Source organism: Streptomyces sp. NPDC031274, from assembly GCF_055570235.1.
This window is the reverse complement of sequence record NZ_JBVIHP010000013.1, coordinates 1-115,343: the sequence shown is the minus strand read 5'-3', so window position 1 is coordinate 115,343 and position 115,343 is coordinate 1. Positions and strand designations below refer to the sequence as shown.

The 115,343-nt window shown below is 68.2% G+C and carries 104 protein-coding genes and 1 tRNA gene (1 of these 105 running past the window's edge); 57 read left to right on the top strand and 48 right to left on the bottom strand.

Translation table 11 applies throughout. The features are described 5' to 3' along the window. The 8 genes from ACZ5CR_RS21700 to ACZ5CR_RS21665 all read left to right on the top strand — a co-directional run. Positions 1–253 carry the end of a YcnI family copper-binding membrane protein gene (locus tag ACZ5CR_RS21700; RefSeq protein WP_468859967.1) on the top strand. 479 nt of this gene lie to the left of the window's left edge, so only the last 253 of its 732 coding nucleotides appear in the window; the start codon falls outside the window, past its left edge; its stop codon occupies positions 251–253. 80 nt (positions 254–333) lie between these two features. Next, positions 334–984: an SCO family protein gene (locus tag ACZ5CR_RS21695; protein WP_468859758.1), complete on the top strand. Its 651-nt coding sequence runs from the start codon at positions 334–336 to the stop codon at positions 982–984. Further along, entirely contained in the window at positions 981–1,472 is a 492-nt protein-coding gene (locus ACZ5CR_RS21690; RefSeq protein WP_468859755.1) for a copper chaperone PCu(A)C, read from the top strand. Before ACZ5CR_RS21695 ends, ACZ5CR_RS21690 begins: the two co-directional genes overlap by 4 nt. Before the next feature lie 116 nt (positions 1,473–1,588). Continuing rightward, positions 1,589–3,577 carry a copper resistance CopC/CopD family protein gene (locus ACZ5CR_RS21685; RefSeq protein ID WP_468859754.1) on the top strand — a complete coding sequence of 663 codons (1,989 nt, stop codon included), beginning with the start codon at positions 1,589–1,591 and terminating at the stop codon, positions 3,575–3,577. 11 nt (positions 3,578–3,588) lie between these two features. Further along, positions 3,589–4,845, top strand: coding sequence for an iron uptake transporter deferrochelatase/peroxidase subunit (gene efeB, locus ACZ5CR_RS21680; protein ID WP_468859752.1), 1,257 nt, complete (start codon positions 3,589–3,591; stop codon positions 4,843–4,845). Positions 4,846–5,019: 174 nt separating this feature from the next. Continuing rightward, on the top strand, positions 5,020–5,955 hold the full coding sequence (pheA, locus tag ACZ5CR_RS21675; protein ID WP_468859750.1) for a prephenate dehydratase: 936 nt from the start codon (positions 5,020–5,022) through the stop codon (positions 5,953–5,955). A 682-nt stretch (positions 5,956–6,637) separates the two neighbouring features. Then, positions 6,638–7,927, top strand: coding sequence for a serine--tRNA ligase (gene serS, locus ACZ5CR_RS21670; protein WP_389902855.1), 1,290 nt, complete (start codon positions 6,638–6,640; stop codon positions 7,925–7,927). Then, complete coding sequence (locus ACZ5CR_RS21665; protein WP_468859748.1) at positions 7,924–8,781, top strand: HAD family hydrolase; 858 nt, start codon at positions 7,924–7,926, stop codon at positions 8,779–8,781. The genes serS and ACZ5CR_RS21665 overlap by 4 nt, the downstream gene beginning before the upstream one ends. 207 nt (positions 8,782–8,988) lie before the next feature. Here the strand turns inward: ACZ5CR_RS21665 and ACZ5CR_RS21660 are convergent, their stop codons facing one another. The 4 genes from ACZ5CR_RS21660 to ACZ5CR_RS21645 are packed head-to-tail and all read right to left on the bottom strand — an operon-like array spanning position 8,989 to position 12,586. Further along, positions 8,989–9,708, bottom strand: a complete 720-nt coding sequence (locus tag ACZ5CR_RS21660) for an ABC transporter permease (RefSeq protein ID WP_468859746.1) — start codon at positions 9,706–9,708, stop codon at positions 8,989–8,991. 11 nt (positions 9,709–9,719) lie between these two features. Next, the gene (locus ACZ5CR_RS21655; protein ID WP_468859745.1) at positions 9,720–10,631 is read right to left on the bottom strand and encodes an ABC transporter ATP-binding protein; all 912 of its coding nucleotides are present in this window, start codon (positions 10,629–10,631) and stop codon (positions 9,720–9,722) included. A 49-nt stretch (positions 10,632–10,680) separates the two neighbouring features. Next, entirely contained in the window at positions 10,681–11,586 is a 906-nt protein-coding gene (locus tag ACZ5CR_RS21650; RefSeq protein WP_468859744.1) for an ABC transporter permease, read from the bottom strand. Further along, a complete protein-coding gene (locus ACZ5CR_RS21645; protein WP_468859965.1) occupies positions 11,576–12,586 on the bottom strand; it encodes an ABC transporter ATP-binding protein in 1,011 nt (336 codons plus the stop codon). Before ACZ5CR_RS21645 ends, ACZ5CR_RS21650 begins: the two co-directional genes overlap by 11 nt. 253 nt (positions 12,587–12,839) lie before the next feature. Here ACZ5CR_RS21645 and ACZ5CR_RS21640 point away from each other — a divergent pair, with 253 nt between their 5' ends. From ACZ5CR_RS21640 to ACZ5CR_RS21610, 7 genes are all read left to right on the top strand, one after another. Further along, positions 12,840–13,691, top strand: coding sequence for a M24 family metallopeptidase (locus ACZ5CR_RS21640; RefSeq protein WP_468859743.1), 852 nt, complete (start codon positions 12,840–12,842; stop codon positions 13,689–13,691). Continuing rightward, positions 13,688–15,469, top strand: a complete 1,782-nt coding sequence (locus ACZ5CR_RS21635) for an SDR family oxidoreductase (protein WP_468859742.1) — start codon at positions 13,688–13,690, stop codon at positions 15,467–15,469. Before ACZ5CR_RS21640 ends, ACZ5CR_RS21635 begins: the two co-directional genes overlap by 4 nt. Continuing rightward, the gene (locus ACZ5CR_RS21630; protein ID WP_468859741.1) at positions 15,466–16,398 is read left to right on the top strand and encodes a metal-dependent hydrolase; all 933 of its coding nucleotides are present in this window, start codon (positions 15,466–15,468) and stop codon (positions 16,396–16,398) included. Before ACZ5CR_RS21635 ends, ACZ5CR_RS21630 begins: the two co-directional genes overlap by 4 nt. A gap of 88 nt (positions 16,399–16,486) precedes the next feature. Continuing rightward, on the top strand, positions 16,487–17,410 hold the full coding sequence (locus ACZ5CR_RS21625; protein ID WP_468859963.1) for a MerR family transcriptional regulator: 924 nt from the start codon (positions 16,487–16,489) through the stop codon (positions 17,408–17,410). A 150-nt stretch (positions 17,411–17,560) separates the two neighbouring features. Next, positions 17,561–18,151, top strand: coding sequence for an RNA 2'-phosphotransferase (locus ACZ5CR_RS21620; RefSeq protein WP_468859740.1), 591 nt, complete (start codon positions 17,561–17,563; stop codon positions 18,149–18,151). A gap of 123 nt (positions 18,152–18,274) precedes the next feature. Next, positions 18,275–19,198, top strand: a complete 924-nt coding sequence (locus tag ACZ5CR_RS21615; RefSeq protein ID WP_468859739.1) for an LLM class flavin-dependent oxidoreductase — start codon at positions 18,275–18,277, stop codon at positions 19,196–19,198. 61 nt (positions 19,199–19,259) lie between these two features. Further along, on the top strand, positions 19,260–20,156 hold the full coding sequence (locus ACZ5CR_RS21610; RefSeq protein ID WP_468859738.1) for a Cof-type HAD-IIB family hydrolase: 897 nt from the start codon (positions 19,260–19,262) through the stop codon (positions 20,154–20,156). Between the two features lie 92 nt (positions 20,157–20,248). Here ACZ5CR_RS21610 and ACZ5CR_RS21605 read toward each other — a convergent pair whose 3' ends face one another. From ACZ5CR_RS21605 to hisC, 6 genes are all read right to left on the bottom strand, one after another. Beyond that, complete coding sequence (locus tag ACZ5CR_RS21605) at positions 20,249–21,289, bottom strand: M23 family metallopeptidase (protein ID WP_468859737.1); 1,041 nt, start codon at positions 21,287–21,289, stop codon at positions 20,249–20,251. A gap of 148 nt (positions 21,290–21,437) precedes the next feature. Next, on the bottom strand, positions 21,438–23,183 hold the full coding sequence (locus ACZ5CR_RS21600) for a GAF domain-containing sensor histidine kinase (protein WP_468859736.1): 1,746 nt from the start codon (positions 23,181–23,183) through the stop codon (positions 21,438–21,440). Between the two features lie 96 nt (positions 23,184–23,279). Continuing rightward, positions 23,280–26,825, bottom strand: coding sequence for a thiol reductant ABC exporter subunit CydD (gene cydD / locus ACZ5CR_RS21595; protein ID WP_468859734.1), 3,546 nt, complete (start codon positions 26,823–26,825; stop codon positions 23,280–23,282). Positions 26,826–26,925: 100 nt separating this feature from the next. Beyond that, positions 26,926–27,930 carry a cytochrome d ubiquinol oxidase subunit II gene (gene cydB / locus ACZ5CR_RS21590; RefSeq protein ID WP_468859733.1) on the bottom strand — a complete coding sequence of 335 codons (1,005 nt, stop codon included), beginning with the start codon at positions 27,928–27,930 and terminating at the stop codon, positions 26,926–26,928. A 14-nt stretch (positions 27,931–27,944) separates the two neighbouring features. Next, positions 27,945–29,483, bottom strand: a complete 1,539-nt coding sequence (locus ACZ5CR_RS21585; RefSeq protein WP_468859731.1) for a cytochrome ubiquinol oxidase subunit I — start codon at positions 29,481–29,483, stop codon at positions 27,945–27,947. A 225-nt stretch (positions 29,484–29,708) separates the two neighbouring features. Then, positions 29,709–30,788, bottom strand: a complete 1,080-nt coding sequence (gene hisC / locus ACZ5CR_RS21580; RefSeq protein WP_468859729.1) for a histidinol-phosphate transaminase — start codon at positions 30,786–30,788, stop codon at positions 29,709–29,711. Between the two features lie 417 nt (positions 30,789–31,205). Here hisC and ACZ5CR_RS21575 point away from each other — a divergent pair, with 417 nt between their 5' ends. The 3 genes from ACZ5CR_RS21575 to ACZ5CR_RS21565 all read left to right on the top strand — a co-directional run bounded on the left by ACZ5CR_RS21575 (position 31,206) and on the right by ACZ5CR_RS21565 (position 34,728). After that, positions 31,206–32,327 (top strand): LacI family DNA-binding transcriptional regulator, encoded by a 1,122-nt coding sequence (locus ACZ5CR_RS21575; protein WP_453540436.1) that lies wholly within the window; start codon positions 31,206–31,208, stop codon positions 32,325–32,327. 237 nt (positions 32,328–32,564) lie between these two features. After that, a complete protein-coding gene (locus tag ACZ5CR_RS21570; RefSeq protein WP_468859961.1) occupies positions 32,565–33,674 on the top strand; it encodes a metallophosphoesterase in 1,110 nt (369 codons plus the stop codon). Positions 33,675–33,855: 181 nt separating this feature from the next. Next, on the top strand, positions 33,856–34,728 hold the full coding sequence (locus tag ACZ5CR_RS21565; protein ID WP_468859727.1) for a hypothetical protein: 873 nt from the start codon (positions 33,856–33,858) through the stop codon (positions 34,726–34,728). Positions 34,729–34,819: 91 nt separating this feature from the next. Here the strand turns inward: ACZ5CR_RS21565 and thiC are convergent, their stop codons facing one another. Beyond that, positions 34,820–36,601, bottom strand: coding sequence for a phosphomethylpyrimidine synthase ThiC (gene thiC, locus ACZ5CR_RS21560; protein WP_468859725.1), 1,782 nt, complete (start codon positions 36,599–36,601; stop codon positions 34,820–34,822). Between the two features lie 219 nt (positions 36,602–36,820). On the opposite strand from thiC, the gene ACZ5CR_RS21555 reads away from it, so the two are divergent. Next, positions 36,821–38,218 (top strand): YibE/F family protein, encoded by a 1,398-nt coding sequence (locus tag ACZ5CR_RS21555; protein ID WP_468859723.1) that lies wholly within the window; start codon positions 36,821–36,823, stop codon positions 38,216–38,218. 124 nt (positions 38,219–38,342) lie between these two features. On the opposite strand, the gene ACZ5CR_RS21550 is transcribed toward ACZ5CR_RS21555, so the two are convergent. From ACZ5CR_RS21550 to ACZ5CR_RS21535, 4 genes are all read right to left on the bottom strand, one after another. Next, positions 38,343–38,780 carry an SsgA family sporulation/cell division regulator gene (locus ACZ5CR_RS21550; protein ID WP_453540425.1) on the bottom strand — a complete coding sequence of 146 codons (438 nt, stop codon included), beginning with the start codon at positions 38,778–38,780 and terminating at the stop codon, positions 38,343–38,345. A gap of 103 nt (positions 38,781–38,883) precedes the next feature. Further along, complete coding sequence (locus ACZ5CR_RS21545; RefSeq protein ID WP_468859959.1) at positions 38,884–39,609, bottom strand: IclR family transcriptional regulator; 726 nt, start codon at positions 39,607–39,609, stop codon at positions 38,884–38,886. Between the two features lie 287 nt (positions 39,610–39,896). Continuing rightward, a complete protein-coding gene (locus ACZ5CR_RS21540; RefSeq protein ID WP_453540422.1) occupies positions 39,897–40,112 on the bottom strand; it encodes a DUF5326 family protein in 216 nt (71 codons plus the stop codon). 205 nt (positions 40,113–40,317) lie between these two features. After that, positions 40,318–40,635: a cupin domain-containing protein gene (locus tag ACZ5CR_RS21535; protein WP_160506069.1), complete on the bottom strand. Its 318-nt coding sequence runs from the start codon at positions 40,633–40,635 to the stop codon at positions 40,318–40,320. Between the two features lie 70 nt (positions 40,636–40,705). Between ACZ5CR_RS21535 and ACZ5CR_RS21530 the strand changes: the two genes are divergently transcribed. From ACZ5CR_RS21530 to ACZ5CR_RS21510, 5 genes are all read left to right on the top strand, one after another. Then, complete coding sequence (locus ACZ5CR_RS21530; protein WP_468859720.1) at positions 40,706–41,086, top strand: phage holin family protein; 381 nt, start codon at positions 40,706–40,708, stop codon at positions 41,084–41,086. Between the two features lie 9 nt (positions 41,087–41,095). After that, positions 41,096–41,593 carry a low molecular weight protein-tyrosine-phosphatase gene (locus ACZ5CR_RS21525; protein ID WP_468859718.1) on the top strand — a complete coding sequence of 166 codons (498 nt, stop codon included), beginning with the start codon at positions 41,096–41,098 and terminating at the stop codon, positions 41,591–41,593. Next, positions 41,590–42,831, top strand: coding sequence for a cystathionine gamma-lyase (locus ACZ5CR_RS21520; RefSeq protein ID WP_468859716.1), 1,242 nt, complete (start codon positions 41,590–41,592; stop codon positions 42,829–42,831). The genes ACZ5CR_RS21525 and ACZ5CR_RS21520 overlap by 4 nt, the downstream gene beginning before the upstream one ends. Positions 42,832–43,059: 228 nt before the next feature. After that, entirely contained in the window at positions 43,060–43,965 is a 906-nt protein-coding gene (locus tag ACZ5CR_RS21515; protein ID WP_468859957.1) for a LysR family transcriptional regulator, read from the top strand. A gap of 59 nt (positions 43,966–44,024) precedes the next feature. After that, entirely contained in the window at positions 44,025–44,507 is a 483-nt protein-coding gene (locus tag ACZ5CR_RS21510) for an NUDIX domain-containing protein (RefSeq protein WP_468859714.1), read from the top strand. A gap of 58 nt (positions 44,508–44,565) precedes the next feature. Here the strand turns inward: ACZ5CR_RS21510 and ACZ5CR_RS21505 are convergent, their stop codons facing one another. Together ACZ5CR_RS21505 and ACZ5CR_RS21500 are read right to left on the bottom strand one after the other, a co-directional pair. Continuing rightward, a complete protein-coding gene (locus tag ACZ5CR_RS21505) occupies positions 44,566–46,155 on the bottom strand; it encodes a globin domain-containing protein (protein ID WP_468859712.1) in 1,590 nt (529 codons plus the stop codon). Between the two features lie 363 nt (positions 46,156–46,518). Then, a complete protein-coding gene (locus tag ACZ5CR_RS21500; protein WP_468859710.1) occupies positions 46,519–47,181 on the bottom strand; it encodes an HAD family hydrolase in 663 nt (220 codons plus the stop codon). Between the two features lie 76 nt (positions 47,182–47,257). Here ACZ5CR_RS21500 and ACZ5CR_RS21495 point away from each other — a divergent pair, with 76 nt between their 5' ends. After that, positions 47,258–47,809, top strand: coding sequence for a DUF2269 domain-containing protein (locus ACZ5CR_RS21495; RefSeq protein ID WP_468859708.1), 552 nt, complete (start codon positions 47,258–47,260; stop codon positions 47,807–47,809). Between the two features lie 5 nt (positions 47,810–47,814). Beyond that, positions 47,815–48,684, top strand: coding sequence for a GNAT family N-acetyltransferase (locus ACZ5CR_RS21490; protein ID WP_468859706.1), 870 nt, complete (start codon positions 47,815–47,817; stop codon positions 48,682–48,684). Between the two features lie 151 nt (positions 48,685–48,835). On the opposite strand, the gene ACZ5CR_RS21485 is transcribed toward ACZ5CR_RS21490, so the two are convergent. Both ACZ5CR_RS21485 and ACZ5CR_RS21480 read right to left on the bottom strand, forming a co-directional pair. Further along, positions 48,836–49,261 carry a GlcG/HbpS family heme-binding protein gene (locus ACZ5CR_RS21485; RefSeq protein ID WP_468859705.1) on the bottom strand — a complete coding sequence of 142 codons (426 nt, stop codon included), beginning with the start codon at positions 49,259–49,261 and terminating at the stop codon, positions 48,836–48,838. 52 nt (positions 49,262–49,313) lie between these two features. Next, positions 49,314–50,522 carry an MFS transporter gene (locus ACZ5CR_RS21480; protein WP_468859703.1) on the bottom strand — a complete coding sequence of 403 codons (1,209 nt, stop codon included), beginning with the start codon at positions 50,520–50,522 and terminating at the stop codon, positions 49,314–49,316. Between the two features lie 140 nt (positions 50,523–50,662). On the opposite strand from ACZ5CR_RS21480, the gene ACZ5CR_RS21475 reads away from it, so the two are divergent. Continuing rightward, positions 50,663–51,121: a MarR family winged helix-turn-helix transcriptional regulator gene (locus ACZ5CR_RS21475; RefSeq protein ID WP_389902785.1), complete on the top strand. Its 459-nt coding sequence runs from the start codon at positions 50,663–50,665 to the stop codon at positions 51,119–51,121. Positions 51,122–51,178: 57 nt separating this feature from the next. Next, the gene (locus tag ACZ5CR_RS21470) at positions 51,179–51,631 is read left to right on the top strand and encodes a GNAT family N-acetyltransferase (RefSeq protein WP_468859701.1); all 453 of its coding nucleotides are present in this window, start codon (positions 51,179–51,181) and stop codon (positions 51,629–51,631) included. 251 nt (positions 51,632–51,882) lie between these two features. Here ACZ5CR_RS21470 and ACZ5CR_RS21465 read toward each other — a convergent pair whose 3' ends face one another. Together ACZ5CR_RS21465 and ACZ5CR_RS21460 are read right to left on the bottom strand one after the other, a co-directional pair. Then, positions 51,883–53,265: a serine hydrolase domain-containing protein gene (locus ACZ5CR_RS21465; protein WP_468859699.1), complete on the bottom strand. Its 1,383-nt coding sequence runs from the start codon at positions 53,263–53,265 to the stop codon at positions 51,883–51,885. 91 nt (positions 53,266–53,356) lie between these two features. Then, entirely contained in the window at positions 53,357–54,073 is a 717-nt protein-coding gene (locus ACZ5CR_RS21460; protein ID WP_468859698.1) for a haloacid dehalogenase type II, read from the bottom strand. Between the two features lie 172 nt (positions 54,074–54,245). On the opposite strand from ACZ5CR_RS21460, the gene ACZ5CR_RS21455 reads away from it, so the two are divergent. Both ACZ5CR_RS21455 and ACZ5CR_RS21450 read left to right on the top strand, forming a co-directional pair. Then, a complete protein-coding gene (locus ACZ5CR_RS21455) occupies positions 54,246–54,836 on the top strand; it encodes a CGNR zinc finger domain-containing protein (protein WP_468859696.1) in 591 nt (196 codons plus the stop codon). Positions 54,837–55,176: 340 nt separating this feature from the next. Further along, positions 55,177–56,367 (top strand): alpha/beta hydrolase family protein, encoded by a 1,191-nt coding sequence (locus ACZ5CR_RS21450; protein WP_468859695.1) that lies wholly within the window; start codon positions 55,177–55,179, stop codon positions 56,365–56,367. 222 nt (positions 56,368–56,589) lie between these two features. Here the strand turns inward: ACZ5CR_RS21450 and dnaB are convergent, their stop codons facing one another. After that, positions 56,590–58,068, bottom strand: coding sequence for a replicative DNA helicase (dnaB, locus tag ACZ5CR_RS21445; protein WP_344525039.1), 1,479 nt, complete (start codon positions 58,066–58,068; stop codon positions 56,590–56,592). Positions 58,069–58,528: 460 nt separating this feature from the next. Here dnaB and ACZ5CR_RS21440 point away from each other — a divergent pair, with 460 nt between their 5' ends. Then, positions 58,529–59,866, top strand: a complete 1,338-nt coding sequence (locus ACZ5CR_RS21440) for an MATE family efflux transporter (RefSeq protein WP_468859694.1) — start codon at positions 58,529–58,531, stop codon at positions 59,864–59,866. A gap of 136 nt (positions 59,867–60,002) precedes the next feature. Here the strand turns inward: ACZ5CR_RS21440 and rplI are convergent, their stop codons facing one another. The 4 genes from rplI to rpsF form a co-directional block, all read right to left on the bottom strand. Beyond that, the gene (gene rplI / locus ACZ5CR_RS21435) at positions 60,003–60,449 is read right to left on the bottom strand and encodes a 50S ribosomal protein L9 (RefSeq protein ID WP_383272450.1); all 447 of its coding nucleotides are present in this window, start codon (positions 60,447–60,449) and stop codon (positions 60,003–60,005) included. A gap of 18 nt (positions 60,450–60,467) precedes the next feature. Continuing rightward, positions 60,468–60,704 carry a 30S ribosomal protein S18 gene (gene rpsR, locus ACZ5CR_RS21430; protein ID WP_003949403.1) on the bottom strand — a complete coding sequence of 79 codons (237 nt, stop codon included), beginning with the start codon at positions 60,702–60,704 and terminating at the stop codon, positions 60,468–60,470. A 57-nt stretch (positions 60,705–60,761) separates the two neighbouring features. Then, positions 60,762–61,379: a single-stranded DNA-binding protein gene (locus ACZ5CR_RS21425; protein WP_389902773.1), complete on the bottom strand. Its 618-nt coding sequence runs from the start codon at positions 61,377–61,379 to the stop codon at positions 60,762–60,764. A gap of 80 nt (positions 61,380–61,459) precedes the next feature. Then, entirely contained in the window at positions 61,460–61,750 is a 291-nt protein-coding gene (rpsF, locus tag ACZ5CR_RS21420; RefSeq protein ID WP_006604399.1) for a 30S ribosomal protein S6, read from the bottom strand. 276 nt (positions 61,751–62,026) lie between these two features. Here rpsF and ACZ5CR_RS21415 point away from each other — a divergent pair, with 276 nt between their 5' ends. The 3 genes from ACZ5CR_RS21415 (at position 62,027) to ACZ5CR_RS21405 (ending at position 64,728) form a co-directional block, all read left to right on the top strand. Then, positions 62,027–62,338, top strand: coding sequence for a hypothetical protein (locus ACZ5CR_RS21415; protein WP_389902772.1), 312 nt, complete (start codon positions 62,027–62,029; stop codon positions 62,336–62,338). 146 nt (positions 62,339–62,484) lie between these two features. After that, complete coding sequence (locus ACZ5CR_RS21410) at positions 62,485–63,606, top strand: lipid II:glycine glycyltransferase FemX (protein WP_468859692.1); 1,122 nt, start codon at positions 62,485–62,487, stop codon at positions 63,604–63,606. Between the two features lie 90 nt (positions 63,607–63,696). After that, positions 63,697–64,728 carry an alanine racemase gene (locus tag ACZ5CR_RS21405; protein WP_351169220.1) on the top strand — a complete coding sequence of 344 codons (1,032 nt, stop codon included), beginning with the start codon at positions 63,697–63,699 and terminating at the stop codon, positions 64,726–64,728. 95 nt (positions 64,729–64,823) lie between these two features. Here the strand turns inward: ACZ5CR_RS21405 and ACZ5CR_RS21400 are convergent, their stop codons facing one another. Beyond that, positions 64,824–66,371: a glycosyltransferase family 87 protein gene (locus tag ACZ5CR_RS21400; protein WP_468859955.1), complete on the bottom strand. Its 1,548-nt coding sequence runs from the start codon at positions 66,369–66,371 to the stop codon at positions 64,824–64,826. A 134-nt stretch (positions 66,372–66,505) separates the two neighbouring features. Next, on the bottom strand, positions 66,506–69,244 hold the full coding sequence (locus ACZ5CR_RS21395) for a transglycosylase domain-containing protein (protein WP_468859690.1): 2,739 nt from the start codon (positions 69,242–69,244) through the stop codon (positions 66,506–66,508). Positions 69,245–69,617: 373 nt separating this feature from the next. On the opposite strand from ACZ5CR_RS21395, the gene ACZ5CR_RS21390 reads away from it, so the two are divergent. The 4 genes from ACZ5CR_RS21390 to ACZ5CR_RS21375 all read left to right on the top strand — a co-directional run bounded on the left by ACZ5CR_RS21390 (position 69,618) and on the right by ACZ5CR_RS21375 (position 73,368). Continuing rightward, positions 69,618–70,304: a PadR family transcriptional regulator gene (locus ACZ5CR_RS21390; protein WP_468859688.1), complete on the top strand. Its 687-nt coding sequence runs from the start codon at positions 69,618–69,620 to the stop codon at positions 70,302–70,304. Positions 70,305–70,362: 58 nt separating this feature from the next. Further along, a complete protein-coding gene (locus ACZ5CR_RS21385) occupies positions 70,363–71,445 on the top strand; it encodes an inositol-3-phosphate synthase (protein ID WP_468859686.1) in 1,083 nt (360 codons plus the stop codon). Positions 71,446–71,522: 77 nt separating this feature from the next. Beyond that, positions 71,523–72,779, top strand: a complete 1,257-nt coding sequence (locus tag ACZ5CR_RS21380) for an MFS transporter (protein WP_468859684.1) — start codon at positions 71,523–71,525, stop codon at positions 72,777–72,779. Positions 72,780–72,891: 112 nt separating this feature from the next. Then, a complete protein-coding gene (locus tag ACZ5CR_RS21375) occupies positions 72,892–73,368 on the top strand; it encodes an LppU/SCO3897 family protein (protein ID WP_468859682.1) in 477 nt (158 codons plus the stop codon). A gap of 101 nt (positions 73,369–73,469) precedes the next feature. On the opposite strand, the gene ACZ5CR_RS21370 is transcribed toward ACZ5CR_RS21375, so the two are convergent. Further along, positions 73,470–74,912 (bottom strand): CCA tRNA nucleotidyltransferase, encoded by a 1,443-nt coding sequence (locus ACZ5CR_RS21370; RefSeq protein ID WP_468859680.1) that lies wholly within the window; start codon positions 74,910–74,912, stop codon positions 73,470–73,472. A gap of 192 nt (positions 74,913–75,104) precedes the next feature. On the opposite strand from ACZ5CR_RS21370, the gene ACZ5CR_RS21365 reads away from it, so the two are divergent. From ACZ5CR_RS21365 to trxA, 7 genes are all read left to right on the top strand, one after another. Next, entirely contained in the window at positions 75,105–77,474 is a 2,370-nt protein-coding gene (locus ACZ5CR_RS21365; RefSeq protein WP_468859953.1) for a DUF6049 family protein, read from the top strand. 47 nt (positions 77,475–77,521) lie between these two features. Beyond that, a complete protein-coding gene (murJ, locus tag ACZ5CR_RS21360) occupies positions 77,522–79,816 on the top strand; it encodes a murein biosynthesis integral membrane protein MurJ (protein ID WP_468859678.1) in 2,295 nt (764 codons plus the stop codon). Positions 79,817–79,934: 118 nt separating this feature from the next. After that, entirely contained in the window at positions 79,935–81,644 is a 1,710-nt protein-coding gene (locus ACZ5CR_RS21355; RefSeq protein ID WP_468859676.1) for a protein kinase family protein, read from the top strand. A 33-nt stretch (positions 81,645–81,677) separates the two neighbouring features. After that, a complete protein-coding gene (gene sigM, locus ACZ5CR_RS21350; protein ID WP_468859675.1) occupies positions 81,678–82,412 on the top strand; it encodes an RNA polymerase sigma factor SigM in 735 nt (244 codons plus the stop codon). Continuing rightward, a complete protein-coding gene (locus ACZ5CR_RS21345) occupies positions 82,409–83,404 on the top strand; it encodes a hypothetical protein (protein WP_468859674.1) in 996 nt (331 codons plus the stop codon). The genes sigM and ACZ5CR_RS21345 overlap by 4 nt, the downstream gene beginning before the upstream one ends. 182 nt (positions 83,405–83,586) lie before the next feature. Continuing rightward, positions 83,587–84,546 carry a thioredoxin-disulfide reductase gene (gene trxB / locus ACZ5CR_RS21340; RefSeq protein WP_468859672.1) on the top strand — a complete coding sequence of 320 codons (960 nt, stop codon included), beginning with the start codon at positions 83,587–83,589 and terminating at the stop codon, positions 84,544–84,546. Positions 84,547–84,589: 43 nt separating this feature from the next. Beyond that, the gene (gene trxA, locus ACZ5CR_RS21335; protein ID WP_135332065.1) at positions 84,590–84,922 is read left to right on the top strand and encodes a thioredoxin; all 333 of its coding nucleotides are present in this window, start codon (positions 84,590–84,592) and stop codon (positions 84,920–84,922) included. A gap of 101 nt (positions 84,923–85,023) precedes the next feature. On the opposite strand, the gene ACZ5CR_RS21330 is transcribed toward trxA, so the two are convergent. From ACZ5CR_RS21330 to rpmH, 9 genes are all read right to left on the bottom strand, one after another. Then, a complete protein-coding gene (locus tag ACZ5CR_RS21330) occupies positions 85,024–85,641 on the bottom strand; it encodes a GNAT family N-acetyltransferase (protein ID WP_468859670.1) in 618 nt (205 codons plus the stop codon). Positions 85,642–85,948: 307 nt separating this feature from the next. Further along, the gene (locus ACZ5CR_RS21325) at positions 85,949–87,097 is read right to left on the bottom strand and encodes a ParB/RepB/Spo0J family partition protein (RefSeq protein ID WP_468859668.1); all 1,149 of its coding nucleotides are present in this window, start codon (positions 87,095–87,097) and stop codon (positions 85,949–85,951) included. Continuing rightward, the gene (locus ACZ5CR_RS21320; RefSeq protein WP_468859952.1) at positions 87,094–88,170 is read right to left on the bottom strand and encodes a ParA family protein; all 1,077 of its coding nucleotides are present in this window, start codon (positions 88,168–88,170) and stop codon (positions 87,094–87,096) included. The genes ACZ5CR_RS21325 and ACZ5CR_RS21320 overlap by 4 nt, the downstream gene beginning before the upstream one ends. Positions 88,171–88,497: 327 nt before the next feature. Beyond that, positions 88,498–89,214, bottom strand: a complete 717-nt coding sequence (gene rsmG, locus ACZ5CR_RS21315; protein WP_468859666.1) for a 16S rRNA (guanine(527)-N(7))-methyltransferase RsmG — start codon at positions 89,212–89,214, stop codon at positions 88,498–88,500. Positions 89,215–89,314: 100 nt separating this feature from the next. Continuing rightward, positions 89,315–89,836 (bottom strand): Jag family protein, encoded by a 522-nt coding sequence (locus ACZ5CR_RS21310; RefSeq protein WP_383272414.1) that lies wholly within the window; start codon positions 89,834–89,836, stop codon positions 89,315–89,317. A gap of 14 nt (positions 89,837–89,850) precedes the next feature. Beyond that, positions 89,851–91,146, bottom strand: a complete 1,296-nt coding sequence (gene yidC, locus ACZ5CR_RS21305; RefSeq protein ID WP_468859664.1) for a membrane protein insertase YidC — start codon at positions 91,144–91,146, stop codon at positions 89,851–89,853. Between the two features lie 3 nt (positions 91,147–91,149). Continuing rightward, on the bottom strand, positions 91,150–91,509 hold the full coding sequence (gene yidD / locus ACZ5CR_RS21300; RefSeq protein WP_383272410.1) for a membrane protein insertion efficiency factor YidD: 360 nt from the start codon (positions 91,507–91,509) through the stop codon (positions 91,150–91,152). Beyond that, positions 91,506–91,877, bottom strand: a complete 372-nt coding sequence (gene rnpA, locus ACZ5CR_RS21295; RefSeq protein WP_468859661.1) for a ribonuclease P protein component — start codon at positions 91,875–91,877, stop codon at positions 91,506–91,508. The genes yidD and rnpA overlap by 4 nt, the downstream gene beginning before the upstream one ends. 20 nt (positions 91,878–91,897) lie before the next feature. Further along, the gene (gene rpmH / locus ACZ5CR_RS21290) at positions 91,898–92,035 is read right to left on the bottom strand and encodes a 50S ribosomal protein L34 (protein ID WP_006381191.1); all 138 of its coding nucleotides are present in this window, start codon (positions 92,033–92,035) and stop codon (positions 91,898–91,900) included. Positions 92,036–92,402: 367 nt separating this feature from the next. Between rpmH and dnaA the strand changes: the two genes are divergently transcribed. The 9 genes from dnaA to ACZ5CR_RS21245 all read left to right on the top strand — a co-directional run bounded on the left by dnaA (position 92,403) and on the right by ACZ5CR_RS21245 (position 105,190). After that, positions 92,403–94,313, top strand: a complete 1,911-nt coding sequence (gene dnaA, locus ACZ5CR_RS21285; protein ID WP_468859659.1) for a chromosomal replication initiator protein DnaA — start codon at positions 92,403–92,405, stop codon at positions 94,311–94,313. A gap of 917 nt (positions 94,314–95,230) precedes the next feature. After that, a complete protein-coding gene (gene dnaN, locus ACZ5CR_RS21280; RefSeq protein ID WP_468859658.1) occupies positions 95,231–96,361 on the top strand; it encodes a DNA polymerase III subunit beta in 1,131 nt (376 codons plus the stop codon). A 90-nt stretch (positions 96,362–96,451) separates the two neighbouring features. After that, positions 96,452–97,336 carry a phosphogluconate dehydrogenase (NAD(+)-dependent, decarboxylating) gene (gene gnd, locus ACZ5CR_RS21275; RefSeq protein WP_389902735.1) on the top strand — a complete coding sequence of 295 codons (885 nt, stop codon included), beginning with the start codon at positions 96,452–96,454 and terminating at the stop codon, positions 97,334–97,336. Between the two features lie 72 nt (positions 97,337–97,408). Next, on the top strand, positions 97,409–98,530 hold the full coding sequence (recF, locus tag ACZ5CR_RS21270) for a DNA replication/repair protein RecF (RefSeq protein WP_468859655.1): 1,122 nt from the start codon (positions 97,409–97,411) through the stop codon (positions 98,528–98,530). A 25-nt stretch (positions 98,531–98,555) separates the two neighbouring features. After that, positions 98,556–99,119, top strand: a complete 564-nt coding sequence (locus ACZ5CR_RS21265) for a DciA family protein (RefSeq protein WP_389902729.1) — start codon at positions 98,556–98,558, stop codon at positions 99,117–99,119. 265 nt (positions 99,120–99,384) lie between these two features. Then, entirely contained in the window at positions 99,385–101,454 is a 2,070-nt protein-coding gene (gene gyrB, locus ACZ5CR_RS21260) for a DNA topoisomerase (ATP-hydrolyzing) subunit B (RefSeq protein ID WP_389902727.1), read from the top strand. Positions 101,455–101,496: 42 nt separating this feature from the next. Beyond that, the gene (gene gyrA, locus ACZ5CR_RS21255; protein WP_468859652.1) at positions 101,497–104,100 is read left to right on the top strand and encodes a DNA gyrase subunit A; all 2,604 of its coding nucleotides are present in this window, start codon (positions 101,497–101,499) and stop codon (positions 104,098–104,100) included. 18 nt (positions 104,101–104,118) lie between these two features. Further along, the gene (locus ACZ5CR_RS21250; protein WP_468859650.1) at positions 104,119–104,832 is read left to right on the top strand and encodes a DUF3566 domain-containing protein; all 714 of its coding nucleotides are present in this window, start codon (positions 104,119–104,121) and stop codon (positions 104,830–104,832) included. Positions 104,833–105,113: 281 nt separating this feature from the next. Then, positions 105,114–105,190 (top strand) — tRNA-Ile (locus ACZ5CR_RS21245). Between the two features lie 55 nt (positions 105,191–105,245). Here ACZ5CR_RS21245 and ACZ5CR_RS21240 read toward each other — a convergent pair. From ACZ5CR_RS21240 to ACZ5CR_RS21200, 9 genes are all read right to left on the bottom strand, one after another. After that, a complete protein-coding gene (locus ACZ5CR_RS21240) occupies positions 105,246–106,403 on the bottom strand; it encodes a tyrosine-type recombinase/integrase (RefSeq protein ID WP_468859648.1) in 1,158 nt (385 codons plus the stop codon). Continuing rightward, positions 106,403–106,591, bottom strand: coding sequence for a helix-turn-helix domain-containing protein (locus ACZ5CR_RS21235; protein WP_468859646.1), 189 nt, complete (start codon positions 106,589–106,591; stop codon positions 106,403–106,405). Before ACZ5CR_RS21235 ends, ACZ5CR_RS21240 begins: the two co-directional genes overlap by 1 nt. Beyond that, positions 106,588–107,982, bottom strand: coding sequence for a replication initiator protein RepSA (repSA, locus tag ACZ5CR_RS21230; protein WP_468859644.1), 1,395 nt, complete (start codon positions 107,980–107,982; stop codon positions 106,588–106,590). Before repSA ends, ACZ5CR_RS21235 begins: the two co-directional genes overlap by 4 nt. A 7-nt stretch (positions 107,983–107,989) precedes the next feature. Next, a complete protein-coding gene (locus tag ACZ5CR_RS21225) occupies positions 107,990–108,172 on the bottom strand; it encodes a hypothetical protein (protein WP_468859643.1) in 183 nt (60 codons plus the stop codon). Positions 108,173–108,263: 91 nt separating this feature from the next. Next, positions 108,264–108,644 (bottom strand): hypothetical protein, encoded by a 381-nt coding sequence (locus ACZ5CR_RS21220; RefSeq protein WP_468859641.1) that lies wholly within the window; start codon positions 108,642–108,644, stop codon positions 108,264–108,266. Positions 108,645–108,658: 14 nt separating this feature from the next. Further along, positions 108,659–108,847: a mobile element transfer protein gene (locus ACZ5CR_RS21215; RefSeq protein WP_468859640.1), complete on the bottom strand. Its 189-nt coding sequence runs from the start codon at positions 108,845–108,847 to the stop codon at positions 108,659–108,661. 19 nt (positions 108,848–108,866) lie between these two features. Continuing rightward, positions 108,867–109,550, bottom strand: coding sequence for a DUF2637 domain-containing protein (locus ACZ5CR_RS21210; protein WP_468859638.1), 684 nt, complete (start codon positions 109,548–109,550; stop codon positions 108,867–108,869). 85 nt (positions 109,551–109,635) lie between these two features. Further along, positions 109,636–110,979, bottom strand: coding sequence for an FtsK/SpoIIIE domain-containing protein (locus tag ACZ5CR_RS21205; RefSeq protein WP_468859636.1), 1,344 nt, complete (start codon positions 110,977–110,979; stop codon positions 109,636–109,638). A 2-nt stretch (positions 110,980–110,981) separates the two neighbouring features. Next, a complete protein-coding gene (locus tag ACZ5CR_RS21200) occupies positions 110,982–111,311 on the bottom strand; it encodes an SCO3933 family regulatory protein (RefSeq protein ID WP_468859634.1) in 330 nt (109 codons plus the stop codon). Between the two features lie 162 nt (positions 111,312–111,473). Here ACZ5CR_RS21200 and ACZ5CR_RS21195 point away from each other — a divergent pair, with 162 nt between their 5' ends. Then, entirely contained in the window at positions 111,474–112,265 is a 792-nt protein-coding gene (locus tag ACZ5CR_RS21195; RefSeq protein WP_468859632.1) for a GntR family transcriptional regulator, read from the top strand. Then, positions 112,265–112,930, top strand: coding sequence for a YdcF family protein (locus ACZ5CR_RS21190; protein WP_468859630.1), 666 nt, complete (start codon positions 112,265–112,267; stop codon positions 112,928–112,930). Before ACZ5CR_RS21195 ends, ACZ5CR_RS21190 begins: the two co-directional genes overlap by 1 nt. Before the next feature lie 1,452 nt (positions 112,931–114,382). Here the strand turns inward: ACZ5CR_RS21190 and ACZ5CR_RS21185 are convergent. Further along, entirely contained in the window at positions 114,383–114,712 is a 330-nt protein-coding gene (locus ACZ5CR_RS21185; RefSeq protein ID WP_389902720.1) for a DUF6344 domain-containing protein, read from the bottom strand. Between the two features lie 338 nt (positions 114,713–115,050). Between ACZ5CR_RS21185 and ACZ5CR_RS21180 the strand changes: the two genes are divergently transcribed. Next, a complete protein-coding gene (locus ACZ5CR_RS21180; RefSeq protein WP_003999697.1) occupies positions 115,051–115,179 on the top strand; it encodes a DLW-39 family protein in 129 nt (42 codons plus the stop codon). Positions 115,180–115,343: the final 164 nt, after the last annotated feature.

Sequence of the window (115,343 nt, the reverse complement as noted above, 5' to 3'; positions counted from 1 at the left end):
GAAGGGCCAGGAGGAGCCGGAGCACCCGGCTCCGGCCCTCGCGCTCACCGCCGCCTCCGAGGACGGCCACGGCGCCGCCGCCTCACACGACGACGCCAAGGAAGACGCGAAGTCGGGCGACAAGAGCGAGTCCGCCGCCGCCTCCGACAGCAGCGACTCCACCGCCCGCGTCCTCGGCATCGTCGGCATCGTCGTCGGCGCCGCCGGCGTGGCGTTCGGCGTGCTCGCCGGACGTCGGCGCACCAACAGCTGAGCCACTCCTTCGGGCCGCACCGGGGGCGTTTCGCCTGCCCCCGGTGCGCCCGGGCCCCCTCACATCTGGGACATTTTCGTATGCGCAAGAAGAAGCTGATCGCCGCCGCCATGCTGGCCGCGGCCACCCTCACCCTGTCCGCCTGCGGCAGTGGTGACGACAGCAAGAAGCCCGTCGCGGACGTCTCCGTCGAGTCCAACGGGGACAAGGCCGCGACCATCCTCGACAAGCCTTTCGAGAAGCCGGACCTCGTCCTCAAGGACACGCACGGCAAGAAGTACGACCTGCGCGAGCGGACCAAGGGCAAGCCGACGCTCATCTACTTCGGCTACACCAACTGCCCGGACGTCTGCCCCTTGACGATGAGCAACATCGCCGTCGCCAAGAAGCAGCTGCCCAAGGCCGAACAGGACAAGCTCCAGGTCGTCTTCGTCACCACCGACCCCGAGCGCGACACCTCTGCCGCCCTCGGCAAGTGGCTCAAGGCCCAGGACACCGACTTCATCGGTCTGACCGGTGACTTCGAGACCATCCAGGGCAGCGCCCGCACCCTCGGCATCAGCATCGAGCCCTCCAAGAAGGAGAAGGGCAAGGTCGTCTCGATGCACGGCACGCAGGTCATCGCGTTCTCGCCGAAGACCGACGCCGGTTACGTCCTGTACGGCGAGGACACCACCGTGGACGACTACACCAAGGACCTCCCCAAGATCATCAAGGGAGCGACTCCGTGAACCGCCGCACACTCATCAGCGGGGCCATGGCGCTGACGGCGGGGCTCGCCCTCGCTGGCTGCTCGGACTCGTCCGGCGGCAAGGAAGGCGCCAAGGCGTCGGACAAGCCCGAGCTCAAGGTCGCCGGTGCCTTCATGCCCGAACCCGCCATGGACACCATGGCCTCCGGGTTCTTCACCGTCACGAACAAGGGCGGCGGTGACAAGCTCACGTCGGTGACCAGCTCCATCGCCGAGAAGGTCACGCTGCACAGCACCAAGGACAGCGCGATGAAGGAGCAGAAGTCGTTCGACGTACCCGCGAACGGCGAGCTCGACTTCGCGCGGGGCGGCAACCACCTCATGTTCGAGGAGCTCAAGCACAAGCCGAAGCAGGGCGACAAGGTCGCGGTGACGCTGCACTTCGAGAAGTCGGACCCGATCGAGATCGAGGTTCCGGTGAAGGCCGCCACGTACAACCCCAAGCCCGGCAAGCACGCGTCGCACTGAGGGACTGATCGCTGATGCAGACCATCGCTCCCCGCTGTGGAGAACGCTCCGGGGCCACCAGAGCTCGCTCCGGGGCCGCAGCGCGCTTCGGGATACCACCCGGCGTCGGACGGCTCATGCTCGTCGTCGCCGTCTTCCTCGGCGCGCTGTTCGCCGCGGCGGCCCCCGTCTCCGCCCATGCGGCGCTGACGGGAAGCGACCCCAAGCAGGGGGCGGTGGTCGACAAGGCGCCCGCCAGTGTGTCGCTGACCTTCTCCGAGAAGGTCGCCATGTCCGACGGTTCCGTACGGGTGCTCGACCCGGCCGGCAAGCGCGTCGACACCGGCAAGACCAGTGACCTCGGGTCCAACACCTACGGCGTGAAGCTGCACAAGGGGCTGCCCGACGGCACCTTCACCGTCGCCTACCAAGTCGTCTCCGCCGACAGCCACCCCATCTCCGGGGCCTTCACCTTCTCCGTGGGCGCGCCGTCCGACACGAAGGTCGCGCTGCCTGACCAGGAAGTGGGCGGCGGATTCGTCGGCGGTCTCTACGGCTTCGCGCGCTACCTCTCGTACGCCGGATTCATCCTCGTCGTCGGCGGGGCGGCCTTCGTGCTCGGCTGCTGGCCGCGCGGCGCCGGTGTGCGGCCCGTGCAGCGCCTCGTGGTGTCCGGCTGGGTCACGCTCACCGCCTCCACCCTCGTACTGCTCCTGCTGCGCGCGCCCTACACCGGGTCGGGGAAGCTCGCCGACGCCTTCGACATGGCCAAGCTCGGCGACGTACTTCAAACGAAGACGGGAGCCGCGCTGGTCTCACGGCTGCTGCTGCTCGCCGCCGCCGCGCTGTTCATCGCGGTGCTCTTCGGTGCGTACGAGAAGCGGACCGACCCCAAGGAACGCAAGGACCTCACCTTCGGGCTCGCGATCGGCGGAGGCGTCGTCGCCCTCGGGCTCGGCGCGACCTGGGCCATGGCCGAGCACGCGTCGACCGGTATCCAGGCCGGACTCGCGATGCCCGTGGACGTCGTGCACCTGCTCGCCGTCGCCGCCTGGCTCGGCGGGCTCGCGGCGCTCGTCGTCGCCCTCTACTTCGCGCCGTCGGTGGACAGCGACGCGGTGCGGCGCTTCTCACGGGTGGCGTTCTGCAGCGTCATCGCCCTCGCCGCGACCGGGCTGTACCAGTCGTGGCGGCAGGTCGGCTCGTGGTCGGCGCTCACCGGTACGCGGTACGGACAGCTGCTCCTCCTCAAGGTCGGCCTGGTGGCCGTCCTCGTCGGCATTGCCTGGATCTCGCGGCGCTGGACGGCACGGATCGCGGAACAGGCGGGCGACATGGCCCCGGAGGCCGCGGCGGCGACCGTCGTCGAGCAGCGCGCGGAGAAGCGTTCAGAGAAGCCTGCGGGGCAGCTTTCGGAGAAGCTTTCGGAGAAGAACGCCGCGGCCGAGCGCGTGGAGAAGAAGCCGGTGACGGTGCCCGCCGGGGCCACCGGCGCGGACTCCAAGGATTCCAAGGACTCCAAGACATCCAAGGGCTCTCAGGACTCCAAGGACTCGACGCGCTCCGCCCAACTCGCCCGCCAGCAGGCCGCCATCAGCACCGCCCGCGAGAAGCGGATCCGCGACGCCGACCCCAACCGCTCCGGCCTGCGCCGCTCCGTGCTCGCCGAGGCGGGCGTCGCCGTCGTCCTGCTCGCCGTCACCACGATCCTCACCTCCACCGAGCCGGGGCGCACGGAGGAGGAAGCGGCAGCTTCGAAGACGGCGGCCGCCGCTCAGCGGTCAGGACCGCTCACCCTCAAGATCCCCTTCGACACCGGCTCCTCGGACGGCAAGGGCACCCTGCAGCTCGACCTCGACCCGGGCCGCACCGGCAGCAACGACATGCACATCTTCGTGAAGCGGCCGAACGGCAGCGCCTTCGACATCCCCGAGGTGAAGGTCTCCTTCACCCTCAAGTCGAAGGACCTCGGCCCACTGCCCGTCGTCCCCGACCACATCGCCACCGGACACTGGAGTTCGAGCGGGGTGCAGATTCCGATGGCGGGCGACTGGAAGATCGCGGTGACCGTCCGCACGTCCGACATCGACCAAGTGACCGTGAACAAGAACGCGCAGATCGGCTGAACGGAACCACCATGGCGGACAACGGGATTTCGAGGCGGCGGCTGATCGGCACCGCCGGCGCCACCGGTCTCGCGCTCGGCGCGGCGGGCGGTGCGGCCGGGTACGCCGCGGCGCCCTCGGACACCTCGGACGCCTCGTCGACGGGCCGGGCGGCGTCGCTGACGTCCCTCGGCGCGGACGAGGTCATGTTTCACGGGAAACATCAGCCGGGCATCACCACGCCCGTCCAGTCCCGGGGACATCTGGTGGCCTTCGACCTGGCGGCGGGCGCGGGCCGCAAGGAGGCGGCCGCCCTGCTGCGCCGCTGGTCGGCGACGGCCGAGCTGCTGATGGCGGGCAAGGCCACGACGGGCGAGGACACGGATGTCGCCCGCGATGCGGGGCCGTCGTCCCTGACCGTCACCTTCGGATTCGGGCACAGCTTCTTCGGGCGCACCGGCCTGGAGAAGCAGCGCCCGTCCGCGCTCGACCCGCTGCCCGACTTCTCCTCCGACCACCTCGACAAGGCGCGCAGCGACGGCGACCTGTGGGTGCAGATCGGCGCGAACGACCCGCTCGTCGCCTTCCACGCGCTGCGCGCGATCCAGAAGGAGGCCGGGGACGCGGCGCGGGTGCGCTGGCAGATGAACGGGTTCAACCGCTCGCCCGGCGCGACCGCGCAGCCGATGACGACGCGCAACCTCATGGGCCAGATCGACGGCTCGAACAACCCGAAGCCGTCGGAGGACGACTTCGACCGACGTATCTACGTTCCCGCCACAGGAGCCGCACGGGACCCTTCGTGGATGGCCGGCGGCTCGTACGTCGTCGTACGTCGCATCCGGATGCTCCTCGACGACTGGGAGAAGCTCGGCGTCAAGGACCAGGAGGCGGTCATCGGGCGCCACAAGTCGGACGGCTCACCGCTGACCGGCGGTACGGAGACCACCGAGCCGAAGCTGGAGAAGGCGGGCGCGGACGGCAAGTACGTCATCGCCCTCAACGCCCACGCCCGCATCACCCGGCCCGACCAGAACGGCGGCTCCGCGATGCTGCGCCGCCCGTTCTCGTACCACGACGGTTTCGACAAGAGCGGGGAGCCGGACGCGGGCCTGCTCTTCGTGTGCTGGCAGGCCGACCCGCTCCGCGGCTTCGTTCCGGTGCAGCGCAAGCTCGACCGGGGGGACGCCCTTTCGGAGTTCATCCGGCACGAGGCGAGCGGCCTCTTCGCGGTGCCGGGCGGGGCGGCGAAGGGCGAGTACGTGGGGCAGCGGTTGCTGGAGGGGTGAGTCGTCGGAGGGGTGAGCCGTGGAGAGGTGAGCCGTGGAGGGGCGAGCCTCATCCTCATCCCTTGTACCTGTGCACGGGGGAGGCAGGTGCCGCTGTACCTGTGCACGGGAGAGGCAGGTGCCGCTTCGTGAGACGCGTGAGCCAGGCCACGTACAGGCCATTAGGGTGACGGTATGTCGGCGATGCGCTACACCTATCTCGGCCCCGAGGGCACCTTCACCGAGGCTGCCCTCCGTACGCTCCCGGAAGCGGCCACCAGGGAGCTCGTCCCGATGGTGTCCGTACCGGCCGCCCTTGACGCGGTCCGCAGTGGTGACGCGGCGGCGGCGCTCGTACCGATCGAGAACTCGGTCGAGGGCGGTGTCACGACCACCGTCGACGAACTCGCCAAGGGCGAGCCCCTGATGATCTACCGCGAGGTCGTCCTGCCGATCGCCTTCGCGCTGCTCGTGCGGCCCGGCACGCAGCTCAAGGACATCAAGACGGTGACCGGCCACCCCGTGGCCCAGCCCCAGGTCCGCAACTGGCTCGCCGCGAACCTCCCTGACGCCCTGTGGGAGTCGGCGGCGTCGAACGCGGACGGCGCGCGCCTGGTCCAGGAGGGACGCTTCGACGCGGCCTTCGCGGGCGAGTTCGCGGCGGCGACGTACGGCCTCGAACCGCTGGTCAGCAACATCGCCGACGCGGCGACCGCCGAGACCCGCTTCGTGCTGGTCGGCCGCCCGGCCCGGCCCGCCGCGCCCACCGGCGCGGACAAGACCTCGGTGGTCATCTGGCTCGGCGACGACCACCCGGGCGCCCTGCTCGAACTGCTCCAGGAATTCGCCGTACGTGGGGTCAACCTGATGCGGATCGAATCGCGGCCCACCGGCCAGCGCATCGGTAACTACTGCTTCTCCGTGGACGCCGAAGGGCACATCACGGACCGCCGCGTGGGCGAGGCCCTGATGGGCCTCAAGCGGATCTGCCCGCAGGTGCGCTTCCTCGGGTCGTACCCGCGGGCGGGTGTGGCGCCCGGCGACCTGCCGCCGCTGCGGCCCGGGACGACCGATGGCGAGTTCCTCGCGGCGTCGGACTGGCTGACGCAGTGCCAGGACGGCCGGTTCTGAGCGGTCCTCAGCAGCCCTCAGCGGTTCCTCAGCGCTCCCTCAGCGCTCCCTGAGCGATTCCTGACTGGTTCCTGACTGGTTGCTGAGTGGTTGCTGAGTGGTTCCTGAGCGGTCTTACCTGCTGATTTACGTTGTCCACAAAGTTATCCACAGGCCCCCTTCTCGACCTGGGGACAAGTCGACAACGAAGCGTGACATGGTCGACAAATCGGCCTACAACCCACAAGTCCGTCCACAGTCGAGCACGTCACCCCTCGTCCACTCTTTTCCATTGATCAACTCTTTGGAGCGAACCATTTCCACTCGAAAGTGGGTGTGCGGGTGGTTTGGGACGGGAATCCTTCGTCGCGCTTGCGGCTTTCGGAACGACCCCTTCCGGCATCCACAGATCTTTCACACAGCCTGTGGATAACTTTTCGACAGGGGATATCCCTGTGGACAACCAGCGCGCCAAGTCCCGTTCCGCGCAAGGGGATCGGGTCAAGGAGGCGAACCCCCTCTGCCTCATATCGGGGAATGACACGCTTTCCGTTGACCTGGAACCGACCCCTGGCCGACCCTTGAATCGAACCGGAACCCATCGAGCCGCTTTCCGGAATTCCCATTCCGGCAAATCGGTCATAACGCCATAGCGTGGAATATCGAGTCGAGAGCCGGAACTGCTCGACGGTAGCCTGGTGGGGTGATTGACCTTCGCCTGCTCCGTGAGGACCCCGACCGTGTTCGCGCCTCCCAGCGCGCCCGTGGAGAGGACGTCGCGCTCGTCGACGCCCTGCTCTCCGCCGACGAGCGGCGCAGGTCGTCCGGGCTCCGCTTCGACGAGCTCCGTTCCGAGCAGAAGGCGCTCGGCAAGCTCATCCCCAAGGCCTCGGGTGACGAGAAGGCCGAGCTCCTGAAGAAGGCCGGCGAGCTCTCCACCGCCGTCAAGGCGGCCAACGCCGCACAGGACGAGGCGGACGAGGAGACCAAGCGTCTCCTGGGGCAGCTGGGCAACCTCGTCCACCCGGACGTCCCGGTCGGCGGCGAAGAGGACTTCGTCGTCCTCGACACGATCGGCACTCCTCGCGACTTCGCGGCCGAGGGCTTCGAGCCCAAGGACCACCTGGAACTCGGCGAGGCGCTCGGCGCCATCGACGTCGAGCGCGGCGCGAAGGTCTCAGGATCGCGCTTCTACTACCTGACCGGTGTCGGCGCGCTGCTCGAGCTGGCCCTGGTGAACGCGGCGATCGCGCAGGCGACGGAGGCAGGGTTCATCCCGATGCTGACGCCCGCCCTGGTCCGCCCGCGCGCCATGGAGGGCACGGGCTTCCTCGGCCAGGCCGCCGAGAACGTCTACCACCTGGAGAAGGACGACTACTACCTGGTCGGCACCTCCGAGGTAGCGCTCGCCGGCTACCACATGGACGAGATCATCGACGCCGACAAGCTCCCTCTGCGGTACGCGGGCTTCTCGCCCTGCTTCCGCCGTGAGGCGGGCACGTACGGCAAGGACACCCGCGGCATCTTCCGCGTGCACCAGTTCGACAAGGTCGAGATGTTCTCGTACGTCGACCCGGCGGACGCCGAGAACGAGCACCAGCGGCTCCTGGAGTGGGAGAAGCAGTGGCTGACCGGCCTCGGCCTGCCGTTCCAGGTGATCGACGTGGCCACGGGCGACCTGGGCTCGTCGGCGTCGCGGAAGTTCGACTGCGAGGCCTGGATCCCGACGCAGGGCAAGTACCGCGAGCTGACCTCCGCGTCGAACTGCGACAGCTTCCAGTCCCGCCGTCTGTCGATCCGGATGCGTGACGAGAGCGACGGCAAGAAGGTGACGCAGCCGCTCGCGACGTTGAACGGCACGCTCTGCGCCGTCCCGCGCACGATCGTCGCCCTCCTGGAGAATCACCAGCAGGCCGACGGCTCCGTGTGGGTGCCCGAGGTACTGCGTCCGTACCTGGGGGGCCGAGAGATCCTGGAGCCCATCAACAAGTGAGTCACCCTGCTCCTGCCACGCCGTCCTCTCCCCATCCGTCCTCTCCCACGCCGTCCTTCCCGTACAAGCTCGTCGCGACCGACCTCGACGGAACGCTCCTGCGCTCCGACGACACGGTCTCGGCGCGCACGCGCGACGCGCTCACCGCGGCCACCGCGGCGGGCGCCGCGCACATCGTCGTCACCGGCCGTGCCGTCCCCTGGACCCGGCACATCCTCGACGACCTGGGCTATGACGGCCTGGCGGTGTGCGGGCAGGGCGCGCAGGTCTACCACGCGGGCGAGCATCGGCTCCTCACGTCGGTCACGCTCGACCGGCAGCTGGCCGGTATCGCCCTCGCCAAGATAGAGGCGGAGATCGGCCCGCTGGCGCTTGCCGCGAGCCGTGACGGCCTCGACGGCGAGGTGATCGTCGGCCCCGGGTACCTGGTGCAGGAGGGCCCGCTGCCCGTCGTCCCGTTCACGGACGTCGCCGATCTATGGTCGGCTCCGCTGAACAAGGTGTACGTCCAGCACCCGGGCCTGAGCGACGACGCCTTGGCGTCGGTGGCCCGTGAGGTGGCGGGCGGTCTGGTCGGCGTGACGATGGCCGGCGAGGGCGTCGTCGAACTGCTCCCCCTCGGCCTCTCCAAAGCGACGGGCCTGTCCCTCGCGGCCCGCCGCCTGGGTGCGAAGGCCGCCGACACGATCGCCTTCGGCGACATGCCCAACGACATCCCGATGTTCGGCTGGGCGGCATACGGCGTGGCGATGGCCAACGCCCATGAGGAACTCAAGACGGTGGCGGACGAGGTGACGGCGTCGAACGAGGACGACGGCATCGCGACGGTGCTCGAGCGATTCCTGACGGCTTGACCGACCGCGCTGTGCCAACCGCACTGTGCCAACCGCACTGAGCCGACCGCACTGAGCCGACCGCACTGAGCCGGGCACCGAAAGATTCGGCCCCGGCTCAGTGCGACGTTGGGTGGGCGACCCGCGCAGTGAAGTACGCGCTCGAAGCGGCCGCCCCGGGCAACTCCCCCGTGGGCGGGACTCTACGGAGTGGCTGCTCCTCAGCGACTACTCCTCCCCGGCCAGCTTCAGCGACCGGAGCTTCTGCCCGGCGTACCACGTGGCGAGGACCGTGACGCCGACAAGGAGCACGGTGGCGACCGGCAGTCCGACGTCCGAGGTGACCAGGTCACCGCCCGCGGTCTTCTGGGCGACGGCGAGCGACCACTGCTGGACGCTGAGCGTGCGCGCCCCGGAGACGAGGGACCCGAAGAGGGCCTCCCACACGAGGGCGTAGACGAGTCCGAAGACCACCGCGTGCCGGGTGATGGTGCCGAGGAGCAGGAACATCGCGGCGTACGCGATCGAGGCGACCAGAGCGGCGATGGTGTACGCCACGGCGATCTGCTGGCCGTTGCCGTTCAGGATCATGCCCGCGATGAAGGTCGGAATCGCGGAGAAGGCCATGGTCACGGCTATGGCGACGGTGAGCTTGGTGACGATGATCGTGGGCCGCTTGACCGGCTTGGAGAGGAGGTAGACGACGGAGCCGTCGTCGATCTCCGGGCCGATGGCTCCGGTGCCCGCGATGACGCCGATGATCGGCACCATCGTGGCGAGCGCGAAGCCGCCGAGGAGGTCGGAGGCGACCTGGTCGTCGGCGCCGCTGAATCCGCGGACCGCGGCGGAGATGGCGATCAGCAGGACGGGCAGGGCGAAGAGGATCAGAGCCCGGCGGCGGCCGAGCAGGCCCCGGTAGGTGAGCCGGGCGACAGTGGGGTCGTACACGATGGCTCCCTTCAGGCCGCGACGAGATAGGAGAAGACCGACTCGAGGGACTCGTCCGAGGGCGAGACCGTGAGGAGCCGGATGTCGTGATCGCGGGCGATGCGTGGCAACAGGGCGGTGAAGCGCCCGAAGTCGATGGCTTGGATGCGCAGGGCGCCTTCCTTGAGGTCGACTTCGATTCCTGCCGTCGACGGGTCTGCGATCAGGGCGGCGGCCAGGGCGCGGTCGTCGCTGGAACGCACCAGGTAGCGGTGCGGGCGGTCGGTCATCAGTCGGCGGATCTTGCGGAAGTCACCGCTCGCCGCGTGCCGCCCTGCCACGACCACCTCGATGTGCGAGGCCAGTTGCTCGACCTCTTCGAGGATGTGCGAGGAGAACAGGACCGTGCGGCCCTCGTCCCCCATGCGCCGAAGCAGCTCCATCAGCTGCATGCGCTGGCGGGGGTCCATGCCGTTGAACGGCTCGTCGAGCAGGAGCACGGACGGTTCGTGGACGAGGGCGGAGGCCATCTTCACGCGCTGGCGCATGCCCTTGCTGTACGTCGAGATCTTGCGGTCCTGCGCGTACTCCATCTCGACCGTGGCGAGTGCCTTGTGTGCGGCCCGCTCGTCCAGACCGTGCAACTCCGCGTTGGCGACGACGAATTCGCGTCCGGTGAGGAAGTCGTACATCGCCTCGCGCTCGGGGACGATGCCGATGTCCTTGTAGATCTTTTCGTTGCGCCAGATCGGCTTGGCGTCGAGGGTGACGCTGCCGGTGGAGGGGGCGAGGAAGCCGCCCATCATGTTGATGAGGGTGGACTTGCCCGCGCCGTTCGGGCCGAGGAGGCCGGTGACACCGGGGCCGACGTTCATCGTGATGTCGTTGACCGCCACCACGTTGCCGAACCAGCGGCTGGTGTGGTCGATGAGAATAGTGCTCATGGGCGCGGCCCATTCCTTAGAAGGGTGGTGGCGGGCGACGGGTGGGCGCTCACAGCCCGACCTTTCGGTAGCGGCGCATCAGGGCGCCGTAGCAGCCCGCGATGAGGGCGAGGACGACGATCACGTAGACCACGCCCGTGCCGGACGAGGGCCCTTCCGCGCCGGGGAAGGCGGACGTCGCGCCGAGGAAGGCGGTCTGTACGCCGTCGATGAGCGTGATCGGCGAGAAGAGGCCGAGCCAGGCGATGACCTCGGTGCTGCCCTGTTCGTAGGCGATGGCCTGGACCGTGGACACCGCTCCGTAGCTGATGGTCAGAACGGCGATGACGGCGGCGATCCCGAAGCCGCGCCGGGGTGTGATCGCCGAGACGACAAGGGCGATGCCGGAGAAGAGGAGCGAGAGCAGCGCCACGGATACGAGCCCCTGGCCGAAGCCCTTTGTCTGGTCCGCGAAGTCGAGCTTGGCGAGCAGCGCCCCTACGTAGAGGACGAGCAGCGGTGCGGCCGTGAGGACGAAGAGGGCCGAGGCCATCGCCGCGAACTTGGCACGTACGTAGTCGCTGTGCTCGATGGGGCGGGAGAAGTAGAGGGGGACGGTCTTGAAGCGCAGGTCGCGGGAGACCGTCTGGGGGGCCTGGGCGGCGAGATAGAGACTGATGACGGCCTGCAACACGATCGCGTATCGGGTGTAGTCGAGGGGGAGTTCGTTCGCCTTGGTGGTCACGGCGACCGCCACCATGATCGCGGCGGGAACACACATCACCGCGAAGAGGATCATGGGCAGGACCTTGGACTTGGCCGAGCGGCCGAGTCCGTACGCCCCGCGCAGGCTCTGGGAGAAGAGCGAGCGGCGGGCGTAGGCGCGTCCCAGGCGCGCGCCGTCGTAGTTGCGATAGCCGATGTTGTGGATCTGGGTCTGTTCGCCGGCGTGTGCCGGGGGCTGCTCAACCGCCATGACGGACCGCCTCCTTCCGCGCTTCCGTCTTCCCGGGCTGTCCGGTCTGTCCCGTCCGCTCGGACTGTTCGGACTGTTCGGACTGGAAGACCTCTGCGATGTGGTGCCTTCGCTGTTCCATCCGGACCAGGCCGAGACCGAGGTCCGCGACGAGGTCGCGGACGAGGTCGTACGTCTCTTCGCCGTCCGCTTCGAGCAGCACGGTGTGCCCGGCGCCCGGCAGGCCGCTGCCCTCGTGGGTGGAGACCCCGCGCCCCTGCAGCGCCTCGCGGAACACTTTGGTGCCGTCGGGGTGTTCGTCGCTGTCCGTCACCTCGATGGCCAGCGTCGTGGTGATCTGGGTGAAGTCGGTGGTGGAGCTGGACCGCAGGAGCTTTCCGCCGTCGATGACGACGACGTGGTCGCAGGTGCGCTCCAGCTCGCCGAGCAGGTGCGAGGTGACCAGGACGGAGATGCCGAAGTCCGTGTGGACGCGGCGGATGAGGCCCAGCATCTCGTCGCGGCCCACGGGGTCGAGGCCGTTGGTCGGTTCGTCCAGGAAGACCAGGTCGGGGTCGTGGACGAGGGCCTGCGCGAGCTTCACGCGCTGCTTCATCCCGGTCGAGTAGCCCCCGATGGGGCGGTAGCGCTCTTCGTAGAGACCGACGTGCCGCAGCGTGTCCGCGGTGCGTTCACGGGCCGCCGTGGGCGGCAGGCCCGACATGCGCGCCATGTGGACGACGAACTCGGTGGCCGACACATCGGGCGGCAGACAGTCGTGCTCGGGCATATAGCCGACGCGCTCACGGATCTGGCCGCCACTGGTGGCGACGTCGAGGCCGAGCACAGCGGCGGTGCCCTCCGTGGCGGGGGACAGACCCAGCAGGATCTTGATCAGCGTGGACTTGCCGGCTCCATTGGCTCCGACGAGTCCGGTTACACCGGGCCCGATATCCATGGAGAGCCGGTCAAGCGCGGTCACCCTCGGGAACCGCTTGCTCAGGCTTTCGGTCGCGATCACAGTCACATTTCGAAGGTAGTGGCGCAGGCCACATCAAGCGTCAGACCAGGGTGCTGTCCTCGTATCACTCTCGGGTATTACGGGCCCGTAAGGGTCGTCCTGAGGTCGCCCCCTGGGGGACAACCCTCGGCTTCCCCCAGGAGTCGGGCCGGCCCGTGCACAGCTATTGACGTAGCCGCTGAGCATTGTCACATTCATCAGTGTCAAGTTACGAGCGCGTACTGCGATGGACCGGACACGGACGGACGGTGGCATGACCTCAGCGGTGGCAGGCGAACTCTCCGCGGAACTGCGGGGGTTCAGGGAAGTGCAGACCCTCGCGTATGAATGCGCGGAGGCGGTCGCGGCGCAGCTCAAGCCGGGTGTGACCGAGCGCGAGGCGGCGCGGATGCAGCGTGAATGGCTGCGTGAGCGGGGTGTGCGGGACTGGTTCCACCTGCCTTTCGCCTGGTTCGGGGACCGCACGGCGTTCGCGAACTTCCGGATACCGCTGCAGTTCTTCCCCACCAACCGCCGCCTTGAGCCGGGGATGCCGTTCATCCTCGACATGGCCCCGGTCCACAAGGGATACACGGCGGACATCGGCTACTCGGGCTGTCTCGGCCTCAATCCCCTGCACGACAAGCTCCTCTCCGACCTGGAGGCACACCGCGAGCTGCTCCTGCGCGAGGTGCGTGAGCGCCGCACGCTGCGCGAGATCTATGAGGACGTGGACCGGCTCATGGTCCGCCAGGGCTATGCCAACCGCCATCGCGCGTATCCCTTCGGAGTCATCGCGCACAAGATCGACCGGGTCAAGGAGCGCCGCAGGTCGCCGCATGTCTTCGGCTTCGGCACCCAGTCCCTGAAGGGCCTGGCGAGCGACGCGCTCCATGGCCACCGGGACGGCTGGTCCCCGCTGTGGTCGCCGTACAAATTCTCCGACCACCCGCCCCGGACGGGGCTGTGGGCGGTCGAACCGCACCTCGGATTCAGAGGTACGGGCGCGAAGTTCGAGGAGATCCTGGTCGTCACCGACTCCAAGGACCCCGAGCAGAGCGCGTTCTGGCTGGATGACGATCTGCCGCATGTGCGGCGCTGGGCTGAGGAGAGGGCCGCCGCATGACCGCGGAAGGAATCACCAAGGGAATCAAGGACGCCCGCGAGCGCTGGGTGCGCACGGGCGGAGTGGAGCTGTGCGTCGCCGAGCTCGGCGACCCGACGCAGCCCACGGTGCTGCTCGTCCACGGCTATCCGGACTCCAAAGAGGTCTGGTCGGACGTCGCCGAGCGCCTCGCCGACCGCTTCCACGTCGTGCTCTACGACGTGCGCGGACACGGCAGGTCCACGGCTCCGCAGCCGCTGCGCGGCGGCTTCACGCTGGAGAAGCTGACCGATGACTTCATGGCCGTCGCCGACGCGGTGAGCCCGGACAAGCCGATGCACCTGGTCGGCCACGACTGGGGCTCGGTGCAGGCCTGGGAGTTCGTCACGGTCAAACGCACCGAGGGGCGCATCGCGTCCTTCACCTCGATGTCGGGGCCCTCGCTCGACCACTTCGGGCACTGGATCAAGAAGCGGATGACCCGGCCCACCCCGCGCAAGGTCGGCCAGCTCCTGGGCCAGGGCGCCAAGTCCTGGTACGTGTACATGCTGCACACGCCGGTGCTCCCCGAGCTCGCCTGGCGCGGACCGCTCGGCAAGCAGTGGCCGAAGATCCTCCAGCGCATGGAGAAGGTGCCGGCGGGCGACTACCCGACGTCGTCGCTGCCGTCGGACGCCGCGCACGGAGCATGGCTCTACCGCGACAACGTCCGCGCGCGCATGCGCAGGCCCCGCGCCGACGCCTTCGCGCATGCGCCCGTGCAGCTCATCACGCCGTCCGGCGACATCTTCCTGTCGGAACGGCTCTATGACGAACTGGAGCTGTGGGCGCCGGAACTTGTACGCCGCAGCATCCCCGCCAAGCACTGGGTGCCCCGCACCCGGCCGGACCAACTGGCCGCGTGGATCACCGACTTCGTCACCACCAACGAGGACGGTGTGCCCGCGAAGAACAGCGTGGCCACAGGGAAGCACGCGGATCGCTTCGGCGGCCAGCTGATCCTGGTCACGGGCGCGGGCAGCGGCATCGGCCGGGCCACCGCCTTCGCGTTCGCCGAGGCGGGCGCACGCGTCGTGGCCGTCGACCGGGACGCGGAGAGCGCGGCGCGCACGGCGGAGATGTCCCGCCTGGTCGGCGCCCCCGAGGCCTGGGGCGAGACGGTCGACGTCACCGACGAGCAGGCCATGGAGAAGCTCGCCGAGAAGGTCGCCAGGGAGTACGGCATCGTCGACGTCCTGGTGAACAACGCGGGGATAGGCCTCTCCGGCTCCTTCCTCGACACGAGCGCCGAGGACTGGAAGAAGGTCCTCGACGTCAATCTGTGGGGCGTGATCCACGGTTGCCGGCTCTTCGGCAAGCAGATGGCCGAGCGCGGCCAGGGCGGCCACATCGTCAACACCGCGTCCGCGGCGGCGTATCAGCCGTCGAAGGCTCTGCCCGCCTACAGCACCTCCAAGGCCGCGGTCCTGATGCTCAGCGAGTGCCTGCGCGCGGAGCTCGCGGGCCAGGGCATCGGGGTCTCCGCGATATGCCCGGGCTTCGTGAACACGAACATCACATCGACCACGCACTTCGCCGGCGTCGACGCCGAGGAGGAGAAGCGCCGCCAGAAGAAGACCTCGCGCCTGTACGGCCTGCGGAACTACCCGCCGGAGAAGGTCGCCGACGCGATCCTGCGCGCGGTCGTCAAGAACCAGGCCGTCGTCCCGGTCACCCCGGAAGCCCGAGGCGCCCACCTCATGTCCCGCTTCACGCCCAAGGCCCTGCGCGCGATCGCTCGATTGGAGCCGCCGCTGTGAGCACGGAGAAGAGCACCGGGACGAACGCGGAGGAGCACTACACGATCGTTCCGCGCCGGGTCTCGTTCGACTGGGAACGGACCCCGCTGCACTGGATCCCGGACGAGCCCACCGCCACCCACGTCATCAACGTGCTGCATCTGCTGCTCCCGGCGGGGGAGCGGTGGTTCGTGAAGGTCTTCAAGGAAGGCCTGCCCCTGGTCACCGACCCGGTGCTCCTCAAGGACGTCAAAGGGTTCATGGGCCAGGAAGCCACGCACAGCGTGCAGCACGCGCATGTGCTCGACCACTTGGCGGCGGGGCGGCTCGACACCGCCGCGTTCACGAAGTACGTCGACTTCCTCTTCGAGAAACTCCTCGGCGAAAGGCCGCCGTTGGGGGCGCCGATACCGACGCAGGAGTGGCTGCGCTTCCGTCTCGCGGTCGTCGCGGCGATCGAGCAGTTCACGGCGGTCCTGGGGAACTGGGTGCTGCACGCCGAGGGCCTGGATCGCGCGGACGCCGACGCGGTCATGCTCGACCTGCTGCGCTGGCACGGCGCGGAAGAGGTGGAGCACCGCTCCGTCGCCTTCGACATGTATCAGCACTGCGGCGGCGACGGCCTGCCCCGCTATGCCCGTCGTATCGCGGGCATGACGGTCACCGCTCCCGTGATGCTGTACCTGTGGATCTGGGGCACCGCCTATCTGATGCGCCGGGATCCGCAGCTCGCGGGCCGCCTTCGCTACTCCCTGGCTGAGCACAACAAGGCGGTCGGGAAGGGTTTGCTACCCACATGGCGAGAGCTCGGTACGGCCATACCCCGCTATCTGCGGCGGTCGTACCATCCCTCGCAGGAAGGCTCGCTGCGCAAGGCCGTCGAATATCTGGCGGAGTCACCCGCGGCGCGGGCCGCGGCCGCTGCGGTCGGCCGAGCGGCCATCGCCTAGCACGAGGTTCTACGGAGGCGGGAGCGTGGACGAGCAGTCGGGCGCGGGGCAGGGGGCAGCGGGTCACCACGGCCCCGAGCACAGGCCGGTGGAGTACCGCATCGAGGATCTGGCGCACCACAGCGGCACCACGGTCCGTACGATCCGCGCCTACCAGGACCGCGGCCTGCTCCCCCGGCCCGAGCGGCGCGGCCGGGCGAATGTGTACGGCGACGCGCATCTGGCCCGGTTGAGACAGATCGCCGATCTGCTCGACCGGGGCTACACCCTGGCCTCCATAAAGGAGCTGCTGGAGGCCTGGGACACGGGCCGGGGGCTGGGTGGCGTCCTGGGGCTCGCCGCCGAGGTCGAGGGGCCGTGGACGGACGAGAAGGCCGACCGGATGACCCGGGCGGAGCTGGACGCGGCGTTCGGCGGCGATCCGGACGACGCGGCGGTGGCCGACGCGATCGCGCTCGGCATCCTTGAGCCCATGCCGGGCCGGGACGACGAATTCCTGGTTCCGAGTCCTCAGGAGCTCGCGGTGGCAGCGGAGTTGCATGCCGCCGGAGTCCCACTCTCCGCGATCTCGGGCCACCTGCGGGAGTTGAGAGGACAGGTGGAGCACATAGCCTCCCGCTTCCTGGAGTTCACGACCGAGCATGTCTTCGCCCGTTATCTCGGGCATCACCCGCCGAGCGAGTCGGACGCGGCGGAGGCGGCCGCTCTCGTACGGCGTCTGAGGCCCCTCGCCCAGCAGTCGGTCGACGCCGAACTGGCACGGGCCATGCGCCTGTTCGCCACCCGGCACCTCCAGCACCATCTCGCATCAGGACAACCGGCCCAACGGACGAATGAGCCGTTCCCGGTGGCAGTGCCCGCCGCGACAATGCAGGCCGTGGAGGGCCTCGTTGGCCGGGAGAACGCGGAGGCGTTCATCGCCGCGGCCACTGAACGGGAAGTACAGGCCAGGACATTGGACGCACTTGCCGCAAGTCATGGCAATCAGGGATCTGTTGACCAAAAGGCCTAAATACTCTGGCCGTTGTCCACAGAATCGCCAATTCCCCTGTGGATAACTCGACTTGGCTGTGGATCAAACCTGTGGACGAAAAGTGACGGATGAAAAGTCGGTGGACGAAAATCAAGTGCGGGGAGAACGGTTCGGAGCGAGGCTGAATGGATGAATGGAGAACCCCCCTCCGATGAGGTCACCGATGAGGTGGCTGCCGAGCGGCGCACCGTGAAGGTGTCGAAATACCTCTCCAGGCACCTGCGCCACCAGCCCGAGAGAATCGGGCTCACTCTCGACGAGAGTGGCTGGGTGGAGATCGATGCCCTCATAGCCGCCGCGACGGCACACGGTTTCCGCTTCACCCGTGCCGAGCTCGAACACGTGGTGGCCGTGAACGACAAACAGCGTTTCGCCGTGGAGGACGGCCGGATCCGCGCCAGTCAGGGACACTCTGTCGACGTCGACCTCAATCTGCCTCCGGCGACCCCGCCCGCGTATCTGTTCCACGGCACGGTGGCTCGCAATATGGCCGCGATCCGCGCCGAAGGCCTGCGCCCGATGAACCGTCATGCCGTGCATCTCTCGCCCGACCGCGAGACCGCTACCCGCGTCGGCGCCCGCCGTGGGCGGCCCGTCGTGCTCTCCGTCGACGCGGGCGCGATGCACCGCGACGGGCATGTGTTCCAGGTCAGCGCCAACGGCGTCTGGCTCACCGGCGCCGTGCCCCCTGGCTATCTCCGCTTCCCGGACAAGCACTGACCGGGAAGGATCGGCGCGACCACGGACCCCGAAGGAGCACTGCCCGTGATCGCCCTCACACCCCGGCTGAGCAGCAGATTTCGGTGAAAGCCGAGCAGGTCCGCGGGGCATACGCTCTGATACATGAGTTTGCGTCTGAGCACCGTGATCCTGCCCGTTCGCCGCTGGCACGAGGGCGGCAAGGAGCGTTGGCAGCGAGCTGAGGAGCTCGGCTTCCACACCGCGTACACCTATGACCACCTCTCCTGGCGGACCTTCCGCGACGGGCCCTGGTTCGGTGCGGTGCCCACCCTGACCGCCGCCGCGGCAGCCACCGACCGGCTGCGCCTGGGCACCCTGGTCACCTCGCCGAACTTCCGGCACCCGGTGACCCTCGCCAAGGACCTGATCACGCTGGACGACGTGTCCGACGGCCGGATCACCCTCGGTATCGGCGCGGGCGGCAACGGCTTCGACGCCACCGCGCTGCTCAAGTCCGGCGAGGAGCCTTGGACGCCGCGCCAGCGGGCCGACCACTTCGGCGAGTTCCTGCCCCTGCTCGACCGCCTTCTTACTGAAGATGTCGTTTCGCACGAGGGCGAGTACTACTCGGCATCCGAGGTGCGGAACATCCCGGGCTGTGTCCAGCGCCCCCGGTTGCCCTTCGCGGTGGCCGCCACCGGGCCGCGCGGCCTGAAGCTCGCGGCGCGTCACGGACAGGCGTGGGTGACCACGGGCGACCCGAAGCTCTTCGAGAACGGCACCCCGGAGCAGTCACTTCAAGCCATCCGCGGACAGGCGGACAAGCTCGCCGCGGCCTGTGACGCGATCGGCCGCGACGCCGCCGAACTCGACAAGATCCTGCTCACCGGATTCACCCCGGACCGCCCCCTGGACTCCTTCGACGCCTTCGTGGACTTCGCCGGCAACCACGCTGAGCTGGGCTTCAACGAGATCGTTCTGCACTGGCCGCTTCCGGAGACGGATTTCGCGGCCGACGAGAAGATCTTCGAACGGATCGCCACGGAGGCTCTGGTCCAGCTGGGCAGCGGCACAGCAGGGGCGTAAAGGCACTCAGATGTGCGCCCCAGCGCACGCCCGTGCACGTATGTGCGGGACAATCGATGGCGTGACCTCAGCTACCCCACGGCCCAGGACCACGGCCGCCTCCGTCCCCCACCGGCCCACGGCCCGGCTGATCGCCACCGACCTGGACGGCACCCTGCTGCGTGACGACAAGTCCGTGTCCGACCGCACCGTCGCCGCACTCGACGCCGCCGAGCGGGCCGGGATCGAGGTCTTCTTCGTGACCGGCCGCCCGGCCCGCTGGATGGACGTCGTCAGCGCTCACGTCCACGGCCACGGTCTCGCCATCTGCGGCAACGGCGCCGCCGTGGTCGACCTGCACGACGGCTCCGGCGGCCACCGCTTCGTGAAGGTGCGTGAGCTGCGGCGCCGGGACGCACTCGACGTCGTCGGCCTGCTGCGCGCGGCGATCCCCGGCACATCCTTCGCGGTCGAGCGGACCGGCGGACTGCACCACGAACCGACTTACCCTCCGCTGCACTTGGAGCCCGGCGAGAGCATCGCCCCCGCGGAGAAGCTCCTCGCCGAGGACTCCGACAACGCGACCCAGCCCATCCTGAAGGTCCTCGCCTTCCACCCCGAGCTCGCGCCCGACGACTTCCTGGTCGAGGCCCGCGCGGCCGTGCGCGGACAGGTGGAGATCACCCGCTCGAGCCCGAGCGCCCTGCTCGAGATCAGCGGCCCCGGCGTCTCCAAGGCCAGCACCCTTGAGCTGTGCTGCGCCGAGCGCGGCATCATGCCCGAGGAAGTCGTCGCCTTCGGGGACATGCCGAACGACATCGAGATGCTCACCTGGGCGGGCACCTCGTACGCGATGGGCAACGCGCACCCGGACGTGCTCGCCGCCGCATCGGGGCGCACGGTCGCCAACAACGAGGACGGCGTCGCGGTCGTCATCGAACGGATCCTGAGCGAGCAGCAGGACAGCCGGAGCGACTGACTCCGGCGCAGGAGCAAGGCAGCCGGAGCGACTGACCCCGCCGCTGGAGCAAGGCAGCCGGAGCGACTGACCCCGGCACTGGAGCAGAGCCGCTAGACCCGCACTCCCCGCTCGTCCAGCCACTTGACGGGATCCACCCCGGACCCCAGATACGGCGTGAGCCGCACCTCGAAATGCAGGTGCGGCCCCGTCGAGTTGCCGGTCGTGCCCGCCTGCCCGAGCCACTCACCGGGGCGCACCCGATCCCCCTGGTCGACGGTGACGGCGGCCAGATGCGCGTACTGCGTGTAGTAGCCGCCCTTGTGCGACACCACGACCTCGATGCCGAAGCCGCCTCCGCACGACACAGACACCACCCGGCCCGCGCCGACCGCCCGCACCGGCGCCCCGATGCCGACCGCGAAGTCCTGCCCGGTGTGCCGATGCGACCAGCGCGAACCGGCGCTGTCGAAGCCCGCCGACAGTTCGTACGTCTTCACGGGCGTCATCCACGCGCGCGTGGAGGCCGTTCTCGGCTGATCCAGGCGTACGGCACCCCTGCACCGCCCGGCCGCGACCGACCGGTCGGCCTCGCCCTGCAAGGTCCACTGCGCCGACTCCAGCTTGCTCTCGATCCCGCGCTTGAGCTTCGTGAGGCCCGCGTTGCGCCGGTCCAGGGTGCGTTTGGCGCGGTCCGCCGTGCGTTTGGCGTCCGCGAGCCTGGCGGCGGCCCGCTGGGTCTTGGTGACGGCGTTGGTGACGGCGAGGTCCGCCTGCCACATCAGCCGCTGACCTCGCATCAGCTCTTCCGGACTGTCGGCGAGCAGGAGTTGGGCGGTCTGGGAAAGGCCGCCCCCACTGCGGTACTGGGCACTGGCCATCTGGCCGAGATCTCCGTGCAGCACATCGACCGCGTGCCGCTCCTTCTTGAGAAGCCGGCCCAGTTTCCGGACCTTCGCGCGTTGCGCCTTGGCGGCGCGCCGCCCCTCTTCGTAGCGCACGGTCGCCGCGGAAGCCTCCTCATAGAGGCGGGCCACTTCAGCGCTCGTGTCCGGTCCTTCGGAGGCATCGGCGTACAGGGGGCACAGGAGCGCGCACAGCAGTAACGACACGACGACGAGCGGGAGGTGGGTTCCGCGGTGGCTCAAGCGCATTCACGGATCGTTGCCCCGAGGCCGTCTCCGGGTCCCGCCCGGCTCGTACACCCGGGGCAACCGGTGCCCCGAACAGCCCCCTTCCGTACGGCCGAACAGGGCCCCTGCCAATCCCCACCAGTGCCGAGCCCCACCAGTGCCAAGCCCACTAATAGGGCGCCTGCCACACCACCGTCGTACCGGCGCCGTCCTCCCCGATACCGGCCCCGTACCAACTGTCCCCGCCGAGCGACTCCGCCCGCCTCTTGAGGTTCCGCAGGCCGCTGCGCCTGCCGCCCTCCGCGATGCCGACCCCGTCGTCCGACACCGTCAGGCGTACGCCCCGCTGCTCGTCGGGGAGGCTCACCGTCGAGTCGACGACGACATCGATATGGTCGGCCCGCGCGTGCCGGAACGCGTTGGACAGCGCCTCGCGCAGCGCCGCGATGAGGTTCTTGCCGGTGAGTTCGCCGACCACGGTGTCGACAGGGCCCACGAAGTGGTGCGAGGGCTTGAAGCCGAGCGGCACAGCCGCCATGTTGATCTCGCGCAGGACACGCGTACGCAGCCCGGAGGGAGCCTCGGCCGGGCCCTGCTGCAAGGCGAAGATCGCCGTCCGGATCTCCTGGATCGTCACGTCCAGCTCGTCGACGGCCTTGCCCACACCCGTCTGCACCTCGGGCACGACGGACCTGCGCTGGGCGCTCTCCAGCATCATCCCGGTGGCGAACAGGCGCTGGATGACGAGGTCGTGCAGGTCCCGGGCGATCCGGTCGCGGTCCTCGTACACCGCGAGCCGTTCACGGTCGCGCTGCGCCTCGGCCATCATCAGCGCGAGCGCGGCCTGCGAGGCGAACTGGGTGGCGAGGGTCCGCTCGGTCTCGCTGAACGGCCGTGCGCCACGCGCGCGTGGCGTGACGAGCGTCCCCATGACACGGCCGTCGCTCTGCAACGGCAGCATCATGACGGGGCCGTAGTCGCGGGCGAGGTCGGTCATGACGCGCGGATCGGTGGCCGCGTCGTCGAGGAACACGGAGTCCCCGGCGAGCAGGTCGGCGATGATCCGGCTCTCCGGGGGGACGATCACGCCGAGCACACCGGAGGGTTCGTCCGAGGAGACGGCGACGATCTCCATGCCGCCCTCCTCGTCGGGCAGGAGCACGATCCCGGCGGCCGAGTCGGCCAAATGGCGGGCCTGCTCGGCGACGACGGCGAGCGCCTCCTCCGCGTCGCTGCCCGAGAGCAGTGCCGTGGTGACCGCCACGGAGCCGTCGATCCAGCGTTCGCGCTGCATGGCGGCCTCGTAGAGGCGGGCGTTGCCGATGGCGATGCCCGCCTCCGTGGCGAGCACGCGGACCATGTGCGCGTCGTACTCGTTGAAGTCGGCGCCGCCCCGCTTCTCGGTCAAGTAGAGGTTGCCGAAGATCTCGCCCTGGACGCGGATGGGGACGCCGAGGAAGGTCCGCATCGGCGGGTGATGGGCCGGGAAGCCGCACGAGCGCGGGTCGGCCGACAGGTCCGCGAGGCGCAGGGTCTCCGGCTGGTGGATGAGGGCCCCGAGCAGCCCCTTGTGTCCGTCGGGCAGGCGTCCGATCCGGTCGGCGGTCTCCTCGTCGATGCCGAAGTGGACGAAGTCGGAGAGGCCCTTGCCGTCTTCGGAGACGACGCCGATCGCCGCGTAGTGGGCGTCCGCGAGCTCGGCCGCCGTCTCGCAGATGCGGTCGAGCGTGGTGTGCAGTTCGAGCCCGGCGCCGACGGAGCGCATCGCCTCAAGCAGTTGCGGCACGCGCGCGGTCAGCTCGGGGGAGAGCCCCTGAAGGCTGTGGGTCGCCTTCTTCGCCGCCTCGATCGGGTCCGGCGTACCCGGTGTGCCGTCGGGTTGCGGAGAGGCGGCGGAAGCCGAGGGGGCTGACATGCCTTTGAGAGTAGTTAGTCCTATTTGGCGAGGAAAGTCGAGGCCCGCCCGGGAGCCCGCCCGGCAGCCGACCTGGCCGGGCACGGACGCCCGGACCTACCCGGCGGCCGTCACCAGCAGATCCGCCGCCCGCTCCCGCTCCCACATGCGCCGCAGCGGCCCGTCCACCACCACGAGGTCCGCGTACGCACCGCGCTGCACCACCCGGCCCGCGTCCAGGACGATCACCTCGTCCACCGCGTCGAGCCCGGCGAGCCGGTGCGTGATGAGCAGCGTCGTACGCCCCTCGGTGGCGGCGAGAAGATCGTCGGTGAGGGCGTCGGCGGTCGGCAGGTCGAGGTGTTCGGCAGGCTCGTCCAGGACGAGGACGGGGAAGTCGGCGAGCAGCGCGCGGGCAAGGGCGATGCGCTGACGCTGGCCTCCGGAGAGGCGGGCGCCGTGCTCGCCGACCAGGGTGTCGAGCCCTTCGGGGAGCGAGTCGGTCCACTCCCCGAGCCGGGCCCGCTCCAGGGCGCCGCGCAGTTCGTCGTCACCGGCGCCCTTCCGCGCGATGAGCAGGTTCTCGCGTACGGAGCTGTCGAAGATGTGCGCGTCCTGCGCGCAGAGCCCGACGAGTTCGCGCACGGTGTCGCCGTCCAGCGTGGCCGCGTCCGTACCGCCCAAGCTGTACGTTCCTCCGCTCGCCCCCAGGAAGCGCAGCAGCACCTGGGCGAGCGTCGTCTTGCCGGAACCCGAGGCCCCGACCACCGCGATGCGCCGTCCGCGCTCCAGCGTCAGACCGACGCCCGCGAGCGCGTCCCTGTCCTGTCCCTCGTACCGGGCGTGCAGCCCCTGGAGACGGAGCGGGAAAGGCGTCTGGGGGCGCTGTGCGGGGACAGCGGGCTCGGGGACGGGTTCGGGTGCGTCGAGGACCTCGTAGACGCGCTCGGCGCTCTTCCTGACGCGCTGGCGGTACTGCACGGCGAGCGGCAGACCGAGGACCGCCTCGAAAGCGGCGAGCGGGGTCAGGACGACGACGGCGAGCGCGACGCCGCTGAGCCGGCCGTCGTGCAGGGCCTGTACGCCGACGAGGGCGGCGGCGGCCACGGTGAGGCCGGAGAGGAGCGCGCCGAACCCGTCGCCGAGCGCGGTGGCCGTGGCGGTCCTGGACGCGATCCGGGTCAGCTCGGCATCGGCTTCCTTCGCCTTGGCCGTACGCCGGTTCAGCGCACCGGCGACCGTCAACTCCGCGGTGCCGGTGAGCAGGTCGGCCACGCGGGTGGCGAGCACTCCGCGCGCGGGGGCGAGCTTGCGCTCCGCCCGGCGGGCGACCGCTCCGGAGAGCAGCGGTACGCCCACTCCGGCGAGCAGCAGGCCCGCGGCGAGGACCGCGCCCGCTTCGGGCAGCAGCCAGGCGGTGAAGCCGACGGATCCGGCGCCCACCGCCGCTGCGGCCGACGCGGGGAGCAGCCAGCGCAGCCAGTAGTCCTGGAAGGCGTCCACATCGGCGACCAGGCGGGAGAGGAGGTCGCCGCGGCGGGTCTTCCTGAGCCCGGCAGGTGCGAGGCGCTCCAGGCGCCGGTAGACCGCCACGCGCGTGTCGGCCAGCATGCGCAGAACGGCGTCGTGCGAGACGAGGCGCTCCGCGTAGCGGAAGACGGCGCGGCCCATGCCGAAGGCGCGGGTCGCCGTCACGGCGATCATCAAGTACATCACCGGGGGCTGCTCGGACGCCCGGCTGATCAGCCATCCCGAGGTGGCCATCAGCCCTACGGAGCTGCCGATCGCGAGTGCGCCAAGGAGGAGGGCGAGCGCGAGCTTGCCCTTCCGGGCCTGTGCCGCACCCCGCACCCGGGCCAGCACCCCGGAACCCTTCCCGGCGCCCACCGCCGCATCGCCCGGCACCTCCGGGTGCCCCAAGAGCGCATCGTCCGCCGTCCGGCTGCCCGGCACGTCCAAGGCGCCCGACGGCTCATCGACCGCCGCTCGCGAGAGGGCCGACCCGTTCGACTCCGCCTGCCGAACACCCTCGGCCGAGGCATCAAGACGCACCACCCGATCCGCGACACCCAACAACGCGGGCCGGTGCACGACAAGGAGCACGGTCCGGCCCACAGCCAACCGCCGGACCGCCTCGACGACCCCCGCCTCGGTCTCCCCGTCCAGAGCCGCAGTCGGCTCGTCCAGCAGGACGACAGGCCGGTCGGCGAGGAACGCCCGCGCCAGGGCGAGCCGCTGCCGCTGCCCGGCGGACAGGCCGGTCCCGTCCTCCCCCAGTACGGTCTCCGCCCCGGCGGGCAGCACAGAGACGAACTCCCGGGCGCCCGCCGCCTCCAACGCGTCCCGCACGGAAGCATCGTCCGCATCCGGCCGGGCCAGCCTTACGTTCTCCGCGATGGAACCCGCGTACAAGTGCGGCCGCTGCGGCACCCACGCGATCCGCTCCCGCCACCGCTCCGGCGCGACCTCCGCCAGATCGACGCCCCCGACGCACACCCGCCCCTCGGCAGGCTCGACGAACCCGAGGATCACGTCAAGGAGGGTCGACTTGCCCACCCCGCTGGGCCCGACCAGTGCCACGGTCTCGCCGGGCTCCACCCCGAACGACACCCCGGAGACCGCGTCCGAGGACCGCCCCGGATACCGCACCGTCACGCCCTCCACGCTCAGCGCGCCGTCCGGCACCGCCTTCGTCCCGGCGGCCCGCACCGGAGCCTCAAGGACCTCGAAGATCTCCTCGGCGGCGGAGAGTCCCTCCGCCGCCGCGTGGTACTGCGCCCCCACCTGCCGCAGCGGCAGATACGCCTCCGGGGCCAGGATCAGGATGACCAGCCCCACATACAGATCCATGTCCCCGTGGACGAGCCGCATCCCGATCGTCACCGCGACCAGCGCCACCGACAGCGTCGCGAGCAGCTCCAGCGCGAACGACGACAGGAAGGCGATGCGCAGCGTGCGCATCGTCGCCTGCCGGTACTCACCGGTGATCTGCCGGATCGACTCGGCCTGCGCCTTCGCGCGCCCGAACACCTTCAGGGTGGGCAGGCCCGCCACGACGTCCAGGAAGTGCCCCGAAAGGCGGGACAGGAGACGCCACTGACGGTCCATCCGGTTCTGGGTGGCCATACCGATCAGGATCATGAAGACCGGGATCAGCGGCAGCGTCACGACGATGATCGCCGCGGACACCCAGTCCTCGGTGACGATCCTCGCGAGCACCGCCACCGGAACCACCACCGCGAGCCCCAACTGCGGCAGATAGCGCGAGAAGTAGTCGTCCAGGGCGTCCACACCCCGCGTCGCCAGCGAGACCAGCGAACCGGTCCGCTGTCCTCCCAGCCAACCGGGCCCCAGCGCACCCGCCCGCTCAAGGAGCCGCCCCCGCAGCTCCGACTTCACCGCCGCGCTCGCCCGGTGTGCGGCGAGCTCGGTCAGCCAGGCGACAAGGGCCCGCCCCACCGCGACCACCGCGAGCAGTACGAGCGGCGTCCCCAAGTCACCGAGGGCGAGCCCCTTCTGGAAGGCCCCGACCACGATCTCGGCGATGAGCATCGCCTGGGCGACGACCAATCCCGCCCCGGCGACGCCGAGGACCACCACCGCGACCAGGAAGAACCGGGTGGCGCGGGCGTACCGGAGCAGACGCGGATCGATTGGTTTCACGTGAAACACACCCTCCGAGGGACCGGGAGAGGACTGCAGAGGAACTGCCGGAAGAAGACTGCAGAGGAACTAGGAGCCCCAGGGGCCCGCGAACAGGAACTCAGTGCGCCGCATCCGCAATGTGCTGCGTCCCGATCCGCTTGCGGAACACCCAGTAGGTCCACGACTGGTAGAGCAGCACGATCGGCGTCGCGATGCCCGCGCACCAGGTCATGATCTTCAGGGTGTAGGGACTCGACGAGGCGTTGGTGACCGTGAGGTTCCACTCCTCGTTCAGCGACGACGGCATGACGTTCGGGAAGAGCGTGAGGAAAAGCATCGCGACAGCTGCCGCGATCGTGATCCCCGAGAGCGCGAACGACCAGCCCTCGCGCCCCGCCTTGATCGCCCCGATCGCACCGACAAGGGCGACCACGGCCACGACCATCGCGACCAGGCTCTTGCCGTCGCCGCTGTCCGCCTGCGTCCAGATCAGGAACCCGAGCGCCAGGACAGCGGTCACCAGGCCGAGCCTCAGCGCCAGCTTCCGCGCCCGCATCCGGATGTCGCCCACCGTCTTCAGCGAGGCGAACACCGCGCCGTGGAAGGTGAACAGCGTCAGGGTGACCAGGCCGCCCAGGATCGAGTACGGGTTGAGCAGGTCCCAGAAGTTGCCCACGTACTCCTTGTGGGCGTCGATCTTCACGCCGCGCGTGATGTTGGCGAAGGCCACGCCCCACATCACCGCCGGGATCAGCGAGGTCCAGAAGATGGCCTGCTCCCAGTTGCGCTGCCACTTCTCCTCGGGCCGCTTCGCCCGGTACTCGAAGGCGACACCGCGCACGATCAGGCAGAGCAGGATGATCAGAAGCGGCAGATAGAAGCCGGAGAAGAGCGTCGCGTACCACTCGGGGAAGGCCGCGAAGGTCGCACCGCCCGCCGTGAGCAGCCACACCTCGTTGCCGTCCCACACCGGACCGATGGTGTTGATGAGGACCCGCTTCTCGGTCCGGTCACGGGCGAGCAGCTTGGTGAGGACGCCGATGCCGAAGTCGAAGCCCTCCAGGAAGAAGTAGCCGATCCACAAAACGGCGATCAGCACGAACCAGACGTCGTGAAGTTCCATGTCGATCAACTCCCTCAGTACGAGAAGGCCATGGGCCGGTCGGCGTCTTCGTCACTGTCCGGGCCCGAGCCTGCTCCCGGGCCGCCGATCTTGGTGGGCGGGTTGAGATCGGCCTCGGTGAGCTCGGGCGGGCCCTGCTTGATGTACTTGAGCAGCAGCTTCACCTCGATCACGGCGAGGATGGCGTAGATCGCGGTGAACACGATCAGCGAGGTGATCACCTCACCCTGCGAAACCCCTGGTGAGACCCCGTCCTTGGTCTTCAGGACGCCGTAGACCACCCAGGGCTGACGTCCGGTCTCGGTGAAGATCCAGCCCCAGGCGGTGCCGATGAGGGGGAAGATCAGCGTCCACTGGGAGAGCCGCCACCACCAGTTGCCGAGCTTCGGCGTCAGCTCCTTGTTCTTGGTGAGCATGAGCTTGGGCACGTCGTCCTCGCCCGTGCGGTGCTCCGGAGCGAGCCAGAACTTCTTCCGCGTGAGGTAGAGCCCGGCGGTGCACAGGGCCATCGAGACCCCGCCGAAGCCGATCATCCAGCGGTAGGACCAGTAGGCGGTGGGGATGTTGGGGCGGTAGTCGCCGGGCCCGTACTTCTCCTGCGCTTCCTTGTTCAGGTCGTTGATGCCGGGGATCTCGGCGCTGAAGTTGTTCTTGGCGAGGAAGGACAGTATCCCGGGGATCTCGATGGCCACGTCGTTGTGTCCCTTGGACACATCGCCGTACGCGAAGAGCGAGAACGGCGCAGGCTTCTCCGACTCCCACAGGGCCTCGGCGGCCGACATCTTCATCGGCTGCTGCTCGTACATGACCTTGCCGAGGGTGTCGGCGCTGACCACGGTGAGCAGGGTGCCGACGAACGCGGTGATCAGGCCGAGCCGCATCGACATCCGCATGGTGCGGATGTGCCGCTTCTTGCGCAGGTGGAAGATCGCGATCCCGGTCATGAAGGCGCCGCCGACCAGGACGGCCGCAGAGATGACGTGGAAGAAGTTGACCAGCGTCGTCTCCTGGAAGAGCACCTTCGAGAAGTCGGTGAGCTCCGCGCGCTTGGTGCCGTCCCGCTCCACGATCTTGTAGCCGACCGGGTGCTGCATAAAGGCGTTGGCGGCGATGATGAAGTACGCCGACGCGATGGTCCCGACGGAGACGATCCAGATCGTGGCGCAGTGCAGCTTCTTCGGGAGCTTGTCCCAGCCGAAGATCCACAGGCCGATGAAGGTCGACTCGAAGAAGAACGCGATGAGCGCCTCGAAGGCCAGTGGCGCCCCGAAGATGTCACCGACGAAGCGCGAGTAGTCGGACCAGTTCATGCCGAACTGGAACTCCTGGACGATGCCGGTGACGACACCCATCGCGATGTTGATCAGGAACAGCTTTCCCCAGAACTTGGTCGCCCTGAGGTAGTGCTCCTTGCCCGTACGCACCCAGGCCGTCTCCAGGATCGCCGTGAGGGCGGCCAGCGAGATCGTCAGTGGAACGAACAGGAAGTGGTAGACGGTGGTGATGCCGAACTGCCATCGCGCCAATGTCTCGGGCGCTAGAGCCAGGTCCACGTCGACTTCTCCTTACGGCCGTGGTCACATCGGCAGTTTGCCCCTTTAATCCCACTGATCTTCGGAGGAACCGGGACACGCTTGTGAACGCGTTCACATTCACAAGCATTATGTCGTACCGGTTCGCAGCATCGACAGGGGGTCCCCCCTTACTGCCAGGAACCTCACACGGGCACAGCGAAGGGGGGCCGAGGACAGCGTCCCCGGCCCCCCTTCGTCACAGCGCTACAGCTCCTTGCGGAACGCCTCCGCCGCCTGCAGGAAGATGTCGTTGGCCTCGGTCTCCCCGATCGTGGCCCGCATCCCCTCGCCCGCGAACGGCCGCACGACCACGCCGGCCTTCTCGCACGCCGCCGCGAAGTCGGCCGTACGCTCCCCGAGCCGCAGCCACACGAAGTTCGCCTGCGTCTCGGGCACCGTCCAGCCCTGCCCGCGCAGCGCCTCGACCACCCGCGTGCGCTCGGCGACCAGCGAGCCGACGCGGCCCATCAGCTCGTCCTCGGCCCGCAGCGAGGCCACCGCCGCGTCCTGCGCGAGCTGGCTCACGCCGAACGGCACCGCCGTCTTGCGCAGCGCGGCGGCCACGGGCTCATGGGCGATCGCGAAGCCGACGCGCAGGCCCGCGAGGCCGTACGCCTTGGAGAACGTACGCAGCACGGCGACGTTCGGACGGTCGCGGTAGAGCTCGACACCGTCCGGCACCTCGGTGTCGCGGATGAACTCGCGGTAGGCCTCGTCGAGAACCACCAGGACATCGCTCGGCACCCGGTCGAGGAACCGTTCCAGCTCCGCCCTGCGCACCACCGTGCCGGTCGGGTTGTTCGGGTTGCAGACGAAGATCAGCCGCGTCCGCTCGGTGATGGCGTCGGCCATCGCGTCCAGGTCGTGGACGTCCTCCGACGTCAGCGGCACCTTCACCGACGTGGCACCGCTCACCTGCGTGATGATCGGGTACGCCTCGAAGGACCGCCAGGCGTAGATGACCTCGTCACCCGGGCCCGACGTGGCCTGCAGCAGCTGCTGCGCGACGCCGACGGAACCGGTGCCCGTCGCCACGTGCGAGACCGGCACCCCGAAACGGTCGGCGATCTCGCTCATCAGGCCGGTGCACGCCATGTCCGGGTAGCGGTTGAACGTACCCGCGGCGGCGAGCGCGCTCTCCATGACGCCCGGCAGAGGCGGGTAGGGGTTCTCGTTCGAGGACAGTTTGTAGGCCACCGGCCCATCGGACGCGGCAGGCTTCCCCGGCTTGTAGGTGGGGACACCCTCCAGCTCGGCACGCAGCCTCGGGCTTGTCTCGCTCACCGCAGTCCTCCTCTTGAAACACCGAACGCTCGGGCACTTGAACGCTTGGACACTTGAACGCCTGAACTACCTGACTTCAATACTCCTCACCTTATGAGGATTCAGCTCTGCTGCGAATGGGTCAGAGATATTCGCTCCGACAGGCGCGCAGAGAGGGGGGAGCGCTCCCCGCCCCCGTACGCGCCGGTGGCTCACTCCGTGGCGCGCATCACCCGTGAAGGTGAGTTGAGACCTCTTCGAGACCTCACCCATTCGGCAGACCTGTGCACGACAGCAATGGACCGCCCACCCCAGGGCCCCCCAACTCCCTTGCATTCCAAGGCCATTGTCCCGCTTTCGCCATGCAGAAACGTGCCTGTCAACGAGTGAATATGCGCCCGCACTACCCACCCCCATGAGCCCTACTATCGGCTCGCCATGACAGCAGCAGGGAACCATCAGGTCAGCCGAGCGGAGACCGCCCGCCGGGGCAACCGGCAGAGCCGAGCGGGCATCAGAGACGTCGCCGCCGCCGCCGGTGTCTCCATCACGACTGTCTCCGACGCGCTTAACGGCAAGGGGCGGCTCCCGGACGCCACCCGACGCCATGTCCGCGAGGTCGCCGAACGGCTGGGCTATCGCCCTTCCGCGGCGGCCCGAACGCTCCGTACCGGCAAGTCGGGCCTCATCGGCCTGACCGTGACGACCTACGGGGATGAACCTTTCACCTTCACCGAATTCGCGTACTTCGCGGAGATGGCCAGAGCCGCGACCTCGGCCGCGCTGGCCCGCGGCTACGCCCTTGTCATCCTGCCCGCCACCTCCCGACGCAGCCCCGTCGACGTGTGGTCGAACGTCGCGCTCGACGGCACCGTCGTCGTCGATCCGTCCGACCACGATCCCGTCGTCAGTGAACTCGTGCGCCAAGGCCTTCCCGTGGTGTCCGACGGCCGTCCTGCCAGGTCGCTGCCGGTCACCGCCTGGGTCGACAACGATCACGAAGCGGCGGTCCTTGAGATCCTCGAACACCTCGCGGCGGCCGGAGCCCGCCGCATCGGGCTTCTCACCGGGACCACCACAGACACGTACACCCACCTGTCCACGACCGCCTATCTACGCTGGTGCGAGCGCGTCGGCCAGGACCCGGTCTACGAGTCCTACCCGGCCCACGACCCGTGTGCCGGAGCGGTCGCGGCCGACCGGCTGCTCGCCAGACCCGACCGGCCCGACGCCGTCTACGGCCTCTTCGACCCGAACGGCACCGATCTCCTCGCGGCCGCCCGCCGGTACGGCCTGCGCGTCCCGGACGACCTGCTGCTCGTCTGCTGCAGCGAGTCCACCGTCTACGCCACCACCGAACCGCCCATCACCACGCTCTCCCTCAAACCGCGGCGCATCGGCACAGCCGTCGTCCAGTTGCTCATCGACGCCATCGAAGGCCTGGATTCGGGCCGGCCCGTCGAGCAGGTGATACCGACGGAGCTGATCGTGCGCACCTCGTCCGAGCGACGTCCACCGCGTACGACGGTCAGCCCACCCCGCTCGCCCGAACCGGGTTGAGCGGGCCGCTCCGCGGGGAGAACCCCCGTCAACCGGGCACTGCCCGGCACTGCCCGGTCGTGGACTGGGGGGAAACCCCTACCCAATTCGGGAGAAAACCTCGGTGAACTGGGGTTCAGCACTGATTCACCACCCCTGGTGCACCACACAGCGCGAGCCGCATTCCTATGATGGGCGGACGACACCGCGGGCCGCTGCGACCAGGCAGTCCGATCTCGGTGCAGATGCGGCGCAATGGTGGTGGAGGGGTCGATGACTCAGGGGGCCGGTCAGGGACCCGATGTGCGGACGGCGACGTTGCGCGACTTCCGCGTTCCGGCGTACGTCCATGAGGCCGGGCCGGTCCAGGGCGGCCCGGCGGACGGTCCGGCGGGCGCGGTGGTTCCGGGCGCCCCGGTGGAGGTCACCGGAGCGCCGGACGAGGGCTACACCCCCACCCAGCGCGACCTGCCGGTCATCAATCGCGGCGACACCGTGCAAGTGGAGGTGCAGGCCATGCCCGAGCCTCCGCAGGCGCCGACCGACGAACACGGTCCGCTGTTCGTCGTGGGCGATGTGCACGGCTATCTGGACGAGCTGCTCGCGGCCCTCCACGAGCAGGGCCTCATCGACGCCGACGGCGACTGGGCCGCGGGCAACGCGCGCCTGTGGTTCCTCGGCGACTTCACCGACCGCGGCCCGGACGGCATCGGCGTCATCGACCTCGTGATGCGCCTGTCCGCGCAGGCGGCGGCCGCAGGCGGCTACTGCAAGGCCCTGATGGGCAACCACGAGCTGCTCCTGCTCGGCGCCAAGCGCTTCGGCGACACCCCGGTCAACTCGGGCGCGGGCACGGCCACCTTCCAGGCCGCCTGGCTCCTGAACGGTGGCCAGAAGACCGACATGGAGCGCCTGGAGGACCACCATCTGCAGTGGATGGCCCGCCTCGACGCGATCGAGGCGGAGGACGGGCATCTCCTGATGCACTCCGACACGACCGCCTATCTGGATTACGGCGACTCGATCGAAGCCGTGAACGACACGGTCCGCGAGACCCTCACCCGCAACGACGCGGACGAGTGCTGGGACCTCTTCCGGAAGTTCACCAAGCGCTTCGCCTTCCGCGACGAATCGGGCCCCTCCGCCGTACGTGAGCTCCTCGACATGTACGGCGGCCATCGCGTCGTACATGGCCACAGCCCCATCCCGTATCTGCTCGGCGACGTCGGCTCCGAAGACGACTCGGACGGCGGCGGACCCGTCATCGAGGGACCGCACATCTACGCAGGCGGACTGGCCATCGCCATGGACGGCGGCGTGACCATGGCCGGAAAACTGCTGGTCTGCCAACTGCCCTTGGATAACTGAGCGTTCACAGGGCAGGTGCACCCCTACACGATCACGTGGGCCGACGGGTCAATTTCTGGAAACCCCCTGTCACCGCGTGCCGTCACGGCTCTACCATCGGCTTATCCGTAGCAGGCTCCCCTCCGTTTCTGCCCGACGGCTCGTAGCCATGCGAGCCCCAAGCCCTACGGAGCATCGGGGGATGCACATGACCAGCGCTCCACAACTGCTCAATGAGGACCGCCCCGAGTACGAGCGAATCCTCAATGAGGCGCTGCGCACCGCACCGAACCGTCCTGATCTCGCCGCAGTGGGCCAGCGGCTCAATCCCGAACAACTGCGCACGATGGCGCTGAACGCCACCGCGCTGATCACTGCCGCTGCCACGACCGAGTACACGCACTATGTGAAGGTCCGCGAAGAACTGCGCGAAAGCGGATCTGCCGCACCATCGATCCGTGAGCGGAGCCCCGAGGGTCCGGCGGAAGCCGGCTCCGGCGGCCTCGGTCTCGCCACCACGATGGGGGAGGTCACCGCCCAGGCTTCAGGGGCGGGGGCCATCGCCGTCGTCGCGGTGCTCGCACCGGTCCTCGCCGGGGCGGCCGCCGCGATCTTCCTGCTCGTCGGCTACATCCTGAAGATGCTCAACCCCGAGCCCGCCTTCGCGGACACCCTGCTCACCGCGGGATGGCTGTTCGGCGCGCTCACCGCCGGGGGCATCCTGGTCGCCGCTGTCGGCCTGCTCCTGACGGCCCTGCGCAACGGCTCCACCTCGCTCCAGGCCGGTTCGTACGGCGAACAGAGCGAGGAGGTGGCCCGCGCCAGGGAAGCCTGGGGCGAGGCACTCCTGGAGCACGGCCTCCTGCCGTTCCTGCGGGAGGCCCTGGCGGATCCGGGGACGGCGCACGCGGCTCGTACACCGACGGACCCGGGCGGCCGCATGCCCCACCTCGGCTATCACAGGCCGGGATTCAGCAGCCCGAGCGGCGGTCAGGCGACGGGATCCCGCCCGAGCTACTCGAGCCCGGACTTCTCAAGCCCGGACTTCGGCGGGCCGGATCACAAGCCGGAGTAGTGCATGACGCTGCTTCGGGCGGGCGGGCGGACGCGATCTCCGCCCGTCCGCCCGAAGCACGGCGTGTACCGCTGTACTGCTGTACCGCTGCTCAGTCGGCGATCGGCAGATACACGCGGTTTCCGGCTGCCGCGAACTCCTTGGACTTCTGCTCCATGCCCTCCTCGATCTCATCCCGCGTGCCGCCGTGCTCACGCCGGATGTCGTGCGAGATCTTCATGCTGCAGAACTTCGGCCCGCACATCGAGCAGAAGTGCGCCGTCTTCGCGGGCTCCGCAGGCAGCGTCTCGTCGTGGAACTCCCGTGCCGTGACGGGGTCGAGGGCCAGGTTGAACTGGTCCTCCCAGCGGAACTCGAAACGCGCGTCCGAGAGCGCGTCGTCCCAGTCCTGTGCGCCCGGGTGCCCCTTGGCGAGGTCTGCCGCGTGGGCCGCGATCTTGTACGTGATCACGCCGGTCTTCACGTCGTCGCGGTTGGGCAGGCCCAGGTGCTCCTTGGGCGTGACGTAGCAGAGCATCGCCGTGCCCCACCAGCCGATCATCGCGGCGCCGATGCCGGAGGTGATGTGGTCGTACGCGGGTGCGATGTCGGTGGTCAGCGGGCCGAGCGTGTAGAACGGCGCCTCCTCGCAGATCTCCTGCTGAAGGTCGATGTTCTCCTTGATCTTGTGCATCGGGACGTGGCCCGGGCCCTCGATCATGGTCTGTACGTTGTGACGCTTGGCGATCGTGTTGAGTTCCCCGAGCGTGCGCAACTCGGCGAACTGCGCCTCGTCGTTGGCGTCCGCGATCGAGCCAGGGCGCAGACCGTCGCCGAGCGAGTACGTCACGTCGTACGACGCGAGGATCTCGCAGAGCTCCTCGAAGTTCTCGTAGAGGAAGCTCTCCTTGTGGTGCGCGAGACACCAGGCCGCCATGATCGAGCCGCCGCGCGAGACGATGCCGGTCTTGCGGTTGGCGGTCAGCGGGACGTACGGAAGGCGCACGCCCGCGTGCACCGTCATGTAGTCCACGCCCTGTTCGGCCTGCTCGATGACCGTGTCCTTGTAGATCTCCCAGGTCAGCGCCTCGGCCTGGCCGTCGACCTTCTCCAGTGCCTGGTAGAGCGGCACGGTGCCGATGGGGACGGGGGAGTTGCGCAGGACCCACTCGCGGGTGGTGTGGATGTTGCGCCCGGTGGACAGGTCCATGACCGTGTCGGCGCCCCACTTGGTCGCCCAGGTCATCTTGTCCACCTCCTCCTCGATGGAGGAGGTGACCGCGGAGTTTCCGATGTTGGCGTTGACCTTCACCAGGAACTTCTTGCCGATGATCATCGGCTCGATCTCCGGGTGGTTGACGTTGGCGGGGATGACCGCGCGACCCGCGGCGACCTCCGCGCGCACGACCTCGGGGTCGAGGTTCTCGCGGATCCCGATGAACTCCATCTCGGGCGTGATCTCACCCCGGCGGGCGTACGCGAGCTGCGTCACCGCCTGTCCTTCGCGGCCCCGGCGCGGCTGGCGGGGGCGGCCGGGGAAGACCGCGTCGAGGTTCTTCAGGCCTCCGCGCGGCGAGGTGTGCTTGATGCCGTCGTCCTCGGGGCGTGGCGGGCGGCCCGTGTACTCCTCGGTGTCGCCGCGGGCGATGATCCAGTTCTCGCGCAGCGGCGCGAGGCCCCTGCGGACGTCGGTGTCGATGGACTCGTCGGTGTACGGCCCCGAAGTGTCGTACAGGGTCACGGCCTTGCCGTTGGTGAGGTGCACCTGGCGGACCGGCACCCGCAGGTCGGGGCGTGAGCCCTCGACATACGCCTTGTGCCAGCCGATGGACTTCCCGGCCTCGTCGCTCTGGTTCTGCGTCGAGGCAGGCGTGCGTGCGTCCGATGTGGTCATGAGACCTACTCCCTACGCCGGCATTACCCGGTAACAGGTTCGGCGGTCGACGCAGCGGATCCCGTACGGCTCGTGCACTTTTCGTGCCGCTTCGTACGGAGGTCAGCGCCCTCTCAGCCCGGTGCTCCGAGCTCCCGCGATTGCAAAGGTGACTCCACGCTAGCGCCCCGTCGGGCGCGCTGACCAGAGGGCCCCCTCCGTTCTTGCGATGATCGGGCAGTGACCACCACAGAGCCGCCGTCCCAGCCGCCCGCCCCGAACGTGCCGCCGGACCCGCACGGGCACTCCCACAGCCACGGTCCTGCCGCGCCCGTCTCCAAGCATCTGCGCAAGGTCATCGCCGCCGTGCTGATTCCTTTCGCCACGGCGGTCGTCGTGGGGCTCGCGGTGTTCTGGCCCGGTGGCGCGCCGTCCCATGAGCGCACCGGAGTCGGCTTCGACCGCCAGACCCAGTCGGGCGAGGTCGCGAAGCTTCAGGAGCTCCCCTGCAAGGACGTGAACGCCTCGCAGACCCCGCCCAACGGCGACACCTCCACCGCCGAGGGGCAGTCCGCGGAGTCCCGCGCGAAGGGCGTCTGCAAGAAGGCGACGATCGAGGTGACCAGCGGCAAGGACAAGGGCCGCACCTTCACCGAGATCGTCCAGCCGGACTCACCACGGCAGTTGCGCCAGGGCCAGAAGGTGGTGGTCGCCTATGAGCCCACGGCCCCCGAGGAGTTGCAGTACTCGGTCACCGATGTGAACCGGAAGTTCCCCATGGCGCTGCTCGCCGGGATCTTCGCGCTCGCCGTCGTCGTGGTGGGACGGCTGCGCGGCCTCATGGCCCTCATCGCCCTGGCGTTGAGCTTCCTGGTCCTGACGTTCTTCATCCTGCCCGCGATCCTGCAGGGCTCGAATCCGCTGGTCGTGGCGGTGATCGGGGCCAGCGCCATCATGCTGATCGCGCTCTATCTGTGCCACGGCCTCACGGCGCGTACGTCGGTGGCGGTCCTCGGCACGCTGATCTCTCTGCTCCTCATCGGGCTCCTCGGTTCGCTCTTCATCGGCTGGGCGTCGCTGAGCGGCAACACGGACGACAACACCGGCCTGATCCATGGCCTGTACCCGTCCATCGACATGAGCGGTCTGCTCCTCGCCGGCGTCATCATCGGCTCGCTCGGCGTGCTCGACGACGTGACGGTGACGCAGACGTCCGCGGTCTGGGAACTGCACCAGGCCAACCCCACGATGGGCTGGCGCGGTCTGTACGGCGCGGCCATCCGCATCGGCCGCGATCACATCGCCTCAGTCGTCAACACCCTGGTCCTGGCCTACGCGGGCGCCGCACTGCCTCTGCTGCTGCTCTTCTCGATCGCGCAGAGCAGCGTGGGCACGGTGGCCAACAGCGAACTGGTGGCCGAGGAGATCGTGCGCACCCTGGTCGGTTCGATCGGCCTGGTCGCCTCGGTGCCGGTGACGACCGCGCTCGCGGCCCTGGTGGTCTCGGCCGACCGGTCGACCCCCGCGGGCGGGACGGGGAGCGCGGCGCACCCGGGCACCGCGGGCCGACCGGGAAGCGGTGCCACCCCGGCCGCCAAGCAGACGCGCGGCGGAAGGGGCCGACGCCGCAAGGCCTGAGCCGCCGATGCCTTGAGCCGCCGACATCCTGCGCCGCCGATACGCCGCACTACCGTTACGCTGCACCGCCGATGCCATGAAATGCACCAAAATGCCGTGCGGATTCGCTCATCGGTTCACGAGATCAACCCGCGCTCTGCTCCTCGGCGAGGATCCGGTCCAGCGCTTCGTCCAGGTGGGTCTCGAAGTCGGCGAGTGCCCGCTCCTGCCCCAGCGGCACCAGCTTGTCCGTACGGTCCAGGAAGGCGAGCAGCGGCGGGATGCCCACCCGGAACAGCGCCTGGTCCGCACCGACCTGAAGCCTGATGAGCACCTCGTCGAGCAGCTCGGGATCGGTGGGCTCGATGTGCACATCACCTTCGCCGCACGCCTCACCCACCCCGTCGACCAGCAACTCACGCCCGAAGGCCCAGGTGACGGGAGCGTCGCCGGGGAGGTGGAAGGTCAGCCGGACGGCGTAGGGATCGCCGGTCTCGTAACGCAGCTCCACCGGGATGCGAAACGACAGCTCCTCGGAAACGAGGAAGCTCATCATGACCTCTGCCTGGACCGACTCTCGCATCGCCCGCCTACCCCGTCGCTAAAGCTCGACTGGCCAGGAACCAACTCCCTGACACTCATGGCATCTTGCTTAACGTACACATCAGATCACAAGGAGTGAGTTTTCAGATGCTGATAGAGAAAGCAAGTGTCCCCAGCAGCCTGCCGATCTCGTGCTGCAACCGCTCAGCCGCAGGCAGCAGCCGATCCGCTTGATAGGCCGGAACGGAAATCGCCATCGTCGCCGCAGTGTTACCCGCAGTGATCGGAATCGCGGCGCAGACCGTTCCCAGCGCGTACTCCTGCCGCTCGATCACCGGCTTCATCCGGCCCATTCCGTCCAGTCGGCGCAGGAAACTCCGGTCGTCACGGACCGAGTACCGAGTGATCGACCGCACCGGATATCGGGAGATGTGGTCCTGCCGCTGTTCGTCGTCGAGTTGGGCGAGCAGACACTGCCCGATCGCATGGGCGTGTCCCGTCTCACGAAAGTCCGCCCACTCCTCCACAGCGGGATTCCCGGGCGTGTCCGCGACGGCCACGACCTCGATCTCCCCCTCGCGGTACAAGGCGAAATACACCGGTACGCCGATGGCGTCGCGCCAGTGCTCCAGGGCCTCACCGATCATGCCGCGACGATTCTGCTGCGCCCCGCTCGCACTCAGCCGCTCGGCCGCCTCGCCGAGCACGAACACGCCCTTGTCCCGGGACAGATATCCCTCGTGCGTCAGCGTGCGCAGCAGGTGATAGGCCGTGGGCAGCGCGAGCCCGGCCTCCCGGGCCAACTGCTTCGCCGGCGCCCCCTCCTGATGCGCGGAGGCCGCTTCCAGCAGCCGCATCGCCCGCTGCACCGAGCCAATGAGAGTGGGCGCGGTGGCAGTTGATGCCGTGACGGTCGGTGATGCCTCGTGCGGAGGGTCGCTGGACGAGACGTCGGCGGGTGTGGTGTCAACCGTGGCCAAGGTTCACTCCCGAAGCGCTTGGGGGTTCCGCCCGTGCCGGGGATACACGGGTGGGAGCGCAGTGCGCCCGTGCGCGAGGCTCGCCCCGCGTCGGTTTTCGGACTCTAACCGGTGGCCACCGGCCTAAGGCACCGCACCAGGAAACTTCCCCCACCCGAGCGAACTGTTGCCAGAAGTCACCAACGCGAAGAGGCCGAGCCGGATATGAACTTCCGTACGACGTAAATGAGTCCACCCACCAGGGCCACGAAAAGCAGTGCCTTGAACAACAGCCCGACCACGAATCCCACAACGGTCGCTATCAGACCGCCGAACACGACCAGGGCGATGACCGGAACCGCGATCCACTTCACCCACCACGGCAATCCCGAGAAGATCTCCTGCGCTGCCATCGTCCTTACCTCTCTCTGCATCTGTCGTACTTCTTGCATTCGATGCTAGGGCGGCGAAGGGCCCAACGGGGGCCTCGCATCCCTTGCCCTCCCCTGATCCTCCCCCTAGGGAATCCCGAGGTCGCAGCCCGGAGAAGTCAAACTTCCGGCGTAGAGGATCGGTCGGCCCACAGGGCGGGGAGGAGCAGCCTTCCAGCGGGGGACATCAGCCTTCTGGCGGCGAGAAGACGACAAGCACCCGCAGGTCCTCGCTGATGTGGTGGAACTTGTGGGCGACCCCGGCCGGCACGTACACCACACTGCCGCGCGCGACCTGGGTGGTCTCCATGCCGACCGTGATCGACGCCCGACCGCTGACGATCATGTACACCTCGTCCTGCTGGTGAGGCTGCTGCGGATCGGACTCCCCTGCATCGAGCGCGTACAGCCCGACCGACATGTTCCGCTCGCGCAGAAACTGCAGATACGCACCGTCGTTCGCGGCCCGCTCCGTCTCCAGTTCATCAAGCCGGAATGCCTTCATCGTCCTCGTACGCCCCTTGCCCCAACTAGCGAACCGGCCGCTCTGGCCGTCCGTCTGCAACGATCAGACCATGAAGAATTTCGTAGTCAAGACGATCGCCAACGCGGCGGCCCTGGCCGTCGCCGTGTGGCTCCTCGACAAGATCACCCTGACCGGCGACAGCACGGGCAAGAAGACGCTCACGCTGATCGTCGTCGCGCTGCTCTTCGGCCTGGTGAACTTCCTGGTCAAGCCGATCGTGAAGGTCCTTACCTTCCCGTTGTTCATCCTGACCCTGGGCCTGATCACGCTCGTGGTCAATGCCCTGATGCTGCTGCTCACCTCGTGGCTGGCCGACAAGTTCGACGTGAGTTTCCACGTCGAGGGGTTCTGGACCGCCGTCCTGGGCGGCCTGATCATCTCGATCGTGTCCTGGGCGATGAACGTCGTCCTGCCCGACGACAACGACTGAGCCCGCCCCATGACCTTCTCCGTGTGCTTCGTCTGCACCGGCAACATCTGCCGGTCCCCCATGGCCGAGTCCGTCTTCCGCGCCCGCGTCGACGAGGACGGACTCGGCGGGCTCGTCCGGGTGGACAGCGCGGGCACCGACGGCTGGCACGAGGGGGACGGAGCCGATCCGCGCACCGTCTCCGTCCTGACAGCGGCCGGCTATGAGAGCAGTCACATCGCGCGCCGTTTCCAGGTCTCCTGGTTCTCACGGCTCGACCTGGTGATCGCCCTGGACTCCGGCCATCTGCGGACCCTGCGACGCCTCGCGCCCACGCCCGCCGACGCGGACAAGGTGCGGCTGCTGCGCTCGTACGACCCCGTGGCCGTGGGCCTGGGCGACCTGGACGTCCCCGACCCTTACTACGGGGACGACGACGGGTTCGAGATGTGCCTGAGAATGGTGGAGGCGGCGAGCGACGGTCTGCTCGACGCAGTACGAGAAGCAAGGGAAGGGCGGGCGGCATGACGGACTCCGCAGCGATGGCCGCAAGTACCGGAGCGGGAACAGGCACCGGGCTCGGCGACGGCACCAGAGCGGTGCGGGCCGGCCTCCCCGAACCCGTGAAACACGAGCCGACCCTTCCCGGCCCGGTGTTCGCCGCGCACTTCCACCTGCCGGGCGATCCCACCGGGCCGTACACCTACGGACGGGACGACAACCCGACCTGGACTCTTCTCGAACAGGCCATCGGCGAGCTCGAGGCACCGGGGGAGAGTCCGGCTGAGGGTTCGGGCGAGGGGAGTGGCGAGACCCCCGGTACAGATGCGCCAGGGACAGCTGTCGAGACCCTGGTCTTCGCCTCCGGGATGGCTGCCATCTCGGCGGTGCTCTTCTCGCAGCTGCGCGCCGGTGACGCGGTGGTCCTGCCGAACGACGGCTATCAGGCGCTGCCCCTGGTCAGGGAGCAGCTCACCGCGTACGGCATCGAGGTGCGCACCGCCCCGACCGGCGGCGACGCCCAGCTCGACGTCCTGGACGGCGCCAAGCTGCTGTGGATCGAGACGCCGTCGAACCCGGGCCTCGACGTGTGCGACGTACGGCGCCTCGCCGACGCGGCACACGCGCGTGGAGCCCTGGTCGCGGTCGACAACACCCTGGCCACACCGCTCGGCCAGCGCCCCCTCGAACTCGGCGCGGACTTCTCCGTGGCCAGCGGCACCAAGATGCTCACCGGCCACGGCGACATCCTCCTTGGGTACGTCGCCTGCCGCGACGCGGAGCTGACGGCGTCCGTGCGGCGCTGGCGCAAGATCGTCGGAGCCATCCCGGGGCCGATGGAGGCCTGGCTTGCGCACCGCTCGCTCGCCACGCTCCAGCTGCGCGCCGAGCGCCAGAACGCCAACGCCCTGGCCGTGGCCCAGGCGCTGGGCGACCGCGGTGAGGTGACCGGCCTCCGCTATCCCGGCCTTCCGGACGACCCCTCGTACAAGATCGCCTCGCAGCAGATGCGGCGCTTCGGGTGTGTCGTCTCCTTCACGCTGCCCTCACGCGCGCGCGGCGACCGCTTCCTCGACGCGCTGCGCCTGGTGGACGACGCGACGAGTTTCGGCGGCGTGCGTTCCACCGCCGAGCGGCGTGGCCGCTGGGGCGGTGACGCCGTCGCGGAGGGCTTCATCCGCCTCTCCGCCGGGTCCGAGGACACCGAAGACCTGGTCGCGGACGTGCTGCGCGCGCTGGACGAGTCGGCGGACCGACAGCCCTGAGGGCGTGCGGACCGCTTCCGGCTAGTACCCGCTAGTAGCGGACCTACGTACAACGAACGGTCCGAGCCTCCCCCCTCGTGGCTCGGACCGTCCCGGTTCTGCGCGCGAAGAACCGCGCGCACAAGGCTAGTTGACTCTGTGTCAGTGTCCAATCACAGTAGCGACAGAGGCCTATCGACATATTTATAGTTGGGCGCGGCCCAAGGGCCGGGAGTGGAGGACACCGCCGTGGACCTGGCTCTGCTGCGCACGTTCGTGACCGTGCACCGGGCCGGCTCCTTCACTCGCGCGGCTGCCCTGCTCGGCCTGTCGCAGCCCGCCGTGACCTCGCAGATACGCACCCTCGAGCGGCAGCTGGGGCGCCCCCTGTTCCTGCGTCAGGCGCGCGGTGTGACCCCCACGACCATCGGGGACGAGCTCGCCCACAAGGCCGCGCCGCATCTCGACGCCCTCGTGGAGATCGCCGAGACCGGACTCGAAGAGGACTCCTCGGTACGCACCCTCCACCTCGCGGGACCTCCGGAGTTCACCGCGGCCCGCGCGTTACCCGCTCTCACCACGCTGACCGGGCAGGACGGACAGGGCTTCGCGCTGCGTGCCTCGTTCGGCAACGCGGAGGAGGTCCTCGAAGGGCTCTCCGCAGGGCACCACGACCTGGCCATCACCACCGTCCGACCGCGCGGCACTCTGCTCACCGCGACGCCTCTCTGCGACGAGGAGCACGTCCTGGTCGCAGGGCCTCGCTGGGCCGACCACATCGGCCTCGGCAGGCTGCGCCGCAAGGGCGCGGCCGCGCTGGAGAACCTGCCGGTGGTGGAAGTGCATGAGTCGCTGCCGCTGGTCGCCCGCTACTGGGCCGCCGTCTTCGACACCCGTCCGGCGGCATCGGGCGCCGTCATTGTGCCTGACCTGCGGGCGGTACTCGCCTGCGTCTCCGCCGAGGCTGGGCTCGCCGTGCTGCCGCGTTATCTGTGTGCGCCCGCCCTGAAGAGTGGCGAGGTCGTGGCCCTGCTGGACCCGGCAGTGCCCCCGCTGCGCACGTATTTCCTGGCCGTGCGCACCGGCACACTCGCGATGCCGCATATAGCGCGGGCGCACGAGTGGCTGCTGCGCGCTGCCGTCGACTGGGCTTGAGCAGGACTCCGGCTGGTTCGCGATGTTTCACGTGGAACAGTCCGGGCCACATTCCTCCCATGACCGTCCGACCCGTGGTCAAGCGCACCGCACGCGCCGTCCTGCTCGACGGCGACGACCTGGTCCTGATCAAGCGAACCAAACCCGGCGTCGATCCCTACTGGCTCACCCCCGGTGGCGGCGTGGAGCCGGAGGACACGACCGTCGTCGAAGCGCTCCATAGAGAGCTGCACGAGGAACTCGGCGCCAAGATCTCCGATGTGGTGCCGTGCTTCGTGGACACCGTCGAGCACATCGGCGAGGACGCCAGTGCGACCGGCGTCAAAGTGCAGCACTTCTTCGTCTGCCGCCTGGAGTCCATGGACCTCTCACTGCGACACGGCCCCGAGGTGGAGGAGCCCTGCGGCGAGTACGAGATCGTCCACGTTCCCTTCACCCGGGTCGGAATCGCCACGGTCCATCTCGTACCGCTGTCGCTGCGGCACTATCTGGACGGCAACATCGAGGGCGTTCGCGCCATGCATGCCCCTGATCTGGGCTGACCTGCGCTCCTGGGCTGGCCTGCTCTCCTGGGGCTGACCTGCGCTCCTGGGCTGGGCCTCAGTCGGACGCCGTCACCAGTTCTTCCACGGAGTCGTGACGGATCCGGCCGACCGGGATGCCGACGTCCCGCAGTGCGTCCACGCCGCTGCGGATCATGCCGGGCGGGCCCGAGAGGTAGGCGTCGTACTCGTTCCAGGGGCCGTACTCACGCACGGCGTGCGGGAATTGGGCGTGATCGTCGACGACCGGGCGGACCGAGAGCCACGGGTGGGTCTGCTGGAGGCGCAACATGGTGTCGATGTCGTACAGGTCGTGGTCGGTGCGGGCTCCGTAGAAGACCTCGACCGGGCGCCGTTCGCCGTGCTCGGCGACGTCCTCGACAAGCGCCTTGATGGGGGCGATCCCGGTGCCGCCGCCCAGGCAGAGCAAGCCGCTGTCGGTGGTGTGGTCGACGGTCATCGAACCGGCGGGCGCGCCGAGGCGCAGGACGTCTCCCGGCCGCGCGTGGTGCACCAGGGCGTTGGAGACCCAGCCCGCCGGGACGGCCTTCACATGGAATGACAGCAGACCGTCGGAGCGCGGGGCCGACGCGAACGAGTAGTGCCGCCAGATCCGCGGCCACCAGGGCGTCTCCAGGCTCGTGTACTGGCCTGCCAGGAAGGGATACGGCTGGTCGGGGCGGACCGTGACGACAGCGATGTCAGGCGTCCTGAGGTCGTGCGAGACGACCTCGGCCAACCACCAGGCGGGAGCACGCAGTTCATCCGCGGCGGCCGCGTCGATCATGATCTGGGAGATCGTCGTGTACGTCCGCACCCAGGCGGCCTCGGTCTCCTCGTCCCAGACCGCGCTCGCGTACCGGCTGAGCGAGCCGATCAGGCACTCACCGACGGCCGGATAGTGCTCGGGCCGGGTGCCGTACTTGCGGTGTCCGCGGCCGAGGTTCTTCAGATACGCGGTGAGGACGTCGGCGTGGTCGATGTGTTCGGCCGCGGTCAGCAGCGCCTTGAGCAGCCGGTCACGCTGGGTGTCCATCGCGGCGGGGAACAGGGGGCGCAGATCGGGGTGCCGCGTGAAGAGCAGCGCGTAGAAGTACGAGGTGACCTTGTCGGAGACAGGGCCTATTTCAGCCATCGTGCGCTGGACGCGGACCGCGTCGGGGGAGCCGTTGGGGGAGAACTTCGGCTCGGGCCGCGACTGTTCCTGCGTCTGTTCCTGCGTCTGCGGTTCGGGCTGCCTCTGCGGGGCCGGATGCCCCTGAGCGAACTGCTGCCGTGGTTCCGGTACGCGCTCGGAGCGCGGCTCGGGACGTGATGCGGAGGCCTGGGTGGCGCGCTGCGCCGCGTTCGGAGCGGGCGCGGGTTCTGCTGCCCCCCGGGCGGCCGGTATTCGCTCCTCGGCCGTGTCATCGGGTTCCGGCGCGGGGTGTTCCTTAGCGGACGTGGGTGCGGCTGCGCCGGACCTGCCCAGTGGACGTATGGCGGACACCCGGCGCCCCTCGGCCGTCTCGGGCTCCCCGCCTTCGGGCCGTGCCGCCTCGCCGCCCTCCGACGGCTTCGGCGCCTTGCGTGGAGTGAACCAGCCGCCTCCACCGCCGCTGTCGCCGGAAGTGCCGTTACCCGCCGACGTGGTGGTCGGAGCGTCCATGCTGTGCCTCGCCTCGAACATCTCTCAGTCGGTCCGTGCACTTCCCTGAAGGAAGCCGCTTGCTTTCCCCGCTCTGCCTCGGCAGCCAATGTGGCCACATTGAACCTCGAATTACCGGACCCTACGGACAAGTAGGTGGAAAATGTGACATTGCCCGCAGTCATCTCCCCGCAGCGTCCCATCCCCCACCGTCACGCCGGTCGCATAACGGAAAGTTCAGGTCTTCGATCTCCTCGCCCCGTTAGGGTGCGTTGACCTCCGCCCACGCCCCCAGGGGTGCGCTGAGATGCACCCGGCCCAAACCGGACTCGACCATACCGGCAGCCGTCCGGCGCACAAGTCCTGCCGTGCTTCACCAGGAATTCAGCGGTCGACGCCTGCCAATTGACCCAATTCCCCGGTGCAGCGCACCAATTCATACGCCTTCCGCAGATCCCGCCCGACATAAGAGTGGGTAGCGAGCCCAACCAGCCGCTGATCCGCATTGACGGCGACCGAAACAGGCACGGCCCCGAACAGATCCAGGTCCGAGAGCGAGTCGCCATAAGCGACACAATCGGACCACCTCACCCCGAACTCTTCACAGATCCGTTGCGCGATCTTCACCTTGGCCGCGGCGTTGAGGATGCCCGTCGGGTTCACCGGCTCGGTGAACGGCACGGAGGGGAAACGCGACCCGTGCGCGGCATGCGCGCCCCAGCCGAGCAGCCGCTCCACGAAGAACGACGGCGACAGCGAGATCACCGCGCAGTAGTCCCCGCTCTCCCGGATCTCGGCCCAGGTCTCCCGGATCCCCATCAGCCACGGAGCCCCCTCGAAAGCTGCTGTGACCTGTGCGTCCGTGAGGTCCGCCCACAGCGCGTGCACACGCACCGCGTACTGGGGCGAGTCGATCCGCCCCGCCACGAAGTCTCGTTCCAGCTCCGTGATCTCCGCTTCGAGGCCGAGCTGTCGCGAGATCTCCACGGGGGCTGCCGTGCCGTGCAGCAGCGTTCCGTCCAGATCGAAGAAGTGAAGGCGTGCCATGTACGCCGAGGCTAGTACCCACGGCTACTCCCGCTGTCAGACGCCTTCGGCCGCCGCTCCCGGCACCGTGTTTCACGTGAAACTAAGCCGCCCCGCTCGCCGGGCCACCCTCGTCGTCCATGTCACCGCCGCCGCAGGCTGGCTCGGGCTCGCGCTCGGCCTGCTCGCGCTCGCCCTCGCGGCCAACACCACGGACTCCGCCTCGACCACCGAAGCCGCCGCCCGATCCATGAAGCTCTTCGCGGACTGGCTGGTGCTCCCGCTCGCCCTGCTCACCCTGCTGAGCGGTCTGCTGCTGTCCCTCGGAACTCCTTGGGGGCTCGCCAAGCACCGCTGGATCTACACGAAGTTCTGGCTGACCCTGGCCACCACCGCCGCGTCGGCCCTCGCACTGCGTCCAGGCATCAACGACACAGTCGCCACCGTGTCCGCGGGGCATTCAGTGGCGAACCCGACCGGCCTGATCGCCGGCCCCGTCGTCTCCCTGAGCGCCTATCTCTTCATGACGGTCATCTCCGTACTCAAGCCCTGGGGCCTGACCCGCCGTGGCCGGAAGCCGCGTGGCCGAAACCCACGTGCTTCTGCCCACAAACCGGTGGACGCCAAGGACATGCGTCAGACAGCCTGACCCGAGTGTCGACACCTTCCCTCTCCGCACTGCCCATCCGCCGGCTGACCCTCCGTGACCTCACCGCCTGCGCCGACCTGTCGCAGGATCGTGGCTGGCCACGCGAGGAACACAAATGGGGGCTACTGCTCTCGGCTGGTACGGGCTACGGCATCGACGACCCGGACGGCGACGGCCTCATCGCCGCCTGTGTAGTGACCCAATACGGACCCCAGGAGCGCCCCGGCCTCGGAGCGATCGGCATGGTTCTCGTCGCCGAGCGGCACGCCCGCAAAGGTCTCGGGCGCCGACTGACGCGGTACGTCGTCGAGAGCGCGGGCACCACCCCGGTCACCCTCCACGCGACGCCCAACGGCCGCCCTCTGTACGAACAGCTCGGATTCAAGACCACCGGTAGCGCCGAGATGGTCTACGGCACGTTCACCCCCGGCGGCCCACTGCCGGATGTCACCACCCGTCCTGCGACCGCGGAGGACCTGCCTGCCATCGTCCGTCTCGACACCGAGGTCTTCGGCCTCGACCGCACGCACGTACTCACCCGGCTTCCCGCCTTCGTCGACCAGCTGAGGGTCGCGGAGGCCGACGGCACGATCACCGGCTACGCGGGTGCCTGGCCGAACATGGAGACCCATGTCATCGGCCCGCTGATCGCCCGGGACACGCAGACGGCACAGGCCTTGATCGCCTCGCTCGCCGCGGGCTCGGACCGGCCGCTGCGCACCGACATCGACGTACGCCATGAGGAGCTGCTGGCCTGGGTGAAGGAGCGCGGCCTCGCGCCCATCGCCTTCAACACCGTGATGACGTACGGCGTCCCCGAGCTCCCCGGCGACTGGACCCGCCGTTTCGCACCGCTGACGGTCGCGGCCGGCTGACCGCACACAGAGGCCCGCCCTCAAGTGCCGGATACTTCCGGGCGCTTGAGGGCGGGCCTTCGTCATGCCCTCGCGCGGTGGCCTACTGCTCCTCGCGTGGTGGCGTACTGCCCTTCGCGCGGTGGCGTACTGCCCCTTGCGCGATGGCGTACTACGCGAGGGCCTCCACGGCCGCCGTGGCGAAGCCGTGGTCCTGCTCGGGCGCCCCGCCGCCGACACCGATGGCGCCGATCAGACGCCCGTCACGGTGGACCGGGACGCCGCCTGCGATGAAGAGCAGCGGACGGTCGAGGGCGGTGGGCAGGGTGTGGAAGGGGCCGTCGGGCTTGACCAGGTCGACGAGATCGGCGGTCGGGGCGTTGAGCTGGAGCGCCGTGTACGCCTTGCGGGTGCTGGTCTCGCCGGAGATCAGTACGGCCCGGTCGTCGCGCCGGAAGGCCAGCAGGTGGCCGCCCGCGTCCAGGACGGTGACACTGACCGTGACATCGGCCGCCTCGGCCGCGCGGACGGCCGCGGTGACGAGTACCTCTGCGTCCTGCGTGGTCAGCGGGGCGACGGCGGGGGTGGTGGTGCTCATGGGGGTCTCCTTGTGCGGTAGTGCTCGTGTCGGTGGTTCGTAGGGGGCGAGGTCAGTGGTGGACGGGCGTCGCCTGCTCGACGGGGGCCGTACCGGCGACGACCAGACTGGGAGCGGCCGAGCGGCGCTCCAACGTGGCCGATACGACGGCCAGGACGAGCGCGGAGCCCGCCAGTACCGCGCCCACCCAGTTCGGGGCGGTGTAGCCGAGGCCCGCGGAGATCACGAGGCCGCCGAGCCAGGCCGAAAGCGCGTTGCCGAGGTTGAAGGCGCCGATGTTCATGGCCGAGGCGAGCGTGGGCGCGCCGGAAGCCTGGTCGAGCACCCGCTTCTGCAGCGGAGGCACGGTGGCGAAGCCCAGGGCACCGATCAGCGCGATGGTCACGGCTGCCGCGATCTTGTTGTGCGCGGTGAGGGTGAAGAGGGCGAGCACGACGGCCAGCGCGCTCAGCGAGATGTAGAGCAGCGGCATCAGGGCGCGGTCGGCGAACTTTCCGCCGATCAGGTTGCCCGCGACCATGCCGAGGCCGAAGAGGACGAGAAGCCATGTCACGGAGGAGTCCGCGTAGCCGGCGACGTCCGTCATCATCGGCGCGAGGTAGGTGACGGCCGCGAAGACACCGCCGAAGCCGAGGATCGTCATCGCCATGGCCAGCAGCACCTGCACGTTGCGGAACGCGGCCAGCTCATGGCGCAGCCGTACGCCCTCGGGCTTGGGCAGGTCCGGCACGAGCTTGGCGATACCGGCCAGGCCGATGACGCCGAGCCCCGCGACGATGGCGAAGGTGACGCGCCAGCCGAGGGTCTGCCCGACGAGCGTGCCGAGGGGCACGCCGACCACGTTGGCCACGGTCAGGCCCGTGAACATCATGGCGATGGCTCCGGCCTTCTTCTCCGGTGCGACCAGCTCGGCCGCGACGACCGATCCGATGCCGAAGAAGGCACCGTGGGCGAGTGAGGCGACGACTCGGCCCGCCAGCATGACGCCGAAGACGGGGGCCACTGCGGAGAGCAGGTTGCCCGCGATGAACAGGCCCATGAGCAGCATCAGCATTCGCTTGCGCGAGATGCGGGTGCCGAGGGCCGTCATCAAGGGAGCGCCGAGGACGACGCCGAGTGCGTAGCCGGTCACGAGGAGACCGGCCGTCGGGATGGAGACGCCGAAGTCACCCGCGACCTCAGGGAGCAGTCCCATGATCACGAACTCTGTGGTCCCGATCCCGAAGGCCCCGATCGCGAGGGCCAGTAGCGCGAGAGGCATGGTTCTACCTTCCAGACGATTGCAGGTGCGCTTAGCTTGCGTCCACAATAGTTGCAGACGCTGGTTACTTGCAACCGCCTGATATTGCATCGGTGGACTATCCTGGTTCTCAGCCGCTCCGGGACGGAGGAACAAGAGCCATGACAGCGACGGACCCCGCACTGACCGCCCTTGCGCAGGGCTGGTGCGCGCTCTCCCTGCTCCACGGGAAGATCGAGACCCACATCGAGCGCGCTCTACAGGCCCAGCACGACCTGAGCGTGCGCGAGTACTCCCTGCTCGATGTCCTCAGCCGCCAGCACGACGGGGAGGGCGGCCATCTGCAGATGAAGCAGGTCGCCGACGCCGTCGTCCTCAGCCAGAGCGCCACCACGCGCCTGGTCACCCGGCTCGAGGACCGCGGGCTGCTCTCCCGCTACCTGTGCCCCACCGATCGCCGTGGCATCTACACGGACGTCAGCGAGTCGGGCGCCACGCTCCTCTCCGAGGCACGCCCCACCAATGACGCCGCACTGCGCGAGGCGCTCGACGAAGCGGCGCTGAACCCGGAGCTGACACCGCTGGTCAGGGCCGTGGAAGCGGTGCGCGTACCGGCGTAGGGCTGCTGTGGGCGCAGAGCCCTGCCCCGGAAGGGGGTGGCTGCATAGGCTGCCCTCATGGGAGATCTTGAGATACGCCCGGCGATCGCCGATGACATCCCCGCCATCGTGGAGATGCTCGCCGACGACCCCCTGGGCAGCACGCGCGAGTCGCCGGACGACCTCGCCCCGTACCTCACCGCGTACGAGCGGCTGGCCGACGACCCGAACCAGCACGTGGTCGTCGCCGTGCGCGAGGGACGCGTCGTAGGCACGCTCCAGCTCACGATCGTTCCGGGCCTGTCCCGGAAGGGGGCGATCCGGTCGATCATCGAGGGCGTACGCGTCCACGCCGACGAACGCGGCAGCGGCCTCGGCACCCGCTTCATCGAGTGGGCCGTCGATGAATCCCGGCGCCGGAACTGCCAGTTGGTGCAGCTGACTTCCGACGCCTCCCGCACCGATGCCCACCGCTTCTATGAACGGCTCGGGTTCACGGCATCGCATGTGGGCTTCAAGCTGCAGCTCTGAAGCTGCAGTCGACGTGTCGTACCTCGCACTACGCGTCTCATCCCTCGCACCTCACACCTCGTACCGGTGGGGGGGGGGGGGGGGGGGGGGGGGGGGGGGGGAGGGAAGGGGGGGGGGGGGGGGGGGGGGGGGGGAGGAAAAACAAACCACACTCCCCGCTTTCCCCCCCCCCCCCTTCTCCTTTCTCTTTTTTTTCTTTCTTTCTCTCCCCCCCCCCCCCCCCCCCCCCCCCACCAGGTCCTTAAGGACACTCAGAGGGAAAGCCCGCGCCACCCCTCCGGGTCCACTCCGCCCGGCACGGGAGTGCCCGCGTCGTACGGCTCCCGGGTGAAGAAGAACGACCCCAGGTCGAGATGGCTCACCGCCCCATCGGGCCGCCGCACCGCCCGCAGAACCTCACCGGCGAAGTAGCCGTCGAGCCCGGTCCACGTACCGTCACCGTTCGGCCGGAACCGCGACCCGCGGCCACCACCAGCAAGAGGCGACAACTCGACCGCCTCGCCGGCCTGCGGCCGCAGCACGAAGGTGTTCGTCCCCCAGTACCAGGGCCCCGCAAGCTCCAGCAGAGCACCGTCCAGCTCGGGCAGGGGCCGCCACGCCTCGGGGATGCGCGGCTCGGCCTCGGCCACGATCTTCAGGAGGTCGAAGGCCAACGCCGTCACGGCAGGCCCGGAGGTGCAGTTGGTCAACGTGACCGCGACCAGGCCGTCCTCCTCGCTCGCCCACAGCCCGGCCATGAAGCCCGGCAGCGAGCCCCCGTGCCCGACCAGGGTGCGCTCGTCCCCACGGATCAGCTGCGTTCCCAGGCCGTACGTCACGTTCCAGTCCCCCGGTTGCGCGGGCGACGCAGGCGCCCTCATCTCCCGTACCGAATCCGCGGACAGCACCCGATCGTCGCCCTCCAGGAGGAAGGCGGCGAAGCGCGCCAGATCCGACGTCGTGGACCACAGCTGGCCGGCCGGAGCCATGAGGCCCAGGTCCTCCGCTGGTTCGGGCATCATCACGTCCGCCCACGGATGGACGGCCCAGCCACCCGCGTGCGGCGCCTTCGGCTGCGCACTCGTACGGTCCAAGCCGAGCGGCTCGAGGATTTCGCGGCGCAGCACGGCTTCCCACGAGTCGCCCCGCAGCATCTCGATCAGCGAACCCAGCAACGTATAGCCGGGGTTGGAGTAGTGGAAGCGGCGACCGGTGGGGTGCTTGAAGGGCTGCTCACCGAGTACGTCACCGAGCTCGGGGCGCTGCGACGCGGGCGTACGCTCCCACCACTCCCCGGGGGTCTCCGCTGCCAGCCCACTGGTGTGCGCGAGGAGTTCCGCGATGGTGACGTCTCCCGCGGCCGTGCCCGGAAGGTGCTTCTCCAGAGGGTCGGTGAGGTCGAGTACGCCCTCGTCGCGCAGCCGCATCACCAGCACGGCGGTGAAGGTCTTGGTGATCGAGCCGATGCGGTACTGAACGTTCTCGTCCGGGGCGTGCCCGTCGACGCAGGTGCGCCCTTCTGTCCACACCAACTCTCCGTCCCTGAGCACCGAGGCGACGAGCGAGGGCGCCCGCCCCTCCGCCTGAGCGGTGGCGACGCGGTGCAGCAGGGCTCGGCGGGTAGTGGGCAGGAGCTCTTCACGGGGTGATGTCATGGCTCCAGTCCACCCGTGAAGAAGTCGTGCGTCGAGCGAATTCCGCCGACCGCGCTACGCGGAACGCGTACCCACGACCAGCCCGGCGCTTCTACTCCGCCGTCAGTACGGTGGCCAACTCATCCAGGCTGTCGCACCGCCAATCGAAGGTGTCAGAGGACCTCGGAGGATCTCCGCCCGGTCGCTGAACGTGGGCAGTGCGCATTCCCACTGCCTGAGCTCCGCGAAGGTCCCAGGCGTGGGCGGCGACCATCAGCACACGCTCTGCCCGGCATCCTGCCGCGTCCAGCGCGAGGCGGTAGACCTCCGGCGCGGGCTTGTAAGCCCGGGCATTCTCAGCGGACAGGACCTGATGCCAGCGCAGCCCAGCGTTTGCGTTGAGACGGAGCAGGGCCGCGCGGCTGGCGTGGGAAAGCGCAAGGACCGGGAATCGCCCGGCGAGGCGCGTGAGTGCCGCAAGGGAGTCGTCCCAGGGCAAGAGGCGATGACCCGCCGTAGCCAGACGCTCGACGACCGCCGGGTCGGTGAGCCCGATACGGTCCGCTACACGATGGGCCGCCTCGCGGTCGATGACCTCGGTGTTGGCGTATGCCCGGCTTCCCTCTTCGATGCGTTGCTGCTCGAACGCAACATGCTCCTGCCAGACGGTGAGCAGGTGGTCGACCGACGCGTCGTCGGACGCGTCGTCGGACGCGTCGTCGGACACGGGTACCGCGTCACGAATCGCCGCCCGCAGTCCACCTGGTTCGTCGACCATCGTTCCGAGGACGTCGAAAACGACGACCTGGATGTGGCGTACCTCGGGCATCCAGCCTCCTGATCATGGTTGTCGGACGCGCCACCGGTCCCTCACATCGCGAGGCCCCTCACGTCGCGAGGTCCTCCACGTCGCCAGTCCCTCACGCCACCGAACCGCCGCGTCACCGGTTCAGCCAGTGACGATCGTTGCGCCATTTCACGTCACCGGTCAAGATGGTGACGTGAAGTTCGCATTCGTGAGTGGCAACCCGGCTCTGGACCTCGTCGGCACCGTGGAGTCCCGTCGGGACAAGCCTGTCGACCTGCTGACGGCCCCAGCCGATCTAGAGGAGTGGGTCCGCGCATGCGACGAGCTGCCCGACCAGGTGACCGTCGACGCCGCGGCCTTCACAGCGGCGTTGGAACTCCGTGAGGCGATCTATCAACTGGCGCTCGATCGCATGCGGAATCGTCGATTCACTTCGGCCGACCTGGATACCGTCAACGAGGCCGCTGTCGGGCCGGTCCCCACGATCGAACTCAGCGACGACGGATTGCGTCTGTCAGGCGATCTCCGCACGGCGCAGGCCCACGTCGCGCGCAGCGGGATCGCCATGCTGGCCGACCTGCACACATGCTTGAAGGAGTGCGGACGTGCGGGCTGCACGCGCCTCTACCTGGACCGCTCCCGAGGCGCGCGCCGCACCTGGTGCGGCATGGAGAGTTGCGGAAATCGCGTAAAAGCCTCGGCCTATCGAGCCCGCAGGCAGGCCGCCGCGCAGGGGCACGATCCCAAGAGAGGCCAGGTACCGACGCCCCGGGGCGGTCCATGACGCACCCCCGACCCTGGCGATGCCTGTAGGTTCTCGTTTCCGATGTCCCCCAGCATGCCGGTCACCTGCCCGGCAGCGGGACCGTCTCACGCGATGTCCTGACCGGTCGTCTCGGTTCCGTGTCCTTTCCGCTCTGTAGTCCTTTCCACGCCGGCCGAGGGCAGCAGCTGAGGTCGAGTTGAGTCCAGCAACTCGCCGACGGCACTGCAGGGGTGGGGGTATCCCCCTAGCCTTCGGGGTCCTGGCCTCACTGTGCCGAGCACCGTGGGGACGGCAGAGTCCAGGCATGATCTCAACTCGGTTTCGTAGACGTTCAGTTGTTCCTGCCGCAATCGTCGCGATGAGCTCCGCGACCATGCTGCTGGCGACAGGTTGCGGCGACCACCAGGGCCCCGAATCGCAGACTGCCCAGGCCGCGCACCAGCGGCCCGTGGAACGCGGTTCTGTCATATCTGCGACCTCCGTGGCCGACCTGACCGCACAGGAGGTCGAGACCCGCCTGAAGAAGGCCGGCATCGAGACCGCACAGGTCCGTTACGGCGTCCGAGCCCACCGCATCATCTACCGCACCGTCGACACCAAGGGAAAACCCACCACTGCCAGCGAGCTGGTGGCCGTGCCCAAGAACGGCCCACGCAAGCTTCGGGCGGTGTCCTGGCTGCACGGCACCCAGGTGTACCGAGGTGACGTGGCCTCGGTGAACGACAAGTCGACCGACCGGGCCACGGCGTTGCTGTTCGCGTCGACCGGCCGCGCCGTGTCCGCCCCCGACTATCTCGGCCTGGGCAAGGGCCCCGGATCCCATCCGTACGGGCACCCGAAGGCCACCGTCACCGCGTCGGTGGACGCGTTGCGGGCGACACGGGAGTTCGCCCGGCGGGACGGCCATACCCTCGCGCGATCCGTACTCATCAGCGGGTTCTCTCAGGGCGGACCCGCCACGATGATGGTCGGACGGGCCCTGCAACAGGGGCACGACCCCTCCTTCCGCGTGGGTGCCCTCGCCCCGATCGCCGGCCCGTTCGACCTGAGCGGCTTCGAGGCCGCCGCGGCAGACGACGACCTCAACCGCTCACCGCTCTACCTCGCCTATTTCGCGACCGCGTGGAACCGGATGTACGGCTTGTACGGCACACCGAGCCAGGCATTCCGAGCCCCGTACGACAAGAAGGTGGAGACACTCTTCGACGGCAACCACACAGGGGAAGAGATCGCGGCCGCACTGCCAAAGACCTCAAAGGAACTGTTCACCGCGGAGTTCCTCGACAAGGTGCGCAAGCCCACGGGAAAACTGCGGCGACAACTGCACGCCCTGGACACCACCTGTGACTGGCGCCCCGACGCCCCGGTGCACCTCTTCCATGCCAAGGGCGACAAGGACGTCTCCTTCGCGAACTCCCAGCACTGCCGACGTCAGTTGATCGCCAACGGGGTTGATCCCAAGCTCAGTGACGAAGGGGACGTTGACCACAACACGACAGTCATCAAGGCTCTGCCGGAAGTGATACGCGAGTTCGACGCCACCCGGTGAGCCGAAACCGGCAGGCGACGGTCACAGCTGGATCAAACCCATGACCGAAGAAGCTCGCGTGGCGGGACGAGACTCCTCCGCCACTGGTGAGGCCGAGTGAGGTTCCGTCGACTCGGATGGTGCAGGACAGCGCGTCCGTCTCACTTCGGTGTCCCTTGGGCCGGGCAAGGGACACCGAAGAGGAGAAAGGGACAATCGATTCGGGAACCTACAATGCCCCTGCTACGTCTGCGCCATGTCCACGAAGCGCGAGTAGTGCCCCTGGAAGGCGACCGTGATCGTCGCCGTCGGGCCGTTACGGTGCTTGCCCACGATGATGTCCGCCTCGCCCGCGCGCGGTGACTCCTTCTCGTACGCGTCCTCGCGGTGCAGCAGGATCACCATGTCCGCGTCCTGCTCGATCGAGCCGGATTCACGCAGGTCGGAGACCTGGGGCTTCTTGTCCGTGCGCTGCTCGGGGCCACGGTTCAGCTGCGAGAGCGCGATGACCGGGACTTCGAGCTCCTTGGCGAGCAGCTTCAGGTTTCGCGACATGTCCGAGACTTCCTGCTGGCGGCTCTCGGCACGCTTGGAACCACCGGACTGCATCAGCTGCAGATAGTCGATGATCACCATCTTGATGTCCGCGCGCTGCTTGAGGCGGCGGCACTTCGCGCGGATCTCCATCATCGACAGGTTCGGGGAGTCGTCGATGTAGAGCGGAGCCGCGGAGACCTCGGGCATCCGGCGCGCGAGCCGCGTCCAGTCCTCGTCCGTCATCGTGCCGGAGCGCATGTGGTGCAGCGCCACCCGCGCCTCCGCGGACAGCAGACGCATCGCGATCTCGTTGCGCCCCATTTCCAGGGAGAAGATGACGCTGGGCAGGTTGTGCTTGATGGACGCGGCGCGCGCGAAGTCGAGCGCCAGCGTCGACTTACCCATGGCGGGACGCGCGGCGATGACGATCATCTGGCCGGGGTGCAGGCCGTTCGTCAGCGAGTCGAAGTCGGTGAAGCCCGTCGGCACACCAGTCATCTCGCCGCTGCGTGAACCGATCGCCTCGATCTCGTCGAGCGCGCCCTCCATGATGTCGCCGAGCGGCAGATAGTCCTCGCTGGTGCGCTGCTCGGTGACCGCGTAGATCTCGGCCTGGGCGCTGTTGACGATCTCGTCGACGTCGCCGTCGGCCGCGTATCCCATCTGTGTGATGCGCGTACCCGCCTCGACGAGGCGACGCAGGACCGCCCGCTCGTGGACGATCTCCGCGTAGTACTCGGCGTTCGCCGCCGTCGGCACCGTCTGCACCAGCGTGTGCAGATACGAGGCCCCGCCGACCTTGGTGATCTCGCCGCGCTTGGTGAGCTCGGCCGCCGCGGTGATCGGGTCGGCCGGCTCGCCCTTGGCGTACAGGTCGAGGATCGCCGTGTAGATCGTCTCGTGCGCGGGCCGGTAGAAGTCGTGGCCCTTGAGCACCTCGACGACGTCGGCGATGGCGTCCTTGGAGAGCAGCATGCCGCCGAGCACGGACTGCTCGGCATCGAGATCCTGCGGCGGTACGCGCTCGAAGGCGGTGCCACCGCCGTCCCAGCCACCGCCTTCACGGCCGCGATCGTGCTGCTCGTCGCGGCCCCTGCCTCCGTCGCGGCGCTGACGGGAGGCTGGCAGACGGTCACTGGGACCGCTGTCGGCCCAGGGGTCGTCCAAGGGCTCGGAAATACTCACCGGGCCACCTCCCTCACGTCCGCCGAGCGGACCTCGCCGTGCCCTTCTTTCTTACGGCACGACACTGACAAATGAGCGGCCCAACTCCGGTTCTGACGCGTCGGTTTTACAGGCTTTCCGAGGCCAGATCACGAGGGGGGCGCCGCACCACGGTAGGCCCGTGGCCACCGTCAGCCAATCTGGTTATCCACAGGCGGTGTGGATGACGGGCGCGTTGCTGTGGAGAACCCCGCCAAACCTGTGCACGGCTCGGTGGACAGGCCTGTGAACAAGCACTCAGCCTTCTCCGCAAATACCCTCTGACCTGGCACTTTCCCATCCACCGGCTGTGCAGAAGAAAAACTTCCCCAGTCGGACCAAGATCGTGCCAAACGGCGTTTCGAAGAGTGTCCCACTCGAGACCTAGTAAGGGTCTTTCGAGCGTTGCATCTCTTACCTGTGGAAGATTAGATTGGTGTCCATGACACAGGCTCCCGCGGCGACCAAGGCCGCTCGGCGACAGCATGACCGAGAGATCATCGCACTCGCCGTTCCCGCCTTCGGCGCACTCGTCGCCGAGCCTCTTTTCGTGATGGCCGACAGTGCCATCGTGGGCCACCTCGGCACCGCACAACTGGCCGGTCTCGGCGTCGCCTCGGCACTCCTCACCACCGCCGTGAGCGTCTTCGTCTTCCTCGCCTACGCGACCACGGCCGCCGTCGCCCGCCGGGTGGGCGCCGGAGATCTCCAGTCCGCCATCCGCCAGGGCATGGACGGCATCTGGCTCGCCTCCCTGCTCGGGGCCGCCGTCATCGCCGTGGTCCTGCCCACCGCACCCGCGCTCGTGGATCTCTTCGGCACATCGGACACCGCGGCCCCGTACGCGATCACGTATCTCCGCATCTCCTCGCTCGGCATCCCCGCCATGCTCATCGTGCTCGCCTCCACCGGTGTCCTGCGTGGACTTCAGGACACGAAGACCCCGCTGTACGTGGCGATCGGCGGCTTCGTCGCCAACGGCGTCCTCAATGTCGGCCTCGTCTACGGCGCCGGTCTGGGCATCGCGGGCTCCGCCTGGGGCACCGTCATCGCCCAGTGGGCCATGGCCGCCGTGTACCTCTTCGTCGTCGTACGCGGAGCCAGACGCCACGGCGCTTCACTGCGCCCCGACGCGGCCGGCATCAGAGCCTGCGCACAAGCAGGCGCGCCACTCCTCGTCCGTACGCTCTCGCTGCGGGCGATCCTGATGATCGCGACCGCGGTGGCCGCACGCCTCGGCGACGCCGATGTGGCCGCCCACCAGATCATTCTGTCCCTGTGGAGCCTGCTGGCCTTCGCGCTCGACGCCATCGCCATCGCCGGCCAGGCGATCATCGGCCGCTATCTGGGCGCGAACGATCCCCAGGGTGCGCGTGACGTCTGCCGCCGCATGGTGCAGTGGGGCATCGGCTCAGGGGTCCTGCTCGGCGTCCTTGTCGTCCTCGCCCGGCCGCTGTTCATCCCGCTCTTCTCCAGCGACTCAGTCGTCCAGGACGCCGCCCTGCCCGCACTCGTGGTGGTGGCCATCTCTCAGCCGGTCTGCGGCATCGTCTACGTCCTCGACGGCGTGCTGATGGGCGCGGGCGACGGCCCGTACCTGGCCTGGGCGATGCTGGCCACACTGGCGGTCTTCGCTCCGGTGGCACTGCTCGTCCCCACCCTCGGCGGCGGGCTGACCGCCGTCTGGGGAGCTATGACGCTGATGATGACGGTCCGCATGGTGACCCTGTGGCTGCGCACGCGGTCCGGACACTGGATCGTCACCGGCGCCACCCGCTGATCCCGGAGCGCTGTTTCACGTGAAACAGCGCTCCCGTGAAACGGGAGAACCGTAAGACCGCACGTCTGAGAAACACGTTGGGCCGCACCCAGAGGGTGCGGCCCAACGTTTGCTTCAGCTCTGCCAAGCGCAGTGCTTAGGCGGAGACGACCTCGATGTTGACCTGAGCGGCAACCTCGGGGTGCAGACGCACGGACGTCGCGTGGGCGCCCAGCGTCTTGATCGGCGCGCCGAGCTCGACACGACGCTTGTCAATCTTCGGGCCGCCGGCGGCCGCGATCGCCGAAGCGACGTCAGCCGGGGTGACGGAACCGAAGAGACGACCGGCGTCGCCGGAGCGGACGGCCAGACGGACCTTGACGCCCTCGAGCTGGGCCTTGACCTCGTTGGCCTGCTCGATGGTCGCGATCTCGTGGATCTTGCGAGCACGACGGATCTGCTCGACGTCCTTCTCGCCACCCTTGGTCCAGCGGATCGCAAAGTTCCGCGGGATCAGGTAGTTGCGGGCGTAGCCGTCCTTGACGTCTACGACCTCGCCGGCGGCGCCGAGGCCGGAGACCTCGTGGGTGAGGATGATCTTCATTAGTCGGTCACCCTTCCCTTATCGCGCGGTGGACGTGTAGGGCAGCAGCGCCATCTCACGGCTGTTCTTCACGGCCGTGGCGACGTCACGCTGGTGCTGCGTGCAGTTGCCGGTCACGCGGCGGGCACGGATCTTGCCGCGGTCGGAAATGAACTTCCGCAGCATGTTCGTGTCCTTGTAGTCCACGTACGTGACCTTGTCCTTGCAGAATGCGCAGACCTTCTTCTTAGGCTTGCGCACAGGCGGCTTCGCCATGTGTTCTCTCCTGTTTGATCAAGAAGTGTGGGAACGGCCCACCTCTGGCCCTGAGGCCTAGAAGGGGGGCTCGTCCGAGTAGCCGCCGCCAGAGCCGCCGGAGGAACCGCCGGAGCTTCCGCCCCAGCCACCGCCGCCGCCCTGCTGCTGGCCGCCGCCGGCCGGCGCACCGGTCGCCCAGGGGTCGTCGGCGGGAGCACCGCCGCCACCCTGCTGCTGACCGCCGCCACCGGAGCCGCCGCCCCAGTTGCCGCCGCCCTGCTGCTGGCCGCCACCGCCGCCGCCGAATCCGCCGCCCTGGCCGCCTCGACCGGTGGTCTTGGTGACCTTGGCCGTGGCGTTCTTCAAGCTGGCGCCCACTTCCTCGACGTCCAGCTCGTAGACCGTGCGCTTGATGCCCTCACGGTCCTCGTAGGACCGCTGCTTCAACCGGCCCTGCACGACGACGCGCATGCCTCGCTGAAGCGACTCCGCGACGTTCTCCGCCGCCTGACGCCAGACCGAGCAGGTGAGGAAGAGGCTTTCGCCGTCCTTCCACTCATTGGTCTGACGGTCGAAGGTGCGGGGAGTGGACGCGACACGGAACTTCGCGACCGCCGCACCGGACGGGGTGAAGCGCAGCTCGGGGTCGTCGACAAGATTGCCGACGACCGTGATGACGGTCTCGCCTGCCATGGGGGAACCTCTCGGCGGGTTTGCTGCTGGCTGCTTTTGCTGCTGCTACTCGGATCCCGAGTACCGCTGAGCTGGGAAGCTCAGTGGGTCTCGGGACGGAGGACCTTGGTCCGGAGGACCGACTCGTTCAGGTTCATCTGGCGGTCGAGCTCCTTGACGACCGCAGGCTCGGCCTGCAGGTCGATGACCGAGTAGATGCCCTCGGGCTTCTTCTTGATCTCGTACGAGAGACGACGACGGCCCCAGGTGTCGACCTTCTCGACCTTTCCGTTGCCCTCACGGACGACGGAGAGGAAGTTCTCGATCAACGGGGAGACAGCGCGCTCCTCGAGATCGGGGTCGAGGATGACCATCACTTCGTAGTGACGCATGTGGAACCCACCTCCTTTGGACTCAGCGGCCACGGTCGTTCCGTGGCAGGAGGGTCGTGATGCGTACGCAACGGTATCGGCAGCCACTGACAATCGGGCTCCCCGATCAGTAGACCGATCGGGAGTCCCTGCCATGGCCTGGGCAGACACCGGTGCAGACGGTACACACTACCCGCACCTGTGCTTCCGGTTGAAATCCGGCGGCAGAGGGGCAGAATCTGTACACATCGGGTGTGTATGGCGCTACGCTGCGCCGCCTTACGCAGGAGGTGCCTCATGGCACAGACATTGCGACCGAACACCGCTGGCTCCCTCTTCGCCACGGACGGCAAGGGCCATCCCATGCAGGACACGCTGCTCGGCGTGACCCTGGTCCTGGGAGCGATCGCCTTCGTCACGGCGATGTTCCACAACCTGCACCTGCTCAGCTCCTGGGCCGGCCTGGTGGGGATCGCCACGGGTGCGTGGGGACAGTTCATCTCCGAGACGACCCGCGAGCGCTTCGGCCTGATCCTCGGCCTCGGCGCATCGGCGGTCGGATTCTTCCTGGGTATGGCCCATGGCGGACTCTTCGGCGGGCTCTGGTAGCCGCCCTCCGACGCCCCCGCCGCACAGAGGCCCGGGGCTAAGGTTCCGTACGCCCAGACGGGGCGCTCTCGGGGCACAGTAGGCTTCGGCGCGAGAGCCGGAGCCCCTGTACCCATGGGGACACACCAGCCCGAGGAGCGCCCCGAATGAGTCTGACCCTGAGGACCATCAGTCGCGAGCAGCATCTGGCGTATATCCAGAGCCTGCCGTCGGCAAGTCATTGCCAGGTCCCGGCATGGGCGGATGTGAAGAGTGAATGGCGTTCGGAGAACCTGGGCTGGTTCGACGACCGCACCGGCGAACTGGTCGGTGCGGGCCTGGTGCTCTACCGACAGCTGCCCAAGGTGAAGCGTTACCTCGCGTATCTTCCCGAGGGCCCGGTCATCAATTGGTACGCACCGAACCTGGACGACTGGCTGCAGCCGATGCTCGCGCATCTGAAGCGGCAGGGCGCCTTCTCCGTGAAGATGGGTCCGCCGGTCGTCATCAGGCGCTGGGACGCTCCCGCGATCAAGTCGGGCATCCAGAACCCGGATGTGAAGCGCCTGCGGGACGTCGAGGCCTCGCACATCGAGCCGCGTGCCTTCGAAGTGTCCGACCGGCTGCGGAAAATGGGCTGGCAGCAGGGCGAGGACGGCGGCGCCGGATTCGGTGACGTACAACCGCGTTACGTCTTTCAAGTGCCGCTGGCCAACCGCTCCTTGGACGAGGTCCTCAAGAGCTTCAACCAGCTGTGGCGACGCAATATCAAGAAGGCCGAGAAGGCCGGCGTCGAGGTCGTCCAGGGCGGTTACGAAGACCTCGCCGAATGGCAGCGCCTTTACGAGATCACCGCGATCCGCGACAAGTTCCGTCCGCGGCCGCTGGGTTACTTCCAGCAGATGTGGCGGGCCCTCAACTCCGAGGACCCCAACCGCATGCGGCTGTACTTCGCGCGGCACAACGGCGTGAACCTTTCCGCGGCGACGATGCTCGTCGTCGGCGGGCACGTCTGGTACTCCTACGGCGCGTCGGACAACATCGGCCGCGAGGTCAGGCCCTCGAACGCGATGCAGTGGCGGATGCTCCGGGACGCCTACGCGCTCGGCGCCACCGTCTATGACTTGCGGGGCATCTCCGACTCTCTGGACGAGACGGACCACCTGTTCGGACTGATTCAGTTCAAGGTGGGCACGGGTGGAGAGGCTGTCGAGTACATCGGCGAGTGGGACTTCCCGCTCAACAAGCTGCTCCACAAGGCACTCGACATGTACATGTCGCGCCGCTGACCGCACCGACCCGGCACAATTCCCACAGCCACAAACAGTCTTCTTACTTCTGATACACCGCAGCCACGAGAAAGGTTCCGGGATCCGGCCATGGCGCTCACGCTCTATGTCGACACCGCGCGCTGGCGGGCACACCACAAGCACGTGCTGGAGCAGTTCCCGGGAATCGTCCCGGTCTGCAAAGGCAACGGCTACGGCTTCGGTCATGAGCGCCTCGCTGAAGAAGCGACCCGCTTCGGCTCCGACATCCTCGCCGTCGGCACCACGTACGAAGCCGCCCGGATCAAGGACTGGTTCAGCGGTGACCTGCTGGTCCTGACCCCGTTCCGGCGGGGCGAGGAGCCCGTGCCGCTGCCCGACCGCGTCATCCGCTCCGTGTCGTCCCTGGACGGCGTACACGGCCTCGTGGGCGCCCGCGTCGTCATCGAGGTCATGTCCTCGATGAAGCGGCACGGCGTGAGCGAGCAGGAGCTCTCACAGCTGCACGCGGCCATCGAGGACGTACGGCTCGAGGGCTTCGCGATCCACCTGCCGCTGGACCGCACCGACGGCTCGGACGCCGTCGAGGAGGTCATCGGGTGGATGGACCGGCTGCGTGCCGCCCGTCTTCCGCTGCACACGATGTTCGTCAGCCACCTCAAGGCCAACGAACTCGCCCGCCTGCAGCAGCAGTTCCCCCAGACGCGCTTCCGGGCGCGCATCGGTACGCATCTGTGGCTTGGCGACCACGAGGCCACCCAGTACCGCGGCGCCGTCCTGGACGTCACTCAGGTGACGAAGGGCGACCGCTTCGGCTACCGCCAGCAGAAGGTCGCGTCCGACGGCTGGCTGGTCGTCGTCGCGGGCGGCACGTCGCACGGCGTCGGCCTGGAGGCCCCGAAGGCGCTGCACGGCATGGTGCCGCGCGCGAAGGGCGTGGCCCGCGCCGGCCTCGCGACCGTCAACCGCAACCTGTCGCCGTTCGTCTGGGGCGGCAAGCAGCGCTGGTTCGCGGAGCCGCCGCACATGCAGGTCTCCATCCTCTTCGTGCCCTCGGACGCGCCCGAGCCGAAGGTGGGCGAGGAGTTGGTGGCCCATCTGCGGCACACCACCACGCAGTTCGACCGCATCGTCGACCGCTGATCACAGCCGGACCGACCACAGGCCGAAGGGCCGGGAGCGACAGTCGTCGCTCCCGGCCCTTCGGTCGTTCCCGGCCGCATCGGCCGCCTGTTCGCTCAGGGTGAAACGTCGGTCGACGCGGCCCCCCACCGCACGTTGGCACCCTCGGTGGAGTGCACCGCCTGCCGCGGAGGATGGGCGGCGGGCCCGAGGACGAAGACGTCCGGTGCGCCGTCCAGGACGCCCCCTGAGGGGTCGTCGTCGCCGGACTTCCGCACCGGGTCCCTCTCGGGCATCAGAATGTCGCGTACGACCACGGCACACAGGTACAGCGTCCCGAGCAGGTGCACCATGACGGCAAGTTGGTAGCCCTCGGTCGGCAGGCCCTTGTGGGCGTCTCCGCTGGTCGTGTACGCGAGGTACAGCCAGATCCCCAGGAAGTACGCGACCTCGCACGCCTGCCAGATCAGGAAGTCACGCCAGCGCGGCCGGGCCAGCGCGGCGAGGGGAATCAGCCACAGCACGTACTGCGGCGAGTAGACCTTGTTGGTGAGGATGAACGCGGCGACCACCAGGAAGGCGAGCTGCGCGAAGCGCGGGCGGCGCGGCGCGGTCAGACCCAGCGCACCGACTCCGAGGCAGGCCAGGAGCATCAGCGCCGTCGCCAGAGTGTTGACCGTGTCCGTGGACAACGGGTCGTCCACGCGCTGCGAGAGGATCAGCCAGACCGAGCCGAAGTCGACACCCCGCTCCTGACTGAAGGTGTAGAACTTCGCCCAGCCCTCGCGGATGTGGAAGCCCGTCGCGTCATGCGTGATCATCACAGGCAGGTTCACCACGAGCCAGGCACCCACCGCGGCCCCGGCCGTCGTCCAGAAGGCCCGCCAGCGCCCCGCCCGCCAGCACAGGATGAGCAGTGGGCCAAGGAGCAGCGCCGGATAGAGCTTCGCGGCGGTCGCAAGGCCGAGCAGGACACCCGCGGAGAGCGTGCCCCCACGTGCCCACATCAGCATCGCGGCGGCTGTGAGAGCTACGGCGAACAGGTCCCAGTTGATGGTGGCGGTCAGCGCGAAGGCGGGCGCCAGGGCGACCATCAGGCCGTCCCAGGGGCGACGCCGGTGGGTGCGGGCGACACAGACGGCGATGACCGCCGTACAGGCCATCAGCATCCCGGCATTGACCATCCAGTAGAACTTCTCCTGGTGCTGGATGCTGCCGCTGCCCGGTGTCAGCCAGGAGGCCACCTCCATGAACACACCGGTCAGCACCGGGTACTCGAGGTACTCCATGTCGCCGGGCAGCTTGTCGAAGTAGGGCACGAGCCCATCGGCGAAGCCGCGCCCCTGGTAAAGGTGCGGGATGTCGGAGTAGCAGGCGTGCGTGTACTGCGAGCTCGCGCCCTGGAACCAGGCGCCGTCGTAGCACGGCATCTTCTGCACCATGCCGAGCGCGAACATTCCGATGGCAACGAGCGCGATGACACGTACGGGAGTCCACCATGTCGCCGGGTAGAGCACTCTGCGGCCGATGGGCCCACCGATCAGCTCGCTGCCGGCCGCGGCGACCTCATCCTCCTTGGTCGGCCGTACGGGCTCCGGCTGTTGTGCACTAGTGGTCTTGTGCACGCTCGTGCGCGTCGTCTCTGCACTGGGCATGCCGCACATCCTGCCGTACGCACCTGAGAACACGGAGAGGGCCGCCACACCGGTGCGGTGTAGCGGCCCTCGTCGATGCTCGGCGGTGCGTGTTTCACGTGAAACCGTGCGTTTCACGTGAAACGTGCACCCGGAGACATCGGTCAGTCCGACGGCCCGCCGATGAAGCCTCCGTTGTCGTTTCCGCCGTCTTCGCCCGGCGGATCCGGCGTGGCCGGTGGCGACTCCCCGCCGGTACTGCCGTCGGTGTCCCCACCTTCGGACGCACCACCGTCGTTGCACTGCCACTGCCAGTCGGCACAGGACTCACTGGAGCTGGGGCTCCCTGAGGGACTCGGGGGCGGCTCGGTGTCCGAGACGCTCGGCGAGGGGGACTTCTCCGGCTCGTCGGTCTTCGACGGGGTCGGGGTGGGCGGCGGCGGCGGCGTCTCACCGACGACTGAACCGATCGGCCCCGGGACCGGGAATTTCTCCACGCGCTGCCCCTTCAGGGCCTGCTGCATGTAATCCTTCCAGATCTCCGCCGGGAACGAGGCACCGTGGATCTTCTTCTGATTACCCGTGCCGTACATCTCGAGGAACTCACGCTTCTTGTTCCCCTCGTTGTCGTCGAGCCGGTACATGCTGATCGCGGTCGACAGCTGCGGGGTGTAGCCGACGAACCAGGCGGACTTGTTGCCGTCGGTCGTACCGGTCTTGCCTGCCACCTGTCGGCCGGGCAACTGGGCCGACGTTCCCGTGCCCTTTTCGACCACGGTCCTGAGCACGTCGGTGACGTTGTCGGCGACCGACTCGTCGAAGGCCCGCTTCGTCTGCGACTCGTGCTGGAAGACGGTGTTGCCCTTGTGCTCGACCTTCTTCACCGAGTACGGCTCGTTCTGCTCGCCGCTGGACGCGAAGGTGGCGTAGGAGCCGGCCATCCGGATCGCGCTCGGTGATGACGTACCGAGGGAGAAGGACGGGTAATTGGAGCTGGCCAGGCTGTTCTCCTTGATACCGGAGGCGATGGCCGCGTCCTGCACCTTGTCCAGGCCGACATCCATGCCGAGCTGCACATAAGCCGAGTTGACGGACTCCCGCATCGCTTCGCGGAGATCAATCTGATAGGTCGGCTTGTTGTAGTCCTGGCCGCCGTCGTTGGTCTGCAGCCACTCCTTGCCCTTCTTGTCCTTCCAGATGCTGCCGTCGTAGTTCTGGATCTTGAGCTTGTTCTTGCCGCTGTAGAGGCTCTTGGGGTTGACGATGGTGCGCTGGTCCTCGCCCTGGTCCGGCGGCCCGTTCTTGTCGCGCGTTCCGTCCTTGAATGCCGCTGCCAGGACGAAGGGCTTGAACGTGGAGCCGACCTGCGCACCGGTCTGGTCCGCGTTGTTGGTGAAGTGCTTGGTCGCGTCCTCACCGCCGTAGATGGCCTCGATCGCGCCGTCATCGGGGTTCACGGACGCACCACCGAACTGGACGTGGGTGTCCTTGTCCGGGCGCAGCTTGGGTTTCAGGTTGGCCTTGCGGACCTTCTCCACGGACTTCTCGAGCTTCTTGACCTTGCTCCTGTCGAAGGTCGTGTGGATCTCGTAGCCACCCTGCTGGAGGTCGTTGGCCGTGATCTTGCCATCGCTGTTGTTGATCACGTACGCCTTGGCCAGGTCGACCAGATAACCGACCTGCCCGCCCAGCTGAGCGTTGGAGCGAGGGTTCTGCAGCTTCGGGAACTTCGCGTACTTGGCTCGCCTCTCGGCGGTCAGGTGGCCGTCCTTGACCTCTTCATCGAGGATCCACTTCCAGCGCTTGGTGGCTCGCGCGGTGTTGGCTTCCTGCGTGGCCGCGGGGTCGACGGCGGCTGATCCCGCGGGGTCGTAGTACGTGGCTCCCTTGAGCACCGTCGCCAGGAGCGCGCACTGGCTGGGGTCCAGCTCAGTGGCGTCCACGCCGAAGTAGGCGCGGGCGGCGGCCTGGATGCCGTAAGCACCACGGCCGTAGTAGGCGGTGTTGAGATACCCCGCCATGATCTCTTCCTTGGGGACCGTCCGGCCGACCTTTATGGAGATGAACAGCTCTTTGAACTTACGCGTGAACGTCTGCGACTGGTCACCCAGGCGCGCGTTCTTCACGTACTGCTGCGTGATGGTCGAGCCACCCTGGGTCTCGCCGCCCTTGGCCATGTTGACCACGGCACGCGTGATGCCCATGGGGTCGACGCCCTTGTCGTCCTCGAACGACTTGTTCTCGGCGGAGATGACGGCGGTCCGCATCTCCTTGGGGATCTTGTCGTAGTCGATGATCTGGCGGTTCGTCTCACCGCCGGTCGCGACCATCGGCTTGCCGTCGCCCCAGTAGTAGACGTTGTTCTGAGCCGTGGCCGCATCGTCGACCTTCGGCACCGCCACCAGGGCGTACGCGATTCCCGTGACCGCCATCATGCCGCCGAGGAAGCCGACGAACAGACCGGTGACAAGGCGCCAGGACGGTACCCAGCGCCGCAGACCGTCCTTCTCCGCGCGCGGGTAGTCGATGAACCGCTTCTTGCGGGGCTCATGGCCGCCACGGCCTCGGCCGCGGCCCGGCCCGTTCGGGCCGCCACCACCGCGTCGGCCTCCGCCACCGGCGCCTCCGCGCCCGGCACCGGACCCGTCGGCCGCTCTGCGGCGGCCGCCGGAGCCTACGGAACCGCTGCGCTGCGCGGCACGACGGGCCTCGGCGCGGCCGCCGTAGGAACGGTCCCCGTCATCAGGGGCCCCCGATCCGTGCGAGCCGGTTGAGGATGTGGGCGATCCAGTGGCGCCACGTGGTGCAGCGCGGCGGCCGGACGACGTGCCTGGGACGCCGCGTCTGGCCGCGGCGCGTCCACCGCCCTGCGGCTGCGGCGGTTTGCGACGGTGCTCGCTCATCGAACGATTACTCCTCGGGCAGGCGCAAGTATCCGCGCCTGGAAACGGCGGCTGGTTTCCGGTCCCCCCGAAGTACGGATGCGCCCATGCCAGCGCTCACCCGCACTACACCAGGGAGAACGACGCCCTCAGGCGTCACTTGGTTCCCGGCGGTCTGCATGGCGCACAGACTACGCACCGTCAAAACCCTCTTAGGACCGAAGTTCACCCAAAATCAGGCAAGTTACTTCCTACGAATCGGTGATGTGACGCCGTTCACCGTTTCCCCTCTTGTCCCAACAGGCAGGCCGTTCTATCGTCTCGATGTATCGAGTCGATACATCAGCTCGACATAAAGACCGTGTCGACAGACGCTGGCAGACGGGAGGCGAAGATGAGCAGACGCTCCGGCATCCTCGAGTTCGCCGTGCTCGGTCTGCTGCGCGAGTCCCCGATGCACGGCTATGAGCTGCGTAAACGACTCAATACGTCGCTGGGAGTGTTCCGCGCCTTCAGCTACGGGACGCTCTACCCCTGCCTCAAGACGCTGGTCGCCAACGGCTGGTTGATCGAGGAACCGAGCGGCACCCCCGAGGAGGCCCTCGCGGCTCCCCTCACCGGGCGCCGCGCCAAGATCGTCTATCGGCTGACGGCGGAAGGTAAGGAGCACTTCGAGGAGCTGCTCTCCCAAACCGGCCCCGACGCGTACGAGGACGAACACTTCGCCGCCCGCTTCGCCTTCTTCGGGCAGACCTCGCGGGACGTACGCATGCGGGTGCTCGAGGGGCGTCGCAGCCGCCTCGAGGAGCGTCTGGAGAAGATGCGCGCCTCCCTGGCCCGTACCCGGGAGCGCCTGGACGACTACACGCTTGAGCTGCAGCGGCACGGAATGGAGTCCGTGGAGCGCGAAGTGCGCTGGCTGAACGAGCTCATCGAGAGCGAGCGAGCGGGGCGGGACCAGCAACGGTCCGCCCCGGACAGCTCCGCTCAGCACGACAGCACATCTGGGGAGTCGGGCGGCCTGCCCCGGCGGCGGGACGTCAACCCGCCGCCGGATCCGTCCGATGACACCGCCAAGTGAGGCCCCGCGGTCCGCGGGTCTCATCCGGAATACACGAATCACACAGGGAGCAACCGGAATGGGTTCGGTTCGCGTAGCCATCGTCGGCGTGGGCAACTGCGCCGCCTCGCTGGTCCAGGGCGTCGAGTACTACAAGGACGCAGACCCGGACGCCAAGGTCCCGGGCCTGATGCACGTCCAGTTCGGCGAGTACCACGTCGGCGACGTCGAGTTCGTCGCCGCCTTCGACGTCGACGCCAAGAAGGTCGGCCTCGACCTCACGGACGCCATCGGCGCCAGCGAGAACAACACCATCAAGATCTGCGACGTGCCGAACAAGGGCGTCACCGTCCAGCGCGGCCACACCCTCGACGGCCTGGGCAAGTACTACCGCCAGACCATCGAGGAGTCCGACGAGACCCCGGTCGACATCGTCCAGATCCTCAAGGACAAGCAGGTCGACGTCCTCGTCTGCTACCTGCCGGTCGGTTCCGAGGACGCCGCGAAGTTCTACGCGCAGTGCGCCATCGACGCCAAGGTCGCCTTCGTCAACGCCCTCCCGGTCTTCATCGCCGGCACCAAGGAGTGGGCCGACAAGTTCACCGAGGCGGGCGTCCCGATCGTCGGCGACGACATCAAGTCGCAGGTCGGCGCCACCATCACGCACCGCGTGATGGCGAAGCTGTTCGAGGACCGCGGTGTCCGTCTTGAGCGCACCATGCAGCTCAACGTCGGCGGCAACATGGACTTCAAGAACATGTTGGAGCGCGACCGCCTCGAGTCCAAGAAGATCTCGAAGACGCAGGCCGTCACCTCGCAGATCCGCGACCGCGAGCTCGGCGAGGACAACGTCCACATCGGCCCGTCCGACTACGTGGCGTGGCTCGACGACCGCAAGTGGGCGTACGTCCGCCTCGAGGGCCGCGCCTTCGGTGACGTCCCGCTGAACCTCGAGTACAAGCTCGAGGTCTGGGACTCGCCGAACTCGGCCGGTGTCATCATCGACGCCCTGCGCGCCGCGAAGATCGCCAAGGACCGCGGCATCGGCGGCCCGATCCTCTCCGCGTCCTCGTACTTCATGAAGTCCCCGCCGGTGCAGTACTTCGACGACGAGGCCTACGACAACGTCGAGAAGTTCATCAAGGGCGAGGTCGAGCGCTAAAGCTCGCCGCTCGAACAATTGTTGAGGGTCCCCGGGCGATCGCCCGGGGACCCTCCTCGTATGTGAGGCTGTGCCCCATGGCTGTCGTCGGTGACCTGCGCGTACTGCTGCGCCTGCGGGACTTCCGGCGCCTGCTCGCCGTGCGGCTGATCTCCCAGGGCGCGGACGGCGTCTATCAGGTGGCCCTCGCCACGTACGTCGTCTTCTCCCCGGAGAAGCAGACCTCGCCGGCCGCGATCGCCTCCGCGATGGCTGTGCTGCTCCTGCCGTACTCGCTGATCGGCCCCTTCGCCGGTGTGCTCCTCGACCGCTGGCCACGCCGTCAGGTTTTTCTGTACGGCAATCTGCTGCGGACCGCTCTTGCCGCGGTGACCGCGGTGCTGATGCTGAGCGGCGTGCCCGACTGGCTCTTCTACGCCTCCGCGCTCTGCGTCACGGCCGTCAACCGTTTCGTCCTCGCCGGCCTCTCCGCGGCGCTGCCGCGCGTGGTCGACACCGAACGCCTGGTGATGGCCAACGCCCTCTCACCGACCGCGGGGACACTGGCCGCCACCGTGGGTGGCGGTCTCGCTTTCGCCGTACGCCTGTTGGGCTCCGACTCGGACGCTGCGGTGGTCATGCTCGGGGCCGCTCTCTATCTCTGCGCGGCGCTCGCCTCGCTGCGGATGGCACGGGATCTCCTCGGCCCGGACCCCGAGCTGATGAGACCCCGGCTCGGCGCGGCGCTGGCCGGTACGGCGCGGGACCTGATGGCCGGGGTGCGGCATCTGACGCAACGGCGCCCGGCCGCCCGCACGCTCCTCGCGATGACGCTCATGCGGTTCTGCTACGGCGCCCTGTCGGTCATGGTCCTGATGCTCTGCCGGTACGCGTGGTCGTCCTCGGAGTCCGACGGCCTCGCCCTCCTCGGACTCGCCGTGGGTGCCTCGGGAGCGGGCTTCTTCGTGGCGGCCGTGATGACCCCCTGGGCGGTGAACCGGCTGACGGCCGGCGGTTGGATCGTCGTCTGCGCGGGCTCCGCGGCGGTCCTGGAACCGGCGCTCGCCCTCCCGTTCACACCGGTCCCGCTGCTGATCGCCGCGTTCTTGCTGGGCCTGACGACGCAGGGAGCGAAGATCGCCACGGACACGGTGGTGCAGTCGGCGGTGGACGACAGCTTCCGTGGCCGGATCTTCTCGGTCTACGACGTGCTGTTCAACGTCGCGTTCGTCGGTGCGGCAGGAGTAGCCGCGCTCATGCTGCCGCCTGACGGGCGGTCGATTCCACTGGTGGTCACGGTGGCCGTTATCTACGCAGCGATTGCTGCCACTATGGCCAGATTTGACGCGCAGTAAGTGTCACATCAATGCCACAGAGCCCTTCTGAGCTTCAGAGATGTCACTGCATCCCTATAACTTACGGACGTCGTATCCGCGCCATCGCGCTTCCGTTCGAGGGGGACCCCAAGTGACCACTCCGCCCCAGGGCCAGAATCCGTACGGCCAGGGCGTGCAGCCGCACCCCGGCCAGCCGGGACAGCCCGGCCAGCCCGGCGTTCCGCAGCAGCCTTACCCGCCGTACAACCAGGGGGCGCCGGTTCCCCCTCCGGCAGCGCCGAGCGGTGGCCGGAAGGTCAGCAAGCTGGTCCTGCGCATCGGTGTCGTCATCGTCATCGGCATCGTCATCGCTGTCGTCAAGTGGCAGCTGGGCAAGAGCGATGCCGAGACCACGGCCGTCGGTGACTGCCTGCACAACAAGGGCACGCAGTCGCAGCCGGACCTGAAGAACACCGACTGCTCCTCGAGTGACGCCGAGTTCGAGGTCATCGAGAAGTTCGACGACACGAGCAGCGTCAGCAAGTGCGAAGCGGTCAAGGGGACCGAGGTCTCCTACTACCAGACCGGCGGCAGCCACGATGTGGTGCTCTGCCTGAAGAACAAGTAACGGCATACGCGAAGGGGCACTGTTTCACGTGAAACAGTGCCCCTTCGCATGTCCGGATCAGATGCGATGTTTCACGTGAAACATCGCATCCACCCCTCACCTCACTCCTGCGCGGCCCACCACTCCTTGAGCGCCGCGATCGCCGCGTCGCGCTCCATCGGCCCGTTCTCCAGCCGCAGCTCCAGCAGGAACTTGTAGGCCTGGCCGATCACCGGACCCGGACGCACATCCAAGATCTCCATGATCTCGTTGCCGTCCAGATCGGGACGGATCGAGTCCAGCTCCTCCTGCTCCTGAAGCCGCGCGATGCGCTCCTCCAGGCCGTCGTACGCACGCGACAGCGCATTGGCCTTGCGCTTGTTGCGCGTCGTGCAGTCGGACCGGGTCAGCTTGTGCAGCCTGCCGAGGAGGGGGCCCGCGTCGCGTACGTAGCGGCGTACGGCCGAGTCTGTCCACTCGCCCATCCCGTAGCCGTGGAAGCGCAGATGCAGCTCCACCAGGCGCGACACGTCCTTCACGAGCTCGTTCGAGTACTTGAGCTCGGTCATGCGCTTCTTGGCCATCTTGGCGCCCACCACCTCGTGGTGGTGGAAGGAGACCCTGCCGTCGTCCTCGAAGCGCCGCGTCCGCGGCTTCCCGATGTCGTGCAGCAGCGCCGCGATCCGCAGCGTGAGGTCCGGGCCGTCCTCCTCCAGCGCCATCGCCTGCTCAAGGACGATCAGCGAGTGGTCGTAGACGTCCTTGTGCCGGTGGTGCTCGTCACTCTCCAGACGCAGCGCCGGAAGCTCGGGCAGTACGCGGTCGGCGATGCCCGTGTCGACAAGTAGAGCAAGTCCCTTCGCCGGGTTCGGCGAGAGGAGCAGCTTGTTCAGTTCGTCACGGACACGCTCCGCGGAGACGATGTCGATGCGCTCGGCCATCGCCTTCATCGCGGCGACGACCTCCGGAGCCACCTCGAAGTCCAGCTGCGCGGCGAACCGCGCGGCCCGCATCATCCGCAGCGGATCATCGGAGAAGGACTCCTCCGGAGTGCCAGGAGTGCGCAGGACACGCTCTGCCAGGTCCTCGAGACCGCCGTGCGGGTCGATGAACTCCTTCTCGGGGAGAGCGACGGCCATCGCGTTGACGGTGAAATCACGGCGTACGAGGTCTTCCTCGATGGAGTCGCCGTACGACACCTCGGGCTTGCGCGAGGTCCTGTCGTACGCCTCTGAGCGGTACGTCGTGACCTCGATCTGGTAGCCCTCCTTCTGGCTCCCGACCGTGCCGAAGGCGATCCCGACCTCCCACACCGAGTCCGCCCACGGCCTGACGATCTTCAATACGTCCTCGGGGCGGGCTTCCGTCGTGAAGTCCAGGTCATTGCCGAGCCGGCCAAGGAGCGCGTCTCTGACCGATCCGCCGACCAGGGCAAGAGAGAACCCGGCCTCCTGGAAACGGCGGGCGAGGTCGTCCGCGACAGGGGACACACGCAGCAGTTCACTGACCGCGCGGCGCTGCACCTGGCTCAGTGCGCTGGGATTTTCTTCATTGGCGTTCGGCACAACAGAAAAGGGTACGTGCCCCGGACGCCCCCAGCCGCCCGGTTTTCGGCGGGCTCCCGAGGCCGCGCGCCCCTCTCCGGCCAGGTCTTCCGATCATGTGGAGCAGTCCGCGGCACTTCGCCACAGCGCACCTCGTTACCATGCGTGGACGCACAACCGACGACCACTGACGACAACGAGGACGGGCAACGCGTGGCCGAGGCGGCAGACTTCCCGGGGACCAGTCCCTCACCTGCCCGCCGGTGGCTGCGGCGTACGGCAGCGTTGCTGGCTGCGGCCCCAGTGCTGGCCGGCATGCTGCAGCTGTCGGCGGAGCCGACCGCGCACGCCGCGGCACCGAGTGCGGCACCGAGTGCGGCAGCGGATGCCACCGGTTCGAACACCGTCGACGTCTCGCTCAACGCACTCACACCCACCGCCCCGTCGGACGGGGACACGCTCACCGTCCGCGGGACAGTCACCAACGAGGGCAAGCAGCCGGTGACGGGAGCCGAGGTCGGGCTACGCCTGGGGCCGGCCCTGAACGGCCGGAGCGCGATCGACTCCGCCGCCAAGCGCACCGGCTACCAGGCGGGAGCGGACGGCAATGAGGTCGGCGGCAAGTACGTCAAGAAATTCTCCAAGCTCGCCCCCGGCATCCGTCAGGACTTCAGCATCTCCGTGCCGGTCAAGGCCCTGGACCTCGGCGCCGACGGGGTCTACCAGCTCGGGGTCTCGCTGACGGGCCGGACGACCGCCCAGCCGTGGTCCCAGGTGCTCGGCTTCGAGCGGACCTTCCTGCCGTGGCAGTCGAGCGCCGCCGACACGAAGACCAAGACGACCTATCTGTGGCCGCTCATCTCCACCCCGCACCTCACGGCGGAGACCGGCTCGGACGAGCAGCAGACGCCCGTCTTCACGGACGACGACCTGGCCAAGGAACTCGCCCCCGGCGGTCGCCTCGAGCAGATGCTGTCCCTGGGCCGCCAGCTCGACGTCGCCTGGGTCATCGATCCCGACCTGCTGGCATCGGTCGACGCGATGACGCGGAACTACCGGGTGCAGACCGCCAACGGCAAGGGCACCACGGCGGGCAAGCACCAAGCGGTCGCCAAGGAGTGGCTCAACAAGCTCGAGCAGACCGTGAAGGACGAGAAGGTCGTCGCGCTGCCCTTCGCCGATCCCGACCTCGCCTCGCTCGCCCACAACGGAAAGGCCGTCACCGGCTCTCTCGGCCAGCTCAAGGACGCCACCGATGTAGGAGCGGAGGCCGTGGAGGTCATCCTCCACGTCAAGCCTCAGTCGGACTTTGCGTGGCCCGTGAACGGCGCCCTCGATCCGTCGATCGTCGATGTCTCCAGCTCAGCGGGCGCCCACACGTTGATCGCCCGGAGCGACAGCCTGCGCGATTCCAGCAGCCTTCCGTACACACCCAACGCCGCCAGGCCCATCGGCGGCGGCAAGACGGCCGTGGTGGCCGACGCACGCCTCTCCACGGCCTTTCAGGGCGACATGACGGGGGCAGAGGGCTCCACACTCGCCGTGCAGGAGTTTCTCGCGCAGAGCCTGATGCTCACGCTGCAGGAACCGGACAAGCAGCGCAGCATCGTCGTCGCCCCGCAGCGCATGCCGTCCGCCAGCCAGGCCCAGTCGATGGCGAAGGCGCTGTCCGCCCTCTCCGACGAGCGCTGGTCGCAGCCGCAGGACCTGTCGTCGGCGGCGAAGACGAAGCCGGACCCGGCGGCCTCGACCAAGGTGCCTTCGGCCGCTTCCTATCCGCTGGCGCTGCGTAAGCAGGAGCTGCCGAAGTCGGCCTTCAAGTCCATTCAGAACACCCAGAACAAGCTCAACCGCTTCCAGACGATCCTCAGCGAGCCCGACCGTGTGATCACGCCCTTCGGGCGGGCCATAGACCGTGAGATGTCGACGTCCTGGCGCGGCAGGACCGGCAAGGCGGCGACATTCCGCCAGAGCGTGGAGAAGTACCTGACCACGCTCGTCGAGCAGGTGGCGCTGATCCCGAAGTCCGACGCGAAGCTCTCGGGGCGCAGCGCGACGATCCCGGTGACGGTGCAGAACAACCTCGTCCAGGGTGTCGACCACATGGTTCTGCGCCTGACGTCGGAGAACCCCACACGTCTGAAGATCGGCGACAGGGCCTACTCGGAACAGCCGGTCAAGATCTCGGGCGGACACGCCCAGTCGGTCAAGTTCACCACCACGGCCAATGCCAATGGCCCGGTCCCGGTCTACGCCCAGCTCTACACCGAGGACGGTCAGCCGTACGGCGAGCCGGTCCGCTTCGACGTGAACGTCACCGAGATCACCCTGACCGTGATGCTGGTCATCGCCGGCGGCGTACTGCTCCTCGTGCTCGCCGGATTCCGGATGTACACCCAGCGCAAGCGGGCCGCCCGTCAGCAGGCCGAGGAAGGCCCGGAGGACGGCCCTGAAGGCGGCTCCGACGGTGGGTCCGGCACGGAGCCGGGGGAGGACGACCCCGAGCAGCCGAGTGACCCGACACCGGACACCGCTCCGGAAAGCGCCGACCCGTCGGACACGGGTGAGAGAGTGGACCGTTGAGCGATGTCGTGGCCGGTGGGCCCGGGGACGATGAGGTGGGGTAATCCATGAACGCGCCGTACGACGGTGACCGTGGCCAGGGGGCGGGCGGTTCCGGTCCCCCTGAGGGTGAGCAGGTGCCACCGCAGCCTGCCCCTGACCTGTACCTCCAGGACGCCTACGACCAGGACCCCTACCGGGCACAGGACCTCACCGCCCAGGACCCGGTGACCGAGGCGCTGTACGACCGCGCCGCACACCCCCCGCCCCCTCCCGGCTACTACCAGGACCCTCAGCCGCTCTACGCTCAGCCGCCCTCCCCGCAGCACGCTCCGGACCCCCGCGTGTGGGCCCAGACCCCGGCCCCCGAACCCGAAGGCCCGACCCGGCACCTCCCGTACGGCGACGACGCCCGTACGACGCAGTTCGTGGGCGTCGACGACCTGGTCACCCAGGCCGGCGAGGAACGCCACGAGCCGGACGCCTTCGCCCACCTCTTCCGGGACCAGCAGCCCGGCGGCTATCGCGAGCAGCCCGGTGGCTACCAGCAGGACGGCTACCAGCAGGGCACCGGTTACCCCCAGGGCAATGGTTATCCCCCGGGCAACGGCTACCCCCAGAGCAACGGCTATCCACAGCAGGACGGCTACCAGCCGCCCGAGCCTCCGATGGTCCCGGCCCCGGCGGCTCCCCCGGCTCCCGCTCCGGCCCCGAAGTCGGGCGGCGGCGGACGCGCGGCGAGCCTCTTGAAGTCGAGCGCGGTGATGGCCGCGGGCACGCTGGTGTCCAGGCTCACCGGCTTCGCGCGCACCCTGGTCATGGCCGCCGCGATCGGCGTCGGCACTCTCAACGACTCCTACCAGGTCGCCAACGTCCTGCCGACGATGATCTACGTCCTCGTCGGCGGCGGTGCACTGAACGCGGTCTTCATCCCGCAGCTCGTGCGTGCCATGAAGAACGACGACGACGGGGGCGAGGGCTACGCCAACCGCCTCCTCACGCTCATCATGGTCCTGCTCGCGGGTGTCACCGTCATCTGTGTGGTGGCCGCGCCACTGCTCGTACGCATGATGTCGCCGACGATCGCCGACGACCCCGTCCGGATGGACGTCACGGTCACCTTCGCGCGCTTCTGCATCCCGACGATGTTCTTCATGGGCGTGCACATCGTGCTCGGCCAGGTCCTGAACGCCCGCGGCCGGTTCGGCGCGATGATGTGGACGCCGGTCCTCAACAACATCGTGGTCATCGCCACCTTCGTGGCATTCATCTGGGCCTTCGGCAGCTTCAACGACACCAGCATCGACGCCAACACGATCACCCCCGAAGGCGCTCGCCTACTGGGTCTCGGCACCTTGCTCGGCCTCGCCGTGCAGGCCCTGTCGATGCTGCCGTACCTGCGCGAGGCAGGATTCAAGCTCCGGCTCCGATTCGACTGGCGCGGCCACGGCCTCGGCAAGGCCGCCCGGCTCGCCAAGTGGACCCTGTTCTTCGTTCTCGCCAACCAGCTCGGCATGGTCGTCGTCACCCAGCTGGCCACCAGCGCGGGCGCGACCGCCGAGAAACTGGGACACCCCGGCACCGGCATCACCGCGTACAACTACGCGCTGCTGCTGTGGCAGATGCCGCAGGCCATCATCACGGTCTCGGTCATGACCGCGGTGCTTCCCCGCATCTCTCGCTCCGCCAACGACGGAGACCCCGCCGCCGTCCGGGACGACATCTCCTACGGCCTGCGCACCTCGGCCGTGGCGATCGTCCCGTGTGCTTTCGCCTTCATCGCCCTGGGCGTTCCGATGGCGACTCTGCTCTACGCCAGTTCCGGCTCGGGCGCGCTCAACATCGGCTACACCCTGATGGCCTTCGGCCTCGGCCTGATCCCGTACTCGGTCCAGTACGTCGTCCTGAGGGGCTTCTACGCCTACGAGGACACGCGCACGCCGTTCTACAACACGGTCATCGTCGCGGCCGTCAACGCCGCCGCGTCCGCGGCCTGCTTCTTCGTCCTGCCCGCCCGCTGGGCCGTCGTCGGCATGGCCGCGTCCTACGGCCTCGCCTACACCGTCGGTGTCGGTGTCGCCTGGAGCCGACTGCGCAAGCGGCTGGGGGGCGACCTGGACGGCGCACAGGTGGCACGCACGTACACGAGGCTCATCGGAGCCTCGATCCCGGCGGCGATCATCGCAGGCGCCGTCGGCTACGGAATCCTCAAGACGCTGGGCAACGGCGCCGGCGGTTCGCTCATCGCGTTGGTGGTCGGCGGAATCGTCCTGGGCGGCCTCTTCTTCATCGCCGCCCGAAAGATGCGGATTGCGGAACTGAATTCGATGGTCGGCATGGTCCGCGGCCGTCTCGGACGGTGAGATTCAGGGGTTCGCACAACCATCACCGGCTACCGCGTGTCGTGCATAGCGCCGGACTGTGGGCACAATTGGGTTTGGCGTCTGACGAAGCGCAACGGATGGGGAGGCAGGAACGACGGTGGCGGAACGGAGCACGGCTGCCGTCGACGTGGCAGACAACAGCGGCGATGAGCCGCTGACCGCGAAGGCGGACGAGGCCACGGCCGACGGGGTGGCCCAGACCCGGGAGCGGGAAACGGCAGAAGAAGGCGCGGCGGAGACCGGTGAGCCCACTGGCCCGGGGGCGGCATCACCTCCCGAGCTGCACAGCGGCCACAAGCTCGCCAGACGCTACCGACTCGAAGAATGCGTCACCCGTCTGGACGGTTTCAGCAGCTGGCGTGCGGTGGACGAGAAACTCCGCCGGGCCGTCGGCGTGCATCTGCTGCCCGCCGACCACCCACGGGCACGCTCTGTACTCGCGGCGGCCCGTTCATCGGCGCTGCTCGGCGACCCCCGCTTCGTGCACGTCCTGGACGCGGTCGAGGAGAACGACCTCGTCTATGTGGTGCACGAGTGGCTGCCGGACGCCACGGAACTGACCGCACTGCTCGCTGCGGGCCCTCTTGAGGCACACGACGCGTACCAGCTGGTCAGTCAGGTCGCCCAGGCCATGGCGGCCGCCCACCGTGAGGGCCTCGCCCACCTGCGGCTGACCCCGAGCGCGGTACTGCGGACGTCCTCCGGTCAGTACCGCATCCGCGGCCTCGCCGTGAACGCGGCACTCCGCGGCATCAGCTCCGACACCCCGCAGCGCACGGACACCGAAGCGGTCGGCGCACTGCTGTACGCCTCACTGACCCAGCGCTGGCCCTACGAGGACGACGCGTACGGCCTCTCCGGGCTGCCCAAGGGCATCGGCCTCATCGCCCCCGATCAGGTGCGCGCAGGCGTACACAGGGGCCTCTCCGAGCTCGCCATGCGCGCGCTCGTGAACGAGGGGGCGACCGCCTCCCGCCAGGATCCGCCGTGCACGACGCCGGAGGAGCTGGTGAAGGCGATCGGCGAGATGCCGCGCATCCGCCCGCCGGAGCCCGTGTTCACCGCACCGCCCGAGTACCAGCGCACGACCTATCAGCAGGGCACCTACGGCCGCACCGCACCCCGTCCGGGTGCCACCCAGCCGGTTGCGGTGCCGCCGCCCCCGCTGCAGAGCCGTACCGGCAAGGCCCTCAAGTGGACCGTGTCCGCTCTCCTGATCGCGGCCCTGGGCCTCGGCAGCTGGCAGCTGGCGGACGCGCTGATGGACCGGGGCAATTCCGAAGACCCCGGCAGCTCGGAAACCTCCGACGGCGGCGACAAGAACAAGCCGAAGGCCACACAGCCGATCAAGATCGAGAACGGCCAGGAGTACGTTCTCGAGGGCGACGCGCAGGACCTTCCGGGGGTCCCCAACACGTACGACGGCGACAGCTCGACGTACTGGCGGACCAACAGCTTCATAGGAGGACCCAAGCTGGCCCCCTACAAGCCCGGCGTCGGCATCGTCTACGACCTCGGCAAAGAGCAGGACGTGTCCGCGGCGTCGATCGGTCTCCGCTACATCGGTGACCACACGACGATCGAGCTGTACGCCGCCGACTCGCTGTCCCCGTCGACGCCCCCGAGCTCGATGAAGAAGATCGGGACCGTCACGACGCAGGGCAAGACTGCGAAGATCAAGGCGAAGAAGTCCGTCGCGACGCAGTACGTACTCGTCTGGCTCACCGATGTACCGAGGTCACCCGGTGATGAGTTCAGCAGGGCTGGGTACAAGCAGGCCATCACGGACGTGAAGTTCGCAGGCTGAGGACCGAGGCTCACCGGGGGAGGGGGTTCGACGGTGGACGGCACCACGCACGGCGAGATGAGCGACCAGGACCTCCTGGCCCATCACGTGGCAGGTGACAAGGACGCCTTCGGTGAGCTCGTACGGCGCCATCGCGATCGTCTGTGGGCCGTGGCCCTGCGCACGCTGGGCGACCGCGAGGAGGCCGCTGACGCGGTCCAGGACGCTCTGGTCTCCGCCTACCGCGCCGCGCACACCTTCCGCGGGCAGTCGGCCGTCACGACGTGGCTGCATCGGATCACCGTGAACGCCTGCCTCGACCGGGCGCGCAAGGCGGCGTCCCGGAAGACCTCTCCCATCGATGACGCGGAACGGCTCGAGCAACTCCTCGAACCGCACGAGTCGGCGGCGGCCCCCGTCGAGCGGAACGATCTGCACCGCGAGCTCCTCGAGGCGCTGGGCACCCTGCCGCACGACCAGCGCGCCGCCCTCGTCCTCGTGGACATGCAGGGCTACCCGGTGGCCGAGGCGGCCCAGGTCCTCGATGTACCCACCGGCACAGTGAAGAGCCGCTGCGCACGCGGCAGAGCCAGACTGCTGCCACTGCTCACTCACCTGCGTACGGAGGCGCGTACGCAAGGCACAGAGAGCGGTGACGACAAAGACGGTAAGAAGTCGGGCCCGGGAAGGAACCGGACGCAGGGGACATCCGTCCCACCTGCAGCGGGGCCACGGGATACGGGACCAAGCGATCCAGCTGCTGTGAAGGGCGGAGGTGGGCGAGCGTGACAACCACGACCGACTCGGCCGGGCACCCAGAAGTCGCTGAGATCTCCGACCTCACAGAGGGACTGCTCCCCCTGTCCCGAACCGTCGATGTGCGACGGCACCTGGACGACTGCACGCTCTGTGCCGATGTCTACGACTCCCTGGAAGAGATCCGGGGCATGCTCGGCACACTGCCGGGACCGCCGCGGATGCCGGTCGACGTCGCCGGACGCATCGACGCGGCACTGGCGGCCGAAGCACTGCTGGACTCCATCGCACCCGGCTCCGTCGACCCGGTCGATCGGGATCCGATGCTCAAGCCCACGGCCTCCGTGCGTGTTTCACGTGAAACATCGCCCGCCTCCGGTGAACCCTCTGAACCCTTCGAGCCGTCCGAGCCCTCTCGCGCTCCCACCTCCAGCCCACCCGCGGACCGGCCCGCCGGACACTCTCACGCCGCCACGGGACCCGGGCGAGGACGCCGGTTCCGGGGCGGACGTCGGCGCAACGTAGTGCTCGGTGCCGTCTTCACGGCAGCCGCCATCGGTCTCGGCTCCTTGTTGATACAGAACCTGGGCAGCGACTCAGGCGGTACGAGCGATACGGCATCGCGCCACGCCGACCCGGCGCACGCCTTCTCCGAGGGCAAGCTCAAGGGCCAGGTGAACGACCTGCTCGCCAAGGCGCCCACCACGGAGTCCGATCCCGGAAGCAGCAAGCCGTCCTTCGATGTGCGGTCCAGCCCCGAGTCCCCGAAGGACAAACAGGCACCGCTGCGCGAGGCCACCGTCAACGTCCCGAAGTGCGTTCAGCTCGGCATCGGCGACAGGACACCGCTCGCAGCAGAAGAAGGCACATATAAGGGGAAGGACGCCTACCTCGTCGTGGCGTCCCACGACTCCGACAGCATGAAGGTCTCCGCCTACGTCATCGACGCCGCGTGCGTGGACAAGGCCTCGTCGGCCACCACTGCGGGCAAGGTACTGCTGACCAACTCCTACGCGCGGCCCTGACCCTCCCACCGCCACGGCGGGAGACTCGGCTCAGCGTGGCATCCTGACGTCCCTGACATGCTTCCGTGCGCTCGGACACGTCGGGAATGCATGCCCCGTAGGATCCGTTGGGTGGGGTGAGAGACCTGAGACAGGCATCCCCTACCAGTACGCAGCAGTCTCCAGAGACGAGGAATCAAGCCGTGACCGACGTCCGTAACGTGATCATCATCGGCTCCGGGCCCGCCGGCTACACGGCGGCGCTCTACACCGCGCGAGCGTCGCTGAAGCCCCTGGTGTTCGAGGGCGCCGTCACCGCCGGCGGTGCGCTGATGAACACCACCGAGGTGGAGAACTTCCCGGGCTTCCAGGACGGCGTCATGGGCCCCGACCTCATGGACAACATGCGCGCCCAGGCCGAGCGCTTCGGCGCCGAGCTGGTTCCGGACGATGTGGTCTCCGTCGACCTCAGCGGCGAGATCAAGACCGTGACGGACACGGCGGGCACCGTGCACCGCGCGAAGTCCGTGATCGTGACGACGGGTTCCCAGCACCGCAAGCTCGGCCTGCCGAACGAGGACGTACTCTCCGGCCGGGGCGTCTCCTGGTGCGCGACCTGCGACGGCTTCTTCTTCAAGGACCAGGACATCGCCGTGATCGGCGGCGGCGACACCGCGATGGAGGAGGCCACCTTCCTCTCCCGCTTCGCCAAGTCCGTGACGATCGTGCACCGCCGCGACAGCCTGCGTGCCTCCAAGGCGATGCAGGAGCGCGCGCTGGCCGACCCGAAGATCAGCTTCATCTGGGACAGCGAGGTCGCCGAGATCAAGGGCGAGCAGAAGCTCTCCGGTCTTACGCTGCGCAACCTCAAGACGGGCGAGACCTCCGAGCTGCCCGTCACCGGCCTGTTCATCGCGATCGGCCACGACCCGCGCACGGAGCTCTTCAAGGGGCAGCTCACGTTGGACGGCGAGGGCTACCTGACGGTCGACGCGCCTTCGACCCGGACGAACGTGCCCGGCGTCTTCGCCGCCGGTGACGTCGTCGACCACACGTACCGCCAGGCGATCACGGCGGCCGGCACCGGCTGCTCCGCCGCCCTCGACTCCGAGCGGTTCCTCGCTGCCCTCGTGGACAGCGAGACGGCCGCAGCGACCGTCTGACATCCCATCCTCCCCACCGCACCACCGAGTTAAGGAGCCCGCCGTGGCCGGCACTCTGAAGAACGTGACCGACGCCTCCTTCGAGGAAGACGTCCTGAAGAACGACAAGCCCGTCCTGGTGGACTTCTGGGCCGCCTGGTGCGGACCGTGCCGCCAGATCGCGCCGTCTCTCGAGGCGATCGCGGCCGAGCACGGCGACAAGATCGAGATCGTCAAGCTCAACATCGACGAGAACCCGGGCATCGCGGCCAAGTACGGCGTCATGTCCATCCCGACCCTGAACGTGTACCAGGGTGGCGAGGTGGCCAAGACGATCGTCGGCGCCAAGCCGAAGGCCGCGTTGGAGCGCGACCTCGCGGACTTCATCGCCGAGTAACGAGCGGCGCCGCGGCAAGCGACGCGTTGTTTCACGTGAAACACGAATGGGCCAACCCTCCGGGGTTGGCCCATTCGCATGACAGGCATGACAGGGGTGAGTCAGAGCGGTCGGAGCACAGGCTCCTTCTGCACCGCCCCGAGCAACCGGTCGAGCGCCATCTCGACGTCTTCCTTCCAGGAGAGCGTCGTCCGCAGCTCAAGCCTCAACCGCGGATATGAGGGATGCGGGCGGACCGTCTTGAAGCCCACCGCCAGTAGGTGATCGGCGGGCAGCACACAGGCGGGCTTCTCCCATCGGGCATCCCCGAAGGCCTCGATCGCCTTGAACCCGCGCCGCAGCAGATCCTTCGCCACCGTCTGGACGATGACACGGCCGATTCCCTGGCCCTGATAGCCCGGCATGATCCAGGCGGTCATCAGCTGAACGGCATCGGGGGACACGGGGCTCGTCGGGAAGGCGGTGGCGCGAGGCACGTACGCCGGTGGGGCGTACAGCACGAAGCCGACCGGAACCTCATCGACGTAGACGACTCGGCCGCAGGATCCCCACTCCAGCAGGACGGCGGAGATCCACGCCTCCTTCTCGAGCTCCGGCGTACCGGCCTTTACCGCGGCTTGGCCGCGGACCGGGTCCAGCTCCCAGAAGACACACGTCCGGCAACGCTGGGGAAGGTCCGGAAGGTTGTCCAGCGTGAGCGGTACGAGCCGACGCCCCATGAAGGCTGTTCCTCACTTCCTTCGCCTGCCGCATCACGGGCAGCAGTCAGAGCGCTCCGTTCCTTCAGCAGGCTGCCGACGAATCCGCCGACCGCTCCCAGCCCAAGGCCCGCAGTCATCAATCCGGTGCGGCTCACCGATCGCATGGCCCTCTCCTCCCCAATGAGGTGCCGTCAGCTGGATGCGCCATACCCAATCGCATCGTATCCACGATGCGATTGCACCGATACCGTAAGAAAGCAAAGAGCGGGCCGTGTTCCGGTACACACCGGACACGGCCCGCTCTCAGCGGACTGGCTGATGAGGCTCAGGCCTTTTCGCCCTCGGACGTGTCGTCCTCAGCGGAACCCTCGGCAGATTCCTCGGCAGATTCCTCGGCGGAGTCCTCAGCGAGTCCGTTCGTCAGGACCGGACCCTCGCCCGGAGCGAGCGTCGTGAGAATGCGCTCCAGGTCCTCCAACGAGGCGAAGTCGACGACGATCTTGCCCTTCTTCTGCCCCAGGTCCACCCGCACGCGGGTCTCGAACCGGTCGGAGAGACGACTGGCGAGGTTGGTCAGCGACGGCGACACCCGACCGCCAGCACGCGGCCCCTTGGCCCGCGGGGCACTCTGCGGTCGCGAACCCATGAGGGTCACGATCTCCTCGACGGCCCGCACCGAGAGCCCCTCGGCCACGATCCGGAGCGCCAAGCGGTTCTGCTCCTCCGAGTCCTCGACGGACAGCAGAGCACGAGCGTGGCCCGCGGAGAGCACTCCGGCAGCGACCCTGCGCTGAACCGCGGGCGACAGCTTCAGGAGCCGCAGCGTGTTCGAGACCTGCGGACGGGAACGGCCGATCCGGTCCGCCAGCTGGTCGTGCGTGCAGTGGAAGTCCTTGAGCAGCTGGTCGTAGGCGGCAGCCTCTTCCAGCGGGTTCAGCTGTGCGCGGTGCAGGTTCTCAAGGAGCGCGTCCAGGAGAAGCTTCTCGTCGTCCGTCGCACGGACGATCGACGGGATGCGCTCGAGTCCGGCCTCACGGCAAGCCCGCCAGCGCCGCTCACCCATGATGAGCTCGTAGCGCGAGGCCCCTACCTGTCGTACGACCACAGGCTGGAGAAGCCCGACCTCCTTGATGGAGGTGACAAGCTCAGAAAGAGCGTCCTCGTCGAAGACTTCGCGAGGCTGCCTCGGGTTGGGCGTGATGTAGTCGAGAGGCAGCTCGGCGAAGTGCGCACCGACCGGACTCTCCTCGGTCTCCACCGCTCCGTTCAGCGGCTGCTCCGTTTCATGTGAAACGGGGCTCTGCGGGAGGGCCGCCACCTTCGCGGCCGCCACCCCCCGCTCGGCGGTCAGCACCGGTACAGCACCAGGCGAAGTCGTAGCTCCGCCCATGGCCTGGGCGGTCGACTTCTCCGTCGGGGCCGCAGGGATCAGGGCGCCGAGGCCACGACCCAGCCCTCTCCGTCGCTCGCTCACTGCATCCCCTTCGTCATACTGTGCTGATCATTCTGAGCGCCCATCTGGGCGTGCTGTACGTCGTAGCGAACTCCGACGCCGCGTAGCGCGATCTCCCGTGCCGCCTCGAAGTACGAGAGGGCACCGCTCGACCCCGGATCGTAGGTCAGCACGGTCTGCCCGTAACTCGGCGCCTCGGAGATACGGACCGAGCGGGGAATGCTCGTCCGCAGAACTTCTTCGCCGAAGTGGCTTCGTACCTCGTCTGCCACCTGTGAGGCGAGCCGGGTCCGGCCGTCGTACATGGTGAGCAGGATCGTCGAGACGTGCAGGTTGGGGTTGAGGTGCCCCCTCACCAGGTCGACGTTGCGCAGGAGCTGCCCGAGACCCTCCAGTGCGTAGTACTCGCACTGAATGGGGATCAGCACCTCCGCGCCGGCGACCAGAGCGTTGACCGTCAGTAGACCGAGCGACGGCGGGCAGTCGATGAGGATGTAGTCCAGCGGCTGCTCGTACGCCTGGATCGCCCGCTGCAGTCGGCTCTCCCGTGCCACCAGCGACACAAGCTCGATCTCCGCACCGGCGAGATCGATGGTGGCCGGGGCACAGAAGAGTCCCTCGACGTCAGCGACCGGCTGCACGACTTCGGAGAGCGGCCTGCTGTCGACCAACACGTCGTAGATGGATGGCACTTCGGCGTGGTGATCGATCCCCAGAGCCGTGGAGGCGTTGCCCTGCGGGTCGAGGTCGACGACCAGGACGCGCGCGCCGTGCAGAGCGAGCGAAGCGGCGAGATTGACGGTTGTCGTCGTCTTGCCCACTCCACCCTTCTGATTGGCGACCACCATGACTCGGGTCTGCTCGGGTCGTGGCAGGCCCTCGCCTGCACGACCAAGGGCTTCGACCGCCAGTTGGGCAGCACGACCGATTGGGGTGTCGTCCATCGGGGGCGGTGTTTCACGTGAAACATCCTCCCCCGCCGACTCGGTACGGGGACCGGGGACCGGATCGGTCATCGGTCCCGCGATGTTGGCGTCGGACCGCAAGGATTCACTCTCCTCGACTTCAGGCTCGCAATGAACAGAGCCTCCCATGCTTTGAGGGTCATGAACCAGCGAGGCCCGGTCTTGTGTGGACGAATCCACCTCTGTGGACAACTCCGTCCCCTTGTTGAGGGAACCGAGTGGGCGGCGGTCGCGAGGTTCCGCAGCGCGGCCGCGACTGATGATGCCATGCAGCAGTGAGCGACGTTTCACGTGAAACACGATGCACGGCAGCCGGGGTGCCGCTTGCGCGACACCCCGGTATGCGTACGTTTGGCAGCTTTTGTGGAGTAAGGCTCGTCGTCACGACGGATCAACGACGAACGCAAGACGCTGGCCGACGAGCGCAAGACCGCTCGGCAACGAGAGCGGCACCGCTCAGCGGCGACGCCGAGTCCGCCCCGTCCGGGCAGCCTTCGCGCGCTTGGCCGCGAAGCGCACACCGCCGGGGCTCTCCCCGACCTCCACCCGCACGACCGTGGACAGCGGGTCCACCACGCCCTCACCGACGTGCAACACCGAGGTGTTGACCGCGCCGAGCTTGCTCAGAGCGGCCCCTGCGGCCTTGACCTCTTCCTCCGCCGTGTCGCCCTTGAGCAGCAGCATCTCCCCGTACGGACGCAGGAGCGGCACGCCCCAGGCCGCGAGGCGGTCCAGCGGCGCCACCGCCCGCGCGGTCACCACGTGGACGGGAGGCAGCTTCCCAAGGACCTCCTCGGCGCGGCCACGCACGACGGTCACGTGGTCGAGTCCGAGCAGCTCGACCACTTCGGTGAGGAAGGTCGTCCGCCGCAGCAGGGGTTCAAGCAGCGTGATCTTCAGATCCGGCCGGACGAGAGCCAGCGGAATCCCGGGCAGACCCGCCCCCGAGCCGACATCGCACACCATCACGTTCTCGGGCACGACCTCGGAGAGGACCGCGCAGTTCAGCAGATGCCGCTCCCACAGCCGGGGCACTTCGCGGGGGCCGATCAGTCCGCGCTGCACTCCCGCGTCGGCCAGCAACTCCGCGTACCGGACCGCGTCCGAGAAGCGCTCACCGAATACCGCCCGGGCCTGCTCGGGCGCCGAGGGGAGCTCCGCTGCCTCCGTCACGGGGACCGTCCTTCCGTACCGCACTGGGGATGGCTGACTATCAGGCTGACAAAGACCGGCCCCGCCTGCGAACAGACGGGGCCGGGAAAACAACGTGCGATCAGGCGGGAAGCACGACGACGAAGCGCTGCGGCTCCTCGCCCTCGGACTCGCTGCGCAGACCGGCGGCCTTGACCGCATCATGCACGACCTTGCGCTCGAAGGGCGTCATCGGCTTGAGGTTGACCGGCTCGCCGGAGCTCTTCACCTCGGCCGCGGCCTTGGCGCCCAGCTCGGAGAGCTCCTCGCGCTTCTTGGCGCGGTAGCCCGCGATGTCCAGCATCAGGCGGCTGCGGTCACCGGTCTCACGGTGCACGGCGAGGCGTGTCAGCTCCTGAAGCGCCTCCAGGACCTCACCGTCACGGCCGACGAGCTTCTGCAGATCGCGGCCGTTCGAGTCGCTGATGATCGAGACAGCGGCGCGGTCGGCCTCTACGTCCATGTCGATGTCGCCGTCGAGATCGGCGATGTCCAGCAGACCCTCGAGGTAGTCCGCCGCGATCTCACCCTCCTGCTCAAGACGGGTGAGAGTGTCTCCGGCCTCGACCTCGGCCTCGGCGGGGGCGGTGGTGCCTTCCGTCACGGGATGGACTCCTTCTACTTCTTGGACGGGTGCTTGGGCCGCTGCTGGCCCTTGCGCTGCCCCGACTTGGCTTGGCGTGCGTTACCTGACCCGGACTTGCCACCCGCGGGCGTGCCCTTGGGAGTGGCGTCCTCAGGCTCGTCCTGAGTCTTCTCCAGTGACGTCTTCGCATCCGAAGCCGTCTCCGTGTCACTCTCCGCCTTGCTCTGTGCGGCGGCGGACTGGCGCTGCGACTTGCTCTGGCGCTTGGGCTGCTGCCGCTTCGGGGCACCGCCACCGGCGGCCGGAGTGCCGTCCTCGGTCTCCGTGGCGACAGCGGAGTCACTCGGCGCGACGGAGCCGTCGGCCTGGGCCACCAGGCCCGCCTTGCTCAGACCGTTGATGAACTTGCGCTCGAACTCGTTGCGGTCACGGCCCTTGGCGACGATCGCCTTCATGACGTTCGTGTTGCCACGGCCCCGCACCTTCTTGGTGTGCGTGAGCTGCTTCTGCAGGCGCTCCAGGAACGCGGCCTGGGCCTTGGAGCCCGGAGTCGGGTTCCGACGGATCACGAACATCTGCTGACCCATGGTCCACACGTTGGTGGTCAGCCAGTAGACGAGGACACCGACGGGGAAGTTGATGCCGAACACGGCGAACATGATCGGGAAGACGTACATCAGCATCTTCTGCTGCTGCATGAACGGCGTCTTGACCGTCGTGTCCACGTTCTTCGTCATCAGCTGGCGCTGTGTGTAGAACTGCGAGAACGACATCATCACGATCATGATCGCGGTCACGACGCGGACGTCGGTCAGCGAGGCGTGCAGCGCCGCGACCTTGTCCTCGCTGTCCATGAACTTCGCGGCCAGCGGGGCGCCGAAGATGTGCGCCTTCTGCGCGCTCTCGAGCAGCGGCTTGTCGATGACGCCGATGGTGTCGTTCGACGCGATGCCGGAGAGCACGTGGTACAGGGCGAAGAAGAACGGCGACTGCGCCAGGATGGGAAGGCACGAGGAGAGCGGGTTGGTGCCCGACTCCTTGTACAGCTTCATCATCTCTTCGGACTGACGCTGCTTGTCGCTCTTGTAGCGTTCCTGGATCTTCTTCATCTCGGGCTGCAGCGTCTGCATCGCCCTGGTCGCCTTGATCTGCTTCACGAAGAGCGGGATCAGGCAGATACGGATCAGGATCACCAGGGACACGATGGACAAGCCCCAGGCCCAGCCCGTGTCAGGGCCGAAAATGGCCCCGTACAGCGAGTGGAACTGGACGATGACCCAGGAAACGGGTGTCGTGATGAAGCTGAACAGACTGGCAATCGTGTCCACTAATCAGGCTCCTTGAGCATGGGACGGGGTCTCGGCGGCCGGGCCAGGGGTATCCGGGGAGATCTCCCCGGACGGCACGCCAGCGGCGGAGGGCCCGCCCTTGCGTTCGCGCCACATGGCGCGCAGCATCTCGTGCCACCGCGGGCGCTTGCGCGGTGGGACATGGTCGACACCACCGAGCGACCACGGATTGCACCGCAGGATGCGCCAGGCCGTCAGCGCCGTTCCCTTGATCGCACCGTGCCGGTCAATGGCCAGGTAGCCGTAGCGGGAGCATGACGGGTAGTACTTGCACACCGGACCAAGCAACGGACTGATCGTCCACTGATACAGCTTGATCAGAGCCAGCAGTGGGTACTTCATCGAGCGCCCCCTCCCAGCAGCCGCTGAAGAGCGGCATCCAGGTCTTGGGCCAGCTGTGCATGGGTGGCGTCGCCCGCACCGGGCAACGCTCGTACGACTACCAGGCTACCGGGGGGCAGCTGGGCCACCCGGTCACGCATCAGGTGGCGAAGCCTGCGCTTCACCGTGTTGCGTACGACAGCTCCGCCAACGGCCTTGCTCACGACGAAACCCGCACGCGTCGGAGGAGAGCTCTCCCCAGGCACGTGCGGGTCCGTTGCACCGCTACGTAGATGGACGACGAGAAGCGGGCGTCCGGCCCGTCGTCCTCGGCGTACCGCGGTCGCGAAATCTTCGCGCCGCCTCAGCCGATGCTCGGTAGGCAGCACGACGTCATGACCTAATGCGATTAAGCGGAAAGGCTGGCGCGACCCTTGCCACGACGGTTCGCGAGAATCGCGCGGCCGGCACGGGTGCGCATCCGCAGGCGGAAGCCGTGGGTCTTGGCGCGGCGACGGTTGTTCGGCTGGAAGGTGCGCTTGCTCACTCGGGGGCTCCAGAAATGATTGTGTGGTGGCGGGACATCGCCTGGCTGTCACCGTGCGCCCACGAGAAGCTCGCGAATACGCACCGAGTGCACCGCTTCACAATCACAGATCGTGATCTTTGCCCATCGGAGGCAGGCGGCAGCAGCCATCGACAACTCGACCTGGTCACGGTACGCGGGGCTACGCCATCCGGTCAAACCGACCGTCAGGGAGAGACACTGTGCACAGCCTGTGGACAACAACTTGAACCGCAGCCGTTGCCCTGACTACCGTGGCCAAACTCCGATTCATTCCCTTCTCCCCGCCCATCCCGGTTTCCGTCCCTAGAACCACACCTTCGTGGGACCCCATGAGAGAGCGTGCCCTGTGGCTGATGTACCTGCCGATCTTGCCGCAGTGTGGCCACGAGTTCTGGAGCAGCTGCTGGGTGAGGGGCGGGGGCACGGGGTCGACGCGAAGGACGAGCGTTGGATCAAGCGCTGCCAGCCACTGGCGCTTGTGGCCGACACCGCGCTGCTCGCCGTGCCGAACGAGTTCGCCAAGGGCGTGCTCGAAGGCCGTCTTGCCCCCATCGTCAGCGAGTCGCTGAGCCGTGAGTGCGGCCGCCCGATCCGTATCGCCATCACGGTGGACGACTCGGTCGGTGACCCCATGGACCGGCCCACCCCGCCGGCGCCGCCCATGCAGCAGCAGCCCCTCCAGCAACAGTCCGGCCAGCAGCAGCAGCGCTACGAAGAGCCCGAGCAGCACCCGGGCCCCGGCCAGGGGCACGACGCGTACGACGGTTACGGCCGCCGCGCCCCGGACGAGCACTCCTCGGGTCGCGGGCCGGACCAGCTGCCGACCGCCCGCCCCGCGTACCCCGACTATCAGCGCCCAGGACCCGGCGCCTGGCCGCAGCAGCAACACCAGCAGCCGCCCCAGCAGCAGGACGACTACGGCTGGCAGCAGCAGAGACTGGGCTTCCCCGAGCGGGACCCGTACGCGAGCCCCCAGCAGCAGCACGACTACCGGTCGCAGCCGCCGCAGGGGCACTCCACGCACTCCCCTTACGAACAACACCGCCAGGAGCGTCACGACCGGCAGGACCAGCAGGACCGCCACGACCGGCGTGACCGGCACGAGCAGTCCCCTGGGTCCGGCGGGCACTCCAACCCCCGGGGCAACGGTCACGGCGTCCACGGTCACGGCGCCCCTGGCCCGCTGGCCGCGCAGCCGGCCCCCGCGTCGGCCCCCGGCGAGCCCACCGCGCGCCTCAACCCGAAGTACCTCTTCGACACCTTCGTGATCGGTGCGTCGAACCGTTTCGCGCACGCGGCGGCCGTTGCCGTCGCCGAGGCGCCCGCCAAGGCGTACAACCCCCTCTTCATCTACGGAGAGTCGGGCCTTGGCAAAACGCATCTGCTGCACGCGATCGGGCACTATGCCCGCAGCCTCTATCCCGGCACGCGCGTGCGCTATGTGAGCTCCGAGGAGTTCACGAACGAGTTCATCAACTCCATCCGCGACGGCAAGGGCGACACCTTCCGCAAGCGGTACCGCGAGATGGACATCCTGCTCGTCGACGACATCCAGTTCCTCGCGAGCAAGGAGTCGACGCAGGAGGAGTTCTTCCACACCTTCAACACGCTCCACAACGCGAACAAGCAGATCGTGCTCTCCAGTGACCGGCCGCCCAAGCAGTTGGTGACCCTGGAGGACCGGCTGCGCAACCGCTTCGAGTGGGGACTGATCACCGACGTCCAGCCGCCGGAGCTGGAGACGCGTATCGCCATCCTTCGTAAGAAGGCGGTGCAGGAGCAGCTGAACGCCCCGCCGGAGGTCCTGGAGTTCATCGCGTCCCGCATCTCACGCAACATCCGTGAGCTCGAGGGCGCGCTGATCCGGGTCACGGCCTTCGCCTCGCTCAATCGGCAGCCGGTGGACCTGGGTCTTACGGAGATCGTCCTCAAGGACCTGATCCCGGGCGGCGAGGACGCGGCCCCCGAGATCACGGCTCCGGCGATCATGGCCGCGACGGCGGACTACTTCGGTCTCACGGTGGACGACCTCTGCGGATCCTCGCGCAGCCGCGTCCTGGTGACGGCGCGCCAGATCGCGATGTACCTCTGCCGCGAGCTGACGGACCTCTCCCTGCCCAAGATCGGCGCGCAGTTCGGCGGCCGCGACCACACGACGGTCATGCACGCCGACCGCAAGATCCGCGCCCTGATGGCCGAGCGGCGCTCGATCTACAACCAGGTCACCGAGCTCACCAACCGCATCAAGAACGGCTGACAGACGCACGGCAGACGCATGGCGGACACACCGACAGACGTCGGCAGCCGCACCGACAACCGCACCGACAGATGCTCTGAGAGCCGCTGAGAGCCACGCGGACACATCGCTGAAACGCCGCTGAAGGGCGCCCCGGAACAACTTCCGGGGCGCCCTTTGCCGTTGCGTACGCGCGCGTGGACCCCGTCCGACCCTCTCCACTGTTCGATTTCCCCAGCTGAGAGGCCTGTTCTCCACAGATCTGTGCTCTTTTTCCCCTCCACACCCTGGGGACCGGGAAGTTGTCCAGATGATGTCCACAGGGGACCCTGCTGAGGGATCATCAAGCCAGGTCAGGTGGTTGTGGATTCGTGGACGAAGACTCTCCACAGGCTGTGGATGAAAATCTCGTCCACAGGGTGTGCATGAACTTGTCCACCGGCCGCCCACAGGCTCGAGCCGGTTGTCCCCAGCTTTTCCCAGCTTCTCCACACGGCTGTCCACTGTTCGGCAACGCAACGCGCCCCGTCACCGTGCCGAGTGAAAGGCGTCACACCAACGTGGTCGGTTGGCCTGTGGGGAAGGTGGGTAAAGCTGGGGACAGCGCTGGGGAGAAGTACCCCTTGCCTGTGCACCGGGTGTGCAGAACTTTCGCCCGTCCACAGAAACCACCGGTTGTCCACCGCCTCCACCCACAGGCTCAGTGGATAAAAAACCGGCACTGACCTGCGAAAACGGGGTTATCCACGGTTTCCACAGGCCCTACTACTACTCCCACTTAGAGTTACCGGGGAATTAGCTTGGAAGAGGGGCCTGTGCACAACTCGCCCTCCGGTCCTCCGACGCCGCTCGCCACGACTTGACCCCGACGGGCACCCGCTGTCAGTGCGGTGCGTCAGACTGGTCCCCAGTGCCAGCAACAGCAGGAGGGCGGCTAAGTGAAGATCCGGGTGGAACGCGACGTACTCGCAGAGGCGGTGGCGTGGGCGGCGCGCAGTCTCCCGGCCCGGCCTCCGGCACCTGTCCTGGCGGGCTTGCTGCTGAAGGCCGAGGAAGGCGCACTGAGCCTGTCCAGCTTCGACTACGAGGTCTCGGCCCGTGTCTCCGTGGACGCCGAGATCGACGACGAGGGCACGGTCCTCGTCTCCGGCCGGCTGCTCGCTGACATCTGCCGCGCCCTTCCCAACCGTCCGGTGGAGATCTCCACAGACGGTGTACGGGCCACGGTGGTCTGCGGCTCCTCGCGGTTCACACTCCACACGCTTCCTGTGGAGGAGTACCCCGCGCTGCCGCAGATGCCCACAGCGACCGGCACGGTCCCCGGTGAGGTCTTCGCCTCCGCCGCCTCCCAGGTGGCCATCGCCGCGGGCCGCGACGACACGCTGCCCGTCCTGACCGGCGTACGCATCGAGATCGAGGGCGACAAGGTCACCCTGGCCTCCACCGACCGCTACCGCTTCGCGGTCCGCGAGTTCCTGTGGAAGCCGGAGAACCCCGAGGCCTCCGCGGTGGCCCTGGTCCCCGCCAAGACGCTCCTGGACACCGCCAAGGCGCTCACGAGCGGCGACACGGTCACCCTGGCGCTGTCAGGGTCCGGTGCCGGTGAGGGGCTGATCGGCTTCGAGGGCGCAGGGCGGCGTACGACCACCCGTCTCCTCGAGGGCGACCTGCCGAAGTACAAGACGCTCTTCCCCACGGAGTTCAACTCGATCGCGGTCATCGAGACCGCCCCGTTCGTCGAGGCCGTGAAGCGCGTGGCCCTGGTGGCCGAGCGGAACACTCCGGTGCGGCTCAGCTTCGAGCAGGGCGTGCTGATCCTGGAGGCGGGCTCCAGCGACGACGCACAGGCTGTGGAGAGGGTCGACGCCCAGCTCGATGGCGACGACGTCTCGATCGCCTTCAACCCGACGTTCCTGCTCGACGGCCTGAGCGCGATCGACTCCCCGGTCGCTCAGCTCTCGTTCACGACGTCCACGAAGCCCGCGCTCCTGAGCGGCAGGCCGGCTGTGGACGCGGAGGCCGACGAGGCGTACAAGTACCTGATCATGCCGGTACGTCTGAGCGGCTGAGCCCACAGGTGTGAGCGGGCGTCCGGGCGTAGGCTCGGACGCGGGTACGAAGGTGCCTCCACGCCACATCGCTACTGTAAGGAACCACTGATGGAGCTCGGTCTCGTCGGCCTCGGCAAGATGGGCGGCAACATGCGCGAGCGCATCCGCCGCGCAGGCCACACCGTCATCGGATACGACCGCAACCAGGATGTCGCGGATGTCCCCAGCCTCGAAGAGCTTGTGGGCAAGCTCAAGGGCCCGCGTGTCATCTGGGTGATGGTTCCGGCCGGAGCCGCGACCCAGTCCACCGTCGACGAGCTCGGCGAGCTGCTCCAGCCCGGTGACGTCGTCGTGGACGGCGGAAACTCCCGCTGGACGGACGACGAGAAGCACGCCGAAGAACTCGCCGCCAAGGGCATCGGCTTCGTCGACTGCGGCGTCTCCGGAGGCGTCTGGGGCCTGAAGAACGGCTACGCGCTGATGTACGGCGGCGACGCCGAGAACATCGCGAAGGTCCAGCCGATCTTCGACGCCCTCAAGCCCGAGGGTGACTTCGGTTCCGTGCACGCGGGCAAGGTCGGCGCGGGCCACTTCTCGAAGATGGTTCACAACGGCATCGAGTACGCCATGATGCAGGCCTACGCCGAGGGCTGGGAGCTCCTGGAGAAGGTCGACTCCGTCACGGACGTGCGTGAGGTCTTCCGCTCCTGGCAGGAGGGCACGGTCATCCGTTCCTGGCTGCTCGACCTGGCGGTCAACGCCCTGGACGACGACGAGCACCTGGCGAAGCTGCGCGGCTTCGCGGCGGACTCCGGCGAGGGCCGGTGGACGGTGGAAGCCGCCATCGACAACTCCGTGCCGCTGCCCGCGATCACGGCCTCGCTCTTCGCCCGCTTCGCCTCGCGGCAGGACGACTCCCCGCAGATGAAGATGATCGCGGCGCTGCGCAACCAGTTCGGCGGCCACGCCGTCGAGTCCAAGAGCGAGAACTGATCCACAGCCTGTGCGGGAAGCCGCGCAGGCCTGTCAGCAAGTGAAGTAGGCCGGGGGAGGTCGGCGCACACCATGCACGTCACGCATCTGTCGCTGGCCGACTTCCGCTCGTACGCCCGGGTCGAGGTCCCTCTCGATCCGGGCGTCACCGCGTTCGTGGGCCCCAACGGCCAGGGCAAGACGAACCTCGTGGAGGCCGTCGGCTATCTCGCCACGCTCGGCAGCCACCGGGTCTCATCGGATGCCCCGCTGGTGCGCATGGGCGCCGAGCGCGCCGTCATCCGGGCCGCGGTCCGGCAGGGCGAGCGCCAGCAGTTGATCGAGCTCGAGCTCAATCCGGGCAAGGCCAATCGTGCTCGCATCAACAGGTCGTCGCAGGTCAGGCCCCGTGACGTACTCGGAATCGTGCGTACGGTGCTGTTCGCCCCCGAGGACCTGGCGCTGATCAAGGGCGACCCCGGTGAGCGCCGGCGCTTCCTCGACGAGCTGATCACGGCGCGCTCCCCCCGCATGGCGGGCGTGCGCTCCGACTACGACCGCGTACTGAAGCAGCGCAACACCCTCCTGAAGTCGGCCGCCCTGGCGCGGCGGCACGGCGGGCGCTCCATGGACCTGTCCACCCTCGACGTGTGGGACCAGCACCTCGCGAGCGTGGGCGCCGAACTGCTCACGCAGCGGCTCGACCTGATCGCCGCGCTGCAGCCGCTCGCCGACAAGGCGTACGAGCAGCTGGCACCCGGCGGTGGCCCCGTCACGCTCGACTACAAGCCGTCGGCGCCGGGCGAGGGCCACACGCGTGAGGCTCTGTACGAGCAGCTGATCGCCGCCCTCGAAGAGGCACGCAAGCAGGAGATCGAGCGGGGCGTGACGCTGGTCGGGCCGCACCGCGACGACCTGCTCCTGCGCCTCGGCCAGCTCCCCGCGAAGGGGTACGCGAGCCACGGTGAGTCCTGGTCGTACGCCCTGGCGCTGCGCCTGGCCTCGTACGACCTGCTGCGCGCCGAGGGGAACGAACCGGTGCTCGTCCTGGACGACGTGTTCGCGGAGCTCGACGCGCGCCGCAGGGAGCGCCTCGCGGAGCTGGTGGCGCCGGGCGAGCAGGTCCTTGTGACCGCCGCGGTGGACGACGACGTGCCGGGCGTGCTCGCCGGGGCGCGGTTCGCCGTGTCGGACGGCGCGGTGGAGCGCGTATGACCACGCGCCTGAGCCGGGAGTGCGTATGAGCGCCGAAGAGCCCGCCAAGGACACTCCCCAGGACTCGGCCAAGGACACGCCGAAGGTGCCCGAGCCCTCCGGCGTCGATCTCGCCCGCGTCGCCCTCCGGGCCGCCAAGGAGCAGGCACGCGCGCGTGGCGACGCCGCGCAGCAGAAGAAGCAGGCCCGCAGGGGCGGTCTTCGGTCCGGTGCGCGCGCCGACGGGCGTGACCCGCAGCCGCTCGGCTCCGCGATCAACCGCTTGATCACCGAGCGGGGCTGGGAGACGCCGGCCGCCGTCGGCGGGGTGATGGGCCGCTGGCCGCAGATCGTCGGCGAGGACCTGGCCAACCACTGCGTCCCGCAGAGGTACGACGAGAACGAGCGGATCCTGACCGTCCAGTGCGACTCCACGGCGTGGGCGACGAACCTGCGCCTCCTGGCCCCGCAGCTGGTCGCGCGCCTCAACGAGGACCTGGGGCACGGCACCGTGCGCCTCATCAAAGTCCTTGGCCCCCAAGGCCCCTCGCGGCGCTTCGGACCCTTGCGCGCACCGGGCAGCACGGGCCCCGGCGACACCTACGGATGAGGCCGTACCGGTTGGTAGCTCGGGGTTGACACCCCGAAGCGCTGAGTGCCGCTGTGAGCCTCCTAGGGCCCCGGGCCGCATATGGGGAGTCGGGCGAGGCCGGTTCAGGACGGCACATGCGGACTCAGGTACCGGCAAACCCCCATCACTGTCGGCGCTACCGGTAGACTGGAAGCTAATCCCGCCCCACTTGTGGGACGCATAGAACAACGCTGACTATCGCTGAACGACGCAGCCGCTCCGGCCACCGCCGGGTGCTTGGCTTGTGCTGTGCCAGAAAGGGCGCTTCGTGGCCGATTCCGGCAACCCCAACGAGAACATCCCGTCTACCGTCGCTGGTGAGCACGGCGAGGTGACAGCCTTGTACGACGCCAGCGCGATCACCGTCCTCGAGGGTCTGGACGCGGTTCGCAAGCGGCCTGGCATGTACATCGGGTCGACCGGTGAGCGTGGCCTGCACCACCTCGTGCAAGAGGTTGTCGACAACTCCGTCGACGAGGCCCTCGCCGGGCACGCGGACACCATCGACGTCACGATCCTCGCCGACGGCGGCGTACGCGTCGTCGACAACGGCCGAGGCATCCCGGTGGGCATTCACCCCGTCGAGAAGAAGCCGGCCGTCGAGGTCGTGCTCACCGTGCTGCACGCGGGCGGCAAGTTCGGCGGCGGCGGATACGCGGTCTCCGGTGGTCTGCACGGCGTCGGTGTCTCCGTCGTGAACGCACTGTCGACGAAGCTCGCCGTCGACATCAAGACCGACGGCTACCGCTGGACCCAGGACTACAAGCTGGGTGTGCCGACGGCCCCGCTCGCCAAGCACGAGGCGACCAAGGACACGGGCACCACGGTCACCTTCTGGGCAGACCCGGACGTCTTCGAGACGACCGAGTACTCCTTCGAGACGCTGGCACGGCGCTTCCAGGAGATGGCGTTCCTCAACAAGGGTTTGACCATCAAACTCACTGATGAGCGCGAGTCGGCGAAGGCGACGGCGGGTGCGGACTCGGTCGAGGCGAAGGACGACGCCGTCGACGAGGCCCGCACGGTGACGTACTACTACGAAGGCGGCATCGTCGACTTCGTGAAGTACCTCAACTCCCGTAAGGGAGAGATGATTCACCCGACCGTCATCGACGTCGAGGCCGAGGACAAGGAGCGCATGCTCTCGGCCGAGATCGCCATGCAGTGGAACTCGCAGTACACCGAAGGGGTCTACTCCTTCGCGAACACGATCCACACGCATGAGGGCGGTACGCACGAGGAGGGCTTCAGGGCCGCGCTGACGGGCCTGGTCAACCGGTACGCGCGCGAGAAGAAGCTGCTGCGCGAGAAGGACGACAACCTCACGGGTGAGGACATCCGCGAGGGTCTGACGGCGATCATCTCGGTGAAGCTGGGCGAGCCGCAGTTCGAGGGCCAGACCAAGACCAAGCTGGGCAACACCGAAGCGAAGACCTTCGTACAGAAGGTCGTGCACGAGCACCTCACGGACTGGTTCGACCGGAACCCGAACGAGGCCTCGGACATCATCCGCAAGGGCATCCAGGCCGCCACGGCCCGCGTCGCCGCCCGCAAGGCGCGCGACCTGACCCGCCGCAAGGGCCTGCTCGAATCAGCTTCCCTGCCCGGAAAGCTGAGCGACTGCCAGTCGAACGACCCGACGAAGTGCGAGATCTTCATCGTCGAGGGTGACTCCGCCGGTGGTTCGGCGAAGTCCGGCCGCAACCCGATGTACCAGGCGATTCTGCCCATCCGAGGCAAGATCCTGAACGTCGAGAAGGCGCGGATCGACAAGATCCTGCAGAACCAGGAAGTCCAGGCCCTGATCTCGGCCTTCGGCACGGGCGTGCACGAGGACTTCGACATCGAGAAGCTCCGCTATCACAAGATCATCTTGATGGCGGACGCCGACGTCGACGGCCAGCACATCAACACCCTGCTCCTGACGTTCCTGTTCCGCTTCATGCGGCCGCTCGTCGAGTCCGGGCACGTGTACCTCTCGCGCCCGCCGCTCTACAAGATCAAGTGGAGCCGGGACGACTTCCAGTACGCGTACTCCGACCGCGAGCGCGACGCGCTGGTCGAGCTCGGCCGCCAGGCCGGCAAGCGCTTCAGGGACGACTCGGTCCAGCGCTTCAAGGGTCTCGGTGAGATGAACGCCGAGGAGCTGCGCATCACGACGATGGACCAGGACCACCGCGTTCTCGGCCAGGTCACCCTGGACGACGCGGCGCAGGCCGACGACCTCTTCTCGGTGCTGATGGGAGAGGACGTGGAGGCACGGCGCTCGTTCATTCAGCGCAATGCCAAGGACGTTCGTTTCCTCGACATCTGAGTCGGCCGTACGAGCCGCACCTCGAAAGGACTTTGACCAGCAATGGCCGACGAGAACACCCCTGTGATGCCCGAAGAGGAGCCCGCCGTTCCCGGCGTGGGCATGCGTGTCGAGCCCGTCGGGCTCGAGACGGAGATGCAGCGCTCATACCTCGACTACGCGATGTCCGTCATCGTGTCGCGTGCGCTGCCCGACGTACGGGACGGTCTGAAGCCCGTCCACCGCCGCGTCCTGTACGCGATGTACGACGGTGGATACCGCCCCGAGAAGGGCTTCTACAAGTGCGCCCGCGTCGTCGGCGACGTCATGGGCACCTACCACCCGCACGGCGACTCCTCGATCTACGACGCCCTGGTCCGCCTGGCCCAGCCGTGGTCGATGCGGATGCCGCTTGTGGACTCCAACGGCAACTTCGGCTCTCCGGGCAACGACCCGGCGGCCGCCATGCGGTACACCGAGTGCAAGATGGCGCCGCTGGCCATGGAGATGGTCCGTGACATCGACGAGGAGACCGTCGACTTCACGGACAACTACGACGGCCGCAACCAGGAGCCGACGGTCCTGCCGGCGCGCTTCCCGAACCTGCTGATCAACGGCTCGGCGGGCATCGCGGTCGGCATGGCCACCAACATCCCGCCGCACAACCTCCGCGAGGTCGCGGCGGGCGCGCAGTGGGCTCTGGAGCACCCGGACGCCTCGCACGAGGAGCTGCTCGACGCGCTGATCGAGCGCATCAAGGGCCCCGATTTCCCGACCGGCGCACTGGTAGTGGGCCGCAAGGGCATCGAGGAGGCGTACCGCACGGGTCGTGGCTCCATCACGATGCGCGCGGTCGTCGCGGTCGAGGAGATCCAGAACCGCCAGTGCCTGGTGGTCACCGAGCTCCCCTACCAGACCAACCCCGACAACCTCGCGCAGAAGATCGCCGACCTGGTCAAGGACGGCAGGGTCGGCGGCATCGCCGACGTCCGCGACGAGACGTCCTCGCGTACGGGCCAGCGCCTCGTCGTCGTCCTGAAGCGGGACGCGGTCGCCAAGGTCGTACTGAACAACCTCTACAAGCACACCGACCTCCAGTCGAACTTCAGCGCCAACATGCTGGCCCTGGTCGACGGCGTGCCGCGCACCCTCTCGCTGGACGCGTTCATCCGCCACTGGGTGACGCACCAGGTCGAGGTCATCGTCCGGCGCACGAAGTACCGGCTGCGCAAGGCCGAGGAGCGGGCGCACATCCTGCGCGGCCTGCTGAAGGCCCTGGACGCGATCGACGAGGTCATCGCGCTCATCCGGGCCAGCCAGACGGTCGACGTCGCGCGTGAGGGCCTGATGGGCCTGCTCTCGATCGACGAGATCCAGGCCAACGCCATCCTCGAGATGCAGCTGCGCCGCCTGGCCGCCCTGGAGCGCCAGAAGATCGTCGCCGAGCACGACGAACTGCAGGCGAAGATCAACGAGTACAACGCGATCCTGGCCTCGCCCGAGCGGCAGCGCCAGATCATCAGCGAGGAGCTCGCGGCGATCGTCGACAAGTTCGGCGAGGACCGTCGCTCGGCGCTCGTGCCCTTCGACGGCGACATGTCCATGGAGGACCTGATCGCCGAGGACGACATCGTCGTCACGATCACGCGTGGCGGTTACGTCAAGCGCACGAAGACGGTGGATTACCGCTCCCAGAAGCGCGGCGGCAAGGGCGTCCGCGGTACGAAGCTGAAGGAAGACGACATCGTCGACCACTTCTTCGTGTCGACGACCCACCACTGGCTGCTGTTCTTCACCAACAAGGGCCGGGTCTACCGCGCGAAGGCGTACGAGCTGCCGGATGCCGGACGCGACGCCCGCGGCCAGCACGTGGCGAACCTGCTGGCCTTCCAGCCGGACGAGAAGATCGCCGAGATCCTCGCGATCCGTGACTACGAAGCGGTGCCCTACCTGGTGCTCGCCACCAAGGGCGGCCTCGTGAAGAAGACCCCGCTCAAGGACTACGACTCGCCGCGCGCCGGTGGCGTCATCGCGATCAACCTCCGTGAGACGGACCAAGGCAAGGACGACGAGCTGATCGGCGCCGAACTCGTCTCGTCCGAGGACGATCTGCTGCTCATCAGCAAGAAGGCGCAGTCGATCAGGTTCACCGCAACGGACGATGCGCTGCGTCCCATGGGCCGCGCGACCTCGGGCGTCAAGGGCATGAGTTTCCGCGGCGGCGACGAACTGCTCTCGATGAATGTCGTCAGGCCGGGTACTTTCGTCTTCACCGCAACCGACGGTGGGTACGCCAAGCGCACCAACGTCGACGAGTACCGCGTCCAGGGCCGTGGCGGCCTCGGCATCAAGGCCGCCAAGATCGTGGAGGACCGCGGCGAACTCGTGGGCGCCCTGGTGACGGAGGAGACCGACGAGATCCTCGCCATCACCCTGGGCGGCGGTGTGATTCGTACGCGAGTCAACGAGGTCAGGGAGACGGGCCGTGACACCATGGGCGTCCAACTGATCAACCTGGGCAAGCGCGATGCCGTGGTCGGTATCGCTCGTAACGCCGAGGCCGGACGCGAGGCAGAGGAAGTCGACGGTGACATCGTCGTCGACGAATCGGCCGACGGCGAGCCGGTCGTCGGTACGGACGAGGGCACGGAGTCCACGGCCGAGTAGCGCGAGGAGAGAGTCATCGTGAGTGGAGCCACGGGCGCCGGAGCGAGTGGAACCGGCAAATCCGCCGGTACAGACGGTGCCCGTGGCTCCGCCACTGATTCTCAAGACTCGCATGAGTCCCGTGGATCCCAGGGGGGAACCGTGACCGACACCCGAGGGCCGCAGTCGGCTCAGTCAGCGCAGTACGGCGGGTCCTACGAAGGCGGCGCCCAAGGGTCCCAGGGGGCTACAGGCGCACTGCCCGGAGAGCGGCAGCCCCAGCAGCAGGGGGGCCAGGCGTACCACCCGCCGCAGGCCTACCAGCAGGGGTCCCAGACGGGTTCCGTGCGCAGGCCGCGGACCGGGGCACGCACGACGCCCCGTACGCGCAAGGCGCGGCTGCGGGTGGCCAAGGCCGACCCGTGGTCGGTGATGAAGGTCAGCTTCCTGCTCTCCATCGCACTCGGCATCTGCACGATCGTCGCGGCTTCCGTGCTGTGGATGGTCATGGACGCCATGGGTGTCTTCTCGACGGTGGGCGGCACGATCTCGGAGGCGACGGGCTCGAACGAGTCCAACGGATTCGACCTCCAGTCCTTCCTGTCGCTGCCGCGCGTCCTGATGTTCACGACGATCATCGCGGTCATCGACGTGGTCCTCGCCACGGCGCTCGCTACGCTCGGTGCCTTCATCTACAACCTCTCCGCGGCCTTCGTGGGCGGCGTGGAGCTGACGCTGGCCGAGGACGAGTAGTACTTACTCCTGCTCGCTCCCGCTCTTCCGCTCTTCCCCGTTTGCCAGTTTCCCCGCCTTCTCGCTCGCTCGCTCGCTTCCTTAGGTCTACGTAGCCCAGGGTCCCGCCCGCAGAGGGTGGGGCCCTGTTCTGCTTCCCGGCCCCTCCTCACGGCCGCGTGTTCCCGGCCGATCCGGTCCCGCGGGGCCCGTCCGGTGCCTGCGGGGGTATCGATTTTGGGACTGGCCCGCACGTGCGCTAATCTTCAGAGGTCAGCGCGCGGGACACACCGCAGCGCGGCGGGGCTATAGCTCAGTTGGTTAGAGCGCATCCCTGATAAGGATGAGGCCACAGGTTCAAATCCTGTTAGCCCCACCAGCCAAAAGACCCCCAGTCGATCATGACTGGGGGTCTTTGACATCCACGGGTGACATCAGCCGATGAGTGGATCTTCCAACAGGTCGGCGAGCAGCGAAACAGCTTCCCGCTCACCGTCGCCCACAACGTGTGTATAGACGTCCATGGTCATGCTGATCTGGCTATGCCGCAGGATCGCCTGAGCGACCTTGGGATGCACCTTCAGGAACGCGAGCAGGGTGCCGCAGGTGTGCCGCGCGAGCCGCACCGTGATCCGGCGAACTCCAGCCCGCTTCACCAGGGCGTTGAACATCCGGGAGAACCCGACAGGGTCCGTCAGCCCACCACGCTCGGACGAGAAGATCACGTCATGATCCGGCTCTTGTCCCCAGTCATCACCGACGATCTTCCGTTCCAGCTCTTGCAGGGCACGACGCTCCTCCAGGGCACGAGCGCAGAACTCCGGCAGGGGCAGCACCGCCTGTGAGGACTCGGTCTTGAGGTCTTTGAGGACCAGGCCCACGCCCTTCTCGCGCTGTACCTGCTTGGTCGGCGTGAACTGTCCGGTCTCGAAGTCGATGTCTTGCCAGCGCAGGCCCAGGACCTCGCTGCGGCGAAGCCCGAGGACGAGCACCAGGACACAGGCCGCGTAGAAGCGGTGGGCACGCGACGACCGAAGGAAGGTGATCGCCTCAGGGGCGTTCCACGCCTTGCCCTTGTCCTTGCTGACCTTGGGCATGTCGACCAGCAGCGCGACGTTGCGCGTCAGCAGCTCCTCTTTCACGGCGCGGTTGAGCGCGTTCCGGAGGGTCCGCAGCACCTCGAAGCGGGTAGCCGCACCGACCTTCTCGCGCGTGAGAGCACCCATGAACGCACGGAGCTGCGCCGGGGTGAGCTTGACCATCGACTTCTTGCCCAGGTGGGGCGCGAGGTAGAGCCGTACCTTCGACTCGTACTTCACGTACGTGTTGTGCTCCTTCTCCGGCTTCACGATGTGCTCCAGCCAGTAGGCCAGCCACTCGCCGAGCGACCACGAGCGAGACGGCACGGGGACACCGTTGCGCTCCTGGTCCTGGAGCTTGCCGAGCTTCTCGTTGGCTTCGTCCCACGTCCGGCCGTACACGTACTTACGGACCCGGTTGCCGTCCGTGTCAGTCACATAGGCAGCGCCCTGGTACCGGCCATCGGACCGCTTGGTGATCGTGCCCCCGCCGTTGGGCCGACGCTTCGCCATCAGGCAGGCTCCCCGATCTGACCGGTGATGAAGTCGCGGACCGCCTGATCCGGGATACGACGGCACCCGTCGACCTTGATGGACACCAGACGGTGCGTGCGGATCAGGTCGTAGACCTTGGTCCGGCCTACCTTGAGTCGCGCCATGACATCGGGCACGGTCAGCAGCTCGGGGACGGCGGTGGTCACGTGACGGCTCCTTCCATGTCGAGGAGCGTGGTTTTCTCCTCGCGGGCGAGTTCTCGGTTCTGCTCGATGTCTCGGCGGATGTTGGCGGCGAGCCAGGATTCGCCGGGGGTGTGGCCGTGTCCGGCGTAGGTCCAGTGGGCGAGGGTGAGGGTGGTCTCCTCCGGGATGTCGCCGGGGTCGGGGAGGCCGAGGGCGGCGCGGTGTTGTGCGGCGCGGTAGTCGGCGCGGACCTGGCGGAGGGCGCCGAGGGTGGTGGAGTAGCGGCGGGATTTGGTGGAGAAGTGGCCGCGGAAGCCGAGCATGTGGGCCCAGTCGCGGAGCTTGCGGTCCGGGTAGACGTGGTGGAGGTCGAGGCAGGCCTCGATGAGCCGCCGGGGGTGGTCGGGCACGCCGAGGAGGACGAGGGCTTCCTTGTTGCCGATCCGGCGGTCGACCGTGCCGGTGGTCTCGGCGGCTTTGGTGGCGTACTTGGCCACGTAGGAGGCGACGGCCTGTTCGGTGATCTCCGTACCGTCCCCGAACGCCTTGATCGTCTGGACGTCGAGCCGGTCACCCCAGCACAGGACACGGGCACGGTGTTCGCCAGAGGCGGGGAGGTCGACGCGGACGCGAGCAGCTGCAGCGTGGATCGCGTCGGTCAGCAACGCGAGGGTGGCCCAGTGCGGGGGCGGGGTGTCGGGGCCTTCGGGGCCGTCGAAGCGGATGACGGCATGGAAGTGGATCGCGCCGCGCTTCTGGTACTCGGCGACCTTGCCGAAGGACAGCCGGGACTGTTCACGGGCTGCTTTCTGCGTGAGTCCGGCGCGGGCAGCGATCTCGCGGCGCAGGTAGATCGTGAAGTAGCGCCACAGGTCGGAGGCGTGGTTGTTCCACAGCACCGAGCCCGCGTAGTCGTAGGTGTCCGGGTCGAGCGGGGTGCCCAGCTCGGATGCGTCTTCCGGGTGCCGGGTGCCGCAGTGGCAGGCACGGGTTCCAGGCCGGTTATGGACCGGTCCGAACGACGGAGCGGTGAGGGTGGCGAAGACGCGGGGGTGTTCGCGCACGGTGGGCGGGGTGCCCTTGGCCGGGTCTCCGACGAGTCCGGCGCGGATCAGGTGATAGGTGTCCCCGGCGTAGGTCCAGGCGCAGGAGGGGCAGCGCGAGGCACGGCGATTTCCGCAGGCGACCCGAAGTCTGCCGCCGGGCTCGGTGTCGGTTGAGTAGGAGTAGAGGGCCTGGCCGGTGGTGCGGTCGCGGGTGACGGTGGCGCCCTGGAGGTGGATCGGGTCGGAGCAGCCGCCGGTGCGGCGGATCTGGTCCTGTACACGGTCGAAGCCGGGGGACCCGGCCACCCTCAGCACGTCGGCGAGGGTGGCCGGGTCCAGGCCCGCCATGGTGGCGGTGTCGTTCATCAGCAGGTCACCGACCAACGCGGGCGAGGGCGGCGGCCGAGGTGGTGTGACCGTCGCCCTTGCAGGTGCGGCAGTCGGCCTGAAGGGTCACGCGGGAGCCATCCAGGTTGCGGGTGCCGGTGGTGATGGCGACGGTGGCGAAGCCGTCGCAGTCGCGGCAGATACGACGGGCAGGAGCGAACTGGGCCATGATGGGACTTCCCTTTCGGGTCCGTTGGATCTGGAGGGATGAGCCGTCCGGGGCGGCGGAAGTTTGGCGACCGAGGCCGCCCCGGGGGGCGCTAGTACTTGCGGTAGGCGCTCTTCGAGCGGATGGGCCGAGAGCGCGTAGGGCGCCCGCGCACGGGGCGGGAGCGGCCCTTGGAGATGCGGCCGGATGAACCGCCGCTCTTGGATGCGCGGTTGAACGTGTAGCTGAGACCGCAGCTCGCGGACAGGACCGCGATGATCGATGCGGCGATGATCTGGACGACGAAGGCGAGCACCAGCAGCACGACCGCGCATCCGGCGGTGATGGCCAGGGTCAGCAGGATCGGCCCCTTGTAGGAGCGGGGAGCCTCCTGCACGATCACGACCGATCGCGGGTCGATGCCGGGCGGAAGCCGCTCGTAGAGATCGGCGGGGATGTGACCGGCGCGGATCTGTTCGTCGGGCAGTCGCATGGCTGGGCTCCTCGTCAGGCCGTGCAGCGGTGGGTGCGGGCGGTGAGTTCGGCAGCGGAACGGTCGCCGTGCTCGGTGGAGAAGCCGCAGTTGGGGGCGGTGCAGGCGGCGGTGTGCTTGGTGCGTCCGCGTCCGTTGTTGTAGCTGGCGACCTTGACGGGTCCGATGCGAAGGACGTCGTAGAAGCGGTTCGGGCGGGTCATGGGTGGATCTCCTCTCGGGTCAGGCGAGTTGGAGGTGCGTGGCGATCTCATCGACGACGGGCGCGGGGAGACCGAGTTGAGCGCGAAGGTTGGCGGCCGAGAGCGGTGTGCCGGTGGTCGCGCGGTGGTTGTCGGCGAGCTTTCGGGCGTGGTCCAGAAGTGCCGGCGGAACGCTCACCGCATCCGGCTTCGGCGCCGGGAGTGGCGCCGGTTCGGCGGCCGGGAGCTCAGCGGGTTCGGGGAGATCGGGGCTCTCGTCGAGCGTGGGCGAAGGGTTGGCGCGGTGCAGGTCGACGGCGGCCGGTTCCTCGGTTGGATGCGGTGCCGGAGCCGGGGCGCTGTCGGTGGGGGTGTGGACCAGGAGCGTGCCGCCCAGGAAGGCGAGCGCGGGCCAGCCAGCGACCGTGATGCGCAGCCAGGCCGGGACGGCATCCAGGTCGAGGAGTCCGGCGGTGGCGATGTTGGCGCCGAGCGAGGCGAACAGGGCGATCACGAACCAGGTCCAGGCAGCACGGTCACCCCGGGCGGCGCGCAGTCGGCGCCAGGCCGCCACCAGCAGCAGATCGACGCTGATCGGATAGGCCCAGGCTTGCCAGCCGGTCTGCCCGGCGGCTTCGGCCAGGTCGTGCAGGTGGGAGAAGGACAGCGCACCGGCGATGACGGCTTGCACGAGCACCGCATCCATACGGATCGAGCGGACCATGTCCTCACCTCCTTCAGGGAATCGAGCAGGGGCGGGTAGGGACGTGGCGCGAGACGGTCACGCCGACCGGGAAGCGGGAGGACTGTTACTCGGTGACCGGCCGAGGATTCACCAGCGGCGGAGCAGGCTCCGGCGTTGGTTCGGGGCGCACCAGCGGCCGGAACGGGGCCAGAAAGGCCAGCTCGGGAGTCAGGTGCGCGAACTCCCGGCAGGTGGCCGCAGCCTCAGCGGAGGTCATGGCGGGGGTGCGGATACGGGACCAGCCGCCGGAGGAGTCACCGGCCACCGCCACCCCGGGGCGATCCGGCGCGATGGTCGTGACGGCCTGTACCGCTTCGGGGGCGATGTCGCCCAGACCCATCTCACCGGTCTGCTTGTCGTTGACCCGGTGCACGACACGGCCGGTCAGCTGAGCGCGCAGCGTCGTGGCGCCCTTGCCCAGCTCGGAGCCGAAGCGCTGGCCGCACACCTCGAGGTAGATGCCGATCGCGCGGGCCATCTGTCCCAGCCGGACCATCTGCATGACCATCTGGTCCCGGGCGGCCTCGTCCTTCTTGGAGGCCACGAGGAACAGTTCGGCGACCTCGTCGACCAGGACCACCAGCGGCACAGGCCGGACATCTTCCGGCAGATCCCACAGGTCCGAGACGTCATGCAGGCCCAGCAGATCGAAGCGGTCCTCCATCTCGGCAACCAGCACATCGAGCAGCTGCCCGGCCTCCTGCGGGGTGGTCGCCAGCGCCGACAGGCGAGGGGCGTATCGGCTCTGTTCCACCCCGCGCTTGCAGTCGATGCCGACCAGGCCCACCGGCAGCCTGGCCAGACCGGCGACGAGGTTGCGCTGATACATCGACTTGCCCGACTGGTTGGCGCCGAGCGTCAGGGCGTGCGGCACCTTGCGGTACTCCCGGGCGAACACCGAGCCGTCCTCGCGCAGCGCGACCGGAACGACCATCGGCCCCTCAGACTTCGAGCGCGGCATGCGCACACGGGCCAGCACGTCGTAGCCGGTCATCCGCAGTTCCACGAGGCCCGGACGGGTCTCCCGCACGATCACCGAGCGGACTCCCCAGGCGTGCCGCAGCCGTTCGGAGGCCGCCGCCACATCTGCCGGTTCTAGACCAGCGGGAAGTCGCAGGGAGATCCGCAGCCCGGTCGAGGTGGGCCGCACCCGGCGGACCTTCGGAGGCTGCGGCCGAACCTCCCGCCGGGCCACGTTGCGGGTCATGAACGCCCGGAAGCCCGACGGCTGCACCGTGAGCCCACAGACCTCCATCGTGGAGCGGTAGGTCAGGGTGAACCGGCCCCAGGTGAGCGGCAGGCCGACCAGCGACCAGTACACGCGCGGAGCGCGGAACTTCGTGAAGCCGAGCCCACCGGCCACCACCGCGATTGCGGCAAGCAGCAACCAGGCGCCCAGGTTCTCCATGATCAGGACCCCGCCGTGATGGCGACCGCGCGGAACGAGATGCCGTGGCGCTTCTGGCCGTTGAACTCGTTCTCCCAGTCACGCGCCTTGAGACCGATCACCGAGACCGGCATGCCCGGCGTCAAGCTCTCCGGGATACCCGTCTCGGGCACGGTCACCTGGTAGAGGTTGCCCTCCCCCTCATCCGAGATGAGCAGGCCCACCGTCGACAGAGCCGCACCGGTCTCCCGGTCCATGGCCCGCTCACCGGTCTGCTTGTTGATGACCTTGGGCGTCGGCGCGGTCGCCACGAACACCACAGCGGTCGAAACGTCGATCTTGAAGGACGGCATGAAGTACTCCCTGAGTCGATTCGTTGGAGCAGCCCCAAAGGGAGGCTCCGCACCCGCTGTCCTAGGACTGCGAGCGACTTAGGGAGACTGTGGCACGCAGTCCTGGGACTGTCAACAGTCCTAGGACTGTGTTTGACTGGTCTCGTAGAAAGGAGTCGTCAGATGGCGCCGAAGTGGCGAGAGCTAGCGGACAAGCTGACTGAGCAGATCAAGAGAGGTGACTACCCGCCGGGCAGGCAGCTTCCGCAGATCAGGGAGCTAGTAGCAGCGGGCGAAGGCTCTAAGTCGACCGTCCACGCGGCGTACAAGGCCCTTGAGGCCGAGGGGCTTGTGACCTCGTCCCGAGGGCACGGAACGGTTGTGCGGCAGCAAGTCCCGCTCAAGCGACTCGGCATTGCCCGGTACGACAAGGCCAAGTGGCGGGATGGCGATGAGGTCGCGTTCATCGCAGACCGCGTGGCCTCCGGGCGCAGCTACCGGCGGAATGAGCAAACCCAGAAGGTCAGCCTCGTCGAGGCTCCGCCCGCAGTCGCAGCCGCACACGGGCTGCCCGAAGGCTCACAGGTGTATGCCCGAGCGCGTCTCGTGAAGGAAGGCGACCAGCCGACTCACACCTTGACCAGCTACTACCGGCCTGAGCACGTCGAGGGCACTCGGATCGTGGACCCGACGCCGGGACCGGCGGGCCGTGGCGGCGGATTCCGGGTCCTGTATGACGCGGGGTACGAGATCGACCACATGAAGGAAGCGATCTTCGCTCGGGCTGCGACACCGGACGAAGCGAAGCTGTTGCAGCTACCGGCAGGCGAACCCGTCGTCGAGCTGCATCGGACGACTTACACGGCCTCTGGCACAGTGGTCGAATTCGCCATTGGTGTACACGCGGCTTCGCGCTTCGCCTGGGAGTACGACTTCAAGGTTCCAGACTCGGCGAAGGGCGAGAAGGAGCAGTAATGATCTCGACGCAGGCATGGGCTGACGCACGACGCCTGTGGGACTACCACCAGATGGGCCACGCCCTCCGACCCTGCTCAGTCGCGATCGGCTTGGGTAGTCACGACTTGGGCGTGGCCGATGCGGCGGTAGATCTGTACGAGCGCGGATTGGCTCCACTGCTTGTGTTCACCGGAGCCACAAGCCCCACGACCCGAGAACGTATGCCGCGGGGCGAAGCCGTCCACTACCGGGAACGGGCCCTTGAACTCGGTGTCCCCGGCTCAGCTGTGCTTGTAGAACCCCGTGCGCGCAATACGGGCGAGAACATTCACTTCTCAAAGGCCGTGCTCGAGGAAGCTGGAGTGGATGTGTCCTCCGTGCTTCTGATCAGCAAGCCGTATGAAGAGAGGCGCGCATACGCCACGGCGCGGAAACTGTGGCCCGAAGTCGAGGTCGTCAGCGCGTCCACCCCGATGACGTTCACGGAGTACGTCGATTCGATCCAGGACGCCCGTCTGGTCATCGACATGCTCGTGGGCGCGCTTCAGCGATTGCTGATCTACCCGGATCAGGGATTCATGATCAGCCAGTCCGTGCCGGATGACGTGCTTGAGGCCTACGAGCGGCTATGCGCCGAAGGCTTCACAAGCCGACTCCTCGCCACCGACCGGCCATCAGCCTGAGGCCAGCTACCAACACCACCTTTCCGGCCCGGACGGCAACTAGTCCACCTGCCCTTAGGGCCTGAGAGCTGTTACGAGTTTCTCTACCTCATCAAGCCCCGGCTGCGCTCCGCTCCGCCGGGCGGGCTCCCGGCTCCGCTCGGGGCGCCGCTCCTGCCTTCGGCCCGCTCCGCCCCGGCTGCGCCGACGCCCGCCCACACGCGGATAGGGCCCGGGGCCATAAGGCGAGCACTGCAACCACGGCGGCCCTGGCCAAGGACATGCCTCCGGCGGGGGCGCTCTGACTCTGGGATGGAGGGGGCGCCGTGCGCGACTGCGGGCCCATCGTGGCGAGCGTTGGGGGCTCCCATCCCGTCCACCATCGCCCCAGGCAAAGCCGAGCAGACGCGGCCCATGGCGTCCAGGTCGTTCGTACAGTGGCGCGCTCCACCTGGACGCCATGAACCACGCCCGCTCCACGGTGTGTGGGTCGACGGCGGACGGGATGGGAGCTGGGGTGAGTGGTGGGTGGAGGACGGGGCGCGAGGGGATACTGCCGACGTGAACGCCACCGTCGCAGTCGCAGCCATCACAGCCGGATCTACTCTTTGTGGTGCTGCGTTAACCGGCGGTTTCACCCTCTGGTTGCATGCGAAGCAGAGTGCTTCCCAGCGCGCGTCAGCTCGGGAAGAAGCGCGTCGCACTGCCTACGCCACGTTTCTGACCGCAGCGACACAAGCATGGATGGCGCTCGACGACATATGGACGTTGAGGCCGCCCTCACACCTCTCCGAGCAGGCGCCAGCCCAAATCGCCACAGCCGAAGCGGCCCTCAAAGACCTGGACCACGCTATGCACGTGGCAGTGCTCCACGGCCCAGTAGAGGTGAGCGAGCCCGCTGGAGCCATCTACTTCAAAGCAGTCGAGGAGTATGTGACCGCTACCGGCCTGCTGCTGAATGGCACAGGCCGACGTGAGACAGCGTCACAGCTTCACGGAAGAACGGCCCCCGACCGAGCAGGCCGCCTAAGTCAGCGACATGTCTTCGTCGTGGTGGCTCGCCGGGCATCCGGAGGGGAACAGCACCTCTGAGCAGCCCACAGCGAGTGTCGCTGGAAGTGAAATCGTGTTGTCGCTCTCGTGCCAAAACAGATGGAGCTGGACACGCATACCTCGGGAGAGGCAGGGGGCGCCTTGTCAAGACGGCCCGGACTCGTGACATCAGCACCTGACACCAACACGGACGGACGACGTCGGTCTACGCCGAACCTCGGCAGCCGTCGAGCAGGGGCAGGCGTGCGGTTAGACGAGGTCGAGGAGCCCCATTGATCGACCTGATAAGGATGAGGCCACAGGTTCAAATCCTGTTAGCCCCACAGACACGAAGAAGACCCCCAGCCCGTATCGGCTGGGGGTCTTCTTCGTGTCTGAGAGGCCCCTTGGGGACGGTGGCCGAGTCGGCCGGGGCCGTGACTACGGCTCTGCGGCGAGCCCGCCCGGATGGGCCTCGGCCTCGACGGCCGTCTCCGTGTCGTCAGTGGGGAGGTGGCGGCAGCTGGGGGACGATCCGTGCGCCTCGGCGCGGATGCGCTGCTTCATCGTGGGCGGCAAGGACCGTTCGTACGCTGCTGCCCAGTAGGCCGCCAGTGGTGCCGTCATGGTCGGCGCGCTCTTGCACGTTTCCGTGGCCTGCTGTACCGGCGTGGCCGCCGCTGCCGTCGTGGTGAATCCAAGCGTGGCGAAGAGTGCGAGGAAGGCGGTGATGAGCGTGGTCCACAGCTTCATGGCCTTGGTGCCGGTCATGGCGTCTCACTTTCGGGTTGGGCGATTTGCGTACTTTCCTCATGATGTGTATGTCGAGCCGAGAGTGGGGGACCGACGCTCATGGCGCGTCGATGTTCAGATGAACACCACCCGGATGGCCGTAAAAGGCTCCTGAGGGGCCTGGGAGGGGGCCAGGTGAGGTCAGGAGCGGTGAAACTCCCGGCGGGCCGTGAGGCGCCAAAGGGGCGGCGATGCCCGATTCGACTGCTGTGTTCGGGGCGGGAGTTGGCGTGGATCCAGGTCACCGATCGGTATCGGTCGGTGTGTATAGTCGGGCGCCAAGAGGTCCCTTACGTCAAGAAAGACGAGGTCGCGCGGTGAAGAAGCTTCTCCTGGTCGCACTGGCCGCCATCGGCGGGCTCCTCGTGTACCGCCAGATCCAGGCGGATCGCGCCGAGCAGGATCTGTGGACGGAGGCGACTGACTCCGTGCCCACGGGTTCGTGAGTACAGACAACAGTCTCTTCACAGGGCCAGGGGGGGGGGGGGGGGGGGGGGGGGGGGGGGGCTGGGGGGGGGGGGGGGAGGGGGGGGGGGGGGGGGGCGGGTGGGGGGGGGGGGGGGGTCCCCCCCCCCCCCCCCCCCTGGCAGTGCGCCGGCCTCTCCCTCCC

Bases quoted from the DNA above. Each gene is read 5' to 3' on its own strand.
- ACZ5CR_RS21385 (WP_468859686.1), top strand. From the start codon at position 70,363: ATGGGTTCGGTTCGCGTAGCCATCGTCGGCGTGGGCAACTGCGCCGCC.
- ACZ5CR_RS21695 (WP_468859758.1), top strand. From the start codon at position 334: ATGCGCAAGAAGAAGCTGATCGCCGCCGCCATGCTGGCCGCGGCCACC.
- ACZ5CR_RS21475 (WP_389902785.1), top strand. From the start codon at position 50,663: ATGACAGCGACGGACCCCGCACTGACCGCCCTTGCGCAGGGCTGGTGC.
- ACZ5CR_RS21265 (WP_389902729.1), top strand. From the start codon at position 98,556: ATGAGCGCCGAAGAGCCCGCCAAGGACACTCCCCAGGACTCGGCCAAG.
- ACZ5CR_RS21565 (WP_468859727.1), top strand. From the start codon at position 33,856: ATGCACATGACCAGCGCTCCACAACTGCTCAATGAGGACCGCCCCGAG.
- ACZ5CR_RS21405 (WP_351169220.1), top strand. From the start codon at position 63,697: ATGGCGCTCACGCTCTATGTCGACACCGCGCGCTGGCGGGCACACCAC.
- ACZ5CR_RS21200 (WP_468859634.1), bottom strand. From the start codon at position 111,311: ATGCCGTCCTTCAAGATCGACGTTTCGACCGCTGTGGTGTTCGTGGCG.
- efeB (WP_468859752.1), top strand. From the start codon at position 3,589: ATGGCGGACAACGGGATTTCGAGGCGGCGGCTGATCGGCACCGCCGGC.
- ACZ5CR_RS21535 (WP_160506069.1), bottom strand. From the start codon at position 40,635: ATGAAGGCATTCCGGCTTGATGAACTGGAGACGGAGCGGGCCGCGAAC.
- ACZ5CR_RS21190 (WP_468859630.1), top strand. From the start codon at position 112,265: ATGATCTCGACGCAGGCATGGGCTGACGCACGACGCCTGTGGGACTAC.
- rplI (WP_383272450.1), bottom strand. From the start codon at position 60,449: ATGAAGATCATCCTCACCCACGAGGTCTCCGGCCTCGGCGCCGCCGGC.
- ACZ5CR_RS21605 (WP_468859737.1), bottom strand. From the start codon at position 21,289: ATGCGCTTGAGCCACCGCGGAACCCACCTCCCGCTCGTCGTCGTGTCG.
- ACZ5CR_RS21640 (WP_468859743.1), top strand. From the start codon at position 12,840: ATGACCTCAGCGGTGGCAGGCGAACTCTCCGCGGAACTGCGGGGGTTC.
- ACZ5CR_RS21390 (WP_468859688.1), top strand. From the start codon at position 69,618: ATGAGCAGACGCTCCGGCATCCTCGAGTTCGCCGTGCTCGGTCTGCTG.
- ACZ5CR_RS21540 (WP_453540422.1), bottom strand. From the start codon at position 40,112: ATGGCAGCGCAGGAGATCTTCTCGGGATTGCCGTGGTGGGTGAAGTGG.
- ACZ5CR_RS21240 (WP_468859648.1), bottom strand. From the start codon at position 106,403: ATGGCGAAGCGTCGGCCCAACGGCGGGGGCACGATCACCAAGCGGTCC.
- ACZ5CR_RS21380 (WP_468859684.1), top strand. From the start codon at position 71,523: ATGGCTGTCGTCGGTGACCTGCGCGTACTGCTGCGCCTGCGGGACTTC.
- ACZ5CR_RS21215 (WP_468859640.1), bottom strand. From the start codon at position 108,847: ATGACCCGCCCGAACCGCTTCTACGACGTCCTTCGCATCGGACCCGTC.
- ACZ5CR_RS21210 (WP_468859638.1), bottom strand. From the start codon at position 109,550: ATGGTCCGCTCGATCCGTATGGATGCGGTGCTCGTGCAAGCCGTCATC.
- ACZ5CR_RS21550 (WP_453540425.1), bottom strand. From the start codon at position 38,780: ATGCGAGAGTCGGTCCAGGCAGAGGTCATGATGAGCTTCCTCGTTTCC.
- ACZ5CR_RS21185 (WP_389902720.1), bottom strand. From the start codon at position 114,712: ATGACCGGCACCAAGGCCATGAAGCTGTGGACCACGCTCATCACCGCC.
- ACZ5CR_RS21205 (WP_468859636.1), bottom strand. From the start codon at position 110,979: ATGGAGAACCTGGGCGCCTGGTTGCTGCTTGCCGCAATCGCGGTGGTG.
- murJ (WP_468859678.1), top strand. From the start codon at position 77,522: ATGAACGCGCCGTACGACGGTGACCGTGGCCAGGGGGCGGGCGGTTCC.
- ACZ5CR_RS21575 (WP_453540436.1), top strand. From the start codon at position 31,206: ATGACAGCAGCAGGGAACCATCAGGTCAGCCGAGCGGAGACCGCCCGC.
- ACZ5CR_RS21425 (WP_389902773.1), bottom strand. From the start codon at position 61,379: ATGGCAGGCGAGACCGTCATCACGGTCGTCGGCAATCTTGTCGACGAC.
- ACZ5CR_RS21485 (WP_468859705.1), bottom strand. From the start codon at position 49,261: ATGAGCACCACCACCCCCGCCGTCGCCCCGCTGACCACGCAGGACGCA.
- ACZ5CR_RS21450 (WP_468859695.1), top strand. From the start codon at position 55,177: ATGAGCTCCGCGACCATGCTGCTGGCGACAGGTTGCGGCGACCACCAG.
- rpsR (WP_003949403.1), bottom strand. From the start codon at position 60,704: ATGGCGAAGCCGCCTGTGCGCAAGCCTAAGAAGAAGGTCTGCGCATTC.
- ACZ5CR_RS21655 (WP_468859745.1), bottom strand. From the start codon at position 10,631: ATGAGCACTATTCTCATCGACCACACCAGCCGCTGGTTCGGCAACGTG.
- ACZ5CR_RS21415 (WP_389902772.1), top strand. From the start codon at position 62,027: ATGGCACAGACATTGCGACCGAACACCGCTGGCTCCCTCTTCGCCACG.
- gyrA (WP_468859652.1), top strand. From the start codon at position 101,497: ATGGCCGACGAGAACACCCCTGTGATGCCCGAAGAGGAGCCCGCCGTT.
- ACZ5CR_RS21400 (WP_468859955.1), bottom strand. From the start codon at position 66,371: ATGTGCGGCATGCCCAGTGCAGAGACGACGCGCACGAGCGTGCACAAG.
- ACZ5CR_RS21460 (WP_468859698.1), bottom strand. From the start codon at position 54,073: ATGCCCGAGGTACGCCACATCCAGGTCGTCGTTTTCGACGTCCTCGGA.
- ACZ5CR_RS21320 (WP_468859952.1), bottom strand. From the start codon at position 88,170: ATGGGAGGCTCTGTTCATTGCGAGCCTGAAGTCGAGGAGAGTGAATCC.
- ACZ5CR_RS21395 (WP_468859690.1), bottom strand. From the start codon at position 69,244: ATGAGCGAGCACCGTCGCAAACCGCCGCAGCCGCAGGGCGGTGGACGC.
- yidD (WP_383272410.1), bottom strand. From the start codon at position 91,509: ATGAAGTACCCACTGCTGGCTCTGATCAAGCTGTATCAGTGGACGATC.
- ACZ5CR_RS21465 (WP_468859699.1), bottom strand. From the start codon at position 53,265: ATGACATCACCCCGTGAAGAGCTCCTGCCCACTACCCGCCGAGCCCTG.
- ACZ5CR_RS21685 (WP_468859754.1), top strand. From the start codon at position 1,589: ATGCTCGTCGTCGCCGTCTTCCTCGGCGCGCTGTTCGCCGCGGCGGCC.
- ACZ5CR_RS21440 (WP_468859694.1), top strand. From the start codon at position 58,529: ATGACACAGGCTCCCGCGGCGACCAAGGCCGCTCGGCGACAGCATGAC.
- ACZ5CR_RS21520 (WP_468859716.1), top strand. From the start codon at position 41,590: ATGACGGACTCCGCAGCGATGGCCGCAAGTACCGGAGCGGGAACAGGC.
- rpsF (WP_006604399.1), bottom strand. From the start codon at position 61,750: ATGCGTCACTACGAAGTGATGGTCATCCTCGACCCCGATCTCGAGGAG.
- gnd (WP_389902735.1), top strand. From the start codon at position 96,452: ATGGAGCTCGGTCTCGTCGGCCTCGGCAAGATGGGCGGCAACATGCGC.
- ACZ5CR_RS21620 (WP_468859740.1), top strand. From the start codon at position 17,561: ATGAATGGAGAACCCCCCTCCGATGAGGTCACCGATGAGGTGGCTGCC.
- ACZ5CR_RS21330 (WP_468859670.1), bottom strand. From the start codon at position 85,641: ATGGGGCGTCGGCTCGTACCGCTCACGCTGGACAACCTTCCGGACCTT.
- ACZ5CR_RS21530 (WP_468859720.1), top strand. From the start codon at position 40,706: ATGAAGAATTTCGTAGTCAAGACGATCGCCAACGCGGCGGCCCTGGCC.
- ACZ5CR_RS21650 (WP_468859744.1), bottom strand. From the start codon at position 11,586: ATGGCGGTTGAGCAGCCCCCGGCACACGCCGGCGAACAGACCCAGATC.
- cydB (WP_468859733.1), bottom strand. From the start codon at position 27,930: ATGGAACTTCACGACGTCTGGTTCGTGCTGATCGCCGTTTTGTGGATC.
- repSA (WP_468859644.1), bottom strand. From the start codon at position 107,982: ATGAACGACACCGCCACCATGGCGGGCCTGGACCCGGCCACCCTCGCC.
- ACZ5CR_RS21615 (WP_468859739.1), top strand. From the start codon at position 18,275: ATGAGTTTGCGTCTGAGCACCGTGATCCTGCCCGTTCGCCGCTGGCAC.
- ACZ5CR_RS21470 (WP_468859701.1), top strand. From the start codon at position 51,179: ATGGGAGATCTTGAGATACGCCCGGCGATCGCCGATGACATCCCCGCC.
- ACZ5CR_RS21195 (WP_468859632.1), top strand. From the start codon at position 111,474: ATGGCGCCGAAGTGGCGAGAGCTAGCGGACAAGCTGACTGAGCAGATC.
- ACZ5CR_RS21525 (WP_468859718.1), top strand. From the start codon at position 41,096: ATGACCTTCTCCGTGTGCTTCGTCTGCACCGGCAACATCTGCCGGTCC.
- ACZ5CR_RS21220 (WP_468859641.1), bottom strand. From the start codon at position 108,644: ATGCGACTGCCCGACGAACAGATCCGCGCCGGTCACATCCCCGCCGAT.
- ACZ5CR_RS21480 (WP_468859703.1), bottom strand. From the start codon at position 50,522: ATGCCTCTCGCGCTACTGGCCCTCGCGATCGGGGCCTTCGGGATCGGG.
- ACZ5CR_RS21510 (WP_468859714.1), top strand. From the start codon at position 44,025: ATGACCGTCCGACCCGTGGTCAAGCGCACCGCACGCGCCGTCCTGCTC.
- ACZ5CR_RS21600 (WP_468859736.1), bottom strand. From the start codon at position 23,183: ATGTCAGCCCCCTCGGCTTCCGCCGCCTCTCCGCAACCCGACGGCACA.
- ACZ5CR_RS21410 (WP_468859692.1), top strand. From the start codon at position 62,485: ATGAGTCTGACCCTGAGGACCATCAGTCGCGAGCAGCATCTGGCGTAT.
- ACZ5CR_RS21225 (WP_468859643.1), bottom strand. From the start codon at position 108,172: ATGGCCCAGTTCGCTCCTGCCCGTCGTATCTGCCGCGACTGCGACGGC.
- ACZ5CR_RS21505 (WP_468859712.1), bottom strand. From the start codon at position 46,155: ATGGACGCTCCGACCACCACGTCGGCGGGTAACGGCACTTCCGGCGAC.
- ACZ5CR_RS21635 (WP_468859742.1), top strand. From the start codon at position 13,688: ATGACCGCGGAAGGAATCACCAAGGGAATCAAGGACGCCCGCGAGCGC.
- thiC (WP_468859725.1), bottom strand. From the start codon at position 36,601: ATGACCACATCGGACGCACGCACGCCTGCCTCGACGCAGAACCAGAGC.
- recF (WP_468859655.1), top strand. From the start codon at position 97,409: ATGCACGTCACGCATCTGTCGCTGGCCGACTTCCGCTCGTACGCCCGG.
- pheA (WP_468859750.1), top strand. From the start codon at position 5,020: ATGTCGGCGATGCGCTACACCTATCTCGGCCCCGAGGGCACCTTCACC.
- ACZ5CR_RS21500 (WP_468859710.1), bottom strand. From the start codon at position 47,181: ATGGCACGCCTTCACTTCTTCGATCTGGACGGAACGCTGCTGCACGGC.